The sequence below is a fragment of the Kaistella soli genome, from assembly GCF_019038595.1.
Lineage (GTDB): Bacteria > Bacteroidota > Bacteroidia > Flavobacteriales > Weeksellaceae > Kaistella > Kaistella soli.
Genome location: NZ_JAHOPF010000002.1, coordinates 1 through 115,343, shown reverse-complemented (window position 1 = coordinate 115,343; position 115,343 = coordinate 1). Strand labels below are relative to the sequence as shown.

The window sequence follows — 115,343 nt, the reverse complement described above, 5'->3', positions numbered from 1 at the left end:
TTTGCGGATTTAATTGCCATGAATGCCCTTTACCGTCCGGGGCCGATCAAGTATATTCCAAACTTTATCAACCGGAAAAACGGTCTGGAAGAAACAGTGTACGATTTAGAGGAAACTAAAGAATATCTGGAAGAAACTTACGGAATTACGGTGTATCAGGAGCAGGTAATGTTGCTCTCCCAAAAGCTTGCTAATTTTACAAAAGGTGAAGCTGATACGCTGAGGAAAGCCATGGGAAAAAAGCAGAAAGATGTTCTCGACAAGATGTATCCCAAATTTATAGAAGGCGGCGAGAAAAACAACCTCGATGTCGATAAACTCAATAAAATATGGAAAGACTGGGAAGCTTTTGCGGAATATGCTTTTAATAAATCGCACTCCACCTGTTATGCACTGATCGCCTACCACACTGCTTATCTTAAAGCCAATTATCCGGCAGAATATATGGCGAGCGTGATGACGAATAACCTCAATAATACAAAACAGATCACCATGTTCATGGAGGACTGTAAAAGTATTGGCGTCGACGTTTTGGGGCCTTCTGTCAATGAGTCGCAGTATGAATTTGCAGTGAATGAAAAAGGGCAGATCCGTTTTGGGTTAGGTGCGATCAAAGGAATTGGTGAAGGACCGAGTGAAGCGATTGTCAACGCCAGAAAAAACGGAAGATTCAAAAATATTTATGACTTTTTCGAGAAAATTCCGTCTTCACAAATGAACAAAAGGGTAGCGGAGAGTTTGGTGGTTGCAGGCGCTTTTGATGAAGTCGACCGCTATCACCGGGCACAGTATTTTGACATTGACACCACAGGAAGAACTAATATAGAAAGACTCTTACGCTACGGACAGAGTTTTCAGGATAATATCAACGAAATTGAAAATTCACTTTTTGCCGATTTTGCTGATGAAGTGAAGATTGAGCCGCCAAAAATCAATCCTGCACCGGAATGGCAGAATATGCACATGCTGAACAAGGAAAAGGAAATTATCGGCTTCTATCTTTCCGCCCATCCGCTGGATGAATATAAATATCAGTTCCAGTTTATTCAGGGCGCTCTGAGCAAGAAAGAAATTCTGGAAGGAAAAAAGGACGAGGTTATTGAGCTGGAGAAAATAATTTTACCGGTGGAAGTGGCAGACGTTGCTGATGCAGACGATGATTTGGTGGATATTCCTGCAGAAATTTTCGATGGGGAAGAAGAGGCTTTAATTGAGGAGCCGCAGAAGAAAGCTGAACCTAAAGGAAGTTTCAACTTCCTGAATTTGGATGAAGTGGAAGCTTTTAAAGACGTTTTTGCCGGTCAGCAACCGGATTTATTTAATAATGAAAAACTTACCTGGAAGGAAAAACAGGCCCTTAAAAATAATACACCCGAATACATGGTCGCAGGTCTGGTAACAGAGTATGTCGTGAAAGACGGGAAAAACAGCGGGGAAAAAATCGCGTTTATAACGCTGGAAGATTACAGCGGAAGTTACGGTTTCCGTTTGGGTGACCGCGATTACATGAGACTGCGGGATAAAATTGATGTTCAGCGGTTTGTGATTTTTAAAATCAAATTCACGCAGGCTGCCGACGGACGCGTTTTTGTGAATGTTGCGGAAGTTATCGATCTGAAAGATGCTTTCGAAAAGTTTGCAAAAAAGATGACAGTAGTGGTGGATATTAATGATTTAAGAAAGGAGGATATTGAATTTTTCAAAGAAAATTTCGTTGAAAATCATGGTGAGCAGAAACTCAATTTCTATGTTAAAAATCCGCAGGACCAGTCAACTATTGAACTGATGTCAATGAAAGCGCATGTTGACATTAACGGCGGTCTTCTGGAAGTAATTCACGATATGCAGAAATACGAAGTGTTTCTTAATTAAGTGGATTAAAAATATATTCTTTTAAATACATAAAGAAACAGCAATTTTGATTGCTGTTTCTTTTTTTGCTTCACATAATCATAAATTATGTTAAATATCAAAAATGGGTGAAAACCACCATAAGTTGTTCATACAAAACTCCTAAATTCGCATTAACACAAAACACAAATAGTATGAAATCTGAAATTATTCTTTACGATAATTATTATCTCTACCTGGAAGCTTTTCCGTGTTTTCTGGATAAAAATGGCTTTACAGAGATGTATGATTATAAATCAACCGTTGAATTCAGTGAAATTGAAAACCTTGTATCAGAGGATTCTTCTGTTGTCATTATGAACATTGCAGCAGTAAGTATAAATGATGCGATGGAAGTAGTGGAGAAACTGCTCAGTCTGAATGAACACCTGAAAATTATGATCCTTTCACCGAACGCTGAAGTGAGAAATATTAAGAAGTTTTTCGACAAAGGAGTAAAGAGTTTTCTTACCAAACACACCCATGGTCATGAGTTTCTGAATGCTCTGAAAGAGGTGATGGACGGCAAAGTATACATCAGCGAGGAAACAAAAAATTCCCTCTATAATTTTATCTGCAATATTGATGATCAACAGGATAAAAAAGCTAACGGTATTGAAGATTTAACATCCAGGGAGATAGATGTGCTGCACCAGATCTGTGAAGGTCTGCGGAGTAAGGAGATCGCTGAAAGACTCTTCATCAGTAAACACACGGTGGAATCGCATAGGCGTAATATAATGATGAAACTGGATGTACACAATTCCTCAATGCTCGTGAAATTCGCGATGGATAACAGACTTGTCAACTGAAAAAACCACCGCAAGGTGGTTTTTATTTAAGCTATTTTCTTCGCTGCTTTCTTGTCTTTGGAATGATCCATCTTGCAGTCTTTGTGATTTTTCATGTCACAGGATTGTGCGGTTTTCTTAGCATCCATTTTGCATTCTTTGGCGTCTTTGCCTGTGCAGCATGCTTTCTTTGGGGCTTCCTGAGCGAAACTGAATGTGAAAGCTGTTATTGCTAACACTGAAATTATCTTTTTCATAATGTGCTGATATTGTTTAATTAATTGATGCTAAGTTAATAAAATTCTCTTTTCCAGCGGTAGAAAATAAATTGTTTTTAAAACTAATGGAGTGAATTGGCAACATTTAGGAATGAAATTCTGTTTAACCTGCTATTAAAAAATAAATCAATCAATCGTTTGATTTATTTAAATAATTGTTTACATTTGCACCCGCAAAAAATCATCTTAATTATGATTTCTAAGGAAGAGAATATATTAATTAACGCCGAAAAACTCTTTGCTGAAAAAGGTTTTGAAGGAACGTCAACACGAGACATTTCCAAATTGGCCAATGTGAATATTTCCATGATTTCTTACTATTTCGGCTCCAAAGAAAAACTTTTTGAGAAAATTTTCGAATTCCGAATGTCGGAAAGCCTGGCCTTCAGTAAAGTAGTTTTGGCCAACGAGAGCCTTACAGAATGGGAAAAGCTCAATACAGTAATCGACCGTTACATCGAAAGAGTAAAGAATCTTAAAACTTTTTACGTCATCATGCAGCGCGAACAGCTTAGAAATAAAAACCCGCATATCGTACACTTCCTGAATCAGTCAAAAATGGGATTTCTGGAAATCTACAGGCAATTGATCGATGCAGGATTAGAAAAGAAAATATTTTCCAAAAAACCGCGGCTGGAGTTTATTCATTCCACCATTTCAGGTACGGTTTTTACCGCTCTCAATACTTTACCGATTTACAAAGAGTATTTCAAAGGTGATGAGGCTTACGAAAACAATTACTTTGACGAAATAAAAATTCACATTAAAGACATTTTAAAATACCTCTTAGGTTATGATGAAAATAAATAATTCTGTTTTAGCGCTCTCCTTTTTAGCTTTAGGAATCGGTGCTTCTGCACAGGAAAAAAAATCGCTTACTCTGGATGAAGCAGTTCAGTTGGGCATTCAGAATTCAAAAAATCTGAAAATTGACGAGGCGAAAATTCAGCAGGCTACTGCGAATTATCTGGAAGCAAAAAACAGACGGCTTCCAAGCCTTTCCGCTTCTGCCAGTGCTTTAGCTTTAGCGAATGCTGATGTAAATCTGAAAATATCCCAGGGTCCAGGCGGAGGGAATTCCCCGAAAGCAAACTCTGCATTCTATGGTAATGTAGCGGGATCGCTGCCTCTTTTTTCAGGCGGACGGATTAAATATGGCATCCAGTCGGCAGAATATTTAGTTGAAGCTTCAAAATTAAGTTCCGAAAACGATAAAGTAGCAATCGCGTACAACGTTTCTCAGGCTTACAATAATCTTTTTAAAGCTAGTCAGGCGATTAAAGTTCTGGAAGAAAATCTCAGCGCATCCCAGAAAAGAGACCAATCCTTTCAAAAACTGGAAACCAACGGAATCATTGCAAGAAATGATAAATTGAAGGCTAACCTGCAGACTTCAAATATCGAGCTGCAGCTGCTGGAAGCACAGAACAATTACAGCATCGCCAACATCAATATGGATTTGCTTTTGGGACTTCCGGAAACCACGGAAATCGCTATAGACGAAAATTATATTTCTGAACTTTCTGCGAATCAGCCGGTTTCTTATTACCTGAATCAAGCCTCAGATAACAGAAAAGATTTACAGGCAATCGATTATCAGCGGAAAGCGGCAGCTTTGGGAATTAAATCTGCTAAAGCGGAAGCTTTACCAACAATTGCTTTAACTGGAGGATATATTGCGGCGGACATTCCAAAAATCTTAACGGTTTTAAATGCCGCCAATATCGGAATTGGAGTGCAGTACAACATCGATAATCTCTGGAAGAAGAACTCATCGCTGATGAAAGCTGAAGCGCAGGAAAAGCAGCTTGCTGCAACAAATGATCTCCTAAATGACCAGATAAAACTTGACATCAACAGAGATTACCAGAACTCTGAATTCGCGAAAAAGAAAATCGTTGTTTATGAAAAGGCAGCAACCCAGGCGAATGAAAATTACCGGGTAACTAAAAATAAATTTGATAACGGATTGGCAACAATTACTGAACTGCTTGATGCTGATGCCGGCCAGATTACCGCCAATGTGAACGTGGTAAACGCAAAAGCAGATGCCGCACTGGCTTACAGAAAACTGTTGCAGACTGCAGGAATTCTTTCTTCAAACTAAAAATATTCATAAAAAATATAAAGAACATCTATCTAAAATGGAAAATAAAAATATCACCGAACAGCCTGAACTTTTCCCGGAAACCAAAAAGAAAAAAAGTATGGTTTTCCCGATCATCTTAGCCACAGTTTTGTTGGTTGGAGGATTTTTCGGGTACAGAACTTATTCATTCGGACAAACCCACGAAGTAACAGACGATGCACAAATTGCGTCAAATATGAGTCCGGTAATTTCAAAAATTTCGGGCTACGTTGCTGAAGTAAAAGTGAAAGACAACCAGTTCGTAAAAAAGGGAGATACCTTAATTATTCTGGATGACAGAGACCAGAGAATGGCTTTGCAGTCTGCAGTTGCAGCATTGGGAACGGCCAGAAGCAATATTTCTACTGCTAGAGCAAGTACGAACGCAGCTTCGAAAAACATCAATTCAACTAACGCAGCGATTACCACGGCAAATGCACAGATCGAAGCTGCAAAAGTAAATGTGTGGAAAACAACTCAGGATTTAAACAGATATGCGAATCTCGTAAAAGACCATACCATTACTCAACAACAGTATGAATCAGCTTTGGCAGCAAAACAGACTGCTGACCGACAGTTGCAGATTTTGATCGATCAGAGAAATCAGGCGGCTCAACAAACCGGAATTGTAACTTCACAAACTGCTGCGAGCTCGGAGCAGATCGGCGTTGCAACTTCAATTTCAAAACAAAGGGAAGTGGATGTTGAAAATGCAAAATTAAATCTATCTTATACGGTAATTACGGCTCCCGAGGACGGTTTTGTTTCAAAAGTTCCTACTCAGAAAGGTCAGTTTTTACAGGCCGGTTCTCAGCTTTTCAGTTTAGTAAGAGATAGCGACAACTGGATTATCGCCAACTTTAAAGAAACCCAGATTTCTAAAATGGTAGAAGGGCAGAAAGTGGATATTGAAATCGATGCTTTTCCGGGTCAAAAATTTGAAGGTGTTGTAAGTTCGTTTTCACCTGCGACAGGTTCGTCATTTTCTATTCTTCCTCCGGATAACGCAAGCGGAAATTTTGTGAAAGTGGTACAGAGACTTCCGGTAAGAATTGATTTTGTAAAACTTGATCCTAAAGTAGCTAAAAAATTACGTGCGGGAATGAATGTAAAAACAACAGTGAATTTAAAATAGACGGAAGGCGAAAGCTGATAACTGAAGTTACCGGCTTTCCACTTTCAAACCAATAATTATGGAACAGGATTCATTAGTTGAATATGGCGCAAGACGCGTTATCATAACGATTACGGCGATATTGTGTGCACTCCTCGAAATTGTGGATTCTACGATTGTAAACGTAGCGCTCAACGAGATGAAGGGAAATTTGGGTGCCACACTTTCTGAAGTAGGTTGGGTGATCACGGCGTACGCAATTGGGAACGTGATTATCGTCCCAATGACGAGCTGGCTTTCCCAACAGTTTGGACGCCGGAATTATTTCGCGGCTTCCATTATAATTTTTACGGTATTTTCCTTTCTCTGCGGTAACGCGACCAATATTTGGGAACTTGTGTTTTTCCGGCTCATGCAGGGGATTGGCGGAGGTGCACTTCTCGTAACTTCGCAGACTATTATTACCGAATCTTACCCAATAGAAAAGCGGAGCATGGCACAGGCAATTTATGGTTTGGGAGTCATTATTGGTCCAACTCTTGGTCCTCCTCTTGGAGGGTATATTGTTGACAATTACAGTTGGCCTTATATCTTTTATATTAATATCCCTATTGGGATTGCGGCAGTTTTAATGACGCTGCAGTTTGTAAGAAGTCCTAAATATTCAGAAAAAAGAAAAGCAAAAGATGTCGATTGGTACGGCATTATACTGCTCGCGGCATTTGTAGGGTCGCTTCAGTATATTCTCGAAAAAGGACATGAAGAAGACTGGTTCGAAAGCAGGGAAATCGTAATATTAACGGTAGTCGCAGTCATAGGATTTATTCTTTTCCTCTGGCGCGAACTTACCTGCAAATATCCTATTGTGGAATTAAGAGTGCTTAAAAACGGAAATCTCCGGATAGGTACCGCAATGTCTTTCATCCTCGGTTTCGGGCTTTACGGCTCTACGTTTATTGTTCCGCTTTACACCCAGAGTATTTTGGGATGGACAGCGCTGCAATCGGGAGCTTTGATGATTCCTGCAGCTTTAACGACCGCCGTGATGATGCCAATTATCGGTAAATTACTGACAAGGGGTGTGAAACAGCAGTTTCTGGTGTCTTTAGGCTTGCTGATTTTCTTTATCTACAGTTTTTGGGGCTACAAAATTCTTACTCCGAATACAGGAAAAGACGATTTCTTCTGGATGCTGATGGTCCGGGGTGCAGGTTTGGGACTCCTATTTATTCCGATCACCTCGCTTTCATTAAGTACATTAAAAGGCAAGGAAATTGGTCAGGGAGCAGCATTTACCGGAATGATGCGTCAGTTAGGCGGTTCGTTTGGTATTGCAGCAATTACGACTTTCATTTCTAACCAAACCTCTATTCATAAAGCCAATATCGCACAGCATCTAGATGCGAACAGTTTTGACGTTCAGCAAAGAGTTGCGGCACTGAAGGCGAGTTTTATATCCAAAGGATTTTCACCGGATGTTGCACTGCAGTCTGCTTATAAAATTTTGGATCTAAGTGTTCTTAAACAGGCTTCAGTATTGTCTTATATGGATGTTTTCCTCTATCTAGGACTGCTGTTTTTAATCTGTATTCCGTTTGTGCTGTTCGTGAAAGAAAGAAAAGGCCGGGAACCGATCGATGTAAGCGAGGCGATGCATTAAATGGGATTAGATCTGGCGATCAGCTATTGATAATTTTACCAAAAAGCGGTTTTATAATTTCTGAAACCGCTTTTATTTTTAAAGAATTTACCAGCGTTTTCTTCTTACGTACACAAAAGTAAGAATGGAAATAAATGCCATTAATCCTAAAGTAAGGAAGTATCCAAGCGGGTGGTGGAGTTCCGGCATATTGTCGAAATTCATTCCGTAGATTCCGGCAATAAAGGTGATCGGGAAAAAATACATGGAGTAAATCGCAAGCACTTTCATTACCTGATTGGCTTTCTGGTCGCTCATCGCCAGAAACATCGAAATAAGGTTGGTCACCTGTGCATTCAGATGCTCAAAATCTGCGATAACGTCTTTGTGTTTGTCTTTCAGATCGGTTACTTCTGCGTCGTTTAGTTTCAGCGTCTTGAATTTATCTACCCAGTCGGTCGAAATATTCAGAATTCTGGCGTTCAGGCCCGATTTTCTTTTCAGCTTGTAAAGCCGGCGGATCTGATTGGGGCTGTTGGTGTTTTTCAGAAAGATTTCATTCTCGATGTTGTCCATGGTTTCCATGAGGTTTTGAGACTCGTCATCGAAAGATTTCATCACTTTTAAAGCCAGGTTCAAAGCTATTTTTTCTGTATTGATATCTTTATTGTTGGGCAGTTCTATTTCTTTCCGGAACTCATAAATGCTGCGGTTTTTCATCCGGTGAACGGTAATGATCAGATTTCCGATCAAGAAAACGCCGAGTTTCGTCGAAATATCACTTATGGTATTGAGGTGGGCGCGCTCCAGTTCGGTATTTTCACGCATCAGAAAAAAATTCACTTCATTGTCCTGTTCAAATTTCGGGAGGTGATTGGGATCAATGGTATCTTCCAGAAGGAGCTGATTAATTTTGTACCGCTGGTGAAGAAACTCTAAGTCTTCTTCGGTGGGAGCTTCCACATCAATCCACTCACAGTGGTCGTTACGGTAAATTATTTCTATTGGCATTCAACAAATTTAATGATTATTTTTAAAGTAGAAATTATAGTTTTTTTGATGTTTTAAATAAACTTATATTTGTACAAATTCAAAAATCTGCATGACTAAAAGTATAATTAAAGGAATTGGCCATTACGTTCCCGAAAATGTAGTAACCAATGACGATTTGTCGAAAATGATGACCACCAATGACGAGTGGATCACCGAAAGAACAGGAATCAAAGAAAGACATCACCGTAAAAACCGTAACGATTCCGAAGAAACCACCGCTTTTCTGGCTTTTAAAGCTTCTGAAAAAGCGTTGAAAATGGCAGGTATAACGGCGAAAGATATCGATTATATTGTCTTCGCGACCCTTTCACCAGATTATTATTTTCCTGGGTGCGGTGTTTTATTGCAGGAAATGTTGGGTTGTGAAACGATCGGTGCGCTGGATGTAAGAAACCAGTGTTCAGGATTTGTTTATGCGATGAGCGTTGCCAATGCTTTTATCAAATCAAAAATGTATAAAAACATTCTTGTGGTAGGAGCAGAAGTTCATTCTTTCGGTCTGGATTTTTCAGATGCTGGAAGAGGCGTTTCTGTGATTTTCGGAGATGGGGCAGGAGCAGTAATTTTGTCTGCGACCGAAGACGAAAACGCAGGTGATATTTTAAGTACGAATATGCATTCTGAAGGGAAATATGCTGATGAACTTTGTACGAAGTTTCCAGGCTCGAAATATGGCTGGAGCGACAGAATGAGGCTTGAACCCGAAAACGTTACAGACGCTGAAGTGTATCCGGTGATGAACGGAAACTTTGTTTTCAAGCATGCAGTCACAAGATTCCCTCAAACCATGATGGAAGCTTTGGATGCTGCCGGAAAAACCATTGATGATTTGGACATGTTCATCCCTCATCAGGCCAATCTTAGAATCGCTCAGTTTGTGCAGCAAAAATTAGGTCTTCCGGACGATAAAATTTTTAATAATATTCAGAAATACGGCAATACGACCGCCGCATCAATCCCAATTGCTCTGAGTGAAGCCATTGAGCAGGGGAAAATAAAAAGGGGAGATTTAGTACTTCTTTCCGCTTTTGGAAGCGGATTTACCTGGGGCTCGGTGCTCTTTAATTTTTAAAAATACAAAATGCGTCTTCGGACGCATTTTTTTTTACTTTGTTTTAAGCGAATCTTCTTTCTGCGAAATATTATCCATAGCTGCCGAGTCAACTCCCGCGTTCCGTTTTTCTTCTACGGAGTGGGTTTCTTTGTATTGATCACGTTTTTCTTCTTTCTGGGCACAACTTGCAAAACAAAGAGTTCCGAAAATTGCAAAAGCCAATAACTTTTTCATAATTTTATTTTTTGATATGAACTGTTTTCTGCAAAAATGATGCAATTCTTTCTGGACTATTATGATACTAAGCAAATAAATAAAGTCCGCTTTCAAATGTTGATGTAAAATGAGTGGATATGATATTTGTCAATTTTAACATTTATCATTTTTTTAATACGTTTTAAAAATACAGTTCGCAGTAAATTTACTTGTCTTTTCAGAGCAAATAATTAAAATCAACATACGATGACCAGTAAAGAAAAGAAAGCAGAAAAGTATGTGTATTCCTTCGGAGGAGGAAAAGCAGACGGAAACGAATCCATGAAAAATCTTCTTGGAGGAAAAGGAGCCAATCTCGCAGAAATGGCTGGACACAAAAACCTTAAACTTCCGGTTCCGCCCGGTTTTACGGTAACTACTGAAGTCTGCACTTATTTTTACGACAACCAGAAGACTTATCCCGCCGATTTAGAAAAACAGATAAAAGATGCCTTGGCCGAAGTTGAAAAACTGATGGGCAAAAAATTCGGTGATATCAAGGATCCGCTGCTGATGTCCGTAAGATCCGGAGCGCGAAGATCAATGCCGGGAATGATGGATACCGTTCTGAACATCGGTTTAAATGATGAAACGGTTAAAGGATTGATTGCGGTTACAGGTGACGAAAGATTTGCTTACGATGCCTACAGAAGATTGGTTATGATGTATGCAGATGTGGTGATTGAAAAAGCAGGCGGAATGGAACCCGCTAAAGGAAAAGGCATCCGGAAAATTATGGATGAACGTCTTGGCGAGATGAAAAAAGAAAAAGGCGTAGAGCTGGATACTGAACTTTCTGCTGAAGATTTGAAAAAACTGGTCAAAGAATTTAAAGCCTTAACCAAAAAACATTTGAAAGTAGTATTTCCTGAAAATCCATGGGATCAGATGATGGGCGGTATCGGCGCTGTATTCGCATCGTGGAACGGGAAACGTGCTATCGAATACCGTAAAATCGAAAGAATTCCTGACGCATGGGGAACTGCCGTGAATGTGCAGGCAATGGTTTTCGGAAATATGGGCGACGACAGCTGTACTGGTGTAGCTTTTACGCGTAATCCCGGAAACGGTGACAATCATTTCTATGGCGAATATCTAGTGAATGCTCAGGGTGAAGATGTGGTAGCAGGAATCCGGACTCCCGCACCAATCAATAATTCTTCTAAAAACGATCATTCTAAAGATTTAACCACTTTAGAAAAATTCATGCCTCAGCAGTATAAAGAACTGGATGAAATTCAGAAACGCCTGGAAACCCATTATAAAGACATGCAGGATATTGAATTTACCATTGAAAAAGGGAAACTCTATATGCTGCAGTGCAGGGTAGGAAAAAGAAACGGCGTTGCAGCGGTGAAAATGGCGGCTGATATGTACCGCGAAAAACTGATTGATGCCGATACCGCCGTAATGCGCGTGGGTCCCAATCAGCTCATTGAGCTTTTGCTTCCAATGATCGATCCTGAAGAAGAAAAGAAAAACAAACCCATTGCAAAAGGACTTCCGGCTGGTCCGGGCGGTGCAGTCGGAAGAGTGATTTTTTCCTCCGAAGACGCTGTTGAATGGGGATTAAAAGGAGAAAAAGTAATCCTCGTCCGGGAAGAAACTTCTCCTGAAGATGTGGACGGCATGCACAAATCACAGGCGATTTTAACCACAAAAGGAGGAATGACTTCGCATGCAGCTCTCGTCGCCAGAGGTTGGGGGAAATGCTGTATCGTTGGCTGTAATGACATCGAAATCTTCGAAAAAGAAAAATACTTTCTTACCAAAGACGGCAGAAAAATCCATGAAGGGGAATGGCTGACTTTAAACGGAACCAAAGGTCTTGCTTATGAAGGCGTCCTCGAACTTTCCAATACCGATTTAAATAAAAACACTTCCTATAAATCCCTGATGACTTTAGTGGATAAAGCCAAAAAATTAGGCGTAAGAACCAATGCTGATACACCGAAAGACGCTCAGCAGGCTGCATATTTTGGCGCTGAAGGAATCGGATTGTTCAGAACAGAACACATGTTTTATGGGGAAGGAAGTGAAAAACCTTTATTCCTGCTCCGAAAAATGATCATGAGCACCACCGAAAAAGAGCGTAAATCTGCTCTAAGCGAACTATTTAAATTTGTAAAGAAAGACATCAAAGCTACTTTGGAAGTGATGAACGGAAATCCTGTCACCATCCGCCTTTTGGATCCGCCATTGCATGAATTCGTTCCACATGACAAAGAAAAACTGCAGGAACTCAGCAAAGAATTGGGCGTAAGAATGAGCGTGCTGAACCGAAGAATTCTTGCCCTTCATGAGAATAATCCAATGTTGGGTCACCGCGGCGTCCGTTTGGGAGTTTCCTATCCGGAAATCACCGAAATGCAGGTCCGCGCGATATTGGAATCTGCTGCTGAACTTCAGAAAGACGGAAAAAAAGCATTGCCGGAAATTATGATTCCTGTTGTGATGGGCCGTCACGAGCTGAGTCATCAGAAAGCGATTGTGGATAAAGTATATGCTGAAGTTTGTGAAGCAATGAAACTTAAAAACATTCCTTACCTCTACGGAACCATGATCGAAACTCCAAGAGCAGCACTCAAAGGTGATTCTATGGCTGCTGTTGCCGATTTCTTCAGTTTCGGAACCAATGACCTTACCCAAATGTCATTTGGCTTTTCACGCGACGATATCGGCGGATTTCTGCCAAAATATCTGGAACTGAAACTGCTTCCTGAGGATCCGTTTGTTTCCATCGATCAGACAGGAGTGGGCGAACTGATTAAAATTGGTGTGGAAAAAGGACGTTCCGTAAAACCGAAACTGAAAGTAGGAATCTGTGGTGAACACGGCGGCGATCCGGAATCAGTGAAATTCTGCCATAAACTGGGGCTAGATTATGTGAGCTGTTCTCCTTTCCGCGTTCCGATTGCAAGACTGGCTGCAGCGCAGGCCGCGATTGAAGAGAAATAAATCAATTATAGTATTATAAAAAGAAACCGGTCCCGAAAATTTAGGGACCGTTTCTTTTGAATGATGAATAATACTATTCAAATATTTCGAATTGCTCTCCGTCGTAGCTGGCAAAAACCATAGTGGGATGTGAATCCTGATGAAAGATATTCCCGTTTTGGTCAATGGCGATGGCTCCGGCGAAACCGTCAATCTCCTTTAATTCCAGAAAAGTCCGCTGAAAGGCGTCTTTAATACTCATTCCATCGGTTACGCGCGTTACAATTTTCGCGGCAGTGGCATTGCTTACAATGTCTTCACCAACTCCGGTACAGCTTACAGCGCAGTGCTGATTGCCATAATTGCCGGCTACGGTGGCAGAATCTGAAATCCTTCCCACGATCTCAAAACCTTTTCCGCCGGTCGAGGTTGCTGCAGCTAGTTTCCCGTATTGGTCCAGAGCAACACAGCCAACCGTGCCTTTTCCGCCGTTCTTCAGTTTTTCTTCATATTCCTTTCTCCGTTGTGGAATTTCAGTAGAAAAATCTTCGAAACCGTTTTCTGATGCATAAATCTTTGCACCGTTTCCACCTAGAACACGGTCATCTTCTTTCATCAGAATCTGCGCAACCTCGATCGGGTTTTTTACATTTTCTATATTGATAACACCGGAGAATTTCTGATTCTGTCCGTTCATCAGAGAAGCACTCATTCTTATTTTTCCGTCACTCTGGATTTGAGAACCTGTTCCGGCATTGAAAAGCGCGTCATCTTCCAGCAAAGAAACAGCGTAAACCACGGTTTCTTCTGCGGAATGGTTTTTAAGAAAGTCAAAGGATTTGGCTGCAATTTCTTTCAGGGAATTTTGCTTGGCCGTTTTCACTTCGTGGCTTTGGTCGCTTTCGGAAAAAAATCCGCCGTGGATGATTAATTTCATTTGCTGGGTTTAAGGTAAGGTAATTCGTAAATCAATTTTTATCCTAATGAACCAAAGTGTTTTGATGGTTCAAACAGACGTTTTATTGAGCCTGCGGAATCGGATGATACTGCGAGTTCACAATAGTTAAATTCTTAGTTTTCAAATCGTAAAAATCATTCTGTGACATTACATGAACAATTAAATTATCGATAGAAATGGGCTGTCCCAGATTAATATTGGTTAAGTTGGTATCTTTAATAAATCTGCCGTCCACCAAAATAACAAGTCCGGAACCAATCGCCGTCATGGTATCTCCATGAATAAAAAGCCCGGTATCTTCACCAAGACCAATGCCTAAAGTACGTGGGTTGTTGACGACAGCCTGAAAAAGTCTTCCGATTCTTCCGCGCTGCACAAAATGGGTGTCGACAATAACATTCTCAATAAAACCTAATCCCTGTGTTGTTTTAATTTCACCTTTCAGCAAAGCCTCACTGCTGGAACCCTGATAGATCATGTTTTCAGAAGCTGCGGCAGCGCCTGCGGAAGTTCCAGCATAGATGAAATCCTGTTCCTGATATTTAAGAAGGATCGCATCATGAAAGCGCGTGCCTCCAAGGATGGACGTAAGTCTCAGCTGATCGCCGCCCGTAAACAGTACCACATCGGCAGCGTTGGCTCTTGCAACCATCGCATCGCTGTTCGCCTGCTCACGGTTTTGGATATCTAAAATATTCACGGTTTTAGAACCTAAAAATTCAAAAGCCTTTTTATATTCCGGGCCTACAATCTGGGGAATTTGGGAAGCAGTAGTGATAATTTCAATCACTGAATTTTCTTTGAGGCGGGATTCGTCGATGATTTTCCTCAGAATTCCTCTTTCAAAAAAATTAAGGTTTTTCTCTACATTCTGGTCGTATTCGGTTTCTGCAAAACTGCCTTTGTTAACGGCTCCGCCGATAATCATTAATTTTCCCACTGCTTTCATAGCTTGCAAATTTAAAAAAATTAATAATATCCTGACCTTCAACTTCAATAAGAAAAAATAATGAAAACTATAGACAGTAAGTGTTCTGTTTGTCTCGGTTTCCGTTTTATTTTTTCTAAAAAAAATACCAATTATTAAGCTTTTCTTTTATCTTTGATTTTCGTTCCGAAAAAATACCACCACTAACATCACAGAATCATACTATGAAAATTGAAAAAATACAGGTTTTAAGGGGCCCCAATATTTGGAGCATCAGGAGAAAAAAACTCATTCAGATGAGACTCAATTTAGAGGAGTTGGAACACCTGCCGACCAATAAAATAGCAGGTTTCCGTGAAAGGCTGGAGCAGTTGATTCCCTCACTTATTACCCACCGCTGTTCTGAAGGCGTGGAAGGCGGTTTTTTTCAGAGAGTGGAAATGGGCACTTGGATGGGCCACGTCATTGAACATATCGCGCTGGAAATTCAAACCCTTGCGGGGATGGATACCGGTTTCGGAAGAACCCGCGAAACAAAAACCTCTGGTATTTATAATGTCGTTTTCAGTTATCTGGAGGAAAACTCAGGTATTTATGCGGCGGAACAGTCCGTTGAAATTGCGAACTGCCTGATTGAAGCACGGGAGTATGATATCGACGGATGTATTCAGCAGTTGAAAGTTATCCGCGAAAGAGAGCGTCTGGGACCATCTACCGGAAGTATTGTGGAAGAAGCGGTTGCGAGAAACATTCCCTGGATCCGATTAGGAAGAAATTCTTTGGTACAGCTGGGATATGGCGTTAACCAGCAGCGTTTTCAGGCAACCATTACCGGGAAAACAAGTTCCATTGCGGTGGATATTGCCTGCAATAAAGAGCTTACAAAAAAAATGCTGGATGAAGCAGCCATTCCGGTACCGTCAGGAGATTTGGTTACTGAACCTGAAGAACTGGAAAAAGTAATCGCTAAAATAGGTTATCCAATTGTTCTGAAACCTCTGGACGGAAATCACGGTAAAGGATCGTCAATCAATGTAAATGATCTGGAAGCGGCAATTGCAGGTCTGAAGCATGCTCAAAACTATTCCCACAGAGTAATTGTTGAAAAATACATTACCGGATATGATTTCAGGGTTTTGGTCATCAATCACAAAATGGTAGCTGCGGCAAGAAGGGTTCCCGCACATATTGTAGGAGACGGAGAGATGAATATTCAGCAGCTCATCGACAAAGAAAATCTTGATCCGCGGAGGGGATACGGACATGAAAATGTGCTTACCGAAATTTTAGTGGACAAAGATACCAACGAGCTTCTTGAAAAATTACATTATACTTTGGAAACAGTACCTCAGAAAGGGGAAATTGTCTACCTGAAATCTACTGCAAACCTCTCCACAGGCGGAACTTCCATCGATGTAACCGATATGATTCACCCTGAGAATGTTACCATGTGCGAAAGAATATCAAAGATCATCGGCCTCGATGTTTGCGGCGTCGATATCATGGCTGAAAACCTTACGCAGCCGCTCAAGGAAAGCGGCGGAGCCATACTGGAAGTTAACGCAGCACCAGGATTCAGGATGCATCTTGCACCCAGTGAAGGGCTTCCGAGAAATGTTGCAGCTCCAGTAGTTGATATGCTGTATCCGCAGGGAAAAGCATTCAGAATTCCCATCATTGCGGTCACCGGCACCAACGGTAAAACAACTACAACAAGACTTATTGCACATATTGTTAAAAACAACGGTTACCGTGTAGGATTTACCACTTCTGACGGAATTTATATCCAGAACACGATGCTGACAAAAGGCGATACTACAGGTCCTATATCTGCTGAATTTATTCTCAAAGATCCTACCGTTGAGTTTGCAGTGCTGGAAACTGCCCGCGGCGGGATCCTGCGTTCGGGTTTAGGATTTACCCATTGCGACATCGGGGTATTAACCAATATCAAAGAAGATCATCTTGGCCTAAGCGATATCCACAACCTAAAAGATTTAACCAAGGTTAAAAGGGTAGTGCTGGACTCCGTGAAAAAAGGAGGCTGGAGCGTCCTGAATGCTGATGACGACTATTCGATGAGATTAATGTCCGATTTGGATTCTAAAGTGGCTTTATTCAGTATGGACGAAAATAATCCTCATGTTACTAAGTTCGCCAAGGAAGGAAAAATTACCTGCGTTTACGAAGAAGGTTTTATCACCATTAAAAAAGGCGACTGGAAGATCCGTATCGTAAAAGCTCATAATGTGCCGATTACGATGGAAGGCAAGGCCAAATTTATGATCGCGAACGTTTTGGCAGCCAGTTTGGCGGCTTATCTTTATGGCTTCGAGATCGAAGACATCGCGAATTCATTGAGGACTTTCATTCCAAGTCCTGCGCTGATGCCCGGAAGACTGAATGTTTTCAAGTTTAAAAAATTCAAGGTACTGATTGATTTTGCCCATAATCCGGCAGGTTATGAAGCCATTGAAGATTATCTCAAAAATATTGATTCTCCCAAGAAAATCGGAATCATTTCCGGCGTAGGGGATCGTCGTGACGAAGACATCAGAGAGTGCGGAAAGATTGCGGGCAGAATGTTCGACCATATCATTATCCGCAACGAAAAGCATCTTCGCGGAAGAACCGAGGATGAGATCAACGGACTGGTCATTTCCGGAATTCAAAGTTCGGGCAGAGATCTGAGCTACGAGATCATTCCTAAAGAAATCGACGCCCTGAAACACGCTATGAGTCTTGCAGAAGAAAACACCTTTATCACGGCTCTAAGCGATGTGATTTCCAATGCGATTGATCTGGTGCAGGAATACCAGCATAAAGAAATTCTGGATGACGGGAAAAATTCTTAGGACGCTATAATTTAGTTAAGAGAACTATTCAGAAGTCTTTACAAATATTTCCCCGATACCAAAAGTGTCGGGGATTATTTTTGATATTCTTAAAAATATCTTGGAAAAAATTTTTGAAAACCATTTTGTGACAACTCTGAATTCTAATTATCCCTTTTTTGGGAAAGAATTAAAACTTCACATTCACCGTCATTTCTTTGCCGTCTCTGGTTACTGTTACAGGAAGTTCATCCCCGGAATTTACTTTAGCGAGGCAATCCATATAACTATAAACTTCTTTCACCTCACATTTACCAATTTTAATCAGGATGTCGCCGGATTTTATTCCTGCCAGATCAGCGGGACGCTTTTCGGTGACGCCGTCAATATGGAGCCCGTCTTTGGTATCTGCATAACTCGGCATTATTCCAAGAGTAACTTTATACTTTGGAATGGCTTTGCTTTGGGAAATTTTTGTTTTGGTAAAAGGAATATTATCGGTATAAGCCAGTCCGTTTGCTAAATTGAAAACATAATTGGTGATGTTTTTTAAACCAGTAAAATTAATTTTATCGGTGTCATCAGTCGGTTTGTGATAATCGCTGTGAGTGCCGGTAAATAAGAATAAGACAGGAATATCTTTCAAATAAAAACTGGTGTGATCTGACGGACCAACGCCGGAACTGTCAATCGCGAGATTAAAGCCAGCAGGCTTATACTTCGGGATCATTTCTCCGAAAACTGGGGAAGTTCCTACACCGCCTACCGTTAAATCTTTGTCTTTATTTAATCTGCCGATCATATCAAGATTAATCATCGAAACAACATCCGGATATTTAGTTTTCACTTCGTCAGCGAATTTTTTTGATCCCATCAAACCGTCTTCTTCACCGGAAAACAATGCGAAAACATAGTTTACTTTTTCTTTTGTTTTATTTTGGCTGAACATTCTTGCAAGCTCCATCACTGAGGAAACGCCGGAAGCATTATCGTCAGCTCCGTTATGGATCTGTCCTTCGGAATTCATCAGCGTGGAGTTGTGATGTTCGTTCATACCCAAATGATCATAATGAGCACCGATAACAATGGTTTTGGAAGCTTTATTGTCTAAATACCCAATCACGTTTCGCGCATTGATATTTACGGACGAGCTTTCCTCATGCGGATTCAGTTTTACCGCATAATTGAAATTCTGAATGTAATTTTTGCCTTCAAACGGTTTAAGATTAAGTTTTCTGAATTCATTTGCAATAAATTCTGAAGCTTTCTTTTCGCCCTCACTTCCGCTTAAGCGGCCTTTGAGTTCATCTGAAGCCAAATAGGAAACCGTGTTTTTAAGGTTCTGTTCTGAAACATTTTCATTAGAATCCCTTTCCACCCAATCCGCGACAAACACATTGGTTTCGTGCGCCTTTGCGCCTTGACGGTTGCTGGAAAAAACCAGTTTATTTCCGTCATGCGAAAACATTGGAAAGGCATTGAACTCGCTTTCATAGGTAATCTGCTGAAGATTATTTCCGTCAAGATCAATGGAGTAAATCTGGAAATCGTAACCTTTTGTGGAGTGATGATTAGAGGAAAACAGAATTTTTTTGTCTGAAGGATGAAAATAAGGAGACCAGTTTGCCTTCCCAAGCTTCGTAACCTGCTTTAAACCGGTACCGTCAATATTCATGGTGTAGATTTCCATGTTGGTAGGAGCAACAAGATTTTCAGCCAAAAGCTCCTTATATTCTTTCACGTCTTTTTCAGTCGTTGGTCTGGATGAGCGGAAAACCAGTTTTTTGGAATCATGTGAGAAAAAAGCTCCGCCGTCATACCCCAATCCGAAAGTAAGCTGTTTCAGATTTTTTCCGTCAATATCCATTCTCCATAGTTCCAGATCGCCACTTCGCGTAGAAGTGAAAACAATGTATTTACCATCCGGTGAAACTACCGCTTCCGCATCATAGCCGGGAGCATCGGTTAATTTTTTAGTGATTTTTCCATTTAAATCAGCTACATAAATATCAAATTCCGCATATACCGGCCAAAGATATTTTCCGTCCGTTCTGGGTTTTGGTTTCGCAGGACATTCTTTTTTAGCTTCATGCGTCGAAGCATAGAGAATATGCTTTCCGTCGGGCATAAAAAAAGAACAAGTTGTTCTCCCGTCACCTGTAGAAACCAGCTGAAGATCTTTAGTGCCGATGTTCTTTTTGGATAAATCAAGAAGATAAATCTGGTCGCAGTGTGCACCGATTTCCGGATTGGTGACCTGTAGGGTAAGTTTTTTACCGTCGGGTGAAAAATAAGCTTCAGCATTATCACCGCCAAAAGTGAGTTTCTGAATATTTCTAAGGTTTCTTTCCTGGGAAAAAATTAAAGCTGATAAACTCAGAAAAGCAAGCGTTGCGACCGATTTTGGAAAATTCATAGAATGTAATTGATTGATATCAAATATAATAAAAAATGCCAAAAGAATTTCTGGCATTTTTAAATAGTAAATAATTATGTAGTGACTTTATCAAAGAAACGAAATCTACTTTATTATCGTTGCTGAAACAAGCCGTGTCTCCAAAAAGCTTTTACTGTATACGGAATGACAGATCTCCTTTACCAAGCCTAAACCTTTCTATGTTTAAAAAGGATAACCGAAAGCAAAATTAAGAACTGGTTTCAAAGGCTGCCATTTTTGGATCACCCACCGGTCTCCAACAGGTTTGTTAGGATCATAAACTTTGTAGGCCGCGTCTAATCTCAAAGTGATATAAGCAATATTAATTCTCACTCCAAGTCCTGTTCCTACGCCCATTTGAGAGAGGAATTTGTTGAATTTGAATTCATCACCGAATCCATTGTCTTTTAAACTCCAGATATTTCCTGCATCAACAAATGCTGCTCCTTCGAACATATTCGTAAAAGGCATGCGGTATTCAATATTAGTTGTAAGCTTTACATTATCCATAATGTAAGAACGCACTTTTTCATCAAGCTGCGAATCTGCAGGTCCCAAACCTCCGAAAACTCGCCATGCTCTGATGTCATTGGAGCCGCCGTTAAAATAAGACCTCACGAAAGGCATGGTAGAAGAATTTCCGTAAGGAATACCGACACCGACAAACTGCCGTACTGCCAAGGTGTGTTTGTTATTAAAAAACGTAAAATATTTTCTTACGTCAAAATCGAATTTAGCAAACTGCGAGTACGGAATATTGAGAATTTTCTGCGTGGTTCCTGAAACTACACCCGCTTCTCTCTCCCTGTTGTTGAACAGGCTGAAAACATTTCCTGCCAGTTCGAATTTAGCATTCAGGTAAAACGGATTGGGACGGTCTTTCTTTCCGATTTCATTATAAATAAAGTTATAAATCATAGAGGAAATTAGAACATCCTGGGTCTGCCGGTCTTTATTAATCAAAGTCTGCCTGAATGTATTGAAAAGAGACAGGTCATCTCCCGAAAGACTATTCTGATAATTGGTGTCATTGACAATCATGGAAGACAAATCGTCTGAACTGATCTGCCCGTTAAGAAATTCCTGATTTAAAGCAGGAGAATAAGCGGCGAAAATGTTGTCTCTAACGGCCTGATCCGCAGGAAAAAAGTCGTAATAACGGTCTTTATTCCGGGTAAAACTCAACTGTGTGTTAAACAATGTAAGTCGGTGTGACACAATATCATTAACATTCGCGAAATAGTTTAATCCTGCATTAAAACCGATTCTGCCCAAACCGATATTGTTTTGCTTAGATGCACCCAAAACAATAGAAGAAGTAGGAGAGTACCGCTTAGGTATCACTTTCCAGGTTTTGAAAGGTAAAAACAGCCTCGGAAAATTTAATGAGGCTTGGGTAGATATTTCGTAGGCCAGACTTCTTTTGGAAGGATCTTTAGTATTCACGACGGAGCCGAAAATCCCGGCAACACTTGTGGTAAGGTTTTCTGCGCCTCCAAAAACATTTCTTGTCGTTAAATCAACTGACGGCGAAACACCGAAATTTAAAATTTGAGAGTAATTAATATCCGTTGCAATTTTAAGGTCATATTTTGGAAGTGGTGAAAGGTAATAGCTCACATCCAGAATACTGTCATTTTCTTTACGCAGTATTTCACTGTATTTCAGAATATTGAAATTATTCATCGATGTGATGTTCCGCTTGGTGAGATCGAGATTCCGCTGGTTATAAATATCACCTTTTTTGAGGATAATGGGTCTCCACAAAGCCATTGTTTTATACTGATCGTCGAGTTTATAAAAGTTGATTCCTAAAAGGGAATCTTTTACAGTATCTACGGTGTCTGATAACTTCTCAAGAAAATGGATCTTGATGTCACCGATGGTGGTTAAACGGTAAGGAGAATCGGCAGAATCACGATGAATATCCATCGTAAGCGGAACCTGTTTCCTGCTTTGCAAAGTATCGGCGGTAAAATAAATTTCTTCATTAGAATTATTGAACTTATAATATCCACGGCCTTTCATCAGATCGTTAATTCGCTTTACTTCTTTTTCCAGAACGCTCTGATCGAGAATTTCCTTGCCTTTTACAAGGCTTTTAGATAAATCTTCTTCATAAACACTTTTAATCGCGGGATCCGGAATGTTATAGTAATAATCGCTGATATAGGTAGGATCTTTATGAGTAATCAAATAATTGACCTTCGCTTTTTTTGCGGCAGAATCTAAATCATGACTGAATTTCACATCTGCGTCCCAATATCCTTTAAACACGAAAAATTTCCGGATGGAATTGGCACTGATCTGGGTTTTTGCCTGATCAAGGATTACAGGAGGCTGCCCAATATTATGCATAAATCTTTCGTAGAAAAGACTTTTACCGACATATTCAGGGTGTTTGTATTTAATAAAAAGCGAATCCCGGAGTTTCTGATCCCTCATTTCCGATGGATAAGTCATGTATTCATTTAGGATCGAGTCGTATTTCGGATTGGTTGCGTTATACATCCAAAGCCCAATCGGGAAAAGAAAAAGCTGTTTTTTATTGGGTTTCTGACTTACATAATTAGGAACTTCATCATCATGTATTTTTCCGTCTTCATATCTGAAAGAATTTTTCGTTAAAAGAAATTCATTATCAGGGACTTTTTTTGTCGTACTGCAGGCGTAGAGAAAAACTACAGTAATTGCAGAAGCGAAAAATAAGTAATACTTTTGGAAATATTTTGATACATGCTTACGGCTCATAAAATAAAAATTTTACAGTCTTTAGACAAAAAGAAGTTCAGACAAAAATACAATTTGTTTTTGGTTGAAGGTAATAAAACGATTAAAGAAATACCCTTTTCACACTACAAAATCAGTGAAATATTCTCTGTAAATCCCGGTGAATTAGGTATTAACGATGCAAACGCAACAGAAATTACGCCAAATGACCTAAAAAAGATAAGTTTTTTACAGCATCCCAAAGATTCTGTAGCAGTTTGTGAACTTTTAGATTCTGAGGTTTCGGAACATGTTGGTACACAGCTTGTTTTAGATGGAATTCAGGATCCCGGAAATCTGGGAACAATGATAAGACTTGCCGACTGGTTTGGGATTGATCAGATTGTCTGCAGTGAAGATACGGTAGATTTGTACAATCCGAAAGTAATTCAGGCGAGTATGGGCTCGTTTCTGCGGGTGAAGGTCGTATACCAGAATATTGAAGAGTATCTCACTAGTTCAGATGCAGCCATTATCGGAACTGATATGGATGGAACGAATTTTTATGAATTCGGTTTTCCCGAAAAATTTAATTTAGTTCTCGGTAACGAAGGAAACGGCATCCGTCCGGAAATTGAAAATCTGCTGACAGAAAAAATTACCATTCCGCGTTTCGGAAAATCACGTTCCACAGAAAGTTTAAATGTTTCGATGGCTGCAGGAATTATCCTCGGACAAATTTTTTCCAAAAAATAAACCGCTTAAAAAAGCGGTTTAAAATTATATCAGTTGCTCCATACTGGATGCTGTTTGGTTTCGTTGGTAGTTTTCAAGTTTTTTCCGAATAAATCTCAAAGCAATTGGCGCTAAATAAATTAAAGCCAATCCAATAATTCTTTTCTTCCAGCTTGTATTGGTGAGGCTTTTTCGGGCATAATTTCCGACAAAAGTAACGGCACCAATTTTTAAGGCATTTTCAACCAAACTCATTCCCGCATCGCTCTTGGCAAAGCCGTACACAGAATGACGGTTCAGTACTGAGTCTTTCACACTGCTGGAAAACTCCTTTACAATTTCGGTGGTATCAAGTGATACTTTTTTTTCGCCGTCAGCCTGAATTTCTTCTTTCAGATATTTATCTGTAAAACCGTTGGTAAATGCGCTTAGGCTTTCTTTCGTGTTGTCAAAAGTGATTAAATCCTCCATTTCGGAAACTTCTTTTTTAAGAAGTGCTTTTTTTCTGCGGAGTTCTTCCAGACTGCTGTATTTCGATCCCATAATTTAATCGTTTAATGATTTAATAATCTTATCCGCTATCTTATTTTTAATGGCATTTCTCGAGAATAACACAATAAGGAGAATCAACAGATAAAATCCTGACATGATGAGTAAGCCGTATGCATAATTTCCCAGATAAGAACCAATGAGAAAACCGAGACCGATATTGAGCAAAACAATAAAGAATAATCCTGCAATCGCTGCGATCACCATATAGGTTAAAGTTCCTGCAGTAACAGAGGATTTTTCTGCCGCTTCCATTTTCAGAAGATCGATTCTTTTTGATGCATATTCTTTAACAAGGTCCAGCATGATATTTTTTTTAAAGTTACAAAAAAAGGAACTTAAATGTAAAGTTCCTTTTTATTTGGAAGAATAAAACGGAAATTATGATTTCAATCCGCCCAATTCGTTTTCTACGTCTTTTACAACTTCAGTGGTGGTTGCAATAGCCTGATCTTTGTATTTGTCATAGCCTTCTTTTACTGAAGAAACTACTTTATCAGCTGTTTCTTTAACCTGAGAAGAGATGTTTCCGTACTGGTCTTTTACTTTACCGGATACTTCCTCGAACTGCTCTCTGGCTTTCTCAGAAACTTTACCGTACTGATCAACCGCCTGGTCTTTCAGGTCATTGGCTTTGGTTTTAATTTTTCTTCTTGTTTCCTTACCTTCTTCAGGCGCATAAAGCATTCCTAAAACTACACCTGCTGCAGCACCTGCAAGTAAACCAGCTAATACTCCTGCTGCATTATTTCCTTTTTTAGACATCGTAATAATTTTTAATAGTTAATAATATTGTAATTGTGTTTTTCAACTCTCATAAAGTTACAATTTATATACCAAAGAAAAAAGTGGCACTCTTAAAATTTTGTTAAATATCGCTGATAAGCGAAATCATATAGTCTATTGTTTCTTTTTTGGTTAAAGAAGAATTGTCAATTAAAATGGCATCGTCAGCTTTTTTTAATGGTGCCACTTCTCTTTCACTGTCAATTTTGTCTCGGGTGATCAGATTGTGCTTTACTTCTTCTTCGGTAGTTTCGATGCCTAAACTCTTGAGCTCCAGGAAACGTCTTTTCGTGCGTTCATCAATGCTCGCGGTAAGAAAGAATTTATAATCAGCATTAGGCAATACTACGGTTCCGATATCCCGTCCATCTAAAATTACGCCGCCTTTTTCTGCAATAGACCGCTGGGTCTCCATCAGATAATCTCTTACTTCCTTTTGGCAGGCAATTAAACTTACATGAGCCGAAACCTGATTGCCCCGTATTTCTTTGGAAATATCATTCCCGTTCAGGAAAAGGATAAGTTCGTCATCAACTTCTTTAAACTCAAGTTTGATCTCATCTAATGTGCTGAAAAGCTGCTGCAGATTAATTTCCCCGTTTTCATTGAGACATTTAAGGATGGCGAAATAGGTCACTCCTCTGTAAAGTGCGCCGGTATCCATATGGATAAGCCCGAGTTTTTTGGCAATGACTTTGGAGATTGAACTTTTTCCGGTGGATGAATAGCCGTCGATGGCGATTACGGGTTTTCTCATCCCGCAAATTTCATCATTTTTTTTCAATTTGCGAAACGGTTAAAGAGGGAAAATGGAATTTAATACGAAATTTACCGTCTGTTTCCGCCTACTTCGATCAGATCGAGGGTAAGACCAAACATATTAACGTTTGACGAATTGTGGTATCTTACATGAGCATAATCGAATCGGAAAGAAGATATCTTAATTCCGAAACCGGCAGACAATCCTGCAAAACTCCTCTGATCCAGCACTGCAAGTTCATTCCCGCGTTTTACATTATACCCGAAACGGATATTAAATGCCTGCTGTGGGAATATCTCTGCTCCAAAGGAAAGATGGTCTGCAAATTTTCTGGTCCAGCCAATTTCCTGGCCGTTATTGTTATAATCCTGTGAAATATTCAGTTTCTGTAAATCGTGTGCGGTAATGGTAAAGGCCAAAGGAAATTCATCTAAAATCTTGGTGTATCCCAGATCTACCCGGAAAGCAACATTTTCTCTCAGACCGTTAAAGGATTTAAACTGATATCCGAAATTTCGGAAAACCAATGCTACTGTTTCATTACTTTGGTTGTTGTAATAGGTGATGCCTGCATTGCCAACCACGGCCATTGAGGTGTAATTATCAATTTTTGAGGTAACGAAATTTGCTCCTCCGCCAATCGTCCAGTTTTCTTCGAACTGATAGGCGTAACCAAGGCCGAGTGAGGCGTCCATTGCGCCGAATTCGCCATCAATATTTGCGCTTTCATCGGTTCTCGGCATTTTCCCGTAATCCATGTATCTCGCATTAAACGAGATCAGGTGCGCTTCATTTAAATCTTTTACAAAACTGACTGTACCATATTGGGAACCGGCGAGATAGGAAGAATAATTGAGGGCAATCATTCTGTCCTGTTCAATATTCATCAGACCCGGATTCACGCCTACAAAACTAACGTCATAATCGCGAACAGAAATGGCATCACCGCCTAAAGCAGCTTGCCGCGCCGAAACCGGAATGTTAAGAAAAGGATATACGTTGGTCCCTTCCTGAGCATAAAAAATTACGGAAAATAAAAGTGCTGAGACTACGGTAATTTTTTTCAAATCTGTATTTATGTTTGCAAAAATAATTTTTTTAATTTTTTTTCAAAAATATTTCTCTGTAAATATAAATCTATTAACGGAATTATTTGCGTTTCCTTATATTTGCAGTGCAAAAAAGTAATATAATTAAAAAAATGGAATACAAACGAATTCTTCTCAAACTCAGCGGCGAAGCTTTAATGGGAAACCGACAGTACGGAATAGATAACGACCGGCTGAAAGATTATGCTGCAGAAATAAAAAAAGTAGTAGATAAAGGCTGTGAAGTAGCGATTGTGATTGGCGGTGGAAATATTTTCCGTGGGTTGGCTGGTGCTGCAAAAGGGATGGATAGAGTTCAGGGTGATTATATGGGAATGCTGGCAACGGTAATTAACGGTATGGCTTTGCAGGGCGCGCTGGAAGATGCCGGAATTTATACGCGTCTGCAGTCCGCTATTGAAATGGATAAAGTGGCAGAGCCTTTCATTAAAAGAAAAGCGACAAGACATCTGGAGAAAGGAAGAGTTGTGATTTTCGGTGCTGGAACAGGAAATCCTTATTTTACAACTGATACCGCCGCAACTTTAAGAGCTATTGAAATCGGTGCAGATGTAATTTTAAAGGGAACAAGAGTGGACGGTATCTACGATTCGGATCCTGAAATTAATGAAGATGCAGTAAAATTCAATTCATTAACATTTGATGAAGTTTTCGAAAAAGGACTGAAAGTAATGGATATGACGGCATTTACGTTAAGCCATGAAAATAAATTGCCGATTATTGTTTTTGATATGAATAAGGAAGGAAATCTTCTTAAAATTGTAGAAGGGGAAACGATAGGAACATTGGTTAATATTTAACTTTATTGCAGTTTAATTCAGATCAATAAAAAATCCCGAACTTGCGGGACCATTAAAATTATAATTTAAACAGTTTATTCACAAGCAGCATCAAATAAAAAGTGATACATCAGTGTTTGAAACTTAACCTTGAAACTTAAAATTTATGGAAGATTTAGAACTTATTGTGAACATGGTGAAGCAGGAAATGGATGCAGCCATCAAACATTTGGATCATGCTTTTCAGAAAATCAGAGCCGGGCGTGCTTCTACAACAATGGTTCAGGACGTCATGGTAGAATATTACGGCGCACCTACACCTCTTAACCAGGTTGCAAACGTAATGGTGCCCGATGCGATGACGATTTCCATTCAGCCCTGGGACAGAACTGCAATTGGAGCCATTGAAAAAGCCATCATCAACTCAAACCTTGGATTTGCACCGATGAATAACGGTGAAAATATCATTCTGAACGTGCCGCCATTAACAGAAGAAAGAAGACGTGAACTGGCTAAAACGGCGAAGACTGAAGCTGATGCTACGAAAATTACCGTAAGAAATGCAAGACAGGACGGAATGAAAGAGCTTAAAAAACTGGAAGGCGTTTCCGAAGATTTAATTAAAGATGTTGAAGCAAAAATCCAGGTAGTTACCGATCAGTACATCAAAACCTGTGACGAACATCTGAAAGTGAAAGAAGCAGAAATTATGAAAGTATAATCTACTCAAATTTCTATTTAAATATAAAAGCCCTGAATTTCCAGGGCTTCTTTTGTTTATTGCCCGTTGTTCTTTTTCGCAAATCCAAAAATACTCCCGAGTTTTATTTTGGAATAGCCGTAGGATTTAATTTTTGATGAATTAATCATGGCCTGCGCAAGAACGTCGGTCGGCAAAGGTTTCTGTTGGGTAAAGATTCCGAATTTATTGGCAAATTTAATAATCTTACCACCAAGAACTTCGCCGGTTCTTTCGGTGTCTCTTCTTTCAAGCATTCCGGGCTGAAAAATAGTGATTTTGTTGAAATGCAGATCTTTGATACTTTGCTCCAGTTCGCCTTTCATGCGGGAATAAAAGATTTTTGATTTCGGATTTGCGCCATAGGACGAAACCAAAATATAGTCGTCAACCTCATTTTCTTTAGCTGTTTTTGCAAAATTATATTGGTAATCATAATCTACTTTCCGCTGTGCTTCTTTGCTTCCGGCAGCTTTCAAAGTGGTTCCGAGACAGGAAAAAGCCACGTCACCTTTCACCAAATCTTTCCATTCCTCAGGCTTTTCAAAATCGACAATATGAATGTTCAGTTTTGGATTATCAATAGGCAAAGGCTTTCTCACGAAAACATCCACTTTTTCATAATCTTTATCATCAAGTAACTTATTTACCAAATCTTTTCCTGTAGCGCCGGTTGCGCCGATAACAAGTGCTTTCATAATTTCATGAATTAGTTTTGAGCAATAATTTTGCTTCATTAAAATTACTAAATTTGTGGGATAACCGGAAAATTACTTCTAAACATTACTCATATTATATGGATGCCAACGAAATTCTCGATTACTGTCTTGCTAAAAAAGGAGTGGAGGAAACTTTTCCCTTCGATAAAGAAACCCTCGTACTGAAAGTGGGAGGCAAGATGTTTTTGCTGATGGCTCTGGAAAAACAGCCTTTAAGCATTGCGGTAAAAACAGATCCGGAATGGAGCGAAGAACTTCGTGAAAAGCATCCGCAGATTACCGGCGCTTATCATATGAACAAAACTCACTGGAATTCGGTTTTATGCGAAGGTTTGAAACGGGATTTAATTTTAAAACTGATAGATTCTTCTTATGATTTAATCTTAAATTCCTTGACTAAAAAGAAGAGGGAAGAGGTTTTAAATTTGTTATGAAATTTAATTAAAACTGAAAGTTTTCGGTAATTCTTTGATCTTCATCCAGTCTTTCAATGAGTTTTTCCAGACTTTCGAATTTTATTTCATCATGCAGAAATTCGCGGAAGTTCACTGAGATTTCTTTACCGTAAATATCTTCATTAAAATCGAGAATGTACACTTCAACACTCAGAGAATTACCATCAACAGTAGGATTGGTGCCTATGCTTAACATTCCTTTGAAATGCTGGCTGTTCACGAAAACATCTACAATATAAGCACCTTTTTTAGGAAGAAGTTTCATTGAATTAACGGCAATATTTGCTGTAGGATAGCCGATGGTTCTGCCGATTTTCTTCCCGTGAATCACTTCTCCGGAAACCGAATATACATAACCCAGCATTTCGTTCGCTTCTTTTACGTTTCCTTCTGTCAAAGCATTTCGGATTTGGGTGGAGCTGATATGTCTGCTTTGAAAATCTACGGCTTCAACCTGCTCAACTTCAAAACCGAATTCAGAAGACATTTTCTGTAATAAATTAAAATCGCCGCTTCTGTTTTTCCCGAAAGTATGATCGTGACCGATAATTAAATGTTTCACATTCAGTTTTTCTACCAGAATCTGCTTTACAAATTCTTCACCGGTCAGATTCCTGAATTCCTCGTCAAATTCCTTTAAAAACAGATGCTGAATTCCGTTTTTTTCAAGAAGATAGGTTTTTTCTTCAATCGTATTTAAAAATTTCAAATCGTCGTTCGGATTAAAAACTGTGCGCGGATGCGGCCAGAAAGTCAGAATTGCAGACTGCAGGTTCTTTTTTGCGGCAATAGTATTCAGTTTTTTAATGATGGATTGGTGACCGATATGAACACCATCAAAAATACCAATCGATAAAGAAAGGGGAGATTCCGAGTGATATCCGTTTAAATTCTTAGTAATTTTCAATGGAATAATTTAAAAATAGAAGGTCTCAGCCGTGTTTTTAATGAGCCGGAGAAATTCTGTGCAAATATGATAAAAATCTTCTTTTTAAGCAATTGCAGATTTGGGAAGTTTCATTATATTTGCACTCAAGAAAAAAATTAGCAATGGCAAACCAAATTAAAGGAAAAATTTCTCAAATTATCGGTCCGGTAATCGACGTAGTTTTCACAGATGCAGCAGAGCTTCCGAAAATTTATGACGCACTGGAAATTACTAAAGTTGACGGTAACAAGGTAATTCTTGAAGTAGAACAACATATTGGCGAAGATTCAGTAAGATGTATCGCAATGGATGCAACAGACGGTCTTCAGAGAGGTCAGGAAGTAATTTCACAAGGCAGACAGATTACGATGCCTACAGGTGAAGGTGTTTACGGAAGACTTTTTAATGTAGTAGGAGATGCTATTGACGGGATTCAGCAGGTTTCAAAAGAGACAGGCGGTTTACCGATCCACAGAGAAGCACCGAAATTTGATCAGTTATCTACTTCTGCTGAAATTCTTTTCACAGGAATTAAAGTAATTGACCTTGTAGAGCCTTATGCAAAAGGAGGTAAAATTGGTTTGTTCGGTGGAGCAGGTGTTGGTAAAACAGTATTGATCCAGGAATTGATTAACAATATTGCAAAAGGTCACGGTGGACTTTCTGTTTTTGCCGGTGTAGGTGAAAGAACAAGAGAAGGAAATGACCTTTTGAGAGAGATGCTTGAATCAGGCATTATTAAATATGGCGACGAATTCATGCACTCTATGGAAAATGGAGGTTGGGATTTATCAAAAGTGAATATGGAAGAAATGAAAGACTCTAAATGTACTTTCGTTTTCGGACAGATGAACGAGCCACCTGGAGCAAGAGCACGTGTTGCACTTTCAGGTCTTACAATTGCGGAATATTTCCGTGACGGTGACGGACAGGGACAAGGAAGAGATGTACTTTTCTTCGTTGATAATATCTTCCGTTTTACTCAGGCAGGTTCTGAGGTATCCGCACTTCTTGGGCGTATGCCTTCAGCGGTAGGTTACCAGCCAACTTTGGCATCTGAAATGGGTGCGATGCAGGAAAGAATTACTTCAACTAAAAACGGTTCCATTACTTCAGTACAGGCGATCTACGTACCTGCGGATGATTTAACGGATCCAGCTCCGGCTACTACATTTGCTCACTTGGATGCAACTACAGTATTGGACAGAAAAATTGCTTCATTAGGTATTTATCCTGCGGTTGATCCATTGGCTTCAACTTCAAGAATCCTTACTCCTGAAATCTTAGGTGATGAGCATTATGACTGTGCACAGAGAGTAAAGGAAATCCTTCAGAAATACAAAGCTTTACAGGATATCATCGCGATTCTTGGTATGGAAGAACTTTCAGAAGATGACAAACTTTCCGTTTACCGTGCAAGAAAAGTACAGCGTTTCCTTTCTCAGCCTTTCCACGTTGCAGAACAGTTTACAGGTCTGAAAGGTGCATTGGTTGATATTAAAGATACCATCAAAGGATTCAACATGATTATCGACGGTGAATTAGATCACTTACCTGAAGCTGCTTTCAACCTGAAAGGAACTATCGAAGAGGCTATCGAGGCTGGAGAAAAAATGTTGGCGGAAAACGCGTAATTAGACACAAGACATCAGAAAGCAGACACTAGACTTTTTGTCTGAAATCTGAAATCTGAAATCTTTAAATCTAAATAGAAATGAATATTAAAATCTTAACTCCGGAATTTGTAGTTTTTGATGGTGAGGTAAATTCAGTTTTGCTTCCCGGAAAAAACGGCGATTTCCATATTATGAAAGATCACGCCGCTATCGTTGCATCATTAATCGGTGGGAAAGTAAGAGTTTTTACCAACCAAATTGATGAGCAGTATGAGAAACATTTCACGAAAGAAAACGAAAAAGACAGCGTATTCTCTTTCACAGTGAAAAGTGGCGTTATTGAATTCAACAACAATAAAGGAATTATTCTCGCTGAATAATTGCACCTTAATTATCATAAAATCCCGTCTTTGTTTTCAAAGACGGGATTTTTTTATTGAACTGTAATTAAAGATAATAAAATTCGGGACTATATTTTTTTAAGGTAAGTGAATTGGGTCTTTCCTACAAGTTCATCAAATTTTTTCACAAAATTTTCCCGTTTCGGATAAAGTTTGGTGGCAAAATAGGTATATTTTAATTCATAATAAATTTTACTGTCGAATGAATAGGTCTTAAGTTGGCTGATATCACTTGGCAGAAGTTCAAAAATTCTCGCTGCTTCTTCTTTCTTTCCCAGATAAAACCTGGTGATGGCTTTGTTGAGTCTGTACACAAAGATATGTGAAATTAAAGTTGGGTTTTCTACAGCAAACTGCTCCAGCTTTCTGTCACTGATATCTTCGCTGAAACATAAATCTGCACTTTCATACTCCTGCAGAATATTAAGGATGTTGGTTACAAACATGCTGTAGACAATTCTGTCATTCAAAGCGACACCTGAAGTATTGCGAAGGGTAATCATATTGATGAACGCTGCGCTGTTTCTTTTATCCGCTAATTTTCCTTCCCGAAACAGGGAAATACATTTTGCAATAGCATATCTGGCTTCCACAACATGAGTAAATTCCGACGATTCATTCCGCATTTTTAACGCGTATTTTTCAATCTGGCTCAAAAGATATTTTTCCTCTTCCTCATCAAGCGTTTCCGACAAAAATTTTCCAAAGTAAATAAATGAATATGCAAAGACCTTAGCGTGAGATTTAGTGGTGGTTCTGGCCATTTTAAGCAAAGCCAGCTGGTAATTCTCATTGGCAATATTCTCGTAAGACGGATGCCAAACCAAAACATATTCCATCGCTTCCTCGTTTTCCGCAAACCTTTTGACAAATTCCCTTAGATTAAAAGGGTCTGAGATGATTTTTTTAGCAAAGTAATAGTTTGCATTCTGAAAACGGGTTTCATTTGCGGTAGTACCCTGTCCTTTTACACTGCCGTAATAGATATCAAGCAGCTCAAAATCGAGTACATTTTTTCTCTGTCCTTCATTATTACAAAAGTCCTGAAAATTTTTATAACCTAAACGTTCGGCAATTAAATTGAGCGTTGATATGCGAAGCTGTGTATCATCCCGAAGTTTTCCGAGAAACCTCCTTAATGAATTTTTCGATACACCGATTCTTTTTGAAAGTTTTTCAAGGCCTTTTGTTGTTGAGATATCACTGAAATAAATCTCTTCAAATTCCTTCCTTAATTTCTCAATCATGCTATAGATTAATATTTTAGGGGTTCAATATACAAATAATTTGGGCAAAAATGGGCAAAAAATAAAACTGGCGGAAAAGCTAGTTTTGCTACAGAAAACAGGAGCGTACTGTAATGTTGAAAAGAAAAAGAAATATAAGGTTCTTTAAATTTTAACAAACCAGTATTGCTGTTTACTACCAAACACATCAGCATAAATAGAAATCCCGACTTGAGTAAAGTCGGGATTTTTTTATATCAGTCCCAAACTGCTCATTAATCCGAATGTTGCAGATAGAATGAGTACGCATTTCCAGCAGTTAAATTTCATGTTTTACAATTTTAATTACTGTAAACAAAGAAAATATCGGGCCAAATTCAGCAGTTATTATTTAACAAGCTTTTTTTCTTTCTGATGAGATATTATAATTAAAATTCCGATTAAAACGACCGAAACAATCGATGCATTAAGCGTTCCCAAATCCAGACCGCCTTTTTCCAACGGTTTAGTTAGGAAATCCCCAAAAGTGGCGCCGAAAGGTCTAGTAAAAATAAAAGCGATCCAAAATAGCACAATATGATTGATCTTGGTAAAATAGTGCATCAAAACCACAAACACAATAATTCCGCCGGTAATTAATGCTCCCTGAAGATAAGACAACCCCAGATTATCTTTTAAAAAATCTCCGAAAGCCGTTCCCAAACTATTTGAAAACAGAACTGCTATCCAGAAATATATTTCTTTTTTGCGCTCGAAAATAGGGTAGAACTCTAAATTGCCAAATTTTTTGAACCAAAGAAAAAGCGTAATGCAGAGACATGAAACCAAAAGTAAACTTCCCCAGGCGTAGCCTAAATGCAGACTCCGGTCAATATAATCGGAAATTTCTGTTCCGAAAGTTGTTGTTCCGATGATCACCAGCCAGTAAAAAACGGGAATATACTTTCTGGCAGCAAGCTGAAATCCTAAAACCAAAAGAAAGAAAACTAATGTTATTGCGATTCCCACGGAATAACCCAAATTCAGGGTTTGTGCAATGAAATCGCCTAGTGTTTCGCCTAAAGTAGTGGCGATGATTTTCATGAACCAAAACAGTAAAGTAATCTCTGCTACTTTGTTGAAAGTAAATTTCTCTGAGTTTTCCATACCGTTGTTTTGAGTTTTAAGTTCAGAAAATTTATAAAGTAAGAATCACGCCATTCTCTCTCAGTTGTTTCATAGGTTTCGAAAACCAAAACAGTTCGAAATCCTCCATCGTCTGGCTGTAATCGTCTTTCAGCTGCTGAAGGGTCATCACCTTTAAATTCTGGATGACATTAATTTTAAAAATCTTCAGTAACCAGGAAGCTTTTTCTTCTTCCAAAAGAATGGTTACCATATTTGTTTTCAGGTGAAAAGTGAGTTTGGTATTCTGCCACGAAACCGATTTCTTAGTTTTCACGACATTTTCAGTGACAATATTATTTACAAGGAAAACGAGTTTCGAATTCCCTTTAAAGCTGAAATTTTCATTCTCCAGAAGAGCATCATGAATATAATCCGGATGAATCTTTGTTTTTGGAATTTTAAAGTCAAACCAGTCCTGCAGAGGAATTTCAAAATTAATTCCATGCATAAAGTTGAAAAGCGATTTTTTCAGACCGTAACCGAATTTAGAATGATCAATTTGGGTTCGGTCTGTAAATTCAATATCATTATTGGCAAAATTTATTTCTTTAATAATCGGCGTTACGCCAAATTCTTCCGGATTTTTTCCGATAGGTGAATGGGCCGTCATTGAAAACTGATGCCAAAAACCGCTTTGCAGAATCCCCATTTCAAACATTTGTCTTACCATTTCCAGAGAATCTACTGTTTCCTGCTCGGTTTGCGTAGGGTAGCCATACATGAGATAAGCGTGAACCATTATTCCCGCCTCAGTAAAACTTCTTGTTACTTTGGCGACCTGCTCTACCGAAACACCTTTGTCAATTAACTTCAGTAACCGGTCACTAGCTACTTCCAATCCTCCGGAAACGGCGACACAGCCGGATGTTTTAAGCAAATAACACAAATCGGCGGAAAAACTTTTTTCAAATCTGATATTGGTCCACCAAGTGACAACAAGATTTCTCCGAAGAATTTCCAGCGCAACTTCGCGCATGAGGGCAGGCGGAGCAGCTTCATCCACAAAATGGAATCCGGTTTCTCCGGTTTTTTCAATCAGTTCCTCCATTCTGTCGACCAAAATTTTAGCCGAAACAGGTTCATATAGTCTTATATAATCTAAAGAAATATCGCAAAATGTACATTTGCCCCAATAGCAGCCGTGTGCCATGGTAAGTTTGTTCCATCTTCCGTCGCTCCACAGGCTGTGCATCGGATTGGCGATCTCAATGACGGAAATATAGCGGTGAAGCAGCAGATCAGTATAATCCGGAGTTCCAACTTCAAACTGTTTATAGTCGTTTCTCTCTGAATTGTTTTTATAAACTACTTTGCCACCTTCCAACAGGAAAGTTCTTTTGAATTCAGCGTCGGTATTTTTTTCTAAATTTTCATAGATTAATTCAACGGGCAATTCACCATCATCCAAACTGATATAATCGAAAAATTCAAAAACCCGCGGATCATTCACCTCCCTTAATTCGGTATTCGGAAAACCGCCTCCCATTGCGATTTTGGTGTTTTTATAATTGGCTTTAATAAATTGTGCACAGCGGAAAGCAGAATATAAATTCCCGGGAAACGGAACGGAAAAACAAACCATCTTCGGCTGCACCAAATCCATATGTTCCTTAAGAATTTTCAAGGTGATTTCATCAATGAAAGTCCTTGGTCCGGAAAGTTTTAAATACAACTCATCAAATGAATTCGCACTTCTTCCCAAACGTTCTGCATATCTGCTGAACCCGAAATCTTCATCCACACATTCTACAATGAAATCTAAAATATCTTCTAAATATAAGGTGCAAAGGTGTTTTGCCTTGTCCTGCAAACCCATATTTCCAAAGGCAAATTCAAGATCATCGATGGCGTTGAAACGGGACGCTTCGGGTAAAAAATTCATGCTGCAGACCTGTCTCGCCAAAGTTGGGTTATTGCCCTGAAGAAAAAGGATTACCTGATCAATGGTTTTAATATATTCATCCCTTAAAGCCAAGATTCTTTGTGCGTTTTCTGAAAGATTTCTGAATCCATCTGAACGGTTGAAAATCTCATACAGGCTGTTTTTGGAAAATAATTGTAAAATAACCTCAATTCCCAGATCCATCTGGAAACTTGAAATTTGTTTGGTATTAAGAAACCCCTTTAAATATGCGGTCGCCGGGTACGGCGTATTGAGCTGCGTAAATGGAGGCGTTATAAGTAAGAGGTCTTTCACAGAATTATTTTTGCAAATTTATTTTAAATCTTTTTAATATGAAGATTTGTTTCATGTTAAAAAACCGGTAGAAATTTCTACCGGTTCTCTATATTATGTTTTTCGGAAAGCGAATTTTGAAATGAACGCTTACAAATCAAAATCGCCGGCCGCTTCCGGTTGATAGATAATTTCATCAATAATTATTTTGGTCATTCCGGAGGGAACGATCCAGTCGATTTCGTCATTTACGCTGTAACCGATCAATGCGGAAGCAACGGGTGAAAAAATAGAGATTTTATGTTCTTTAATATTGGCCTGATCGGGATAAACAATTTTGAATTCAGTAACCGTTTTATTATTCTGAAAATGAATTTTCACCACTGAATTCATGGTTACCAAATCTGCCGGAATATCTTCAGGTTCAACCACTTTTGCAGAGTGCAATTCGTGGAGAAGCTTTTCTGCATCCTCTTTTTTAATGGCATTTCTCAGTTTTGCATCCTTAATGGCTTTATGAATTCTCGTAAAATCCTGTTTGCTGATAATGATCTGTTTCATCTTACTGTTTTTGTGTGATTTAATTAAAAGTCAATGGTTATAATTCCGGATTATTATAATAAAAAACCGCCTGAATTTTTCAGGCGGTTTATATATGATTTATAAATACTGAAAAATTTTATGATGATTTGAAGGATAAACCTTTTTCCTCTAACAGTTTCTGTTCCTGCTCTTTATAAAAACCGGAAGTTAATTTATCGTGGATAGCGTCGAATGCTTCCAAAGTTTCATTAATTTCAGAATCGGTATGAGAAGCAGTTGGAATTAATCTCAACAAAATCATTCCTTTCGGAATTACCGGATAAATTACTACTGAAGTAAAAATACCGTAATTTTCTCTCAGATCCTGAACCAGAAGGGTAGCCTCAACGGTTGAACCCTGCATCATTACTGGAGTTACACAGGTATTGGTTCCGCCGATATTGAAACCTCTTTCCGTCAGTCCGTTTTGTAGTTTGTTTACATTTTCCCAAAGTTTTGCTTTGATTTCCGGACGGGAACGAAGCAGATCCAATCTTTTCAAACCACCGATTACCATTGGCATTGTTAAAGATTTGGCGAAAACCTGAGAACGTAAATTATATTTTAAAATTCTGATAATATCACTGTCACCCGCGATAAAAGCACCGAAACCGGCCATTGATTTTGCAAAGGTGGAGAAATAAACATCAATCTGATCCTGACAGCCCTGTTCTTCACCGGCTCCTGCACCTGTAGCACCTAAAGTTCCGAATCCATGAGCGTCATCAACTAAAAGTCTGAAATTAAATTTAGATTTTAACTCACAGATTTCTTTGATTTTCCCCTGCATTCCGCGCATTCCAAAAACACCTTCAGTAATCACGAGGATTCCTCCGCCATTTTCTTCTGCCACTTTCGTAGCACGGGCAAGATTTTTTTCTAAACTCGAAATATCATTATGCTTGAAAGTAAAACTTTTTCCCATGTGAAGCCTTACACCGTCAACGATACAGGCATGAGAATCGGAATCGTAAACAATAACATCATGTCTGGAAACCAGCGCGTCAATGGTAGAAACCATTCCCTGATATCCGAAATTTAAAAGATAAGCTGATTCCTTTCCGACAAATTCAGCAAGTTCTCTTTCCAATTGCTGATGCTGCTCGGTTTCGCCGGACATTGCTCTTGCTCCCATTGGATAAAACATTCCGAATTCTGCGGCAGCTTTTGCATCTGCTTCCAAAACTTCAGGATGGTTGCAAAGGCCCAGGTAATCATTAGCACTCCAGAAAACAACTTCTCTTCCCTGAAATCTCATTCTGGGTCCGATAGGTCCTTCTAATTTTGGAAAAACGAAATATCCTTCTGCATAATCTGCAAACTGTCCGAGCGGTCCTGGATTTTGTCGTAACCGATCAAAAATATCTGTCATTATTTTTTTAATTTTTTTTTAATATAAAGTAGGCACAAAGTTAACAAAATTTGACTAAAGAAACCTTTTCGTAAGGGTACAAAAAGGTCTCAATACAATTTATTTTCACAATCGGATTACTTGATAATTTCAGTTTTGAAAACTTCGTCGTAATTATGAACACAGTTATTGATGAATCCCTGTTCTTCCATCCATTCATCACTGTAAACTTTGGTAATGTATCTAGACCCGTGATCAGGGAAAATAGCTACCACAACATCATCTTTTGAAAACGGGTGTGAATTGGCATACTGTAAAAGCCCCTGGGTAACTGCGCCGGTGGTGTAACCTCCCATAATAGCTTCTTTCAAAGCGATTTCGCGGGTTCGGTAAGCAGACATTTCGTCGTTTACTCTTACAAATTCATCTACTTTATCAAACAGCAAAGCGGCTGGAATTAAGTTTTTTCCCATTCCCTCGATCTGGTAAGGATGTATTTCGTCCTTATTGATTTTTCCCGTTTCGTGGAAACCTTTAAGGATAGAACCGGAAGCGTCAACGCCGATCACTTTGATATTTGGATTTTTCTCCTTTAAATATTTTGCTGAGCCGGATAATGTTCCGCCGGTTCCTGTGCAGGCAATAAGGTGAGTGATTTTTCCGTCTGTCTGTTCCCAGATTTCAGGACCCGTTGTCTGGTAATGCGCGTCAATATTCAGTTCGTTAAAATACTGATTGATGTAAATTGAATCCGGAGTTTCTGAAGCAATTCTTTTCGCAACTTCATAATACGATCTAGGATCGTCCGCAGGAACATTTGCAGGACAGATGTAAACTGTAGCTCCAAGCGCCTTCAGATAGGCGATTTTTTCTTTTTTTGTTTTGTTGCTTACTGCAAGAATACATTTGTAACCTTTAATAATACAAACCATCGCAATAGAAAAGCCTGTATTTCCCGAAGTTGTTTCTACAATGGTAGAACCGGGTTTTAAAAGTCCTTTTTTTTCAGCCGCTTCTATAATATGTATCGCAATTCTGTCTTTTGTAGAATGGCCGGGATTATATGATTCTAATTTGGCATACACTGTAGCAGGAATTTCTTTGGTAACTGCATTAAGTTTTACCAATGGCGTATTGCCAATTAAGCCAAGAATATTATCGTGAACATTAGTCATTTTTCGTTATTTTTCTCTAGAAAACCGTGTGCAAAAATACTAAAAAATAAATAATATAATAATTAATGCCTCGGAACATGATTTAATGCATAACATTTTTGTACTAATTAACAAAAAATAGCGTGGATATGCTCACTAAAAATCAAGACTTTTCATTTAATTTTTGTTAAAATCAGAAGATAATAGAGGAAAAACCTTATTTTCGCAACATTGAATTTTAAATATGAAAAACTGGTCTTTTAAACAGTGGAACACCCTTTTGGGATGGGTAGTTTTCGTGATTGCTTTTTTTACCTACTTATCAACTATCGAACCGAATTTCAGTTTCTGGGATTGCGGCGAATATATTTCTTCGGCGGTTAAGCTCGAGGTTACACACGCACCGGGAGCGGCACTTTTTCAGTTGCTGGGAGCGGTTGCAGCGATATTTGCTTTCGGTAACGGGGAGAATTATTCCGTAGTGATTAACGCAATGTCGGCGCTTTTCAGTGCGTTAACGATTCTTTTCCTGTTCTGGACGATCACCCATTTGGTAAGAAGACTTCTCAATAAAGACTTTGATCAGATCACAAAACCTCAGGAAATATCTATCCTTTTTGCAGGAGCAATCGGAGCTTTATGTTTCACCTTCTCGGATACTTTCTGGTTTTCGGCAGTGGAAGGAGAAGTATATTCCATGGCTTCCATGTTTATCGCACTTTTACTTTGGCTGATAACCAAGTGGGAAAACGAATACCATGACGCTGACAATGAAAGATGGATTATTTTAATATTTTTCGTAACCGGTTTATCCATTGGAGTTCACATGATGGGAATGCTTGCTATTCCTGCAGTTTGCTTGATTTATTATGCACGGAACTATGAATTTACGTGGAAAAGTTTTCTTTGGGCAAATTTTTTCACGCTGGTGATTCTGGCCGCGGTTTTCAAAGGGATATTTCCTTTAATTATGACTTTATTCGGCAAGATGGAAATTTTTGCCGTGAATGGGATTGGTCTGCCTTTCCATTCCGGAACCATCATTGCATTTGTTATCTTAATTGCTGTATGTTATTTTGCTCTCAAATATGCTAAAAGATCAGGAAAAAGCATTTATCAGACGATTGTGCTTTCTGTAATCTATATGATTATCGGTTTTTCGTGCTGGATGGTAATTCCGATCCGTGCGAACGCAAATCCGCCGATGAACCTTAACAATCCGGATAACGCGATCGGAATGCTGGATTATTACAACCGGGAACAGTACGGCGACTGGCCGACTTCTTACGGACAGAATTATACCGCTTATCTTGATGCAAACGGAATTCAGAAAAATGATGACGGAAGTTACAAAACGCAAAAAACCGGCGATGTTTATGAAAAAGATGAGCAGACAGGAACTTACCGAAAAGTAGGAGACCGCTTCAATTATGTGTACAGTACAGATCATATCAGTTTTATGCCGAGAATGTTCAGCGAAGATAAAGATGTGATGGCAAATTATATTTCCATGTACGGTGCCCCGGACTTTTCGTTCAATTACGGTAACAGCGATGTTGCTGACAGCCCGGAAGCCAAAAAGATTTTTGATGATCTTCGCAAGAAATATGAAGAGGGAAGCATCAAAGCTGAGGATTATCTGAAAGTAAAACCTTATAATTTAATCAATGTTCAAAGACCTTCTTTAGGACAAAATCTTGATTATTTTTTCACTTTCCAGAATGGCTATTATTTCGTAAGATACCTCATGTGGAACTTTGTCGGAAGACAGAACGACCTTGAAGGCCACATGGAAAACAACAGAGGAAACTGGATTTCCGGAATTCCTTTTATTGATAATGCAATGTGGGGCGATCAGAGCAAAATGCCTGCAAAATTCAAAAACGAAAGTACTGTTGCGTTTTTCTTTTTACCGTTACTGCTTGGTTTAATTGGATTCTTTTTCCAGCTGAACAAAGATTTCGGAAGATTCTATGCGATATTATCACTCTTTATTTTAACCAGTGTCGGCATTGTTTTCTACACAGGAGTAAAACCTTTCGAGGTTCGTGAAAGAGATTACGCCATGGTGGGATCTTTCTACGCATTTGCCATTTGGATCGGCCTCGGTGCAGCAGCGATACTGTGGTTTATCCAGGAAAAAGTGAAGTCAAATGCGGTAAATACGGTCGCCGGAATTGTGCTTTTAGGAATTCCTTTAATGATGGGCTTTCAGAACTATAATGTTCATGACAGAAGCGGAAGATATACCGCTTATGATTATGCATATTCTACTTTAAAATCTTTACCGAAAAACGATATCCTATTCGTTTATGGCGATAATGATACCTATCCGATTTGGGGAATGCAGGAAACTTCAGGACTTCGGGATGACGTGAAAGTGGTCAATTTCACTTTACTTTCAACACCATGGAATATCGATCAGGTAAAAAGAAGAACCTATAATGCAATGCCGGTTCCTTCCATATTGAAACACGAAGATTACCGCGACGGAACCAATGATCAGATTTATCTGATGAGCAAAGAAGACTGGAAAAATGTCTTCGCCAACCTCAAAGATCAGGGTGCTCCGGATACTGCATTTGCAGGTTTCAGAAAGTTTGAGACTCAGGATTCAATGACTTTGAAAGAAGCAATGAATTTTATTAAAGTTAAATCTGAGGATAAAGATGAGATCTTAAAAATGCTTTTTGGAGAAGCGAAATATGAAAAATTCAATTTCTTGCCGGTTTCTAAATTAGTATTACCGGTAAATAAAGCCAATGCAGTAAAAGCAGGTATTATCGACGCTAAAGATTTAGCGCAAACCGTGGATAACATTACGATAGAGTACAAAAGCAACAGCATGTTCAAAAATAACCTGATGATGCTTGATATCCTTGCCAATTTCGACTGGAAGAGACCGATTAATTTCTCGACGGGTGGAATTTACGATCCTGAAAACATTTTCTATCTAGGCAATTATCTTCAGTATGACGGTTTCAGTTATCGCTTGGTTCCTATCCACACGCCGGAACGGGAAGATGGGGAAATGGGAAGGGTGGACGCCAATTCACTTTATAATATTGTTAAAAATTACAAGTGGGGGAATTTTAAAGATTTAAATGTTCATTTCGATGAAACGTGCACACAGAATATTGTAAGCTATAGAAGCTCTGCAAGCCGCGCTGCAGAAGCTCTTACACTTGCCGGACAGAAGGCTAAAGCCATTGAAGTTTTGGATTTGGCATCGAGAGAAATTCCGGTGTCCAAATACAATGATCCGCGTTCATTAAGTTCTATGGTGTATGGTTACATCGTTTCCGGACAGGAACAGAAAGGTCTTCAGTTAGCAGAAGAACTTAAAAAAGGAATTTTTACCGAATACGACTATTACAGTAACTTAAGTCAGTCAGAGCAGCGTTTTGTATCCAGACAGATGCGTACAAAACCAATGGAATATTCACTGATTGTTGGTGCCGTTTCTGATGCTTACAACAAAATCGGACAAAAAGATAAAGGGTACAGCTATTTGGTTAAATCCATTGAGCCGATCGATAAACGTTTCAATTCATTTGTGAAAACCCTGCAGCAGATGGGGAAAGAAAAAGCTTTCAATGAAGCTGAAAAAGTGCAGAAAATAACTCCTTTTTACACCTATCTTTTTGATGTGATGAATCCTTATGATTCCACTTATTCCAAAGAAAAAGAAGATCAGATTACGAATGCAATCATGAAAGCAACCCAGTAACATGAAATACTGTGCTTTTCTTCGCGGTGTAAACGTTAACGGAACTTCCATGAAAATGGCGGAAGTCTGCAAAGTATTTGCTGATGCGGGCATGAAAGAGGTCTCGTCCGTTCTTGCTTCCGGAAACATTTTGTTTTCGTCTGATAAAAAGGTTTCGGAACTGAAAACTGTTTTGGAAAAAGCAATGTCTGATCATTTCAGTTATGAAGCTTTTCTTTTTCTTAAATCCGAAAAAGAAGTGGCAGCAATCTTTGAAAACTGTCCTTTCACTAAAGCTGATGATTTGCATATTTATGCCTTTCTCGGAACTGAAGGTATTGAAAGTACACTTTTGGAAGAATTTAATAATTCAAAAAAAACAGAGAACGAAAAAGGAACCATCATAAAAAATATATTCTATTGGCAGGTTCCGAAAGGAAATACCCTGGATTCTTCATTCGGAAAAGTATTGGGAAAAAAGACGCTGAAGGCACAGATGACTTCCAGGAATATGAACACATTTGAAAAGATTCTTAAAAAGTTTTAAATTAGTAATTCAAAATTACAAAATAAGCGGGCCACAGCCCGTTTTTTTTATGGAGTAAGTTTGTAGGTTTAAGCCAAAGCCCAGAAATCACTTCAACAAAAAAATCCGTATTTTTGAAGTCTTAATTTAAGATTAAACTTTAAACCGAAAAGTAATGATTCAATACTTAGAAAACATCCACCACAAAAATTCAAAAAACTTCTTTCTTATAGCAGGTCCGTGCATTATTGAAGGCGAAGATATGGCGCTCAGAATTGCTGAAAAAGTGATAGAACTTACCAATAAATACGAAATTCCTTATATTTTCAAAGGCAGTTTTAAAAAAGCAAACAGAAGCCGCGTCGATTCATTCACGACCATCGGTGAGGAAAAATCTTTGGAAATTCTTAAAAAAGTGGGAGAGACGTTCAATATTCCTACCACGACAGATATCCACGAAAACGAACATGCAGCTTTAGCGGCAAATTATGTAGATGTCCTGCAGATTCCTGCGTTTTTGGTTCGGCAAACCGATTTATTAGTCGCTGCGGCAAAAACAGGAAAATGTATTACCCTGAAAAAAGGTCAGTTTCTTTCTCCGGAAGCGATGAAATTCGCAGTGGAAAAAGTAGTAGATTCCGGGAACAGCAAAACGGCGATCATCGAACGCGGAAACTCTTTTGGTTATACTGATTTGGTGGTAGATTTCCGCGGAATTCCTACCATGAGAAATTATGCACCGGTGATTTTGGATGTGACCCATTCGCTGCAACAGCCTAATCAGAATTCCGGAGTGACCGGCGGTAGACCCGAACTTATTGAAACCATCGCAAAAGCCGGAATCGCAGTAGGAGCAGACGGCCTTTTCATTGAAACTCACCCGACACCTTCCACTGCACTTTCTGATGGCGCAAACATGCTGCAGCTGGATAAACTGGAGGATCTGCTTCAAAAATTAACCCGTGTAAGACAGGCAATTCTGTAATTTTTTGCTATCTTTAAAAACTAAATTCACCGCATTGAAAAAAATACTTTTATTCCTGGTATTGTCGCCGCTTTTTGTCTTTTCGCAAATTAATCTTAAAGTTCTAGACGAAAACGGCGCACCTGTTTCTCAAGCCAATGTTTCTTATGACAGCCAGAATTTTACAACCGATGATAACGGATTTGTGAAAATTCCGATCGCTAATTCAGAACAGACACTTTCAGTGGATAAAGAAAATTTCAAAGGATTCAGGAAAAACATCAAAACAGTTCCTAAGATTCAGAATGTCAATGTGTTATTTGTAAAAGCTGAAAGAGAAACTCAAATCCAGGAAGTCGTTTTTCAGAAAAAAGGAAAACCGAAAGTTACTGACCTTACTTCTATAGAAATCTCTGCAAAAGAAGCGCAGCAGGTTTCTTCACTTTCCGGCGGTGTTGAAGGTCTTCTGAAAACTTTGCCATCTGTCAATTCAAATACGGAGCTTTCTTCCCAATACATGGTGAGAGGCGGTAACTACGATGAAAACCTTATTTACATTAACGATATTGAAATTTACCGTCCGTTTTTGATCAGAAATTCCTTACAGGAAGGAATGAGTATTATTAATCCGGATATGGTGCAGGCGATTAATTTTTCTGCCGGAGGTTTTGAAGCGAAATACGGCGATAAAATGTCCTCAGCATTAAATATTTATTACAGACAGCCCACAAAATTTGAAGTTGCTGGTGAAGCAAGTTTAATCGGCGGAAGGCTTTCTACCGGTTTTGCCTCTAAGGATAAAAAACTGTCAGCGTTATTTTCGGGAAGATACCGAAATACCAATCTGGTTTTAAATACACTGAATGAAGACACTGATTTCAATCCGCAGTACATGGATTTTCAGTCTTACATCAATTATAAATTTAACGAAAAATGGAATGTTTCATTCATCGGCTACTGGAGTAAAAACGATTACGAAATGATTCCGAAACTGAAGGAAGTGAATTTCGGAAGTTTACAGACGCCATTGAAATTAAATGTTTTCTATGACGGAAAGGAAGATGATGCGTACAAAAACATGATGGGTACAGCTTCCGTGAATTTTAAACCGAATAAAAAGTGGTCTTTCAGTCTAGATAATTTTGCCTACCAAAACCGCGAAAGAGAGTATTATTCCATTGCGTCTGCGTACCGTTTGCAGACTTTTGATCCAATTACCGGCGCACCGGTAACCTCTTATGATGTGGGTGGCCAGATTGATCATGCAAGAAACGATTTATTGGTAAAAACGTACGGTACTCAGCTGAAAACACGTTTTTCACCAGATATCAATACTGATTTTGAAGTCGGAGTGAAATTCGAAAAAGAAAATCTGCAAGATCTTACCAACGAATGGCAGCTTGTAGATTCTTTAGGATACAGCACCCCGATCGACTATACCAATCCGGGAACTTTAAATGCTGCAGATCTCCGCTTGCGTTTCAATATTTCTGGTGCGAACCACATCGAGCCGACAAGACTTTCCGGATATGCACAATTTTCTAAAAAACTGTACTGGGGTGCGAACAGAGTTTTCTTAAATGCTGGTGTCCGGGCTTCGCATTGGGATTTTAATGATGAAACCATTATTTCTCCGCGGGCTCAGTTTGCGATCAAACCGGACTGGGACATGGATATGCTTTTCAAGGTTTCCGGCGGAATTTATTACCAGTCACCGTTTTATAAAGAGATTAAAGATTTAGACGGAAACTTTAATTCAGACATCAAATCACAGCGTTCCATGCAGGTAATTCTTTCCAACGATTATGAATTCCGTATGGCAGACCGACCTTTTAAATTAACAACCGAGGCGTATTATAAGAAAATGGATCATCTGATTCCTTATTATCTGGATAATGTAAGAATCCGTTATTCCGGTAAAAACAATTCCGAAGGTTATGCTTATGGACTTGATGCAAGATTATTCGGTGAATTTGTTCCGGGTGTTGATTCTTGGGTTTCTGCAAGTTATGCAAGAGTTTATGAAAACATCGACGGAAGAGGATATATCCCAAGACCCACAGATCCGAGGTTCAGATTTTCAATGTTCTATCAGGATTATATGCCGAAGTTCCCTTCCATGCGGGTAAATCTTACTTTAACTTATGCAAACGGACTTCCTTCCGGCACGCCGGTTTCTCTTGATCAAAACGGAAAACCTGATTTTGAAGCGCCTTACAGATATCAGCGGACTTTACCTTCTTACAAAAGAGTGGATATCGGTTTATCCAAAGTTTTCATTGATCAGAAGGATAATAAAGTAAACGGTGGTTTCTGGAGTAACTTTAATGAACTGATCTTAGGTGTACAGATATTCAACGCATTTAACATCAATAATACTGTTGCCAACCAATGGATCAATGATGTTTCTACGGGTTATAATTATCCGGTTCCGGTTCGTCTGACAGGCAGATTCTTCAATGTAAAACTTGAGTTTAAACTTTAATTCTTTTTAAACATTTCCAAAATAAAAATCCCGAAACTTATGTTTTGGGATTTTCGTTTTATTCTGTATCACTGTTTAGATTTACAGTGTCATAAAGATCTCTCCGCCGGTCTGTCATCGTGCGGACGGCGCCGTAATGGTGCAGCTCTTTGAGTAAATTAAGATCTACGTCTACAATCAAAGTGGTTTCGGTATTGGGTGTGGCTTCCCCTTTAATGGCATTGGAAGGAAAAGCAAAATCTGAAGGTGTGAAAACCGCTGCCTGACCAAACTGTATATCCATATTATTTACACCGGGTAAATTTCCTACACAGCCTGCGATGGCAACATAACATTCGTTTTCTATCGCACGGGCAGCAGCACAGTGACGCACTCTTGTATACGCATTTTGCGTGTCGGTGAGATAAGGAACAAAAAGAATTTTCATTCCCTGATCGGCTAAAATTCTCGGCAGTTCAGGAAATTCTACATCGTAACAAATGACTAATCCTACTTTTCCGCAATCGGTGTCAATCACTTTTATTTCGTTACCGCCTTTCATTCCGTAATATTTTTTCTCGTTCGGAGTGATATGAATTTTGCGGTGTTCGTCAATTTTTCCGTCCCGGTGAAGCAGATAACTGATGTTGTAGAGTTCTCCACTATCCACAATCGGCATGCTTCCGGCGATAATGTTGATGTTGTAACTGATGGCAAATTCTGAGAGTTTAATTTTAATTTCCTCCGTAAGCTCGGCCAGTTTAAACATGCTTTCCCGCTCAGAAAGATGATTGAAAGGTGCAAGTAGTGGCGTATTGAAAAGTTCCGGGAACATGATGAAATCAGATTTATAATCTGCCATTACATTTACGAAAAATTCAACCTGTTCATAAAATGCGTCGATGGTCTTAAAATGTCTCATCTGCCACTGTACCAAACCCAATCTGATGACAGAATCCTGCATCGTATTAGGCTTTTTGCTGTAGTAAATATTATTCCACTGAAGCAGCACCGCGTTTTCCTCGGAATGCAAATCTTCAGGTAAATAATTTTTGAGAATCCTTACCGGCAGGAAGTTATTGGCCAGCTGAAAACTCAGTACCGGATCATAAATCTCCTTGTTTCTCACTTTCTGAATATAGGCTCTAGGTGAAAGTTCTGCGCTGTAAAGGTGATAATTCGGAATTCTTCCACCCACCATAATCGATTTCAGATTTAAGGTTTCACACAGTTCCTTTCTTACATCGTAAAGCCTTCTCGCGAGTCTGAGTTTCCGGTATTCCGGATCGACAAAAACCTCAATTCCGTACAGCACATTTCCGGTGTCGGAATGGGTATTGAAGGTATAATTTCCGGTAATTTCCTTGTAGGTGTGGTCGTCGCCGTACAATTCGTACTGCACGATCAGCGAAAGAGCGACTGCGGCAATTTTTCCGTCCACGGTAATACAGATCTGTCCGTCGCGGAAAATTTTCAGTAATTTCTGAATACTTTTTTTAGACCAAATACTTTCTGACATCGTCGGATAGGCTTTCTGCATCGTCTCCTTCAGTTCGTCATAATCTTCAATGGCCAGTTTTCTGATATCTATTTGCATAACTTTTATTTTATAAATTTAAATGATAATACCTGAAGAATGATCTTCGGCACTTCCTGTCGCAGAACTGAGAACATTAATCTTATTGTTCATTCTTAAAACTCCCATGAAAGCAAAAATTAAACCTTCCTTGAAATCGATGATTTTTTTTTCGGGAACAATAATTTCGGTATCCGACATTATTTTTATCCTTTGCAGTAAATAATCATTATAGGTTCCTCCGCCTGTAAACAAAACCTTCTTTAGATTAAACTGTTTGAAAACTGCTGCTATCTGAATGGCCGCATGCTCGGTAAAAGTCGCTAAAATATTTTCCGGAGTTTCATCAGTAAGTTTAGGAAGTATATGCTTATTAACCCATTCAATTCCTAAAGATTTTGGAGGATTCTCTCGGTAGAATCCAATGGAATTTAAGGAAGATAAAATTTCTTCATTCACATTTCCATTTTTAGCCAAATTTCCGTTTTCATCATATTTTTGATGCAGCGCTTGCGCGAATTTATTCAGCACAATATTCACGGGACAGATATCGAAAGCGATCCGTTTTCCGTCTTTTTTAAAGGAAATATTTGAGAATCCGCCAAGATTTAAACATGCGTCAAACTCCGGAAAAAGAAGTTCATCACCGATCGGGACCAGCGGCGCGCCGTTTCCGCCCATTAAAACATCCTGGCTCCGGAAATCGTAAACTACCGGAATTTTATTTAAAATTTTAATTGCCCTGCCGTCACCAATCTGTAACGTGAATTTTTTTTGAGGCTGATGAAAAACGGTGTGGCCGTGAGAAGCGATTAAATCAATGTTTTTTAAAGAATATCTGGTGATGAATTGCTGTACTTTTTCACCAAGGTAAAAACCATATTCCGAATTTAACGCTAAAAGTTCCTCTGAGTTTAAATGAATTGAATTTTTGAGTTTTTCTTCCCAAAGAGTAGAATAGGAAAGGGTTTCCGCCTGCAGGATTTCGAATTTCCAAACGGTATTTTCTTTTTTGAATTTTGCGTAACAGATATCGAGTCCGTCCAGACTCGTTCCGGACATTAAGCCAATTGCATGAAAAACCATAAAGAAAAATTTTACCGAATTTACGAAAATTTATCTTCCTTTTTCCGGTATTTTCTTAGCGTTAATATTACCTGAATTGTTGTAGAACGTATACTCGGAGAAGTCGTCTTTAGCTTTCATTCCGTTGGCACCCACGAGAGTGGAGCCGTCTTTATCGGTTACATAAACCGTGTCTGTAGTATAAATAAGTCTTTTCCCCTGATCCCAAAATACCGACCGCATCGCAAACATTTGATTTTCATTCGTTACGATCCTCACATTTCCTTTTGCCTCATAAAATTTTTTCTTCTCATTAAATTTGGCATATTTCGCGTTGATTTTGCCCGGAACTTTAGGCTTTTTCTTATCGTAAAAAAGAATCTGAATTCCTTTTCGGGCGACGATATATGGAGAATCGATATATTCGTATTTTTCAATCAGCGGTGCGGTAGCACGAAGTTTTACCATTCCTGAATCGCGCTGAACGATATGGGCATTATTAATAATCTGTGAAGGGAAATTGGTATTGTTGTTTTTATTGATCTTGGTAAGGTCTTCATCACAGGAAATTAAACCAAAAAATATAGCACAACCCAAAAGGCCGGCTATATTTTTATATATTATTTGTCTGAAAAACTTCATTTTCTAATCATATAGACGTTTCACAAACCATTTATCAGCAAAATTAATTCCGACTCTGAGGTTGATGAAATTCTGGCGAATCATGTTGTTATCCAAAGTTCCTCTTTTCCCGATTTCCAAACCTAAATCGATACCGCTCATTCTGTTAACACTTCTGTTTTCGAATGGTAAAGTAACACCGCCTGTTATAGCAAACTGATTGATATTGGTTCCGTTCAGAGAAAGATTTCCTTTTTCGTAATACGCTCCGTATCGGTAAGTAACTCTTGAAAAATAATTCCGGAAGTTATTATAATTAGGCAGATACCAACCACCAGCTGCAAATCTGTAAGAATTCTGATTAGCAAAAGGCTGTCCCAAAAACTGAATGGTTTCTCCTTTTTTATAATCAAACTGAGTTCCTAAAAACCATTTTGTATCATGTCCATAACCTGCACCCAATGAAAACTCCATAGGAATCAAGTTTTTGTCGCTGCTGAAATTCTGGTCAATAATACTTACGTTATTTTTGGTTTCTCCTGCCGAATAATAATAAGTGCTGTTCGTATAGCTGGTTTCCATCTGGCCGGTATTCCCAAAAGTATATGTTGCACCTAAAGTAAGTCTTCTGTCATTCTGCAGCTTCTTCTGATAAGCGGATCCAAGGGTAAAATTAAAAGTTTTTATTTTATTTTTAGTCTCGTAACCATTGATCAGTTCAGCCGTGGAATAGGTCAGTTCGTTGATATCATAAAGATTTCCGAAATAGAAATTACTTCTTAAACCAAAACCCAATTCCGGGGAAACCTGATAAGATAAAGCTGCCTGAACGGTGCTTAAAGTACCTTCGCCACGAAACATCTCGGCTTTTACAGTACCATCTGATAAAGTTTGCTTATTAAGTACAGAATATTTTTTGGAGCTGTAAGGCTGGTAGCCCAAACCAAATTTCACTTTGCTTGAAAGCGGGAAAGCGACAGTAATATTGGATAGATAAGAAGAATGTTTGGTTACATTCGCATTATCAAAATTAGATTTGAAAAAATTATTTTCATTGGTACCTTCAATTTTTACCGTAGCCAACTCTAAGTTTTTATTAGCAGCAGGATTACTGAAATTAAAATTATTATTGAAGTCCCAGATATATGCAGTAGAAATACCGCCCATCGCATTCACATCAGTTGTGTTATCATACTTCACATCCCCGATTCCGAAGGCAGCGTAAGGAGAATTACCAATCGATTGCGCATTCAGGAAAAATCCGGCTGCAAGGAGAGGTAATACAAAAATTCTTTTCATTCTCTATTTTTAAAAATAATGCGCAAATATCTTAAATATTACTGAATTGAGGAAATTTACTTTGGTTAAAGTTTGTTAAGGCAGTTTGCAGGTACCATTTTATATAAAAAATGGATAACTTTTCGGAAAAACTGAAAACCATACAGCTGACTTTCCGCAATTATTTTTCAGACAAAATTTTTTATCTTTGAAAAATGAATTGGGAACAGATCGCAGGTCAGGAAAAACTGAAAAACCTCCTCAAAGAAAGCATTTACGACAATAGAGTAGGCCATGCGCAGCTTTTCGTCGGAAAAGACGGTTACGGCACTTTACCTTTGGCTATGGCGTTTGCAAAAGAGATTTTCCGCAAAGAAAATGAACATTCATCTTCAAAAGTGGAACATCTGAATCATTTGGATCTGCATTTCAGTTTTCCTGTTTTCAAAGAGAAAAGCAGCGGTCTTGCAGACAATTTCATCGAAAATTTCAGGGAAATGATTCTCGAAAATCCATATTCAAATAATGAAGACTGGAGCAGGATCTTGGAATCAGAAAACAAACAGCTCACTATTTACGCCGATGAAGTGGATGAACTGAACAAGAAATTCTCCCTGAAAAGCTTCGAAGGTGGCAGTAAAATACTCATCGTTTGGCAAGCCGACAAAATGAATATTTCGGCTGCAAATAAGTTTTTGAAATTTTTGGAAGAGCCGCCAAAGGATACTTTGATTATTCTTACTGCAGAAAATACCGATTCTATTCTCCCCACGATTATTTCCCGGACTCAATTGGTTGAAATCCCAAGAATTCAGGATGAAGATATTGAGATTTTTCTGAAAAACAATTATCAGATCACTGATGAGAAAATGAGGGAAACTGTTTTTCAGTCCCAGGGCGACTGGAATACTGCGCAGAAACTTCTGCTGTCCGAAAATGCTGACACCGAGTTTGAGCAGCTTTTTGTAAACTGGGTACGTGAAGCTTTTCAGGTAAAAAAGAAACCCGAGTTTTTGAAAAACATCGTTTTTTGGGGCCGTAATATCGCAGGCTGGAACCGTGAAAAACAGAAAAATTTTCTGGATTACTGTTCGGAAATGTTCCGTCTCGCGTTGCTTCAGAATTATGGAAACGAAAGTTTAGTGTATAAAAAGATCGATTCCGGAGGTTTCAAGTGGGAAAGTTTTTCCAGATTTATTCACGGAGCGAATATAGAAGCTATTCTCGAAGAAATTTCGGACGCTGATTATCATCTTGAAAGAAACGCCAACGCTAAAATCGTGTGGACTGATTTAGGAATTAAACTTTCAAGATACATTCATAAATCTGCATAATATTTTAAATAAAAGAGAAGTGAGCAATTTTAGCTCACTTCTTTTTTTATGCTGCCAAAGTATTACTCCCAATCCGGCATTTCGGCGTTGCTGAACAGTAAAGTTCTTGTAAACGCTGTATTTGAGGTATTAAAGGATAATTTGTAGATGTCTTTCTGTGAAATACCGTCGTTCGAGGTATTCGTGAAAATCACTTCTGCATCGTTGGGTGAAAACCTCGGATCCAGATCATTGGAGCCTAAAGCCTTTCCGCTGAGCTCCGAGATGTCAGTGGCAACAGTAGTGGTCAAATCATATAAGAAAATCCGCGAATCCAGCTGTCTGTGATTGGAGTTTTCGTAACCCGTAATGTCTCTTGTATAGAGGAGTTTATCACCGACAATTGAAAAATTAAGTCCTCCGGCTGCACCAGGCAGTCCTGTTAAAATTGTTTTGGTAACATTCCCCAGGGTATCAATAATGAAAATTTTGGCATTATAACCGTTTACATCATTGGTTTTCAATGCGATTTTGGAACCGTCGTTGCTCCAGTCGCATTCTGTAATGAAGTTTCCATCTGTCGTCGTATAAATCAAAGTTAAACCGCTTCCGTCTTTATTAATTTTATAAAGTTTATTGAAACTTGGATACAGAAGTTCACTGCCGTTTGTGCTCCAGCTGAAATCCAGATCTTCATAATTATAACCTAAAACCGGCTGGGTTGTTGTCACCTGTTTAAGATCAGAACCATCCTTTTTAGCAGTGAAAATTTGCGTACTTCCCGACACTGTTCTCAAGAATGCGATTAAATTGGCAGCATTATTCAGTTTTGGTCTCCAGCTGTTCACCGTGTTGGGAGTAAACTGAAAATTTTGATCGCTGTCATTACTGGATACGATATAATAACTTGAACCTGATTTTCTTACAAAATGAAAGCGGTTATTTGGAGTGTCTGAAACTTTAAACTGCTTTATTTCGCTGTATACATCAGGATTTACAGTGTCATTCGCCACTACCTGCCAAAAATAAGTAACGCCATAAATCAGATTATCTAATACATAACTTTTTGTCTTGATGTCGGCTTTTTCGAATACGGTATTGTTTAAACTGTTTTTTACGATCAGCCTAAACTTTAACTTCAAAGAATCTGCCGGATCAGGGTCTGTACTGCTCCAAGATAAGGTAACAGAAGTGGGCTGATCAACAGCCTGGTCGGCAGGTGTAAGCAATTGCGGAACTGAAGGAGGAGAATTCAGCGAATTATCATCTGACATTTCAAAAACAATAGTGACCGGGCTTTCATTTTTTAAATTGACACCCTGAAAGCTGGCCAGATAACCTGTAAGTTCGGCTTTTACAGAATAATCGCCTAAAGGAATATTTTCCAGTTTAAAAGTTCCGTCAGCCCCGGAAAACACCGTCTGGGTAGTTGGAGAGGTATAAATTTTCACATTCGCAAGCGGAGTATTCGTTCCTTTTTTAACAACCTTTCCCGTAATCATCGAATTGGTTGTTTTTCCCACTAAATCTTCACTGCAGGAAACGCAGCCCATAAAAAAGAGAGATAGGAATGCTATATATATTAGAGTTTTCATGATTTTATTTTTTTGTGTTTAGTCTTTTCGCCTGCCTTAGGTAATAATTAATCCCGACACCAATATGAAATGCCTGATCTTTCCTTTTACCATTGGTAAATTCATCCCAGGTATCATCAAAACCCATGTCATACTGCGCGTTTAGGCGTAAAGCGAGATTGCTGCCTACCAAATATTCTAACCCTCCTCCAAACTGATATTTCAGAAAATTTTTACCGTTGAACATCGAACCCAAGCCAATGTAACCATATGGAGAAAGAGTAAATTTTGGCAAAAGAAGATATTCCAGGTTAAGATCAGTGTACATGAAATTGTTTCTAACGATATCTTTATTTTGAAGGGTTTCAAACCCCGCACTGATTTCAGCGTTCAGGTGGTGTGTTAAAAAGTATTTGAAGCCCGCTTTTCCTCCAATATTCATTTTTGCATTTGTATAATCGCCTTTTATTAAGTCTCCGTTGGCCATGAATAACACCGATGCTTTAGATCTTTCCTTATCTGCAAACTTATTTCCGACCAGTTGATTAGTGTTTTTTTCCTGTTCGGCGTGATATTTTGAAAGAAGGTCCATCATCTCTTTTTCGTGAACTTTCTCAATTCTGAAAGTTCCGTCCTGCACGCTTTCTAAAATTAAGGTATACACCGCCTTTTCAATAGCCTGAGTAACTGCTAAACTGACGGGCTCGTTCTGGGAAAACCCCATTTCAGCTTCCAGAATTCTGTCAGTATCGATGTATCTGAAAAAGCTTCCGTTCACCGTTGTCGAAAGAATGTTTTTGGATGTATATACTGTTTTTAGAATCTCGCCGGTCATACTCGAGACTACCCGCAGATAAACAGTTACGCGATCTTGTCTGTATTGGGTGCCTCCGCCAATACCAAAATATCTGGCTCCAATACCGCCAGTCATTACATTGGTATCGTAAGAAATAATTCCACCCTCAAGAAGAATTCCGGCGTAGAGCAGCGGTGGGAGCTGGTCACTGATCACCGTTTTTCCGTCTTTGGCTACTTCGTACTCTTTTCTTGTAGAACGTATAATTTGTCTTTCATTAAGAAGGTTTCCAATGTTTTCCCGTTCGATTGGGCGAAACCATTTGCTGTCTTCTAATGCCTTTAATAAAATGGAGGTGGTACCCTGTGGAATTGCGGTGCTCCAGTTGCTGCCGTTTTCCGCTAATTTGTACTGACCGGTTTGGTCTTTGAATTTGTAAACTCCGATTACAATTTTCTCGTCTGGAGCAGGGAGTTCTTTCAGTTGTTTAGTGTAAGGTGTCATTTCTCCTAAAGTGGAAGTATCACCTTCAGCAGGAAGATTCATCATTGTGCCACAACTTCCCATTACTGCTAATATTGTAAGGAGCAATATAATTTTGGCTGTTAAAAACTTTTTCATGATATTAATTCTTTAGTTCGGGATTATGATTTCTGACTGTTCACCTGTTGTTGTATTTAAAATTCTTACTAATAATCCTTTGTCAGACTGTGTAACTTGAATGTACATAGAACCGAAGGTATAATTCCCCGGTTTTAAATTTCCGCTCCCAAACTGATCTCCGAAGAGCTTTTGGGATAACTGGCTCAATAACTGCCTGTTCAGGCTTTCTGTAAAGCTGTCCAGAGTGCTGAGTGAGCCGAAATCTGAGGTAGTTCCTTTGAACTGATTTTGCGAGGAAGCAGAGCTTAAAAGCCATTGGTAATTAAAGGTATCTCCGCCAAAAGCAGGATTTACCGGTTTATAAACAAACTGCTGTCCATAGGCAAAACTAACCCCAAAGACAAAATAAAAAACAAGTGTTTTCATAATTTTATTTTTGGTTAATAAATGAAGCCTTTATCGGTGACTTGCCGGTCATTGTCGTATTGTATTAGGCTTGCAATCGTTTCTTTTACGATATCATCCAGATAATCATCTTCAGGCCTTGCAAAAAATGTCAGAATATTCTCATCATCCGCAAAAATCTGAAGTTGTGTGTTTGTACCCGTAGAAGGAACCTCCGAAACTCTGATTCTAAAACCGAACTCAATCGCATTCAGCATCAGGAGTGAATAGAATCTGCTGTAAAAATCGTCGCCAATTCTAGTTTTTGTCTCATTGATGATTAAACCTTTCATCATCATATTCTCCTCATTGGTAGTTTTTTCATAGGATACATTGTTTTTAAAGCTTTTTGCATTCATTTCCAAACTGTCCTTTGCGATAACTTTTGCGGTTTTTTCATCTTTAATAAATAGATAAACTTTCAGCGCATCGTCCTTATTGACATTAATAGATATTTCCGAAAGAATTTTGCTCTCTTTCGGAAGTAGGGTAAATTTATTTTGCTGTTGGGAGGAGGACATGTTTTTTCCTCGGTCCTTTTTTACGGCAAGAAAAATATAATTCAGTGACTGATGTACCTGACCTTGGTTTTTTGCAACTGCCTTCAGATTGAGTGTTCCTTCTATATTTTCACTTTCAATTTTTGCTGTTACCGTTTGAGCATCTTGAGCGTTACAACTGATCCCGAAGATGAGGAGAAAGATGAAGCACAGGTTTAAAATAAACTTTTTCATAATTATTATAAAGTAAAGTTAGTAGTGACGGACAAAAATCATTTTGTCGTTGGTTTTCAGATTGATCTGCATTTCTTTAGCGTTGCTGTTGTTTCCTGTAATGTCGATATAATTATTATTGCCTTCAACATTTACTTTCTGTTTGTTTTCCAAATGAGGATTAGTGTTAGTCATCAAAGTGGTATTAAAATCACCCGTTTGCCGAATCATTAAATCACTTCTTTTACTTTTATTATAAATCATAGCATTGTTATTATTTCCTAACTGTGTAACTGACGTTTTTGAAGACACCGCAGAAGGACTCGTTTCCGGGGCAGCAAGGATATTTAAAATATTTTGACTGTTGATATTGCCAAAATCAATGCTTTGTGCACTCATCAAAAAACTACATAAAATCATGCTAACTAAAAATAAATTTTTCATGATATTATTTTTTGGGTAAAAGGGAGAAACTATTGGATAGTTTCTCCCAAGGGTTGAATTAATATCAGATGAGCAGTTTATTAGCAACCGTCTCCTGAATGCTGGTTACATTTTGGCTGAGGCATTGGAGGTGCACAGCAATCGCCGCCATTGGAATGATTTGTTTCCTGTAAAACAGTAATCTTGTTATCGCATCCCACTTGAGTATCTTTTGAATAATGTCCGTTTCCAAGTTGAGTTTGGCTGATAGTGTTTCTGTCACCTGTTTGGGTGGCAATAGCTCTATTCCAGTCACCATCCTGTTTTTGAGTAATCTTATTGTCATATCCAGTCTGTGTTGCTTTGGCATCGTTATGATCACCATCCTGGTTTTGGGTAATTTTATTTCCTTTACCATTTTGCCATCCATCAGCACTATTACGATCACCTTTCTGCATTTGATTAACATTGTTGTTATCTCCATATTGCTCTGATGTCAATTTATTATGATCACCGTTTTGATTTTGCATCGCAATATTTTTATCGCCGCATTGTAAAGCGTAAACAGAGTTATTGTCACCTTTCTGTTTTTGGGTAACTTTATTGAATTCTCCGTACTGTTTGGTGGTAGCAGAGTTTTTATCACCCTTTTGCCAGGTATCATTGTCGTTGGATTTACCGCTTTGATACACTAATTCCTTGTTTTTATCACCAAGGCTTTCAGTATTATTTACGTTCTTTCTACCGTACTCCGATACTTTTGCTTCGTTCTGGTTTCCTTTCTGATAAATGGTATTGGAATTTTCCTTACCGTGTTGGTCAACGTTAGCTGTGTTTTGATTACCCATCTGAGTTGTTACATCATGGTTATTCTGTGCAAAACCGATTGTAACTGCCATTAGTGCGAATGCACCTGCAAATAATTTTTTCATGGTTAAATAATTTTATTGGTTAGTTTGTGGTACAAATGTATAGTGATTGAAGACTGAATAAATCACAGATAACAATGAAATTAGAAATATCCATAAAAACTATGAGGCGTATCGTTAAATCACCTTTTCAAATTTTTCTTTTTGAAAGATGATAATTTTTACCGTAAAAGAGTTTCCTGGAGTAAGCTGAAAACCCTTTTTTTAATAGACATAATGGTGTTGTCAATAAAACAGATAGCTGTAGTCTATTAAAATAAACTAGGAAACTTTTTATGTTTTTAAGTTTTCTTTGTAGCTTTGCCCCCGTAATATTTGATAATGGATAAAAAGTTTATAGAAAAAGTAGTAGATCTTTTCATTGAAAATGGCGCTAAGACATTAACGATGGATGATATTGCCAAAGAATTCGGGATGTCCAAAAAAACGCTTTACCAAAAATACACCAACAAGGAAGCTCTTTTGGGTGATGTACTTCATTTCAAACTCAACGAAGTTATTGAAAAACTCAACGAACTGGATGCGAAAATTGAAAATGCCATCGAAAGAATGTTTTGCCGTGATGAACATTTTGAAAAAGCTGCCCAATCTAATAATACCATTCTGATAAGACAGTTGATTAAGTATTATCCAGCAATTTTCAATAAGCACATGATGGAATTTTCAGAAAGGTTTTCGGAAGTGCTGGTCCACAATATCGAAAAAGGCAGAGATCAGGGATATTACAGAAACGATTTCGACGCCAGAATTTATGGAAAGATTTTCTTCCAGCTTGTGATGTCATATGACAGTTCGCCGTTTCTCGACACCAATGAAATAGACAGGGCACATTATAATAATGAAGCACTGATGTTTTTCATGAACGCCATCACGACAGAGAAAGGCAAAGATTATTTAAAGAAAATCACCGCTAAAAAAGATCCTGTTTAATTTGAAAAATATTTTCAATTAAAGTAAAAAGGAAACTCTCAACGTTATAATAAATAATAACCCAATATAAAATGACCAACTGGAGAAAAATGGCGCTCGGCGTACTTCTACTTGCGTTCTCAATGACAGAATTGCAGGCACAGGAAACCGTCACCCTCAAACAAGCCATCGAGTACGCTCTGCAGAATAAAGCAGAAGCACAGAAAGCGAAACTGGATATCCGCAATGCCGATTATCAAATTATGGAAGCGAAAGCTGGAGCCCTACCAAAAATTAATGGAGTCGCAAACATTACCTACAACCCAATATTACAGACAACTGCTTTAGATACAGGAGCTTTCAGTGGCGGTCCCAGCAATATTCAGCTGATTTCCTTAGGTCAGAAATGGAATGCCGGAGGTGGTCTGCAACTGTCTCAGGCACTATTTAATCAGCAGGTATTTGTTGGTCTTAAAGCCGCAAAATCGACTAAAGAATTCTACCAGCTTAATGCTCAATTAACGGAGGAACAGATTATAGAAAGGGTTTCAAATGCTTATTTTCAGGTTTTTACCATTCAGCAGAAGAAAGAAACTCTGGAAAGTAGTTTTACAAGCACTGAAAAAGCAAGAAATATCATTAAAAGTTTATTTGATAATGGTTTGGCTAAAAAAGTAGATTTAGACAGAACCAACGTGAACCTTACCAACATCAGCACCATTTTGAAACAACAGCAAAACGCCATCAATCAGGCGGAAAATGCCCTGAAATTCTATATGGGAATGCCGATTGAAAACAAAATTGAACTCGTAAAATCCGATATGGAAGTAACACCTCATTTACTGGAGGAAACGGTAGGCACCGACGAAAGGTCTGAAATTAAAATTTTAACTAAACAAAAAGAGCTTTTACAATATAATAAAAAAGCGGTTGAAGCAGCTTATTATCCGACGGTAAACCTAAATGCCAATTACAGCTGGCAAGGGTTGGGAAATAAATTTCCTTTAACTCATGGAAATAAGGACGGCGTTTATTGGGCAGATTATTCGGCAGTAACTTTAGGAGTTAATATCCCTATTTTCAACGGTTTTGCTACGAAGGCCCGGGTGGAAATGGCACAGATAGAACTCGATAAATTGGAAGTTGACATTGCGGATGCAAAGCTTGGTTTGGATTTATCTTACCAAAATGCAAAATCCCAGATTGAAAACAGCCTTTTATCTTTAGAAAGCCAAAAGGCGAATGTCGCATTGGCCGAAACGGTAGCTGCAAACACAAAAAGCAATTACCAATACGGCTTAGCAACTCTTACGGAATTGCTGGAAGCCGAAAACGCTTTGGTTGAAGCTAAAAATAATTACAGCAATGCTGTTTTAGATTACAAAATAGCAGAAATACAATATTATAAAGCAAAAGGAGAACTTAAAACTTATTTAAAATAAAACTGACATGAAAAAAACTTTAATATATATCATCGTAGCAGCTGTACTTATCGGCCTCGGAGCATACAAAATTTCCAGCAACAAAAAGCAACAGGAAACTGAAGTAAAAGAAGTGGCAAAACAGGTTGATAAAATCAACGTGAACGTGGTAACTGCAACAAGAGAAAACATTAATACCGACTATTCTGCAAACGGAACTTTTATCCCAAAACAGGAAACAAATCAGAGTGCTGATATTTCCGGACGTGTTGTAAGTGTATTTGCAAAAGAAGGTTCCAGGGTGGGAGCAGGGCAGGTTTTGGCGACCATTAAAAGAGATGCGATAGAAGTCGATGTTACTCAGGCGCAAAATACTTTACAGAATGCAATTATCGACAATCAGCGTTACGAAAATGCTTATAAAACCGGCGGTGTGACCAAACAGCAGGTTGATAATTCCAGATTGCAGCTTAAAAATGCTCAGGCTGCCGTACGTGCCCAAAGAGTGAAAATTAATGATACAAGCGTGAGAGCAGGCATCAGCGGAACGATCAATAAAAGAATGGTGGAGCCGGGAATGGTTGTGTCACCGGGAACCCCTTTATTCGAAATTGTGAACATCAACAGTTTGAAACTTTCAGTTTTAGTGGATGAAAGCCAGGTTGGAAGAATCCAGATCGGTCAGCAGGTTTCTATTAATGTGAACGCTTTGCCTGATGAAACTTTCAGCGGAAAAATTACATTTATTGCCCCAAAAAGTGATGCCTCATTAAATTTCCCTGTAGAAGTGGAAGTTTCAAACAACGGACAGTTAAAAGCGGGTATGTACGGAACAGCTTTGTTTAAAACAAACTACGGAGCAGAAAACCAGAATCTGTTAACCGTTCCTGCTGCTGCATTTGTTAACGGCGTAAGCTCAGGACAGCTATTTATTGTACAGAACGGAACTGCAAAACTTACTACCGTAAAAACCGGAAAAGTATATGGTGATAAAGTACAGATTATTAGCGGCCTGAACGGAGGTGAACAGGTAATCACCAGCGGACAGATCAACCTGGAGAACGGAGCAAAAATAAATATCGTAAAGTAGAAAGATGAAGTTAGCAGAAATATCTATTAAAAGACCATCCTTAATTATTGTTTTATTTACAATACTTACTCTGGGCGGTTTACTGAGCTACTCCATGATGGGGTACGAGCTCATCCCGAAGTTTGAAACCAATATGGTAACGATTTCTACGGTATACCCCGGTGCGTCGCCAAGTGAGGTAGAAACTTCGGTAACAAGAAAAATTGAAGATGCGGTAGGATCTTTGGAAAACGTAAAGAAAGTAGAATCCTCATCTTACGAAAGCCTTTCCGTGATCATGGTTCAGCTGAATACCGGTGCAGATGTAAATTATGCATTGAATGACGCTCAGCGTAAAGTGAACGCTATTTTATCCAAACTTCCGGATGACGCAGATGCACCTTCACTGAATAAGTTTTCCCTGGATGATTTACCGATCATCACTATGAGTGTTTCCAGTACCAAACTCAACAGCAAAGAGCTTTACGACTTACTGGATAAGAAAATTGAACCTATATTTTCCCGTGTAAACGGTGTTGCTCAGGTTGATCTTATCGGTGGACAGGAAAGAGAAATTCAGGTAAGCATCGATGATAAAAAACTGCAGGGTTACGGGCTTACCATTGGGGAAGTTCAGCAGGCAATTCTATCCTCAAATCTTGACTTCCCAACCGGAAGTTTAAAATCCAGAACTACAAAATCTACCATCAGATTATCCGGAAAGTATAAATCGGTGGAGGAGATGAATAACTTGGTGATTTCTTCAAAAAACGGTGCGCAGATCCGTCTTTCAGATGTTGCAACAGTTTTTGACACGCAGAAAGATGTAGACAAAATCGCAAGATACAATCAGAACCCTACCATTTTGATGCAGATCAAAAAACAGTCTGATGCCAATGCCGTTGCAGTGTCTGAAAGTATTCAGAAAACAATGGCTGACGTAACCAACAATTACAAAGCTCAGGATGTAAAGGTGAATATCGTTAATGACAGTACAGAGTTTACATTGGAATCTGCCAATCACGTAATTTTCGATTTGGTATTAGCGATTGTTTTGGTGGCGATTGTAATGCTTCTTTTCCTTCACAATATCAGAAATGCGTTCATCGTGATGGTTTCTATCCCAATTTCCCTGATCGCAACTTTTATCGGGATGTATTTAATGGGATACACCCTGAACCTGATGAGTTTACTTGGGCTTTCCCTGGTAGTTGGTATTTTGGTGGATGATGCCATTGTAGTTTTGGAAAACGTTTACCGTCACATGGAAATGGGTAAAAGCAGGATTCGTGCAGCGTATGACGGTGCATCAGAAATCGGCTTTACCGTAACAGCGATTACTTTGGTAATTGTTGTGGTATTTTTACCGATCGCGATGAGCTCCGGTTTGGTATCCAATATTCTTGCACAGTTCTGTGTAACAGTAGTTATTGCTACTTTATTTTCATTATTATCTTCATTTACAATTATTCCCTGGTTATCTTCAAGATTCGGGAAAGTGGTGCATCTTACAGGTAAAAATCCTTTTGAAAAATTCATCCTCTGGTTTGAAACACAGTTGGACAAATTCACCCACTGGATCACCGACATCCTGGAATGGTGCTTAAAAACAGGTGCAAGAAGGATCATGACAGTAGTTGTTACATTTTTCGTGTTGGTTGCTTCATGTTTATTGGTGGTATTCGGATTTATCGGAGGTGAATTTTTCCCTAAGATGGACCGCGGACAGTTCCTTGTACAGATGGAATTACCTAAAGATGCAACCATTGAAAAAACAAATCAGGTTACGCTGCAGGTTGAAAAATATTTAAGAGATAACCCGAATGTTGTGAATTTAATCACGACAGTAGGGCAGCAATCCTCAGGTTTTGGCGGTGCTCAGGCGACAGCTTATCAGTCGGAAGTTCAGGTGATTTTAAATGATAAATCCGAACGTTCTGAAACGACCGATATTATGTCGGCAAAAATCAAAAGAGATCTTGAAGAAAAATTCACCGGGGTAGAATTCAAAACTGCACCGATAGGATTGATGGGAGCTAATCAGGCGCCGATCCAGATGGTGGTAACGGCCGCTGATAATGAAACAGCAAACAAAGAAGCCTCGAGAATCCTCGAATTACTTAAAAAAGTTCCGGGAGCTGTAGATGCCGAACTGTCAACTGATACTGGAAGTCCGGAAGTGCGTGTAAATATCGATCGGGATAAAATGTCCGCTTTAGGTTTAAATCTTTCAAGTGTGGGACAGGCGATGCAGACTGCATTTAACGGAAACACCGACGGAAAGTTCAGAACAGGAGAATATGAATACGATATCAACATCCGTTTTGCAGATAACAACAGAAAATCAATTGATGATGTCCGAAATCTGATGTTTACCAATTCAAAAGGAGAGCAGATCAGACTGAGCCAGTTTGCTGTTGTCGATATGAGTTCAGGGCCAAGTTTACTTCAGCGTAGAGACAAATCACCTTCGGTAAAAGTACTTGCAAAAGTAGTAGGCCGGCCTGCGGGAGATGTGGCGAATGAATGGGCTGCACAGTTCATGGATAACGAAAAAACAAAACCTGCAGGCGTTAATTACATCTGGAGTGGTGATATGGAAAACCAGACAGAAGGTTTCGGTACTCTGGGAGTAGCTTTACTGGCGGCAATTGTATTGGTTTACCTGGTAATGGTTTCTTTATATGACAGCTTTGTATATCCGTTTGTGGTATTGTTCTCCATTCCGCTGGCACTCATCGGGGTGATGGTAATTCTGGCTCTGACAGGAAACACGCTGAATATTTTTACCATGTTAGGAATGATCATGCTGATTGGTTTGGTAGCGAAAAACGCGATTATGATTGTCGATTTTGCCAACATGAGAAAAGCAGCAGGAGCAAACACTCACGATGCGCTGATTCAGGCAAACCACGCAAGGCTACGTCCGATTCTGATGACTACCATTGCGATGATTTTCGGGATGCTTCCAATTGCTTTGGCAAAAGGAGCAGGTGCAGAAATGAACAACGGTTTGGCCTGGGTGGTAATTGGAGGATTAACCTCTTCGCTTTTCCTTACCTTGATTATCGTTCCGGTGGTTTATTCACTTTTCGATTCACTGCTCAGAAGAATGGGTAAGGATCAGAAAATAGATTTTGAATACGAAATGACCGCTGAGTACGAACACAACGAACTTAGCGATGACGGATTTACTCCGAAACATAAAGTTTAAATTATAGTTTTTTAGTGTTAGAATGAAAAGCCGTTTCAAATTACTGAAACGGCTTTTCTATTTTAATAAATAATATATTTTGGTAATAATGAGAAGCAGGAAGACGGTCGCTGCTCTGATAAACCCGTCCCGCTATCCACTGTATCTTTTGCTCGTCCTTCGTCCTCACAAAAGGATGCCGTTTCTATCGGGGCTATAAATTAAGCGGTAGTTTTCTCCAGCGAATCGATCTTTTTCTGGGAAAGACTCAAAAATCGGAATACAAGAAGAACAGCCGAAACCGTAAGTCCCAAACCTAATGCGATCCACATCCCGAAAGCACCCATTTTCATTGTTACACAGAGGAAATAACCTAAAGGAATAGCCAGCAGCCAATAAGCGACAAAAGTAATCATCGACGGAATTTTCACATCCTGAATGCCGCGCAGACTTCCAAGCGCTACAACCTGAATACCGTCTGAAAGCTGAAACAATGCCGCAATAATCATCAGTTTGGCCGCAAGCTGAATGACTTCAACATCTTCAGCTTTAGTGAAAAAAGTCGGGAGAATATGTCTTCCCAAAATAAAAAGCACTCCACAAGCCGACATAAAAAGGAACACAATTTTAAGATTGTTGACGCCAATTTTCTTCAGTCCCACAAAATCATGTTCGCCAGATTTCCGGCCGATTAAAACCGTAGATGCAACACTGAATCCGATGCAGAGATTAAAGGTAAAAGATGCCATTGAAAGTGCAATTTGGTGGGACGCGATATCTTTCGCAGAAATTAATCCGCAGATAAAAGCTGCACCCGCAAAAGCCGTCACTTCAAAAAACATCTGCAAAGCTGTAGGAAAACCGATTTTCAGCATTTTACTGAACATCGCTTTTGAAAATTCAGTAATTTTTAATGAGAAATCTTTGATGTACCTTCTGGTTTTTTCTTCTTTTAACAGTACATAGTAAAGGAAAACCATCATGAAAATTCTTGCAATCAAACTCGCCAATGCAGAGCCTTTTACGCCCATCGGAGGCAATCCGAACATCCCTTTGATAAAGACATAATTTAATGCGATATTGATAACATTTGCGATGATTGTAGCTTTAGTAACGCCGATGGTAAAAGATAAACCTTCAGAAACTTCCCTTAAAGTCTGAAATACCATGAACGGGAGAATACTCAAAGTCATAATCCCCAAAAATCCAATGGTATCAGGGATAATTTCTTTGGGCTGATCCATGTGATAGAGTAGCGGTAAAGCTAAATAAAGAAGCAGCATCAGAAGGAATCCGATACCGAGATTAATTACAAAGCCGTGACGGAAAACCGAATTAATGGTATCATGTTTTTCCTGAGAATGCGCCTCAGAAACCAAAGGCGGAATTGCAAACGAAAATCCCAAAGCAAAAACAAAAATGGAGAAAAACACGCCATTTCCTAAAGAAACCGACGCTAAAGCCTGTGCTCCCAGTAATTTCCCGACAATAATATTATCGAATAAGTTAACAGAAACCTGCCCAACCTGAGTAATCATTACGGGAAGTGCGAGGGTAAGGCAGGCTTTGGTGTATTGTTTATTGAGAAATGCCATATTGTGAAAAAAAAATTTGCAGCAAAAATACTGCAAACTTTTTCTAGTTTATTTAAATTAATGTAATTTATTTTCTTACGAAACTTGCAACATCGTCCGCAGAAACAGGATTTGATCCTAAGATCATCAGCCTTTCCACTACGTTTCTAAGTTCCCGGATATTCCCGGTCCAGCTGAAATCCTCAAGTGCTTTAATTGCTTTTTCGTCAAATTCTTTTTTAGCCGTTCCGTGTTCGTCAGAAATCGTTTTTGAGAAGTGATTAACCAAAAGTCTGATGTCTTCTTTTCTCTCATCCAAAGGCGGAACATAAATTTCAATCACTGAAAGACGGTGATAAAGATCTTCCCGGAATTTACCTGCAGCAATTTCTTTCTGCATGTTTTTGTTAGTCGCTGCAAGAACACGAACATCTACTTTAATTTCTTTGTCACTTCCGACAGGAGATACCTTGCTTTCCTGTAATGCACGCAAAACTTTAGCCTGAGCAACAAGGCTCATATCACCTATTTCGTCCAGAAAAATCGTTCCGTTATTCGCCAGTTCGAATTTCCCCTGTTTGTCTTTAATGGCACCAGTAAAACTTCCTTTAACGTGTCCGAAAAGTTCAGATTCAATTAATTCAGAAGGAATCGCAGCACAGTTCACTTCAATCATTGGACCTTTACTCCGGTCGCTTTGTGAGTGAATAGCATGTGCAACAAGCTCTTTTCCGGCCCCGTTTGGTCCGGTAATTAAAACTCTGGCATCAGAAGTAGCTACTTTTTCAATCATATCCTGAATTTTCTTCAATGCAGGAGATTCACCAATCATCTGATATTTTTTGTTGACTTTTTTCTTTAAAGTCGTATTCTCGATATTCAGAACCTGATTTGTTTTTTGGAGAATTCTTTTGTCCAGCGCGTTTTTAACACTGGTAATCAACCTGTTGATATCTATGGGTTTTGAAATAAAATCATAGGCGCCTTCTTTGAGACATGCAACTGCAGTATCGATATCTGCGTGACCTGAAATCATCACAAAGGTAGTGTCCGGTTTAATCTGTAAGGCCTGTTTCAGAAGTTCGGTACCGGAAAGTTTGGGCATCTTAATATCTGAAACCACCAAGGCGAAATCTTCTTTTTCAATCTGTTTAAAGCCTTCTAAACCGTCTTCGGCAATGATGAATTCGTAATCCGGCAGTTCGTCGGACAGAATACTTTGAAGTACGCCTGAAATGGCTTTTTCATCTTCAACAATTAAGATTTTTTGCATTAGTAAAAATTTATGGATTTAATGAAATTAGTTTAAAAATTTCCTGATTATTGAGCAACAATCATACCTAAGTGGTATTATAAGTCATATTGTCTGCTCCCGAAAATCGCCGAACCGATGCGCACCGAATTGGCACCGCATTGAATTGCAACAGGGAAATCGTCGCTCATTCCCATCGACAGCACATCTAATTTTTTTAACAGTGACAGTTTATCAAAAATCTGTTTCAGTAAAGTGAATTCTTTTACGATCTGGTTTTGATCATCTGTAAAAGTGGCCATTCCCATTAAACCTGTGATCTCTACGTTAGGGAACTTGCCGTTGATATAATTCTGAAAAATTTCTTTGGCTTCGTGAATTTCCAATCCGAATTTTGTTTCTTCTTCAGCAATTTTTACCTGAAGTAAAACTTTGATTTTACGCTGATGTTTTCCGGCCTGCTTATTAATTTCCTCTAAAAGTTTTTCAGAATCTACACTTTGAACAGTATCAATAAATTCTGCAATATATTTTACTTTATTCGTCTGAAGATGCCCAATCAAATGCCACTGAATATCTTTAGGCAAAAGAGGATATTTCTCAACAAGTTCCTGTACTTTATTCTCACCGAAAACTCGCTGTCTTAAATTATAAACATGCAGAATCTGATCTGCAGGATGCGTTTTTGAAACTGCTACAAGCTGTACGTCGTCCGGGAGTATATTTTTAATTCTTTCGTAGCTCTTTGTGATTTTTTCTAAAGACATTTTGTAAATTAAATGAGGATTTATAAAAAAGGGTGATTTTACCTGAAATTATATTCAAATATAAAGTAAATTTGATTAAATATAAAAAACTATGAAAATAAAATTCTTTCTTTTAGGCGCTGTCACGAGTTTTCTCGCAGTTTTCGTCCTGGTAATGTGCAACAACAAAAACAATGAACCCACCTTCGGTGAAAGCTACAAAGAGAAACTGATCGACAAAAATCTGATGGCGCAACTCGATGCAAATTATGCTGAGAAAAATTATCAGATCATCAATAAAACCCGCCCGGAAGGAAGTCCGGATTCAAAAGAGTACTGGTACTCCATTGAAGAGTTGGAAGGATATATTGCATTTGTAAAGAAGGAAGCAGCAAACAAGGATTATAAAATTGTAGGGATGAAAATAAAAATGGGACAGTATCCCGAAAAGGAACCGTTCGATCCCAGACTTAATCCGAAATATCTGGGTTATCAGGCCGTATATTTAGTACCTACAGGTCTTCCGTCAAAAGCCACGCACGAAAAATCAGCAGCCGTAAAGGATTCACTTGATAGAGGAAGAGAAATAGATGGTATTGCCGGAATGGATCTTTCATGGACTAACCCTCCTTACTAAGTGTTGCTATGGAAATTAACAGACTATATTTTAGCAGCGCACTGCTTGTTATTTATTTGGCCATTATCGTATTGCTAATTGCCAAAAGACAAAAATTGAGAAACCATATCTCGTATTTTATTTTTGCAATGATTATTGTTTTCTGCTCTGAATTTTTTTCAACAGTAGGAAAAGTGATATATGGCGAGCAGTTTAATTCCACACCGTTTATGGCAGGCGGTATTATTATTTGCTTTTTTGTCACTGTATTTATTTATTTCTACAAAATTCTGGAAAACAGATGGTCAAAGCGGATTCAATTGGGAATAATTGCGGTAAATTGTGTAAATGTGATTCTCTCTTTAATTCTTATTAAAGACTTTTTCATCTTCCTTCCTTATCCAACTTATTTTGTGACTATTATTTTACTTCTAGCCTCAGTAACCCTGTTTTTCTTTGAAACTTTCAACTCGGAAAAAATTCTGAATATCCTGAGCTACTATCCATTCTGGATTGCTATCAGTCTGATTGTTCTTTATGTGGGACTTGTTCCGCTTATCGTCATCAGCAAGAGAGCAGTGGAACTGTCAATTTCAAAAAATATTTTTTTCATCTTACTTTATTCCGTTAACTTTACAGGATATGCAATTATGTTTATCGGCATTTTATTTAGTAAGACGGAAAAATTAATTAGGAAGACTCATTGAAAACGAATGAAGTTGACATACTGATTATCATTTCAACCATCATCATACTTTTTGTAGTATTGATGATGGTTGCAATTTATGGTGTTTTCGTTAAAAAAAGATCACAGCTGATGCTCACTCAGCAACGGAAAGATGCTGTATTTGAACAGGAACTTGCGATCTCTCAGGTGGAAATTCAGGAACAAACCCTGAATTATATCGGCCAGGAACTGCATGACGATTTGGGACAGAAACTATCTGTCGCCAGACTGATGACCAATAAAATTGCGCTTTCCAGTGACGAAGACCGTAAACAAATTGCTGAAGAGATTAATCTTCTTGTTGGTGAATGCATTCAGGATATTAGAAATCTTTCTAAAGTTTTCATTACCAAACAGATAAAACAGTTCGGATTTATTGAATCTGTCGAAAGGGAAATCTTCCGAATTAAAAGACTGGAACTTATGGAGGTAGATTATCACATCAATAATCACGATCTGAGAATTAATTCCGATCACGCCCTTATCTTATTCCGAATTGTACAGGAGTGCATCAATAATGTTATTAAACATTCCAAGTCTAAGGAGATTCAGCTTCTGGTTGAAGATCAGCCCGAATTTATTAAAATAAATGTGAATGATAACGGAGTCGGTTTTATTGATCGTCCTGACAGCGAGGGCAGCGGACTTAGAAATATGAAAAGCCGCGCAAAAATTATCAATGCTGAATTCAGTATTAATTCTGTTGAAAACGAGGGAACGAAAGTAACCATTATTTATAAAAAATAATCTGTATGGGAACTATAAAGATAGCTATTGTTGATGATCATAAATTGGTTTCTAAAGCTCTGGAAAACATGATTTCATTCAACCCGAATTTTGAAGTGATCATGAATTGCTTTAACGGACAGGATTTTCTGGATGAATTAAGGGCAAAGAAAACGTATCCGGATGTAGTCTTAATGGATATCAATATGCCTATTAAAAACGGTATCGAAACCACCGCAGAAATATCGAAGGAATTTCCGAATCTGAAAGTAATCGCGCTCACGATGGAGGATAACGAAAGTACCATCATCAAAATGCTGAAAGCAGGCGCTAAAGGTTATCTGCTCAAAGACATGTCACCTGACATTCTTTTTGACGCCATCAATATTGTTCATAAGAAAGGAATTTTTTACACAGATCTTCTTACCCAAAGTCTTCTGAAAATTAAGACCGAAGAAAAGTTTATGAATTCACTCAATGACACTTTAAAAGACAGAGAACTTGAATTTATCAAACTGGCATGCTCCGAACTTACTTACAGAGAAATTGCGGATCAAATGTTTCTAAGTCCCAGAACTATTGACGGTTACAGAGATTCCGTATTTATAAAACTCAATGTGAAAACCAGAGTGGGAATTGTTTTATTCGCGATAAAACACAATCTGTATTAAAAAAGGGTGTTTTCACGCTATTTTGTATCTTTTTAATAATGTAGTTTTGAGACATCAAATATCACACAAATAATGAAAAGAAAAGAACCGGTTTTTTAACCGGTTTTTTTCTTGCCTAAAATTTAGGGTGTTTTCACTCTTTTACAGTTTAAATTTTTGATATAATTTTGATATAACAAAACCGAACAATTTTTTCTTTATATTTATTTTTTTTAAAGCGATTGAAAGAGTAACATCATGTTACTCTTTCTTTTTTAGCAAAGCACTCAGCAGTCTCATTCCTTCGGTTGCTGAAGTTTTAAAGAAGTTTTCGTTTGTAGCAAAACTGTTTTTTAAGTTAGGGTCAATGACAAAAACTTCACAGTGTTCCGGGATATAGTTGATCAGCCCTGCTGCCGGATAAACCTGCATTGACGTTCCGATGATTAAAAAAACATCCGCTTTTTCCGTAATCTGTATAGCCTTTTCCATCTCCGGAACCATTTCGCCAAACCAAACGATGTGAGGACGCAGCTGAATTCCTTCCGCATTCAAATCTCCCAAATTTAAGTCAGTTTCCCAGGAAATGATGTTATCAGTAGAATTTATAGGTCTCGCTTTTTTCAGTTCACCATGCAGATGACTAACCTTAGAAGATCCGGCTCTTTCATGCAGATCGTCTACATTTTGAGTGATAATTTCCACATCGAAAAAATCTTCCAGTTCAGCTAACATGTAATGTGCATCGTTGGGTTCCACTTCACTTAATTGCCGTCTTCTTGCATTATAGAAATCCAGCACCATTTGTGGATTCTTCGCAAAACCTTCGGGACTCGCTACGTCTTCAATCCTGTGATTTTCCCATAATCCATCGGAATCCCTGAAAGTTTTCACACCGCTTTCCGCAGAGATACCGGCACCCGACAGAACCACAAATCTCTTTTTCATTCCTTTTTCTTTAAAAATACAAAATTTTGGATTTACAACTCAAAGTCAGATGAAAAAAACTTGCATAAATTTGTCTGATAAATATTAATAATGCCCGAAAGAACAGAAAATTATAATTTAAGACAAGCAAAATCATCAGATCAGGAAATAATCTGGAAAATCCTTCAGCAGGCTGTTGAAAGGAGAAGGCGTGACGGAAGCAGCCAGTGGCAGGACGGTTATCCGAATCAGGATACCGTTGAGGCCGATATTAAGAATAATTACGGATTTGTTCTTGAAATCAACGGTGAAATTGCAGGTTATGCTGCCATTATTTTCGCTATTGAACCGGCCTATGAAGTCATTGAAGGAAAATGGCTCAGCAATGGTGAATATATTGTAGTTCACCGCGTTGCAATTTCTGATCAGTTTGCAGGACAGGGTATTGCAACAAAAATTTTTGAAGAAATTGAGAGTGTCGCAAAGAGCAACCAGGTTTTCAGCATCAAAGTTGACACCAATTTCGATAATGCTCCCATGTTAAAAATTCTGGAAAAATTAGGCTATACTTATTGTGGCGAAGTTTATTTCCGGGGAGCTTCGAGGAAAGCATTTGAAAAAATATTATCCACATGACGGAAATCAAAAGCGTTTAAACCTTCGAAATCGCGGACAATTCACTAAATTTGTACTATTAAAAATATTATAAAATGTCAAAAAAAGCCATTTTAGCGATACTTGACGGATGGGGATTAGGTCTCAATCCGGAAGTTTCTGCCATTGCGCAGGCCAACACCCCTTTTATGGATTCCTGTTACGAAAAATTTCCGCATACGACTCTGGAGGCCAGCGGTATTGCAGTAGGTTTGCCCTTTGGTCAGATGGGAAATTCCGAAGTAGGTCATATGAATTTAGGAGCGGGAAGGGTAGTGTATCAGAACCTGGTTAAACTTAATATGGCTGTTGAAAATGCTACATTAGGAAAAGAAAATGTGATTACCCAGGCGTTTGAATACGCTGTGAAAAATAATAAAAAAGTTCATTTTATGGGCTTGGTCTCTGATGGCGGAGTTCATTCACATATTAATCACTTAAAAGGACTTTTAACTGCAGCCCATGAATACGGATTAAATAATAACGTTTTCGTTCATGCATTTACAGATGGGCGCGACTGCGATCCTCATTCCGGAAAGGGTTTTCTGGAAGACCTTTTGAATCACATGAGTTTAACGACCGGAAAACTGGCAACCGTTACCGGAAGATATTATGCGATGGACCGCGACAAAAGGTGGGAACGTGTAAAATTAGCCTATGACGTAATGGTGAATGGCATTGGTGAGTCCACACATGATGTTTTGGCAATGGTAGAAAACTCATACAAGGCCGGAATAACCGATGAATTTCTTAAGCCGATTGTGTGCCTGAAAGACAGTAATCTTCCGATGTCAAAAATCGATTCCGAGGACGTTGTTTTCTGTTTCAATTTCAGAACGGACAGAGGTAGAGAAATTACAGAAGTTCTTTCGCAGCAGGATTTCCCGGAGTACGGTATGCATCATCTTGATTTGTACTACGTTACGATGACAAATTACGATAAAGATTTTAAAAATGTAAAGGTTGTTTTTGACGAAAACGTTTTGGAAGGAACGATGGGAGAAATCCTTGAAAAAAACGGTAAAACTCAAATTCGTGTTGCTGAGACCGAAAAATATCCTCATGTTACATTCTTTTTTTCGGGAGGCCGGGAAGAAGAATTTGTCGGAGAAAGGAGATTGCTTTGTCCAAGTCCCAAAGATGTGCCTACCTATGATTTCAAACCGGAAATGTCAGCTTATGATATCACCGAAAAAATCCTGCCGGAAATCGAAAACGAAACCGCGGATTTTATCTGTCTCAATTTCGCAAATACTGATATGGTTGGTCATACCGGAGTTTTTTCCGCTGCTGTAAAAGCCGCAGAAACTGTGGATAAATGTATCGAAAAAGTAGCGACAGCAGCTTATGAACATGGATATGCCGTGTTTATCCTCGCCGATCATGGAAATTCGGATGTGATGAAGAATCCTGACGGAAGCCCGAATACACAGCATTCAACCAATTTAGTTCCGCTTATTGTGATGGATAAAGATCACACTTGGAACCTGAAACCTGGAAAACTTGGAGACATTGCACCTTCCATTTTAAAAGTGATGGGTGTAGAAATTCCTGAAATAATGACTGGGGAGATTTTGGTGGATTAATTTTTGCTATAAAAGAATTTCTTAAGAGATATCCTGTTATAACAACTGCAATGTACAGCCCGAAATTCACTCTGCGGCTGTATTTTTTAAAGACCTATGCATTAAATAATAATATTTTAATATATATTTGTTCCTTCTAAAAAGTAAAAAATGTACAATAAATTAGTAAGACTTGAGGTGATGAAGAATTTGGGAAAAGAAGTAGACGACTTTATTTCCTCTTACTTAACACCGGTTGAAAAAATTTGGCAACCTACTGATTTTCTTCCGGATCCATCTTCTGACAGTTTTAAATATGATGTAGAAGAACTTCAAACTTATGCCCGCGAAATGGGTTATGACTTATTTGTCACCTTAATTGGCGACTGTATTACCGAGGAAGCTTTGCCAAGCTATGAATCGTGGATTATGGGAATTGACGGTGTGGAACAGGAAAACCGTTCAGGCTGGTCGCAATGGGTAAGAAGCTGGACAGCGGAAGAAAACCGTCACGGCGATTTACTTAATAAATATCTGTATCTCTGTGGCCGGGTGAATATGCGTGAAATGGAAATTACCACGCAATATTTAATTCAGGATGGTTTTGATATCGGAACCTCAATGGATCCGTATAGAAACTTTGTTTATACAAGTTTTCAGGAAACTGCTACCAATATTTCGCACCGTAGAGTTGGCTCTTTAGCAAAGCAGACCGGAAACACAAAACTATCCAGAATGTGCGGAGTGATTGCTGCTGATGAAGCCCGTCACGCAAAAGCATACAAACATTTCGTTACCCGAATTTTTGAACTTGATCCTTCTGAAATGATGCTAGCTTTCGAAGATATGATGCGTAAAAAAATTGTAATGCCTGCCCATTTGATGCGCGAATCTGGTCAGAAAGCCGGTGAACTTTGGGGACATTTTTCTGACGCTGCTCAAAGAGCGATGGTATATACAGGTCAGGATTACATCAATATCTTAAGCGAACTTCTAAACGACTGGAAAATTGAACATATTTCCGGACTTAATGAAAAAGCCGAAAAAGCTCAGGAATACTTGATGAAACTGCCGGGCAGATTACAGAAAATTACTGATAGAATTTCCACACCGGATCAGGAATATCAGTTTAAATGGGTTAAATCGTAATACCATATTATCTATTAAATTTTATTTTCTCAGGAGTGGTCGATTTTTTCAACCACTCTTTTATTTTCTTATCTTTGCACATTCTGAAATTTTAGAACAATGAAAAGCAATAAAAAACTGGCTATAGATTTTGACGGAACCGTTGTAGAAGACGCATATCCCGGGATCGGAAAACCAAAAACTTTCGCATTCGAAACGTTGAAAAAACTTCAGTCGGAAGGTTATCGTTTGATTCTGTGGACTTACCGTCACGGCAAAACTTTGGATGAAGCAGTAGAATTCTGTAAAAAACACGGGGTGGAATTTTACGCCGTTAATTCAAGTTTTGAAGGTGAAGTGTTCAGTAACGAACAGGCTTCCAGAAAAATTGATGCCGATTTATTTATTGATGACCGAAATCTTGGTGGTTTTCCTGGCTGGGGCGAAATCTATAATATCATCAATGACAGAATAGAATTTCGTGTTGAAGGTAAAGAAGTTTTACCTTATTCTAAAATGAAAAAAGAAAAGAAAAAAGGACTTTTCTGGTAAAAGGCAATAAGTTATGATCATATTAAAAACACTCGACGAACTGCGGTTAATGCGGGAAAGTGCGCAACTGGTTTCGAAAACTTTAGGCATGCTTGCCAAAGAGGTAAAGCCCGGTGCAACGACCAATCATCTTGATAAACTGGGCGGTGAATTTATCCGCGATCATGGCGGTGAGCCAGCATTTTTAGGAATGTACGGTTTCCCGAAAAACCTCTGTATTTCTCCAAATGAAGAAGTTGTTCATGGTATTCCCAACGATAAACCTTTGGTAGAAGGTGATATTCTTTCTGTTGACTGTGGCGTCTATATGAACGGATTTTACGGAGATCATGCATACTCATTTGAAGTTGGTGAAGTAGCTCCTGAAACAAAAAAATTACTTAAAATCACCAAAGAATCGCTATATAAAGGCATCGAACAGTGTGTCCGCGGGAAAAGAGTAGGAGATATCTCTAATGCCATTCAGGAATATTGCGAGAAACACGGTTACGGCGTTGTACGCGAATTGGTGGGTCACGGTTTAGGACGCAAAATGCACGAAGATCCTCAGGTTCCGAATTATGGAAGAAAAGGCAGCGGAAAAGTTCTGAAAGACGGAATCGTTCTTGCCATTGAACCTATGGTAAATTTAGGAACAGAAAAAGTTAAATTTCATGATGACGGCTGGACGGTGACCTCTCTCGATAATTCTCCTTCCGCACATTTCGAACATGATGTCTGCATCATTAACGGTAAACCGGTTTTGCTGTCAACATATCAGTATATTTATGATGCTTTGGGAATCACAAGTGACGAAGAAGCACCATTTACATTGAATTTTTAATGAAAAAAATAGCAAAATTTTTGCTGAATAAAATTCCTCGTCCGATGCTTATTAATTTAAGTATTTTTCTCCGTCCTTTAATTTACCAGTTTTTTAAAGGCGATCAGTTTACAGATCCTATTGACGGAAAATCTTACCGGAAATTTCTTCCATACGGCTACGGAAAACAGCGGGAAAATGCGCTCTCTCCCGGAACTTTAAGCCTCGAAAGACATCGCCAAATGTGGCTTTATCTGCAGAATGAAACCGATTTTTTTACTAAAAACTATAAAGTTCTTCACATCGCACCAGAGCAGGAATTTCTGAGGAAATTCAAAAAAATGGATAATCTGGATTATACTTCAGCTGATTTATTTTCACCGATTGTTGATGTGAAAGCTGATATTTTGGATCTTCCTTTTGAGGATGAAAGTTTTGATGTAGTCTTCTGTAATCACGTTCTGGAGCATATTGAAGATGACAGCAAGGCGATGAGCGAATTATACCGCGTCATGAAAAAAGGCGGTTGGGGAATCTTTCAGGTTCCGATGAAAAACGCTTTGGAAAAAACTTACGAAGATTTTTCTATTAAAGATCCCAAAGAAAGACAGAAACATTTCGGCCAGTACGACCATGTCCGCTGGTACGGAATGGATTATTTTGAAAGGCTTAAAAACGCTGGTTTTCAAACCGATATCAATTTCTATTCAAGGAAATTTTCAAATGAAGAAAGAAAGAAATACGGGTTGATGGAAAATGAGATACTTCCGGTGGTGATTAAACCATAATACAATTCCAGATTCACTATCTTTGCACACAGTTTCAGAATTTAGAAATTTCAGGTTTCTAAGCTGAAAACCCCTTAATCTTTTTTAAATACAACAATGCACAAAGCAGGATTCGTAAATATCGTTGGTAAACCCAACGCAGGCAAGTCGACACTTCTGAACCAACTGATGGGAGAGAAGCTGGCCATCGTTACCCAAAAAGCACAAACCACAAGACACCGAATATTCGGGATTTATAATGAGGAGGATTTACAGATTGTTTTTTCTGACACTCCAGGAGTTTTAGATCCTAAATACGGTTTGCAGGAAAAAATGATGGATTTTGTTAAAGATTCTTTGCAGGATGCCGATGTTTTTCTTTTCATTGTTGATATTCTGGATAAAACAGAACCTTTTGAATATTTGGTTGATAAGCTCAATAAAATTCCGGTGCCGGTTTTAATTCTGATCAATAAAATTGATGAATCGAACCAGGAAAATCTGGAAAAAGTGATGGAGTTGTGGCACGAAAGAATTCCTAAGGCGGAAATTCTTCCAATCTCTGCGCTGAAAGGATTTAATACTGAGGTTATTTTGCCTAAACTTAAATCTTTGCTTCCGGAAAATCCGCCTTATTACGACAAGGATCAATATACCGATAAACCTGAAAGATTCTTTGTAAACGAAGCAATCCGGGAGAAAATTCTTTTGAATTATGAAAAGGAAATTCCTTATTCTGTAGAAGTGGTGACTGAAATTTTCAACGAAAAAGAAGGCATCATCTTTATTGATGCAGTAATTTATGTGGAAAGAGATACGCAGAAAGGGATTATCATCGGCCACAAAGGCGAAGCCATTAAAAAAGTCGGAACTGAGGCAAGATTGGACCTGGAAAAATTCTTCTCCAAAAAAATACACCTGAATCTTTTTGTAAAAGTGAAAAAAGACTGGCGGAAAAATGACAGAGATCTGAAAAACTTCGGTTACCGCTAAACATATCGCAGTAATAATGCCTTTATACAGGGGATTTTTCTTATTTTTGGTGAAAATTGCTGCATGAATTATTTTACATCAACAAAAAGCAATCCCATTCTGGTGGATATTGTTCTTCTTGTTATTAGAATTTTTGTTGGTTTTGCTATGCTTTCACATGGCTTTCCGAAACTTCAGGACCTGCTTTCGGGTGAAGAAATTCAGTTTTACGATTTTCTCGGAATGGGCCAGAAAACCTCATTGATTCTGGCTGTTTTTGCAGAATTTGTATGCTCAATTTTTATCATCTTGGGACTTTTTACGCGGTTTGCTGTATTTTTTTTAATTATAACGATGGCAGTTGCCGGGCTTGTAATTCACAGTGGCGATCCTTTCCCGAAAAAAGAAACAAGTTTGCTTTACCTTTCGGTGTATCTAATATTTTTCGCTTTTGGACCTGGACGATATTCCATCGATTATATGATCGGGAAAAGGCAGGAATCTAAATGGTAATCATGATGATAACATCTGCAATGCATTAACGGCTGTTTATGCATTTTTTTTTGTAATAAACTTTTAAAAATATATTTATGAATCTGAGATTAACGGCAGTTGCATTTCTTTTTGCGGTGTTTGCCAATGCGCAGGAAAGTGTCACTTACCAAAAACCTTCGTCTGAAATCCTTCAGCTTGCGGAATTCCAAAGAGCACCGAGTGTGATGATGAACAGCAAAAAAGACTGGATGGTTTTTTCTTACCGCCCGACCTATAAATCATTGGACGACCTCAATCAGGAAGAAATGAAACTGGCCGGTTTAAGGGTGAATCCTGTGACCAATATTTCCAGCAGCATCACTTATTCCAACAACCTTAAGATCAGAAGACTTACTGATAAAACTGAAGTTCAGGTGCACGGATTGCCGGCAAATCCGAAAATTGCTTACACCGCTTTTTCACCGGATGAAAAAAAACTGGCTTTTACCAATACCACGGCAAAAGGAGTTGAATTGTGGATTTTGGATCTGGCATCCAATACCGCAAAAAAAATTACTGCGGATAACCTTAATGCTAATTTGGGAATGCCTTATGTCTGGATGAAAGATTCCGAAACACTTTTGGTAAGACAGATTCCGGCGGGCAGAAACGCTCTCATAGACGATAAAACCACGCTTCCAACCGGGCCGACAGTTTCCAGCTCTGACGGGAAAGTTTCACAAAACAGAACCTACCAGGATCTGCTTAAAAATCCACAGGATGAAGCTAATTTTGAAACATTGGCAAAATCGGAATTAGTGAAGGTTTCTTTAAACGGAAATTCCCAGCCTTATAAATCTGCCGAAATTTATTCCGGAGTAAGTTTTTCCCCGGACGGTAATTATTTAATGCTTACCACCATTCAGAAACCGTACTCTTATATTGTTCCTTTAAGCAGATTTCCAATGACTGCCAGTGTTTACGCCGCTAACGGAAATTTAGTGAAAACCGTAAATGAGGTTCCTTTGAACGAAATAATGCCGAAAGGTTTTTCATCGGTAAGAACCGGCAAAAGAAACATGAGCTGGCGTGATGATCAGCCTTCTACACTGGTTTATGCTGAAGCTTTGGATGGAGGTGATCAGGCTAAAACAGCGGATTACAGAGATGAGATTTTCCTTTGGGAGGCACCATTTAATAATGCACCGAAATCTTTCTTTAAAACTCAGCAGCGTTTTAACGGCGTTGACTGGTCTAATGCTGATTTCGCAGTAGTTTCCGACGGTTGGTACGACACAAGAAATACAAAATCTTATTTAATTAATCTGAAAGATAACAGTTCGAAGATTATTGAAGACCGCAATTCTCAGGACGTTTACAGCGATCCGGGAACTTTCAATACGACCAAAAACCAATATGGAAGATACGTTATCGACGTTAAAAACAATAAAACCAACCTGATAGGAGCCGGATTTACGAAAGACGGTCAGTTTCCTTTCATTGATGAATTTGATTTCAATTCATTAGCGAAGAAAAGAGTTTACACTTCCAAACTTAAAAATTCCAAAGAAAACATTGTAGATATTCTGGACGCCAAAAAAGGAGATGTTCTGGTAGTGGAACAGTCCTCCAGTCAATATCCAAACTACTTTGTAAGAAATATCAAGAACGGTAAAGGAAAGGCTGTTACTCAGTTTGCAAACCCGTTTGAAAGCATTAAAGATGTTTATAAAGAAGTGATCAAATACAAAAGAAACGACGGCGTAGAACTTACCGGAACCCTTTATCTGCCTGCAAACTACGACAGAAAAAACCATAAGGAAAAACTTCCGCTCCTTATTTGGGCATATCCGACGGAATATAAAGACAAGGATACCGCAGGACAGAATACCCAAAACCCGAATGATTTTACATTCCCAAGCTACGGATCTTTTATTTATTGGGTTGCAAAAGGTTATGCAGTTTTGGATGATGCTGCGTTTCCGATTATTGGCGAAGGAAAAACAGAACCGAATGATACATTCATTTCTCAGCTGGTAGCGAACGGAAAAGCAGCGATAGATGCTTTGGATGAGCGCGGTTATATCGACAGGAAAAAAGTGGCTGTAGGAGGGCATTCTTACGGAGCATTTATGACTGCTAATCTTCTTACGCATTCCAAAGATTATGCGTGTGGAATTGCAAGAAGCGGCGCTTATAACAGAACTTTAACGCCGTTTGGATTCCAGCGCGAGCAGAGAAATTACTGGGATGTTCCTGAAGTTTATAATACAATGTCACCTTTTATGAATGCGGACAAAATGAAGACGCCATTATTGCTTATTCACGGTGATGCAGACAATAATCCGGGTACTTTCACATTACAGACTGAAAGATATTTCCAGGCACTGAAAAACCTTGGAGCACCTGTAAGAATGGTACTTTTACCAAAAGAAGCTCATGGTTATGCAGCGAAAGAAAATATTCTGCATGTATTATGGGAACAGGATCAGTTCCTTGAAAAATGTCTGAAAAAATAATTTTTAAAGTCTTCCGGAAACGGAAGACTTTTTTTATACTGTTTTGGAACTGTTTTGTTTCATATTTTTTTCAAGTTGCAATTGTGGTAGAATATTTTGGAAAATAACTAATTTATGAAAGGAGCAGGTTTATCAATCATTAGGGAATTAAATGTCGTTTTAGGACAAATAATTTCAGATTGTGAAAAACAAATCTAATTTAACATAATATAAATTATAGGACTTTTTATGATAAGTTGTTTACATTGTTAAATGATTTAAAAATTGGAGTCAAAGCTATTATAGCTAGCAGATTCAAATCCTGTTCAAAACAAGAATCCTTGATTGAATCAAAAAGCTTACATAACGAATTACTTTCCATAATATTATAGAGAGGATTCTCAGCGGTTAGAAAATGTAATGAAGATTCCAGCTTACGAGTCAAATCTATTTTAATTAAATGTAATTGATAAATATCTCTAAAATATTTTCCAGACAATTCTCAGCGATTAGAAATATTTTTAAAAAAAATTATACTGCGTTCCAATGCATTCTTCTAAGGATTTCATAACACTGAAGTTTTAGGAACCAAATTTGTTCCCTAACGTGTTTAACTGTTTCTGCACTTTTATTTATCGCCCAACATTTAAAAAGATTATTAGATTCCCCAAGCCAAAACAAATCAATTCTACACAGTCTAAAAACAAAGATTGAGCGCATTTAACATAATAAACAATTTATACAATAAATATTCAGTAGTTTTACCTTTATAAATAATTCTATGAAAAATTACATTTTATCAGCATTCATCGTTATTACAGCGGTAAGTTGCGAAAAAAAAATCACCGGAACCGTTGATAATCAAACCACTCCACCCGACTCTGTGACCGTTCCGGAATCCAACGAGCCTGTAGAGTCCTCTACGCTGCAGACCTGCTATTTAGCTGCTACCGGTAAAGATTCGGTTTTTGTTTCTTTAGATGATAATTTAGGTACAATTACCGGGAAAATGCGTTACAAGAATTTTGAAAAAGACAGTTCTTTCGGGGATGTGATGGGAACGCAGAACGGTGATACGCTGAAACTTAGCTATACTTTCCAGGCGGAAGGAACTACCTCGGAAAGAGAAATTTATTTCTTTAAAAAAGAAGGAAATTTAATTGAAGGAATCGGCGATCATAAAGTGGAAGGAAATAAAGACCTATACGCAAATCCAGCAAAAATAAAATATGACGGACAGGCCCTAAAACAGGTAGACTGTAAAGATTTTGAGAAAAAATTCACTTCGAAATAATGTTTTGAGATCAGTAAAAATAAAAGAAGAGCAACCCGTTAGTTGCTCTTCCCTTTTAATGTAAAAATCTAACTATAATATTATGGTCTGTATTGAATGTGCCGGAACTGATAATTTCGCAGCCTGCCCTTCAATCCAAAGGTAAGCGTCAGTATCTTTATCAGATTCATTCATAATTACGGTAACCAGTTCACCGTTTCTGTTCAAAAAAGCAGTTGAGATCAGAGCCGCTCTGTTGGAGGAATTTCCGATGCGCTGTGCACCCGGCTTTATGTATTTGGAAACGTGTCCGATATAATAATATTCGTAAGTATAATGTACTTCGCCGGTTTTTGTGTCTGCAATAATTGGCGCGAAACAGAAATTTCCTACATGGTTCGGGCCGCCGGTTTCATCAAGTAAAACATTCCAGTCTGTCCACAGTGCGGTTCCTTTGTTGAAATCATTCAGCATATTTCTGCCATACAACTCCCCGAGAGAGACATCGTAAATCCCATCCATTTTAAACTGTTCTTTGCAGCCTTCCGTAAATGCCAGAAACATATTCGGGAATGCACGCTGCGTTTCGCCTAGATTATCAAATAACTGAGTTTTGTTATTCCAGGTTTCATACCAGTGATAACCTATACCGTGCGCATATTTCGCGGTTTCCGGATTCTGAAGAGTCGTTGTCGCGCGCTGATAAATTAAATCCCGGTTATGATCCCAGATGATTACTTTTTTGTCTTTAAAACCGTTCTTCCATAAGGCCGGACCTAAATTATTCCTTAAAAAGTCGCCTTCCTCATCTGCGGTATAAATACATGATTCCCAGGTTTGCGTTGCCATCGGTTCATTCTGGATGGTTAATCCCCACACATTGATGCCTCTTTTCTGATACTCATTGATAAATTTAATATAATAATCTGCCCAGGTCTGGTAATATTTATTTTCCAGTCTTCCGCCTTTGAGCATACTATTGTTGGATTTCATCCAGGCAGGCGGACTCCACGGTGAGAAGTAAAAAGTGAAATCTTTGCCGATGAGTTTCTGTGCTTCTTTGATCATCGGAATTTTAAATTTCTCATCATGTGCAACCGAAAATGATTTCAGAGACGTGTCGTTGTCCTTTACATAAGTATAAGAATCACTGGAAAAATCGCACGAATTCATATTCGTGCGGACAACCGTGTATCCAAGACCTTTTTTACCATAATAAGCATCAAGAATTTCTTTCTGTTTAGCTTTCGGCATTTTGTAAAGGGTTTCGGCAGAAGCATCTGTAATTGCGCCTCCAATGCCGATCAGTTTCTGGTATTTAAAATCGGGATCGACGAAAATGCACGCATCGGTTTCCTTTGGCTGAGGAAATTTCTCGAATTGCACCTGTCCTTTATCTGAAAGCTTTTCTTTGGTTGCTGAATTGGTCAAAATAACCTTCGCAGTTTTTTTCGTGTTATTCTTCCAGTAATTCTGTGAATATCCGTTAAAAACAGCGCCGATCATGAAACATGACATCATTATTTTTTTCATATCACTATTTGCTTTTTTATTGTTTTGGTGCGTAAACCCTCACATAATCGATATAGAATTTTTGTGGGAAAATGCTGTCATCAATTCCTTTCTGTCCGCCCCAGTCGCCGCCGACCGCCAAATTAAGAATCATAAAAAAAGGTTGGTCAAAAGGCCAGGCGTCATAGGTTTTTTCAGTATTGATATAGGTGTAATATTTTTGGTCATCTACGTAAACGTCAATTTTTTCAGGCGTCCAGTCCATTTTATAGACATGGAATTTCTCTGAAGCATCTTTCACCACCAAAGTATCTGTCTTTTGGGTATTGATCATGTGGTTGTATTTTTTGGTATGCGCTGTGGCATGAATAAAACCCTGATTGAAACCTACATGTTCCATAATATCCAGTTCGCCGTCATCAGGCCATTCTTTCATATTTTCACTCATCATCCAGATCGCAGGCCAGGTTCCGCGGCCTTTCGGAAGTTTTGCACGGATCTCGAAAGTTCCGTATTTCCAGGAATGTTTTCCTCTCGTCAATAGTCTTGCAGAAGTATATTTGCTGTTTTCCCAGTTCTCCTTTCTTGCTTCGATAATTAAATTTCCGTTCTCCTGTCTTGCATTTTCAAGACGGTTTTTGGTGTAAAACTGTGCTTCGTTGTTTCCGTAACCATCGCCGCCCACATCGTAATTCCATTTGGTGGAATCAGGCAACCCTTTTCCGTTAAATTCATCACTCCAAACCAAGGTTTTACCGTCTTTCGTCAGCGGTGTCTGATTTTTACAACCTGCAATCATTCCAAGAAATAAAACCGAAGCTGCAATATTTTTATAGATTGAATTTTTCATTATTTTAAATTAATTTGATAATAAACATCTTCAGTGGTCAAAGGGAAATTATCTGTTCTGAAAGGAGAAACAGGCAAATTCTGAACTGTGAATAAATTACTTTCCGAAGCATCTCCTTTCCAGCCAAATCTTACCGCAACAGGATTTTTTACGCTTTCACTGGAAACCATTACTCTGTTTTTTACCAGTTTTGCCAACGCCGGATAGAATATTTTATCATTCCCGGCAATTTCAAATCCTTTTACAATGCCTGAGTCATCAGAAGTTTTTAGGTTTAAATCGGGTTTAAATCCTACAGAAATTTCGTCTTTCTGAATTTTAAAATTATTAAATACCGGACTTATATTTCCGTTTTTCAGCGCCAAATCCGCTAAGCGCTCTCCCACTGATTTTTTATTGGTCGGGTGAATGTCACGCGGGTTTCCAATGTCCGTTGTAACCACCATTCCGGTGTTTTTCACTTTCAAAGTATTGGTTTGGGCTTCACGCAGTTCCGCCCAGGAATTTCCTTGATTGCTGTTATTGCCTGAAATGGCAAAAGAGGCGAGCTGCACAAAATAAAACGGCAGATCTTTACCGAATTTTCCGCGCCAGCTTTTAATTAATAATGGAAAACTCGTTTTATATTCAACAGCACGGTCGATATTCGATTCGCCTTGGTACCACAAAATTCCTTTTATTTGGAAAGGAACAAGTGGCGCAATCATAGCATTGTAGGCCAAATCCGGGAACTCATTTTCACTGATTTTATTAAGTATTTTTTCAACGGCAATTTTCCAGTTTCCGGCAAGTGAAAGGGTGTTTTTTGAGGTGATGAGTTTAAGGTTTTCGGAGTCTCCCCAAATTCCGCCTCCGCCTCCATTATCGGTTACTTTAATGACAATCACATTTTTTCCAATCTTCAGCAGGTTTTTTGGAATCTCGTAAATGCGGTTTACATCATAACCATTGGTACTTCCCACTTGGATTCCGTTGAAATAAGTTATATCTTCATCATCAATTTTTGAAAGATACAGTTTCGCACTTCCATCGAGATCTTCCTCAGTTAAATTAATGGTTTTTCTCAGCCATACTGTTCCGTCCAGACCTTCATAGCCCTGTTCTTCCCAAGCTTTCGGCTGCTTAATTTCTGCAAGATTTGTTTCATCAAAATTATTTTTTAAAAATTCAAGCCCGTTGAAATCTTTAATCTTTATTTTCTGATTCTTTTCAATATTGGCAATTTTAGAAGCGCTGGAAAGGTTCAGTAATGAATCAACCGAAATCTTCGGCATTTTAGAAATCATGTTTTTAAAATCGTCAGAATTTTCAAAACCTTCTCCTGGAATCCAGGTTTCAATATTCGTTCCGCCCCAAGAAGAATTGATCAATCCAATTGGGACTTTTGTTTCCAGAAACATTTTTTTAGCGAAAAAATAAGCAACTCCGGAAAAATCTCCGATGGTGGTGGCATCTGCAACTTTCCATTCCGTCTGTTCAATATTTTTCTGTGGAAAGGTATTGATGGATTTGTTGATTTTAATATGACGGATTAAAGGGAAATTCTGTTGAGAAAGTTCATTATGAAAACCGTCAGATTGGGCCAAATTCCATTCCATATTGCTTTGTCCGCTGCAAAGCCATACATCACCAATTAAGATGTTTTTTAAAATAATTTCGTTCTCTCCTGAAATTTTCAGCTCAAAGGGACCGCCGAATTTTTCTTTATTCAAAAGGACTTTCCAGTTGCCTGACGCGTCAGCAACTGTCTTTCTGATCTGATTTTTAAATGCTACGGTAACGGTTTCATTCGGTTTTGCAAATCCCCAAATCGGAATTTCAGCGTCTCTCTGCAGCACCATATTATCAGAGAAAAAATGCGGTACCGAAACATTTGCCGTGAATAATTTAACACAGAAAATCAAAAATAATAATGTGATTTTTCGTTTCATATTTTTAAATATTCCGGACGCTTTTACCCGGATTATATAATCAGTGTTTATTTTCTCCAATAAATTCTTTTGGTTTGAACATCATTGGAATTGGTTCCGATCATGATGTCGAATTCGCCTTCTTCCCAATCATAATTCAAATCGTCATCATAAAATTTCAGACTTTCAGGTGACAGTTTGAAGGTCAAAGTTTTGCTTTCTCCTTTTTTAAGGAATATTTTCTGGAAACCTTTTAATTCCTTCACAGGGCGAACCACTTTTCCCACCAAATCGCGGATATAAAGCTGCGCAACTTCTTCCCCATCGAAATTTCCTTTGTTGGTGATGGTTACATTGACGGTTAAAGTCTGGTTTGCGGTAAGGCTTTCTGAACTCAGTTTAAAATCAGAATAGGAGAAATCGGTATAACTCAATCCGAAACCGAAAGGATATTTCGGGTCATTATCGAGGTCGATATATGCGGAAACATAGTTTCTGTCAGTAGATTTTGCGGCAGGTCTTCCGGTATTGTAATGATTGTAATATACAGGAATCTGTCCTTCGGTTCTTGGAAAACTCATCGGTAATTTTCCACCCGGATTTGCGGTTCCGAATATCACATCGGCGATTGAATTTCCGGCTTCTGTACCGAGCCACCAGGTATAAATTATGGTGGGGATATTGTCGGATGCCCAATCGAAAACCAAAGGTCTTCCGGCGTTGATCATTAAAATAATTGGTTTTCCGGTTTTGTGAATTTCCTTCAGCAATTCTTCCTGAACACCGGAAAAGTGAATGTTGCTACGGCTTTTCGCTTCACCGCTCATATCGTGGCCTTCCCCTAAAGTCATAATCACAACATCTGCTTTTTTTGCAGTTTCGACTGCTTCCTCGAACATCGATCTGTCCTGATCATCGACATTACAACCTTTTGCGTAAAGCAATGTGGAGCTTTTATCAAGCTGATTTTTAATTCCGTCAAACTGAGTGATGATTCTTTCTTTATCGTCATTAAACGGAACCGACCAAAAACCGTGATTGGCAACAGTTTCTTTACCAAAAGGACCTATTAAAGCAACGGTTTTTGTAGATTTTGAAAGTGGCAGAATTTGAGTTTCATTTTTAATAAGAACAACACTTTTAGCACCGAATTCTCTTCCGAATTTTCTGTGTTCTGCGTTGTTGGTTTGCTGTTTCTGTCTCTCGTCATTACAGAATTTAAAAGGATCATCGAATAGACCGAGTTCAAATTTTTTAGTTAAAACTCTCCTCACCGCATCATCGATGATCTTGATATCAACTTTTCCGTCTTTCACCAATTGCGGGAGACTTTCAATGTAAGCGCGACTTTCCATATCCATATCGCTTCCTGCAAGAATGGCTTTCAGAGAAGCATCGGTTTTATCTTTAGCAAAGCCGTGATTCACCATTTCGATGACACTTCCCCAATCTGAAACCACAAAACCTTTGAATCCCCATTTATTCTTAAGCAAATCTCTCTGCAAATATTTGCTGCCGGTTGCGGGAATTCCATTGATATCATTGAATGAATTCATAAAAGTGGCAACTCCCGCTTCTGCAGCTGCTTTAAAGGGCGGCAGATAAATCTCGTGAAGCTGGCGCAAACTCATGTCTACCGAATTATAATCGCGTCCGCCAACTGCAGCACCGTAAGCTGCAAAATGTTTGGCAGTCGCCATTACCGCATCAATATTTCCCAATCCTTTTCCCTGAAAACCTTTCACCCGCGCAACGCCGATCAGACTTCCCAGATAAGTATCTTCACCGCTTCCTTCCATCACCCTTCCCCATCTCGGATCTCTTGAAATGTCCACCATGGGTGCAAAAGTCCAGTGTATTCCGAATGCGGAGGCTTCTGTAGCGGCTATTCTTTCTGATTTTTCAATTAGACCTAAATCCCAGCTTGCTGCCTGACCGATATTTACCGGAAATGAGGTCCGGAAACCGTGGATCACATCCTGCCCGAAAAGCAACGGTATTTTAAGCCTCGATTTCATGGCGTATTCCTGAAGCATTCTGGTTTGTGCGACCGAACGGACATTGAGAACAGACCCTAATTTTCCCTGTTGAATAAGCGCAACCTTGTCTTCATCTTTCTTTTGAAGAATAGGACCGGTAAGATCTTCCCAATCGGAATTGAGCTGACTGAGCTGACCGGCTTTTTCTTCAATTGTCATTTTTGCCAATAGTTCTGAAACTTTTTGAGCGACAGATTTTTGTGCTGAAATGCCAATGCCGAAACTTATAACGAACAGGGAAAGAAAGAGCTTTTTCATTTAAAAATTTTAAAAAATATAGGTTGCCGCAGATTTCCCCGGAATTGAAACCGGTGCTGAAAGTTCATTAATTTTAATATTGAAGTTTTCAACATTTTCGCTGTCGTTCTGTACGATAAGCACTGTTTTTCCTGAAGGAGTTTTAAATGCAGCTGTAGCAAGAGTTTCGGTCTGTGTTGAAGCAATTCTTACAGAGTTCTGTGGGATAAATTTAGAAGCGTGTCCGATGATATAGTAAGCCACATTTCTTGTAAATTCTTCAGAAGAATTAATGGTAATGGCTCCTTTGCATTCGGTACATCCGCCTGGTGTATGAGGCTGAAAACTGGCATCATTCGCAAGATTCCACTCCAAAGCGATTTTGCTCCAGTTTCTCATCGAGCCGATAATTACATTTTTTGTATGCCAGTTTAAATCTCCGTGAAAACTGTCTCTGGAACCGGTCCACTGCTCTGTAAAATATAAATTTTTGTCCGGATGAGCATTGTGGACGGTACTTAACGCGGAAATATCACCTTCATATAAATGAAATGCTGAGCCGTCAATGTATTTGTTGGCTTCGGGATCATCTAAAATATTAATGGCATATTCCGGTTTATTACAGTTGTGATCGTAAACTACAATTTTGGTGGAAATTCCTGACTTTTTGAATTCAGGACCTAAATGATTTTTAATAAAATCTTTCTGCATTTCGGAAGTCATCAAAAGACTTGGATTATTTCCTGGATGCAGCGGTTCGTTTTGCGGTGTGATCGCATTAACGGTAATTCCCTCCTTTTTCATTCCCTGAATATATTTCACGAAATATTTAGCATAAACACCATAAAATTCAGGTTTTAAACTGCCTCCCACTGAGCTTCCATTATCTTTCATCCAAACCGGAGGCGACCACGGTGCGGCAATAATTTTAATTTTCGGATTGATTGCAAGAATTTCTTTCAGCATTGCAATTAAATCTTTGTCTCTCGCTAAACTGAATTTCTCCAGATTAATATCCGTTTGTCCTGTCGGAAGGTCATTGTAAGAAAAAACTTCACCGTCCAGATCTGACGCGCCGACGCTCAGCCTTAAATAACTCACAGAAATTGCGTTTTCAGCACTTCCGAAAATTTCGTTCAAAAGAGCTTTTCGCTTAGCTGCTGAAAGTCTGTTAATGACTTGTACACTACCTCCTGTAAGCGTATAACCAAACCCGTCAACAGTCTGGAACTGCTGTGATCCGTCAATTTCGATGGTTTGAAAACCATTGGAAACATTAGAAAACAGAAAAGAATTCTGTTGCTGCAGTTTTACTGATTCATCGCCTTTGGTAAGCCAGAATTCAATCTTCTTATTTGCGGGAGTTTCCGTTTCTACCGCGGCTCTGTTCCCGCAGGAAATTAAAGAAAAAAGCGCTACACCGCTAAGTGCAGCACTTTTTAAAAAAGAACTCTTTATTTTTATGATCTTCATAATTAATAACCTGGGTTTTGAGTAAGATTTATATTTTTATCTCGTTGATTTTGCGGTATCGGCCACAATAATCGGTTCTGATTAATATTGGCTGCATACGGAAGTATTGCCCCATTTCCATCTTTCTGTTTGGACAAAATCTCAACAGCTTTTCCAGTTCGTTTCAGATCAAACCAGCGCTGTCCTTCAAATGAGAGTTCCAGTTTTCTTTCATGCAGAATTTTATTAATTCCGTCTTCTTTAGATACGATTGAAACCGGACTTAAATTTACCCTTCCTCTAACAAGATTAATTAAATCTGCGGCACCTGATAAATCACCTAAATTTACTTTTGCTTCAGCTTTTAATAAAACTAAATCAGCAAGACGAAGAAGATAAAAATTTTGATTTCCATTGGTATCACGCATTTTATTCGCAAAAGGGAAATTGCTGCCCCAATATGTATCAGGCCAGGTCACGTTTGTAAATTTGACGGAGGTTGCTTTTCTTTCGGTGTCATTTTCATTATCGAAAGACTGAACCAAATCATTGGAAGGTGTCATGAATTTTTTCCAGTCGGTTCCTAAAAACATACCGGTTCCCCACGCTCCGATGGTACTTCCCCATCCTTGCCCGTCAACTTCCCAAATAGATTCTGCATTAAGTTCGTGTTGGTTATCGAACAGATGTTCGTAAGCCGGCAGTAAGCTATATCCGCCATTAATAACTTCTGAGGAAAGTTGTTCTGTTTTTGCCCAATCGGGGCTTGGCTTAGTAGCATATACTTTAGCTAAAAGACCTTTTGCTGCGTTTCTGGTAGCTTTTCCTTTATTAGCAGCATTAGAAGTAGGTGCTTTTGCAATGGATTGCGTAAGATCTTCAATAATGGAAGCATAAACTTCTTCGACACTGTTTCTTGAGGGATAAATGAACGGATAAAGCTCATCCAGATTTTCGGGAGTTACATTGGTAATAACCTTTGTAATTAGTGGGAAATCTCCCCAAAGCTGTACTGCCTGAAAATTTGCTAAAGCCCTCAAAGCATAAGCTTCACCAATCATTTCATCTTTTCTTGATGGAGATAAATCTGAAACTTCATTCACATAATAAATGATTTTGTTACACTTGTTCACCATCCCGGTAAGATAGTTCCAGTCACGGTTTACATTTCCATTGGTGGTATAAATACGGTATTCATCCTGCTGGAAATTTTCCGGATTATCTGCTCCCGCGTAAGAATTATCGGTTTGTGAATCACCGATAACAAAGTAATCTAACTGCCAGTATTCCCCCCCAAATTCTGAGTAGATTGAGTTCATTAATAATTCAGCTTCTGCACCGTTTTTAATTTTAAACTCTTCATAGGGAAATGTAGTTTCTACAATGGGTTCCGTTGAAAGATAATCTCTGCAAGAATTTAAGCTAATAACAGCAATGGAAGCAATTCCTAATATTTTTATCGTATTTTTCATAATTTTTCTTCTTAGTAAACTTTATTAAAAACCAACTTTTAATCCCATTATGTATGTTTTTACCTGAGGATAAGTACCGAAATCAATTCCAGAACTTAAACCGGTCGTAAAAGCACTTACTTCCGGATCAAAACCTGTATAATCAGTGATGGTAAATAAATTCTGTGCAGTTGCATAGACATTTAGATTTTTAAGGCCTAATTTATTAACAAAACCGTTTTTATTGAAGGTGTATCCTAATGTTACACTTTTTAAACGGATATAAGAACCATCTTCTACCCAACGGTCTGAAATTTGTGAGGCCAAAGGATCATTTGCTTTAGGAATATTGGTAATCTGTCCTGGTGCGGTCCAGCGGTCCAGTACTGCTACGGATTGGTTGTTTGAATCCCGCATTGATTCCAACTGGATTTTTGAGGCATTCAGAATTTCATTTCCCTGAGAACCCGTAATCAACATATCCAGATTAAAGCCTTTATAGGAGAAATTGTTACTGAATCCAAAAACGTAATCAGGTTGCGCATCGCCCAGGAAGGTTCTGTCATCGGAATCGTACACTGTGTTGCTTGATGCAATACCGTCACCATCCAGGTCTTTGTAAATAATATATCCCGTATTGGCATCCACATGATCTACTTTCAAACCATAAAATGAGCTTAGGGGTTGACCTTCTGTAAAATATACAGCGTTACCGGACATTGGAACATTTCCAACCATTGAACTGAATTTAGTATCTAGATCTTTTACCTTCGATTTATTGAAGGAAATGTTGAAATTGGAAGTCCATGTGAAATTGTCAGAGACGATATTTTTGGTGTTTAAAGTTGCTTCAATCCCTTTATTTTCTATGCTTCCTAAATTTGCCCAAACTGGATTCGTGTTTGCTGACGAAACAAAACTTACCAATAAATCGTCAGTTATTTTCTGATAAGCATCCACATTTAATGAAATTCTGTTATTTAAGAATCCTAAATCTAAACCGATATTGGTTTGGGTAATAGTTTCCCAGCTTAAATCTGAATTTCCGATTTGAGTTTGAGAAAGTGTAGTGCCTTCAGCATTATAAACACCTAAATTATAAGAAGAATAAGGGGTAATTCCTGTAATGTTTCCTGTTTTTCCCCAGCCACCTCTTATTTTAAGAAGGTTCATCAGTCTGTTTTCTCCATAAAAATTCTCTTTCGAAATAATCCATCCGGCGGAAAAAGAAGGAAAATATCCCCATTTCTTGCCTTCCGCTAATTTAGATGAACCATCGGCTCTCATTGTAGCTGTAAGTAAATATTTATCCTGATAACTGTAATTGGCTCGTGCAAAACCGGAAACCGTATTTACTCTGCTTGCTTCGTAAACCGGTGCGTTTACCTGTGTTGAAAGTCTTAAATCGAGTTCGCGCAAATCTGAAGGAAACTTTTCAGCATAAACATATTTCCCATCATAATCTGCTTGCCCCACAGCATTTCCTAATAACATCTGGAAATTGTTGTTGGCATCTTTAAGATCATACGTTAAAGTGTGTTCGAAAATTAAATTGCTGTAATTGTTTCTTCTGTTAGAACCCACACCTTGTTTTTCTCTTCCATAGCTTGTTCGGTAGCCGTCAACGAAATAATCATTATTTAAGGCAGAGAAATCCAAAGAAACTGAAGGTCTGTAGACCAAATTACTTAGTAATGACACGTCCAATCCTAAACTTGACATTACGCGGTCAATGTTATTTCTGTTTACTCTAGTGGTGTAAGCCAATGGATTTTCCCAAGAACTCTGAAAAGGGTTTTGTGCGAACTGGCCGCTGTTGTCGCTCTTGTAAATTGCTAAAATAGGTGGAGTAAGCAATGAGGCCAAAACCACACCACCACTTGCCGAAGATAAATTATCCCCAATGAAATTATTTTCTGAGGTGATATAATTTAAGTTAGCATGCATTTTCAGCCAGGAATTGGCTTTTGCATCCAAATTTAATCTTAGAGACGTTCTTGTGTAATCTGAAGGCTTTACGATTCCCTGAGTAATTTGATGACCGATGGAAGCAAAATACCTCAATTCGTCAGATCCTCCTCCATAAGAGACATTGTAGTTTTGATCCACTCCTGTTTGGAATGTTTCTTTTTGCCAGTCAGTATTAATTAATGAATTGGCATCCGGATTAGAATTGTTTAAATAAGAACTCATATTAACTCCCCTTTCCTGTTGCAAAGCAATATACTGCGGAGTATTTAAGACTGAAATATTGTTTTCCAGTTTTGAAAAACCAAAATAGGTGTGAAAATCTAATTTTCCCACTCCTGATTTTCCTTTTTTAGTAGTAATTAAAACCACGCCGGAACCTGCATTTACCCCATAAATAGAAGCAGAAGCTGCATCTTTTAAAATGGAGATATCCACAATATCCTCAGAGTTGATTCCGCTTACATCAAATGTTTGTACACCATCCACAATAAAGATCGGATCATTGCTCGAATAAGCAGAACTTAAACCCCGAATGTTGACCTTTAAATTTCCTCCAGGTTTCCCCGAGGGCTGTACAACATTTACGCCAGAGGCATTGCCCTGTAAGCCTTGGGCAACATTGGTGATAGGTCTGTTGTCAAAAGCATCAGCTTTAATGGTAGAAATTGCAGTGGTTAAATTTGATTTTTTCTGAGTTCCATAACCAATCACCACTACTTCCTCAATTTTCTTTTCTTTCAAAGAATCGGAAACCTGAGCATTCATGTTTACTGTAAAATAAAGTACTGCGACTAATCCCAGACTTTTAGAATACTTTAAATTCATATTATTTTAGTTTTTGTTATCTCAATATGAGACAATAAATTTATCTTTTTTTTTGACAACTTTTATTTTTTTTTAACTTATTTCAATTTTTCCAGTATTTTTGAGCCTTGTAATGTTTAATTTTTGTTAATTTAAGACTAAATTACTGTTAAATTAATCCCCAAAATTGAACGCTGGAACAAAAATTTATTTGAATGTCTCTAAAATATAAATCCATCTCATTCCCGTTAAAGATCAGTTTTCTGATATTTTCTATGGTGCTGAACTGTATGGGCATCGTCATCCTGCAGCTTGCGGGAAACGATATTTCCTACAGCAAACTTGGGTTCTTAGAGGCTTTTAAAGATTTGCCGATCGCGTTTATATCACTTTTTGCAGCCAGTTTTATCAACCGTTTTGGAACAAAAAAATCCCTGATCTTGTCTTTACTGACGGTTGGGATCTGTTGTTTCCTCCTTCCATTGCTTGATGTTTTCTGGTTTTTCAAAGTTTGGTTTGCGGTGATCGGTATAAGTTTTTCTCTGGCGAAAATTTCGGTATACGGAATCCTCAGAAATAATATTCTTAACGAAACTGCCCTCGCTAAAGTGATGAGCAGCGTGGAAGCCTCCTTTATGATCGGTATTTTCGTAGTGAACCTTGGTTTCGGATGGCTGATCGCAAGTGAATATTCGGAATACTGGAAATTCGGTTTCCTGCTGATTTCCCTTTTAGCATTCTTAAATGTGTTCATATTATTCAGAACAGAAATCTCAGATAATTCCACCACTGATAAGAAAACTTCGTTGGTTTCAGTTACTCAGTTTCTCAATAAACGTCATTTGCTTTTTTTAATGATTATTTTCAGTATTGTGTTCATCGAGCAGAATTTCAATTCCTGGCTGCCTTCTTTCTATAAAAACCATTTGAATGTGAATTCATTTTTTGCACTGCAGGCATCGGCATTTCTGGCGCTTTTCTCTTTTATTGGCCGAATGGTCACCGCAAATATCATTCAGCGTTTTTCACTTTTCCGTTATTTCATGGTTTGCGTTATTATCATATTTCTGATGCTGATATTTTCCCAAACCTTATTGTTAAACAGTTTTACCAAAGTTTCCCTGTTTATTTTTCCGCTCATCGGGTTATTCCTGGCGCCGCTTTATCCGGTCATCAGTTCGCGCATGATCACCAACATTCCCAAAAACGACATCAATATCTTCACCTCACTCATCGTCATTTTCTCATCCATGGGCAGCTCATTCGGCTCGGTCATGATGTCTTATCTTTTTCAGTACCATTACGGAAATTATTACGCATTCTTCATTTCGTTAGCAGTAATTGTACTTTTTGGTTTAAGTTTTATTTATTTTAAATCTTATGTCTCAAAAAAAGAAAATAATTATTAATTTTGTCTTACTATGAGAATCGACGATACCAAGAACAAACAGAATTTACAGCAGCTTATCGATACTAAAGAATTCGTGGACCACCTCTCTGTGGACTGTGCTATTTTTGGGTTTTCCAACGGAATTCTGAAAGTTTTGCTTTTAAAATATCACGATCTCGATTTATGGTCGCTTCCGGGCGGTTTTGTTTTTAATGATGAAGATCTGCGCGAGGCAGCATCCCGCGTACTTTATGAAAGGACGCATCTTTCCGATATTTTTCTGGAGCAGTTCCACACCTTTGGGCGAAAGGACAGAACAGAAAATAACGTTCATCAAATTCTTCTGAAAAATAAAAATATTGAAGTTCCAAAGGAACACTGGATCTTTCAGCGGTTCATTACCGTTGGTTACTGCAGTTTAATTGATTTCACACTGGTAGATACTTTTCCGGATGCGTTTAATGAAACCTGTGCCTGGTTCGAAGTAGATAAACTTCCGAATATGGCTTTCGATCATGAAAGAATTATCAGTATCGGACTTAATCATATCCGTAAAAACATTGACACCCAAATCGTTGCGAGCAACCTGCTTCCGGAAAAATTCACGATGAAAGAATTGCAGACCGTTTACGAAACTGTCCTTAATGAAAAATTCAGAAGAAATAATTTTCAGCGAAAAATCCTTGCTCTTAACTCACTGGAGCGGCTGGAAAAGTTTTTTGACGGTTCTGCAAACAAAGCGCCCTATCTCTACAAATTTGTAGATAAAAAATAGGTTTTCTGCTTTTATTTTGCTTTAAAATTTCGCCATCTTTCCGAAAAATCCTAATTTTAGCCAAATCTAAAAATTATGTCATATTACCCGCTCACAACCATCCCTGATTATTATCTGATGGATGATCTTTTAACCGATGAACACAAGTTAATCCGGCAATCTGTAAGAGATTGGGTTGAAAGTTTTGTGATGCCAAAAATTGATGAAGCGGCACAAAATCATACCGATATTCCTAACCTGATGAAAGAACTGGGGAAAATTGGCGCTCTGGGTCCATATATTCCTGAAGAATACGGCGGCTCCGGTCTGGATCAGATTTCTTACGGAATTATCATGCAGGAACTTGAAAGAGGCGATTCCGCTGTACGTTCCGCGGCTTCTGTACAAAGTTCGCTGGTGATGTTCCCGATCAATGAATTCGGTTCCGAAGAACAGAAAAGAAAATTCTTACCCCATTTAGCTTCCGGCGAAATGATTGGCGCCTTCGGTCTTACTGAGCCTAATCACGGTTCTGATCCAAGTTCAATGGAAACTCATTTTGAAGATAAAGGCGACCATTATTTACTGAACGGTGCCAAAATGTGGATCACCAACGCTCCCCTTTGCGACATCGCGGTTGTTTGGGCAAAAAATGAAGAAGGAAAAGTTCAGGGACTGATTGTGGAACGTGCTTTTGAAGGATTCACCACTCCTGAAACCCATAACAAATGGAGTCTCCGTGCCTCTAAAACCGGCGAGCTCGTTTTCAATAACGTAAAGGTTCCAAAAGAAAATTTATTACCGAAAGTGGTTGGATTAAAAGGACCTTTGTCCTGTCTGAATTCTGCACGTTACGGAATTTCCTGGGGCGTTATCGGAGCTGCAATCGACTGTTACTGTACGGCTGTTCAATATTCCAAAGAAAGAAAACAGTTCGGAAAACCAATTGCCGGCTTCCAGTTACAGCAGAAAAAAATAGCAGAATTTTTAACAGAAATTACCAAAGCACAGTTGCTCTGTCTTCAGCTTGGAAATCTTAAAAATGCACATAAGGCAAGTCCCGCGCAGATTTCAATGGCGAAAAGAAACAATGTAAAAATGGCCATCGATATTGCCAGAGAATCCAGACAAATGCTGGGCGGAATGGGAATCATGGGCGAGTTTCCAATGATGCGCCATGCCGCAAATTTAGAATCTGTGATTACCTATGAAGGTACCCATGATATTCATTTGCTGATCACCGGTATGGATGTTACCGGAATCAATGCTTTTGGCTAGCATTTGATTTTCAGATTTAGGAAACATTTAATACATTTAAAAACCAAAGCAATTCATTTTGCTTTGGTTTTCTTAATTATTTTCTCAGCGCTCAGCAGTGCTAAACAAAAAAACGCCTCAAAAACATTTGTTTTGAGGCGTTCTACATTTTTGAAATACATCAGAATGACCGAATAAAACAGTCTTCTTGTTTCAATTATTTTACGGCGTTGCTGTTTACTTTTACAAGTTCCACATCAAAGATCAACCATGCGTTTGGCGGTATCACGCCTCCAGCACCTCTAGCTCCGTAACCCAATTCAGACGGGATTAAAAGTGTAGCAGTTTCTCCTTCTTTCATTAATAAAATTCCTTCATCCCAACCTTTAATTACCTGTCCTACTCCGATTGGAATTTCGATAGGCTGGTTTCTTTTGAATGAAGAATCAAACTCAGTTCCGTCAACTAATTTTCCTGCGTAATGCACTGCCACTTCTTCACCTGCTTTCGGAGAAACACCGGAAGTTGTTTTGGTGATTTTGTAATATAAACCTGATGGAGTTACCTGCATTCCGGCTTTTAAATCATCTACAAGCTTTTGCTGATTTGCAGCAAACTCTTCCTCTTTTTTCTTTTTATCAGCTTCAATTTTAGCTTCTGCTGCCTTATTATTTTCCTTGATCTTCCCTTTACCTTCGCTGAAAAGTTTTGCAGCGTCGTAATTTTTATATTCATCACCTTTAGTGAATACGGAAACTTTCTCCAGGACAATATCAGTTTTAGGTTTGTCCTGAGCTCCTTTTTCCACATTTGCAATAGCGTCGATCACATCTTCTCCTTTTACAACAGAACCGAAAATGGTGTGTCTTCCATCTAACCAAGGGGTAGCCACTTCAGTAATGAAAAACTGAGAACCGTTGGTATTAGGACCGGAGTTAGCCATGGAAAGAATTCCTTTCCCTGTGTGCTGCAGATCATTTTTTTCGTCATCAAATTTATAACCCGGATCGCCCATTCCTGTTCCCTGAGGATCGCCGCCCTGAATCATGAAATCTTTGATCACCCTGTGGAAAATCGTTCCGTCATAAAAAGGAACTCCCTTCGCTTTGGCTTTGTTTTCGATTTTTCCTTCAGCCAATCCAACAAAATTAGCAACCGTTACCGGTGCTTTTTTGTCTTCGAATTTCACAATCATATTTCCTTTTGAAGTTTGGAAATTTGCATAAAGGCCGTCTTTCAAGCCTTCGTAAGTTTCTTTGTCTACGTTCATTTTTTTATAAATTGGGGTGCAACTAATCAGCGAAACCGCTGCTAATGCGATTAAAAAATTTTTCTTTACCATTAACTTTAATTTTTACAGTATTTTTATTTTGATGATTAAAGGCATATCGTTCGGAATCTTTTCATTGTCTCCGTAAGTTCCGAAAGCCAGAACTGACGGTACTAAAAGAGTAGCTTCCTGATCTTTATTCAGATATCTCAAGGCATCTTCCACCGCTTTTAATTCTTCGAAATGCCCTAACTGAACGTTAATATTTTTTTTAGGAGTTTCATACAGTTTTACCCCATCAAAATCGTACATGTCATACTGGTATGAAACGGTTTCTCCATCATTTTTCTTAGGATTCTGCCGCAGATTCTCTACGTTTACCCAGTAATTAAGGCTCATCGGATAAAACTTTTCCTGCTGGCTATTCACCCAGTCCTGAATTTGTATTCTTTCCGTTGCGTTGAGATTTTTAGCTCTGTTTTTAGAAGTAGTCAAATCCTTTTCACTCAAAAAACCGCCTACAGGAGGATGAGTCTGCTGGTTCTGAGCACAGCCGATGAGCACTAGTGACGATATTAAAAATATTCTTTTCAAATGTAAATATTAACTTTTGAGCCTTCCGCAATCGATGAATTCAAATAAAAAAGGCATTTAAAATTAAAGCGATTCCATAAAAACTTTTGCGAAAATAAGCAATTCGTATCAAATGATAAAACGAAAAAACCGGGATAAAATTTTCCCGGCTTTTTTTATATTGTTTTAATTCAAACTATACAGTTTCCAAAATCTTTTTTTCAACCAAAACTCTCCATCCAAAAGGATCTTCTGAATGGTTGGTCTGGATATTTACCAAATCTTTCTGTAAGGTTAATGCAAAACTTTCTTCAGGAGAAAGTGATGGAAGTTCCAGCTTTTCCCCTTTGTAACCTAAAGCACGGAAAACGCTTGTCACTACTGCAGTTCCTACGCCCCATACTTCTTTCAGGGTTCCGTTTTTCTGCGCTTCAATGACCGTTTTCACTGCCACTGGTTCCACTTTCACTTCGATACCTCTTTTTTTAGCCAGCTGTATGAAACTGTCTCTGGTAATTCCGTCAAGAATTTTTTCTGAAGTTGGCGGCGTATAAATAGTATCGTTAATTCTTACAAAAACATTCATTGTACCGCTTTCCTCGAAATATTCGTGCGTTGCATCGTCGGTCCAGATGATTTGCTCATAACCTTCCTCAATCGCTAACTGTGTAGGATAAAAAGAAGCTGCATAATTTCCGGCTGCTTTTGCAGAACCTACTCCACCGTTTGCTGCTCTTGAATAGAAATCTGAAATTAAAACTGAAACCGGCTCAGTATAATAGCTTTTTGCAGGAGTTGCAACAATCGCGAACATATATTTATTGGATATTCTTGCTTTTAAAGCTTCCTCCGTAGCAAAAATCAAAGGGCGGATATATAAAGCATTTCCTTCTCCCTGAGGGATCCATGCACGGTCGATATCAACCAAAGCTTTCAAGCCATCCAAAAACATTTCTTCAGTAATTTCCGGCATTGCAAGACGGGTAGCTGATTTATTAATTCTGGCGAAATTCTTCTCCGGACGGAAAAGGAAAACCTGGCCGTCTTTATCTTTATAGGCTTTCATTCCTTCGAAACATGCCTGGCCATAGTTTACACCCATCATCGCAGGTGAAAATGGCAGCGCACCGTAAGGAACCAGCTTCACATCACCCCATTTGCCGTCTTCAAATTCGCAGATGACCATGTGGTCGATAAAAGTATTTCCAAACGAAAAATTCTCAGGATCGAAAGTTGAAATTCTTGGATTTGTAGTTTTTTGAATTATCATTTTAAAAAATTTAATTGATGTTCTACAAATTTAATATAATTTTTTAAATATCAAAATTTTAAATTAATTTTGAAAAAATTTAAGATGGAAAGAGAAATAAAAACGACCGCTGACGGCAGTAAAACACTATATATCAATGATCTTAATGAGAATTATCATTCGCATCACGGAGCACTTCAGGAGGCAGTACATGTCTTTATCAAAAATGGATTAAATCTGGTTGATTTTTATGAAATTAACATTTTAGAACTCGGTTTTGGGACAGGTCTTAATGTTTTAGTCACTATTGATGAATTTTTGAAAACTGACAAAAGTCATATTGTGAAATTCTTTACGATTGAAAAATATCCCGTAAATAAAAAGGAAGTGGATGAATTAGGTTATGATTCATTTTTTAAGGACAGCAAAATGAAAAATTATTATCATAAAATTCATGACTGCGAATGGAACAAATCTACCGAAATTCTGCCCAATTTTCACTTCACCAAATTCCACTGCGATTTCTTCGACCTGAAAAACCTTGATTTACCGAAGATTAATCTGGTTTATTATGACTGTTTCGGAGCTAGGGTGCAGCCCGATTTATGGGAAAAACCTTTATTCGAAATGGTTTCAGACAAAATGGAAAAAGGCGGTCTGCTTACCACGTATTCCTCCAAAGGAAGTGTGCGAAGAATCCTTCAGGAGCTCAATTTTAAAATAGAAAAAAAAGCCGGACCTCCGGGAAAAAGGGAAATGATTAATGCCGTAAAAAATGATTGATGAATTTTAATAACTTTGTCTAACTTCAAAAAAAAAAATCAATCATGATCGACAAAATGAATATCAGGGTGTACGCTGCCGCAGTAAAAGACAGAAAGGTTTTGGTTCTGCACGAAGAATATGCGGGCGAGCATCTGATGAAACTTCCGGGCGGCGGACTGGAATTCGGGGAAGGTGTGCTGGAATGTCTTCACCGCGAATTCGAGGAAGAGCTGAATGTAAAGATTAAAATCATCGGTCATTTATATACCCAGGAAGATTTTTTGGTATCGCGTTTCCGGGATAATGAGCAACTTTTAACGGTATATTATCACGTTGAAATAGAAGATGAAAATGAATTTCTGATCATGGATCCGTGCATTGAAAAAACAGAATGGATTCCCATCGATACTGATGAGAACCCATTTCCTTTACCTGTAGATAAAATTGTTTTTGAAAAACTGAAAGAAAAATTTCTATAAAATTTCGTTCAGAATCTTAGCAAGTCTTAAACCTCCGTACAACAGCTGCTGTTCCATAAGGCCGGCAAATTTGTAATTGTAATCATAGGAATAAGAACCGTCCATTAAAGTGTTTGCGTAAATTTTATTGGCGCTCTGATGACTGTCATAAAGCCATTCTTCAAGCGTTCCGGACTGTATCTGTTTTACTTCCTCTTTAGATTTTACATCCAGAACTCTCGCGTATTCTGTATAGCTGTATTTTTGGAAATCAATCAGTTTGGAATCCCAAAGTGTATGCAGATTGGTGTTTTCTCCAAAAAACTTCAGCTTTATTCTGTTTCCGCCAAGGTCTTCTGCTCTTCCGACGTGCATCGGCTGGGAAGAATCCCCTACTAAATGAATAAGAAATCTTAAAGCAATTTCTCTGTCTTTATCGGAAGTGTTTTTGTCTTTAATCTGCGCAGAAAGGGTTTTGATCTGGGTATAAAGATTAGGACCGGTCTGAGCCTGTAGGCTGTCGGAAAACATTTTCAAGTTCGGTTGGGGATTAATGTTCACATAATGCCACTGATCGGTATGTTTCCAGACTCCGGTGGTGTCAGATTTGATAAAATCCGGCCAGTTTGCCCAATACGCCAGTGTTTCGTCTCCGATAATCTTCTTAAGATGTCTTTTCGCTTTTCCCGAAAGGTGATTTTCAGCAATTTCCGCAACAACGCGGTGCCCTGTCGTTCCGTAAGCATAAACGGAAGTAAAACTCAATACCGCAAGTAAAGGCACTAAGTTTAAAAAAAACTTTTTCATTAATTTATTTCTTGATTTTAAAATTCAGATAACCCGGATAAGGCTGAAAATACCCGGCATTCCAGTTGCTTTGAAGAAGAGATTCCACAAATTCGTCCGACCTGTTTTTGTGCGGGTCGTAGGGTTCTTTAAGGTCAACATCAGCGATATTGCCTTTTACGTTCCACCAGAAAGCACTCCATCCGCCGCGGAGCTCTTTGATGATTTCGTACACCGTTTTACCGGTGGCGCGGTTCATCAGTTTTGCAAAAACCTTCCCTTCGGTTGTGGTTAAATCTTTCAGCTGCAGCTCGTACTGATCAGCCAAAGCCTTTTGCCGGCTTTCCACATACCTTCGCTGAGAACGCTTGTCCATATCTTTTAAATCTTTCTGTATGTCCTCATACTGCGCCAAAGCGGTTACAAAAAGCGGGTACACGCGGTTGAGCTTTTTATTGAGAAAGAAGTAATAGTTCTGATCAAGCTGATTGTTGAATCTCGGCTTGTTCAGGAGCACCAGCTCATCCATTACCACAACATTTTCTCCGTCAATTTCGTATATTTTTGCTTTCTGTGCTTCGTCGTAATAGTATTTATTTCCAAACTCGTCGGTTTTTAAAAGTTCCGGTGGATATTGGCTTAAAGGTTTTGGTGTAAAAAGTGAATCCTTCTGTGCGTTGACTAAAAGCGCCGAAAACAGAAGAAAGGTACCTATCAGTTTATTAAATTTCATTACTTTTACTTCCTATAAAATCAAATATTACTAACAAAATTCATTCCCTTTTTTATGAAATTTGAAAATAAATCCATTAAATTTTTAGAAGAATATCTAAACACTGCAAGTCCAACCGGTTACGAGCATAACGGACAAAAAGCCTGGATGGAATACATCAAGCCATTTGTTGACAAAATTGAATTCGACCATTACGGAACCTGTTATGGAATCATCAATCCGGAAGCTGAATTTAAAGTGGTAATTGAAGCCCATGCTGACGAAATTTCCTGGTATGTGAACTACATTACGGATGAAGGGTTAATTTATGTCATCAGAAACGGCGGTTCCGACCAGATGATTGCCCCTTCAAAAGTGGTCAACATTCACGGAGAAAAAGGAATAGTAAAAGGTGTTTTCGGTTGGCCGGCCATTCATACCCGAGGCGTAAGTTCCAACGAACCGGTTCCGAAACTCGAAAATATTTTTATCGACTGCGGCGCAACCACCAAAAAAGAAGTGGAAGATTTAGGAGTTTTCGTAGGGACAATGATTACCTATCCTGACGAATTTTTCGAACTGAATGACCGATATTTTGTCTGCAGAGCGCTGGATAACCGAATCGGCGGATTTATGATTGCCGAAGTGGCCCGTCTGTTAAAAGAAAACAAAAAGAAAATCCCTTTCGGACTTTACATAACCAATTCCGTACAGGAAGAAGTTGGTTTATACGGAGCCGATATGATCGCAGACACCATTAAACCTAACATTGCCATCATCACCGATGTCACCCATGATACGACTACTCCGATGATTGAAAAGAAAAAAGAAGGCGACCAGAAATGTGGCGACGGGCCCGTTGTTTTCTTTGCACCCAGCGTTCATCACGTTATCCGCGAACTTATTGTAGATACCGCAAAAACCAAGGAAATCCCGTTTCAGAGAGCTGCAGCAAGCCGGGCAACAGGAACCGATACCGATGCATTCGCGCATTCCAACGGCGGCGTTCCTTCAGCACTGATTTCTCTTCCGTTGCGTTATATGCACACAACGGTAGAAATGGTATCCAAAGAAGATGTTTCTAATGTGATTAAATTAATTTATGAAACACTGCTGCAGATCAAGCCGGACATGAAACTGAAATACCACTAAATCTTCCTTCCCGAAAAGTAAACTGAAATAATAAAAAGAAAAATCAACTCAAAAATGAAAACAAAACTGATCGCTCCTTCCCTGCTCTCGGCAGATTTCGGAAACCTGGAAAGGGATATCGAAATGCTCAACCGTTCTCAGGCAGACTGGCTGCATGTTGATGTGATGGACGGAAGATTTGTCCCGAACATTTCTTTTGGATTTCCGGTAATGAAAACCGTGCAGAAATTTTCCAAAAAGTTTGTGGATGTTCACCTGATGATCGTTGAACCTGAAAAATATATTGAGGAGTTTATCGATATGGGCGCAGACCTCATTTCCGTGCATTATGAAGCGTGTACGCATCTTCACCGCACCATCAGTTTGATTCAGGATAAAGACGCAAAAGCCGGAGTGGTTCTGAATCCTGCGACGCCTGTGCTGATGCTCGAAGACATCATTTCCGATGTAGATTTAGTGCTGTTGATGAGCGTGAATCCTGGGTTTGGAGGCCAGAAATTTATTGAAAACACCTACAAGAAAATTGCTGAAACAAAAGATTTAATCCTTTCCAACAATTCTACCGCGTTAATTCAGGTTGACGGCGGAGTGAATCTGGATAATGCAGCAAAACTTTTCGAAGCCGGCGCTGATGTTCTGGTTGCCGGAAATGCGGTTTTTTCCTCAGAAAATCCTGAAAGAACTATTGAGCTTCTGAAAATTTAGGAGCTTTATCCCGCTATCCGCTGTATCTTTTTTTGCCACGGCTTTCCCATGAAAAAAAAGGATGCCGCTTCTATCGGGGCTAGTGGGTCGGTATTAAAAAAATAAAAACAGGCTGTCAGTTTTGACAGCCTGTTTTATATTTAATTTTTCAGAAGAATTAGAAAATCTCTCTTCCGGAAAAATGAAACTGAGCCTCGATCAAAGCGTTTTCATCAGAATCAGATCCGTGAACTGCATTTTCCCCGATGCTTCTTGCAAACATTTTTCTGATGGTTCCTTCAGCAGCTTCAGCAGGATTTGTAGCCCCGATCAAAGTTCTGAAATCTTCAACAGCATTGTCTTTTTCAAGAACCGCCGCAACGATTGGTCCTGAGCTCATGAAATCTACCAATTCTCCGTAAAAAGGTCTTTCAGAATGAACTGCATAAAATTTCTGCGCATCAGCAACGGTCAGCTGAGTAAGTTTCAAAGCTTTGATTTTAAAACCTCCTTCTGCGATTTTCCCTAAAATAGCACCGATGTGACCATCTGCAACAGCATCCGGTTTGATCATGGTGAATGTAATTTTACCTGACATATATCTTGTTTTTTTGTGCTGCAAAAGTACAAAAAAGTTCTTACATTTGTAATGAAAATTCTCATGATGAGGAGCCGAATTTATTTGGCACGGATATTGTAATTTACATTCCGATTCTCATGTTTAATTTGAGTTTTCATGGTTATTAGTTTTTACCCAGCTTCGGCTGGGTTTTTTATTGCGCAGTGTTTTCTTCTGCTTCTTCCATGAGTTTTAAGTAGGTCAGATAGCGGGTCTCTTCGATTTCACCGGTCTCCAGATTGGCCAGCACGGCGCATTTCGGCTCGTTGATGTGCATGCAGTTATGGAATTTACACTCTCTTCCTGTCCTGAAAATTTCAGGGAAATAATGCTGAATTTCTTCTTTTTCCACATCAATCATCGCAAATTCGCGGACACCCGGCGTATCGATCACGCTGCCTCCAAAATCCCAGAAATGCATCTGGGCAAAAGTGGTGGTGTGTTTTCCTTTCAGCTGTGATGCCGAAATTTCAGAAGTTTTAATATTCAAATCGGGCTGCATCGCATTCACCAAAGTAGACTTCCCACTTCCTGAATGACCGAAAAAAACAGAGACTTTGTCTTTAATGATATCCTGCAGCGTTTCTAAATTCAGTTTCGAATAGGAAGAGATCTCCAGGGTTTCATAACCAATATGTTCATAAAGTGCCCGGATATTTTCGACGACTTCTTGTGCTTCATCGTTTAAAACATCCATTTTATTGAACAGAATCAAAGGTTTAATGTTGTACGCTTCGCAACACGCCAAAAACCTGTCAAGAAATCCAAGAGATGTTTCCGGATGTATCAAAGTATATATAAAACAGGCTACATCAATATTGGAAGCAATGATATGTGCTTCTTTCGAAAGATTCACCGATTTTCTGATAAGATAGTTTTTTCTCGGTTCTATCTTCGTAATCCATGCGACATCGTCCTGCTCCAGAGAAAACTCTACCCTGTCGCCCACCGCCAGCGGATTGGTGAGCCTGGTTTTAATCAGTTTGAATTTTCCGCGGATTCTGGCTTCAAAAAACTTTCCGGTTTCCTGTTCCAGAACCTGATACCAGCTGCCGGTAGATTTGGTGATGAGCCCGTGCATTAATTAAAATTTGATGCTGTCATATTAAATATTATTCTGAATTTCAATCGATTCCTCATGAATCGCCTTGAAAACCTTTTCTATAAATTCCTGTGACATTCCCGTTTCGTCAGCTTTCTGGCTTGCGTATTCGGTGATGACTTTCCAACGCTCCGGCTGGAAGATCGCGATGTTGTTTTCTTTTTTCAGGGTACCGATCTTTTCAGAAATCTTCATTCTGTGAGACAGCAACTGAATCAACTGGAAATCCAGATCTGATATCAACGTTCTGTGTCTTCCCATCTCTTCATCGAAAGCGGAGATATCGGAGTTTCTGATCTGTAAATTGCCGATTAAATCAGCCAGAACTTCCGGTGTAATCTGCTGGGACGCGTCACTCCATGCTTCGTCAGGCGTACAGTGGGTTTCGATAATCATTCCCTGGTAGCCTACGTTCAATGCTTCCTGAGCAACTCCCGCCAAACCGGTTCTGTTTCCGCAAATATGGGAAGGATCTACCAACATCGGAATATTCGGATACTGATTCTTAAAATCCAATGCAATCTGCCAGTTCGGGACGTTTCTGTATTTTGTTTTCTGGTAGGTTGAGAATCCGCGGTGAATAACGCCTAAGTTCTTCACATCCTGACCTAAAAGTCTTTCCAGCGCTCCGATCCATAAAGCCAAATCCGGGTTTACAGGGTTTTTAACGAAAACCGGTTTATCGGTTCCTTTTAATGCTTCTGCAATTTCCTGTACGGTAAAAGGATTCACGGTGGAGCGTGCGCCGATCCATAAAATATCTACATCCGCTTCCAGTGCTGCCGCCACGTGATGAGCGTTGGCTACTTCGGTTGCTGTTTTAAAGCCGTATTCTGCCTTCACTTTCTTCAGCCAGTTCAGACCGATTACTCCAACGCCTTCAAAGCCGTTGGGTTTGGTTCTCGGTTTCCATATTCCGGCACGGAAAATAGGAACTTCTGCATTGGATTCTTTTATTCTTCGGGCTGTTTCCAGCATCTGTGATTCGCTCTCTGCGCTGCATGGTCCAGCAATAATCAAAGGAGTGGGGAAATCTTTCACCCAGTTGTTTTCCAGTTCGTGTAAATTCATTATAATCTTTTGCATCGGTCAAAATTTCATTGACCCTTATTTATATATTTAATTGAAATCAAATTTGAAAAGTTCATCCAAATCCCGCAAAACAGGATTTATCTCGGCAAATTTATCGAAAATCTTCCGTTTGGTGATGATTTCTTTTTTCAGGCTTACATCATTTTTATATTCAATGCTGAGATTGAAATGACTCACCTTATGCATAAAATGATTGAAGAAATCGCCGCGTATTTTCTCGAACTCGGTTTTTGCCGATTCTGACGGATAGGTAATCTCGATGATATCCTCGCCTTTTTTCTGCAGTTTAAAAGAACTGATGGCATTGTAAATCAGAATCTCTGTCCGCTTCAGGTCTGCTAAAAACAGCTGCCACTCTTTCTGCAGATCGGTTTCGGTAAAATGTTTGCTGGGCAGGTCTTCTTTTACTGAAGTTACGGCCTGTTCTTCCTCCTCCGTTTCCGCCTGATTCAAAACCGCATTGATGCTGAATTTTGAAGAAACCTTTTTCTTTGCGATCGGTTCCGCAGTTTTAAGGATTACCGGTGCAGGCTGTTCACATGCTGCGCTGGGGACTGCTTTTGCAGCCTCAGGTTTAGTTTCTGTTTTGGGGGTTTCGGAAGTTACTGACGGGGTGCCTTTAAGAAGCGGCGCTAATATCAGATACTTTTTTTTTTAACCTCAGATCCGGCGGCTGTAATTGAAGAAAGCTGCATTAAAGCAATTTCTACCGTCAGCCTTGGATTCTTTGAGTTCTTATAATTGATATCGGCATGGTTGCAGATCTCAATGGCATCAATAAGCTGCTGGGCGTTCCATTTTCTGCTTTGTTCAGAGAACTTTGCTTTGGTTTTCTCCCCTACTTCAATTAAGCTTAAAGTATGCGGATTCTGGGCCATCATCAAATCGCGGAAGTGGTTGCCCAAACCTGCAATGAAAATGTGCGCATCAAAACCTTTTTTCACAATATCATTAAATGCAAAAAGCGCATCGGGAATTCTGTTTTCATGTGCAAGATCCACGATATTGAGGTACTGGTCGTAATCGAGGATATTTAAAACTTCGGCGGCTTTTGCCAAAGTGATGTTTTTCTGGGTAAAGGTGGAAAGCCTGTCGAAGATGGAAAGTGCATCACGCAGGGCACCGTCGGCCTTTTGAGCGATCAGGTAGAGCGCGTCGTCTTCATAACTGATATTTTCCTTTACCGCGATATTCTTCAGATGACTCTGAATGTCTTCAATGGTGATTCTTTTGAAATCGTAAATCTGACAGCGGGAAAGAATGGTAGGAATGATCTTATGTTTCTCCGTCGTTGCGAGGATGAAAATTGCGTGAGCGGGCGGTTCTTCCAGTGTTTTCAGGAAGGCGTTGAACGCTGCCGAGGACAGCATGTGCACCTCGTCAATAATATAAATCTTGTACTTCCCGACCTGAGGCGCAAAACGTACCTGATCGGTCAGTTCGCGGATGTCTTCCACGGAGTTGTTGGAAGCAGCATCGAGTTCGAAGATGTTGTAAGCGAAACCGTCTTCTGATGTGGAACCGTCTCTTTCGTTGATTTTTCTTGCCAGGATTCGTGCACAGGTGGTTTTCCCCACCCCTCTCGGACCGCAGAACAAAAGCGCCTGCGCGAGCTGGTTTTCTTCAATGGCGTGTTCTAAAGTATCTGTAATATGAGCTTGTCCCACTACAGTATCAAACTCTTGGGGACGGTATTTTCTTGCAGAAACCACGAAATTTTCCATTGGTCAAAAATAGGGAAATAATTGAGAAGATAAAAATACCTGGAAAAAATTATTGTTGGAAATGCAGGAAGTATTTTTTGCGTCATCTTCGAGCATTTTACTCCGCCGTTTCTTCTACTCCGTTCGTGAATCTAATATTGAGGACATTAGTTACCCTTTCCTTTGACATTCCTTTGACCTTGCTTTGACATTCCTTTGAGGTGAGTTATTATTTCAGGGAGTGATGTGGTTTTATAAACTGAAGCGAATTTCTGGAGATGTTGTTGCGGGTTTGTTGCGGATTTGTTGCTAAAAAGGGAGTTTTTTGGGAAGCGGCGGCAAGGATTCCCAAAGGAGGGTGCTAGAAAAGTCGTTGTTTTTTACTTAAGTTCTTTTGCCTTGATGCAAAAGGTACTGTGTTAATTTCCAAATATTTTTCGATATTTGTTTAAACTATTTTAAGGAGAACTTTATGTTCATCCTGTGTAGGCAGGCGCAACCCTGTCTACTTTCTTATTTTCCTCATAAGCCGGATCAAACTCATCGGCATTTTTCCACAGTATATAGATCAGGATTAATAGCTTTCTCGCCACCGCAGTTATTGCTATTTTCTTGGCTGGTTTGCGGTCATTCATATTGTTGTAAAAATCCTTCATCACGGGATTAAACCTGGTCGCACACAATGCTGGCATATATAAAGCGTACCGAATAAAACTATTTCCTTTTTTGGATATTCTGCTCTTGCCTTGCTTGTTCCCTGATTGGTTGTGCTGGACATCCAATCCTGCATAACTAGCCAATTGCCTTGTATTGCTGATTAACGCAAATCCATTAGTTTCCGCGATAATACAAATCACCGTAATAAAACTTACACCGGGAATGCTGCATATTTTTTGAACCTTTTCATAAAACTCTGAATCTGACATCACCAACATCCTTAGTTCCGCCTCTATTTCCACCACTTGCGTTTCCAGCAAAGCCAGCTGCTTCTTTAATCTTTTCTCAGTAGAAACAGGGCAACTATAACTATGATGTCGAGCGTGCAACTGATTTTTGACCTGATTAATTTTATCTTTTACTTCACGGTATTCCCTACTCAAAAACTTCAGATTTCGCATGATTTTCGTAGGCATATTCCAACTGGTGAGTTTTCTTTCCAAACCCAGTCTGGATAAAACTTCTGAGTCCTTCCGATCCGTCTTGGTTTTCACATTCAAACTCTTTGAATAGTGCTTCACCATATTGGGAAGTAAGACTGATAATTTACAATCATGTTCGCTTAAATAGTAGGCCAAATGTTCGTAATAAACTCCAGTGGCCTCCATTACAAACAACATCTCTTCTGAAACTTTCTGGGCATTCACCCACTTTAAAAGCTCCTTAAATCCGGCCTTGTCATTACCAAACTTTTTACTCTTTGTAAATTTTTGGTTCTGAAAGCTGTCTGAACTTCCAAAACAGCAATCCAGGTAATCTTTTGAGACATCAATCCCGACACAATGCTTTTCCATAGATTTATTTTTTGATTGGAAAAAAGCTACAGTTCCTTTTCATCTTTTCTCGCATTTATGCGGGATGTATAAAACTCCCTAAGTACTGTTCAGATTCGGAGAAACTTAGAGACAGAGAATCTTTCTTTTTACGGTATATTAGAGCTAATTACCTGAACCAAAATATTTCTTCTGCCTCTTAGCTTTATTCTCCAAAGTAACTGATATTTATAGTATTGCAAACATACGAGAACGAAAAAATCAAGACTGGATCTTTTTGCCTCATCTTTTATATATTTTTAATTGAATCGGCGATCCGCCTAAGGCGGATTGCTAAAAAATTGCAATTTCTTCAAGAAAATCCCCTAAACTCGGGCGGGAAGTCAACAAGTTTTTGTGTACACAATTTTTTGCCGCCACTCAAACAATGGGGATTTTTAGGTATTGCCAATTGAAGATTTGGTTGCGAAGAAATTCCAATTTTTTTTAACGCAAAAATCTCCTAAGTCGTTTGTGGGGTGCCGTTAAGGTGAGTATCGCTTCGATGATAGGTTTTTGTCGCCACTCGAACAGTGGGGATTTTTATGCGGGAGAAGTTGACAGGATCGGAGGTGAAATAATTGCAATTTTCTTTACGCAAAAATCTCCTAGGTCGGTTTTGAACCTTGCTTTTGAAAATCTCCTAACACAAAAATCTCCTAAGTGGAAAGGAAGGTTCTGAAATGTAAAGAAAGGCGCTTTTTTTCCAAAAATTTCCATAAAAGGGAAAGAAAAGGCAGTTTTGGGCATTTAAGGAAAGACTGCTATTCTCAGGCAACCTTAGCTAAACGTGCGGTATGACTGAGATTTTCAGAGGAAACAGCATCCTGAACAAAGAAAATGAATGACAAGTTTCTATATCCTTTGTATATCCTTTGTCTAACCGTTGTATATCCATTCTATATCCGTTGTATATACACTGTTCGTATACTGTTCGATGTTGGGAGTCTGTGAAAACAAAATCAGAATAATTGACAGTGAAGATAAAATCGGGTTTGCCAATGAATATGGCAAGATATTGATTAAACCGCAATTTGAAATTGCAACCTCTTTTCATAAGGGAAAAGCGATTGTTGGAGAAAAATGTAAAAAAATTCCCTGGGATGAGCACGCGAAGGAAGGAGATTGTCACCATTATTCTATTGTTTGTGAAAATCAAGGATTCATCAATGAAAATGGAGAAATTTTAAAACTTGGAAAATATCAGTTTGAGGATATTGTAAATGAAATTAATTGGAAACCTGATGATGAGGAATACTAAAAATTATTTCAGCTAAGATGTTTTTTCTATTAGCGGGGCTGGAGTTTACATCATAAAGATTTTCGCTAATTGTCCTTTTCGTTATATTTACAAAGATTAGTAATATAAAGCCGTTAGGCGTAATGACAAATACCATTCTACATGAAAACACTACAACTCTTATTCATTTTCATTTTTTCTGTTTGCTTTTCGCAGGAGAATACTCTTTATGAAAGACTTTCTGCTTTAAAAAATAACGGAAAGATTTGGTATAATATTGATGGTTACAGTGTAACGAGCGAAACATTTAATACTGCATTTGATGAAAAAGGTCTGAAAAAGATTTTCAGGAAACACCAGATCCAGGAATCAGATGCTAAGCTAAAAAACAACCGGATCAGGTATAATAATCTGTCTGTATCAAAACAGCAAAAAATTACGGACAATAACTATCAAACGGACACTTATTATTTCGTCGAAACTCCGGATAAAAAGACGAATGTTGTTTGGTTTATCAAAAACGGTACACCGGATAAGGAAACCGAAGAGCAATTAGTTAACGCCATTATCGACAATAAAATTCCGGATGAAAACTTTGTTTCTATGGAAATTGGTTCGATTGATTTTGCCGGAAGAAGTGTGGAACTGGGAAACAGGTGTTACTGGACTTTTCTGAATACCGTTCAATGTCCATATTCAGGAGAAATGAACTGGAGTATTCACAGAACGCTGCAGGATGCAAAAGAATCAGTTGAAAATCAACTAAACGTCACGAAATCCAGAAAAGGTGGAAAGGTTACCTCTGAAGAAACAGTAGATCTCACTTTCGAAGGCGTTCCTACAAAAGCCAAGAAAGTGGTTTATGATTTCACCGGGCTGACCTCTGCATTAGCCGGAATGTCGGGTGGAAAATCCCTGACCATTTTATAGTTCCCCCGGAAAATCGGACAGTAAGTTTAGTTGAAAAAAAACAATTAAATTTACAATATGTCACAGCGAAGAAAATTCAATTCAGGATTCAAATTTAAAGTAGTAGTTGAAGCATTAAGCGA

100 protein-coding genes (1 of these 100 running past the window's edge) are annotated in these 115,343 nt (G+C 38.7%); 48 read left to right on the top strand and 52 right to left on the bottom strand.

From position 1 onward, the window contains the following. On the top strand, window positions 1–1,872 hold the final stretch of the coding sequence (gene dnaE / locus KSK37_RS03655) for a DNA polymerase III subunit alpha (RefSeq protein WP_217199529.1). The gene continues 2,781 nt to the left of window position 1, outside the view; the window shows 1,872 of its 4,653 coding nt (coding positions 2,782–4,653); the start codon falls outside the window, past its left edge; its stop codon occupies window positions 1,870–1,872. Between the two features lie 173 nt (window positions 1,873–2,045). After that, window positions 2,046–2,702 carry a response regulator transcription factor gene (locus KSK37_RS03650; protein WP_217199528.1) on the top strand — a complete coding sequence of 219 codons (657 nt, stop codon included), beginning with the start codon at window positions 2,046–2,048 and terminating at the stop codon, window positions 2,700–2,702. Window positions 2,703–2,728: 26 nt separating this feature from the next. On the opposite strand, the gene KSK37_RS03645 is transcribed toward KSK37_RS03650, so the two are convergent. Further along, window positions 2,729–2,938, bottom strand: coding sequence for a hypothetical protein (locus KSK37_RS03645; protein WP_088360375.1), 210 nt, complete (start codon window positions 2,936–2,938; stop codon window positions 2,729–2,731). A gap of 213 nt (window positions 2,939–3,151) precedes the next feature. On the opposite strand from KSK37_RS03645, the gene KSK37_RS03640 reads away from it, so the two are divergent. The 4 genes from KSK37_RS03640 to KSK37_RS03625 are packed head-to-tail and all read left to right on the top strand — an operon-like array spanning window position 3,152 to window position 7,861. Next, window positions 3,152–3,769: a TetR/AcrR family transcriptional regulator gene (locus KSK37_RS03640; RefSeq protein WP_217199527.1), complete on the top strand. Its 618-nt coding sequence runs from the start codon at window positions 3,152–3,154 to the stop codon at window positions 3,767–3,769. Continuing rightward, the gene (locus KSK37_RS03635) at window positions 3,753–5,066 is read left to right on the top strand and encodes a TolC family protein (RefSeq protein ID WP_217199525.1); all 1,314 of its coding nucleotides are present in this window, start codon (window positions 3,753–3,755) and stop codon (window positions 5,064–5,066) included. Before KSK37_RS03640 ends, KSK37_RS03635 begins: the two co-directional genes overlap by 17 nt. A gap of 37 nt (window positions 5,067–5,103) precedes the next feature. After that, complete coding sequence (locus KSK37_RS03630) at window positions 5,104–6,222, top strand: HlyD family secretion protein (RefSeq protein WP_088360372.1); 1,119 nt, start codon at window positions 5,104–5,106, stop codon at window positions 6,220–6,222. Between the two features lie 58 nt (window positions 6,223–6,280). Beyond that, window positions 6,281–7,861 carry a DHA2 family efflux MFS transporter permease subunit gene (locus KSK37_RS03625; protein ID WP_217199523.1) on the top strand — a complete coding sequence of 527 codons (1,581 nt, stop codon included), beginning with the start codon at window positions 6,281–6,283 and terminating at the stop codon, window positions 7,859–7,861. Between the two features lie 87 nt (window positions 7,862–7,948). Here the strand turns inward: KSK37_RS03625 and KSK37_RS03620 are convergent, their stop codons facing one another. Further along, entirely contained in the window at window positions 7,949–8,851 is a 903-nt protein-coding gene (locus KSK37_RS03620; protein ID WP_088360370.1) for a magnesium transporter CorA family protein, read from the bottom strand. 91 nt (window positions 8,852–8,942) lie between these two features. Here KSK37_RS03620 and KSK37_RS03615 point away from each other — a divergent pair, with 91 nt between their 5' ends. Next, window positions 8,943–9,965: a 3-oxoacyl-ACP synthase III family protein gene (locus KSK37_RS03615; protein ID WP_217199522.1), complete on the top strand. Its 1,023-nt coding sequence runs from the start codon at window positions 8,943–8,945 to the stop codon at window positions 9,963–9,965. Window positions 9,966–9,998: 33 nt separating this feature from the next. On the opposite strand, the gene KSK37_RS03610 is transcribed toward KSK37_RS03615, so the two are convergent. Next, window positions 9,999–10,181: a hypothetical protein gene (locus KSK37_RS03610; protein ID WP_088360368.1), complete on the bottom strand. Its 183-nt coding sequence runs from the start codon at window positions 10,179–10,181 to the stop codon at window positions 9,999–10,001. A gap of 228 nt (window positions 10,182–10,409) precedes the next feature. Between KSK37_RS03610 and ppdK the strand changes: the two genes are divergently transcribed. Then, window positions 10,410–13,160 carry a pyruvate, phosphate dikinase gene (gene ppdK, locus KSK37_RS03605; RefSeq protein ID WP_217199521.1) on the top strand — a complete coding sequence of 917 codons (2,751 nt, stop codon included), beginning with the start codon at window positions 10,410–10,412 and terminating at the stop codon, window positions 13,158–13,160. 73 nt (window positions 13,161–13,233) lie between these two features. Here the strand turns inward: ppdK and KSK37_RS03600 are convergent, their stop codons facing one another. Beyond that, window positions 13,234–14,076: an isoaspartyl peptidase/L-asparaginase gene (locus KSK37_RS03600; protein WP_217199520.1), complete on the bottom strand. Its 843-nt coding sequence runs from the start codon at window positions 14,074–14,076 to the stop codon at window positions 13,234–13,236. An 82-nt stretch (window positions 14,077–14,158) separates the two neighbouring features. Continuing rightward, the gene (locus KSK37_RS03595) at window positions 14,159–15,046 is read right to left on the bottom strand and encodes a cyanophycinase (RefSeq protein WP_217199519.1); all 888 of its coding nucleotides are present in this window, start codon (window positions 15,044–15,046) and stop codon (window positions 14,159–14,161) included. A 203-nt stretch (window positions 15,047–15,249) separates the two neighbouring features. Between KSK37_RS03595 and cphA the strand changes: the two genes are divergently transcribed. Continuing rightward, a complete protein-coding gene (cphA, locus tag KSK37_RS03590) occupies window positions 15,250–17,880 on the top strand; it encodes a cyanophycin synthetase (RefSeq protein ID WP_217199517.1) in 2,631 nt (876 codons plus the stop codon). Window positions 17,881–18,049: 169 nt separating this feature from the next. Here the strand turns inward: cphA and KSK37_RS03585 are convergent, their stop codons facing one another. Next, window positions 18,050–20,275 carry a M20/M25/M40 family metallo-hydrolase gene (locus KSK37_RS03585; protein ID WP_217199515.1) on the bottom strand — a complete coding sequence of 742 codons (2,226 nt, stop codon included), beginning with the start codon at window positions 20,273–20,275 and terminating at the stop codon, window positions 18,050–18,052. A 204-nt stretch (window positions 20,276–20,479) separates the two neighbouring features. Beyond that, window positions 20,480–23,047: a translocation and assembly module lipoprotein TamL gene (gene tamL / locus KSK37_RS03580; RefSeq protein WP_217199513.1), complete on the bottom strand. Its 2,568-nt coding sequence runs from the start codon at window positions 23,045–23,047 to the stop codon at window positions 20,480–20,482. Between tamL and KSK37_RS03575 the strand changes: the two genes are divergently transcribed. Then, window positions 23,033–23,761, top strand: a complete 729-nt coding sequence (locus KSK37_RS03575) for an RNA methyltransferase (protein WP_217199511.1) — start codon at window positions 23,033–23,035, stop codon at window positions 23,759–23,761. The genes tamL and KSK37_RS03575 overlap by 15 nt on opposite strands. Window positions 23,762–23,785: 24 nt before the next feature. Here KSK37_RS03575 and KSK37_RS03570 read toward each other — a convergent pair whose 3' ends face one another. The 5 genes from KSK37_RS03570 to porQ form a co-directional block, all read right to left on the bottom strand. After that, a complete protein-coding gene (locus tag KSK37_RS03570; RefSeq protein ID WP_088360276.1) occupies window positions 23,786–24,283 on the bottom strand; it encodes a phosphoribosyl-ATP pyrophosphatase in 498 nt (165 codons plus the stop codon). Window positions 24,284–24,286: 3 nt separating this feature from the next. Beyond that, the gene (locus KSK37_RS03565) at window positions 24,287–24,595 is read right to left on the bottom strand and encodes a phage holin family protein (protein ID WP_217199509.1); all 309 of its coding nucleotides are present in this window, start codon (window positions 24,593–24,595) and stop codon (window positions 24,287–24,289) included. A gap of 75 nt (window positions 24,596–24,670) precedes the next feature. After that, a complete protein-coding gene (locus tag KSK37_RS03560; RefSeq protein WP_217199508.1) occupies window positions 24,671–25,054 on the bottom strand; it encodes a YtxH domain-containing protein in 384 nt (127 codons plus the stop codon). A 103-nt stretch (window positions 25,055–25,157) separates the two neighbouring features. Continuing rightward, window positions 25,158–25,832, bottom strand: coding sequence for a (d)CMP kinase (gene cmk / locus KSK37_RS03555; protein ID WP_217199506.1), 675 nt, complete (start codon window positions 25,830–25,832; stop codon window positions 25,158–25,160). 71 nt (window positions 25,833–25,903) lie between these two features. Then, window positions 25,904–26,902 carry a type IX secretion system protein PorQ gene (porQ, locus tag KSK37_RS03550; RefSeq protein WP_217199504.1) on the bottom strand — a complete coding sequence of 333 codons (999 nt, stop codon included), beginning with the start codon at window positions 26,900–26,902 and terminating at the stop codon, window positions 25,904–25,906. Between the two features lie 134 nt (window positions 26,903–27,036). Here porQ and pyrH point away from each other — a divergent pair, with 134 nt between their 5' ends. Together pyrH and frr are read left to right on the top strand one after the other, a co-directional pair. Beyond that, window positions 27,037–27,744 (top strand): UMP kinase, encoded by a 708-nt coding sequence (gene pyrH, locus KSK37_RS03545; RefSeq protein ID WP_217199502.1) that lies wholly within the window; start codon window positions 27,037–27,039, stop codon window positions 27,742–27,744. A 145-nt stretch (window positions 27,745–27,889) separates the two neighbouring features. Continuing rightward, complete coding sequence (frr, locus tag KSK37_RS03540) at window positions 27,890–28,444, top strand: ribosome recycling factor (protein WP_088360281.1); 555 nt, start codon at window positions 27,890–27,892, stop codon at window positions 28,442–28,444. 56 nt (window positions 28,445–28,500) lie between these two features. Here the strand turns inward: frr and KSK37_RS03535 are convergent, their stop codons facing one another. Then, the gene (locus KSK37_RS03535) at window positions 28,501–29,160 is read right to left on the bottom strand and encodes an NAD(P)H-binding protein (protein WP_088360428.1); all 660 of its coding nucleotides are present in this window, start codon (window positions 29,158–29,160) and stop codon (window positions 28,501–28,503) included. A gap of 98 nt (window positions 29,161–29,258) precedes the next feature. Here KSK37_RS03535 and KSK37_RS03530 point away from each other — a divergent pair, with 98 nt between their 5' ends. Beyond that, window positions 29,259–29,615 (top strand): MmcQ/YjbR family DNA-binding protein, encoded by a 357-nt coding sequence (locus KSK37_RS03530; RefSeq protein ID WP_217199499.1) that lies wholly within the window; start codon window positions 29,259–29,261, stop codon window positions 29,613–29,615. A gap of 7 nt (window positions 29,616–29,622) precedes the next feature. On the opposite strand, the gene KSK37_RS03525 is transcribed toward KSK37_RS03530, so the two are convergent. Further along, a complete protein-coding gene (locus tag KSK37_RS03525; protein WP_217199497.1) occupies window positions 29,623–30,543 on the bottom strand; it encodes a bifunctional riboflavin kinase/FAD synthetase in 921 nt (306 codons plus the stop codon). A 143-nt stretch (window positions 30,544–30,686) separates the two neighbouring features. Here KSK37_RS03525 and atpD point away from each other — a divergent pair, with 143 nt between their 5' ends. Both atpD and KSK37_RS03515 read left to right on the top strand, forming a co-directional pair. After that, window positions 30,687–32,198: a F0F1 ATP synthase subunit beta gene (gene atpD, locus KSK37_RS03520; protein ID WP_088360283.1), complete on the top strand. Its 1,512-nt coding sequence runs from the start codon at window positions 30,687–30,689 to the stop codon at window positions 32,196–32,198. A gap of 80 nt (window positions 32,199–32,278) precedes the next feature. Next, window positions 32,279–32,560: a FoF1 ATP synthase subunit delta/epsilon gene (locus KSK37_RS03515; protein WP_088360284.1), complete on the top strand. Its 282-nt coding sequence runs from the start codon at window positions 32,279–32,281 to the stop codon at window positions 32,558–32,560. Between the two features lie 89 nt (window positions 32,561–32,649). Here KSK37_RS03515 and KSK37_RS03510 read toward each other — a convergent pair whose 3' ends face one another. The 6 genes from KSK37_RS03510 to KSK37_RS03485 form a co-directional block, all read right to left on the bottom strand. Further along, complete coding sequence (locus KSK37_RS03510; RefSeq protein WP_217199494.1) at window positions 32,650–33,828, bottom strand: hypothetical protein; 1,179 nt, start codon at window positions 33,826–33,828, stop codon at window positions 32,650–32,652. Window positions 33,829–34,194: 366 nt separating this feature from the next. Next, window positions 34,195–34,953, bottom strand: coding sequence for a COG4705 family protein (locus KSK37_RS03505; protein WP_217199492.1), 759 nt, complete (start codon window positions 34,951–34,953; stop codon window positions 34,195–34,197). 31 nt (window positions 34,954–34,984) lie between these two features. Further along, window positions 34,985–37,171: a B12-binding domain-containing radical SAM protein gene (locus KSK37_RS03500; protein WP_217199490.1), complete on the bottom strand. Its 2,187-nt coding sequence runs from the start codon at window positions 37,169–37,171 to the stop codon at window positions 34,985–34,987. Window positions 37,172–37,300: 129 nt separating this feature from the next. Next, window positions 37,301–37,711 carry a nucleoside diphosphate kinase regulator gene (gene rnk, locus KSK37_RS03495; RefSeq protein WP_088360288.1) on the bottom strand — a complete coding sequence of 137 codons (411 nt, stop codon included), beginning with the start codon at window positions 37,709–37,711 and terminating at the stop codon, window positions 37,301–37,303. 118 nt (window positions 37,712–37,829) lie between these two features. Continuing rightward, window positions 37,830–39,104: an aminotransferase class I/II-fold pyridoxal phosphate-dependent enzyme gene (locus KSK37_RS03490; RefSeq protein WP_217199488.1), complete on the bottom strand. Its 1,275-nt coding sequence runs from the start codon at window positions 39,102–39,104 to the stop codon at window positions 37,830–37,832. 116 nt (window positions 39,105–39,220) lie between these two features. Continuing rightward, window positions 39,221–40,258 (bottom strand): PLP-dependent cysteine synthase family protein, encoded by a 1,038-nt coding sequence (locus tag KSK37_RS03485; RefSeq protein ID WP_088360290.1) that lies wholly within the window; start codon window positions 40,256–40,258, stop codon window positions 39,221–39,223. A 223-nt stretch (window positions 40,259–40,481) separates the two neighbouring features. Between KSK37_RS03485 and KSK37_RS03480 the strand changes: the two genes are divergently transcribed. The 4 genes from KSK37_RS03480 (at window position 40,482) to KSK37_RS03465 (ending at window position 47,921) form a co-directional block, all read left to right on the top strand. Next, on the top strand, window positions 40,482–43,967 hold the full coding sequence (locus KSK37_RS03480) for a glycosyltransferase family 117 protein (RefSeq protein ID WP_217199487.1): 3,486 nt from the start codon (window positions 40,482–40,484) through the stop codon (window positions 43,965–43,967). A 1-nt stretch (window position 43,968) separates the two neighbouring features. Next, the gene (locus KSK37_RS03475) at window positions 43,969–44,493 is read left to right on the top strand and encodes a DUF1697 domain-containing protein (protein ID WP_217199486.1); all 525 of its coding nucleotides are present in this window, start codon (window positions 43,969–43,971) and stop codon (window positions 44,491–44,493) included. Window positions 44,494–44,647: 154 nt separating this feature from the next. Further along, window positions 44,648–45,457, top strand: coding sequence for a 3-deoxy-8-phosphooctulonate synthase (gene kdsA, locus KSK37_RS03470; protein ID WP_217199485.1), 810 nt, complete (start codon window positions 44,648–44,650; stop codon window positions 45,455–45,457). A gap of 292 nt (window positions 45,458–45,749) precedes the next feature. Further along, window positions 45,750–47,921, top strand: a complete 2,172-nt coding sequence (locus KSK37_RS03465) for a TonB-dependent receptor plug domain-containing protein (RefSeq protein ID WP_343216976.1) — start codon at window positions 45,750–45,752, stop codon at window positions 47,919–47,921. Between the two features lie 58 nt (window positions 47,922–47,979). Here the strand turns inward: KSK37_RS03465 and KSK37_RS03460 are convergent, their stop codons facing one another. Genes KSK37_RS03460 through bamG form a run of 4 tightly spaced genes read right to left on the bottom strand, consistent with a single transcriptional unit; the run spans window position 47,980 to window position 52,461 of the window. Continuing rightward, entirely contained in the window at window positions 47,980–49,497 is a 1,518-nt protein-coding gene (locus KSK37_RS03460) for a carbon-nitrogen hydrolase family protein (RefSeq protein WP_217199484.1), read from the bottom strand. Window positions 49,498–49,515: 18 nt separating this feature from the next. Continuing rightward, complete coding sequence (locus KSK37_RS03455; protein ID WP_217199483.1) at window positions 49,516–50,562, bottom strand: anhydro-N-acetylmuramic acid kinase; 1,047 nt, start codon at window positions 50,560–50,562, stop codon at window positions 49,516–49,518. Between the two features lie 30 nt (window positions 50,563–50,592). Beyond that, on the bottom strand, window positions 50,593–51,183 hold the full coding sequence (gene lptC, locus KSK37_RS03450; protein WP_217199481.1) for an LPS export ABC transporter periplasmic protein LptC: 591 nt from the start codon (window positions 51,181–51,183) through the stop codon (window positions 50,593–50,595). A gap of 3 nt (window positions 51,184–51,186) precedes the next feature. Beyond that, window positions 51,187–52,461, bottom strand: a complete 1,275-nt coding sequence (gene bamG, locus KSK37_RS03445) for a BamG family beta-barrel-assembly machinery protein (protein ID WP_088360297.1) — start codon at window positions 52,459–52,461, stop codon at window positions 51,187–51,189. Between the two features lie 194 nt (window positions 52,462–52,655). Between bamG and KSK37_RS03440 the strand changes: the two genes are divergently transcribed. After that, entirely contained in the window at window positions 52,656–53,774 is a 1,119-nt protein-coding gene (locus tag KSK37_RS03440; protein WP_088360298.1) for a DNA polymerase III subunit, read from the top strand. A gap of 62 nt (window positions 53,775–53,836) precedes the next feature. On the opposite strand, the gene KSK37_RS03435 is transcribed toward KSK37_RS03440, so the two are convergent. From KSK37_RS03435 to KSK37_RS03410, 6 genes are all read right to left on the bottom strand, one after another. Then, window positions 53,837–55,348, bottom strand: a complete 1,512-nt coding sequence (locus KSK37_RS03435) for a carboxypeptidase-like regulatory domain-containing protein (protein ID WP_217199479.1) — start codon at window positions 55,346–55,348, stop codon at window positions 53,837–53,839. 4 nt (window positions 55,349–55,352) lie between these two features. Beyond that, window positions 55,353–56,744: a CsgG/HfaB family protein gene (locus KSK37_RS03430; protein WP_217199477.1), complete on the bottom strand. Its 1,392-nt coding sequence runs from the start codon at window positions 56,742–56,744 to the stop codon at window positions 55,353–55,355. A gap of 12 nt (window positions 56,745–56,756) precedes the next feature. Further along, entirely contained in the window at window positions 56,757–57,152 is a 396-nt protein-coding gene (locus KSK37_RS03425) for a curli production assembly/transport component CsgF (protein WP_088360301.1), read from the bottom strand. A gap of 14 nt (window positions 57,153–57,166) precedes the next feature. After that, entirely contained in the window at window positions 57,167–57,904 is a 738-nt protein-coding gene (locus tag KSK37_RS03420; protein WP_217199475.1) for a curli production assembly/transport protein CsgE, read from the bottom strand. 18 nt (window positions 57,905–57,922) lie between these two features. After that, the gene (locus KSK37_RS03415; RefSeq protein WP_217199473.1) at window positions 57,923–58,327 is read right to left on the bottom strand and encodes a hypothetical protein; all 405 of its coding nucleotides are present in this window, start codon (window positions 58,325–58,327) and stop codon (window positions 57,923–57,925) included. Between the two features lie 80 nt (window positions 58,328–58,407). Next, window positions 58,408–59,238: a hypothetical protein gene (locus KSK37_RS03410; RefSeq protein ID WP_088360304.1), complete on the bottom strand. Its 831-nt coding sequence runs from the start codon at window positions 59,236–59,238 to the stop codon at window positions 58,408–58,410. A gap of 318 nt (window positions 59,239–59,556) precedes the next feature. On the opposite strand from KSK37_RS03410, the gene KSK37_RS03405 reads away from it, so the two are divergent. The 4 genes from KSK37_RS03405 (at window position 59,557) to KSK37_RS03390 (ending at window position 65,848) form a co-directional block, all read left to right on the top strand. Continuing rightward, the gene (locus KSK37_RS03405) at window positions 59,557–60,165 is read left to right on the top strand and encodes a TetR/AcrR family transcriptional regulator (RefSeq protein ID WP_088360305.1); all 609 of its coding nucleotides are present in this window, start codon (window positions 59,557–59,559) and stop codon (window positions 60,163–60,165) included. Between the two features lie 71 nt (window positions 60,166–60,236). Beyond that, window positions 60,237–61,586, top strand: coding sequence for a TolC family protein (locus tag KSK37_RS03400; protein ID WP_088360306.1), 1,350 nt, complete (start codon window positions 60,237–60,239; stop codon window positions 61,584–61,586). 7 nt (window positions 61,587–61,593) lie between these two features. Next, a complete protein-coding gene (locus KSK37_RS03395; protein ID WP_088360307.1) occupies window positions 61,594–62,655 on the top strand; it encodes an efflux RND transporter periplasmic adaptor subunit in 1,062 nt (353 codons plus the stop codon). A gap of 4 nt (window positions 62,656–62,659) precedes the next feature. Then, entirely contained in the window at window positions 62,660–65,848 is a 3,189-nt protein-coding gene (locus KSK37_RS03390) for an efflux RND transporter permease subunit (protein WP_217199472.1), read from the top strand. 200 nt (window positions 65,849–66,048) lie between these two features. Here the strand turns inward: KSK37_RS03390 and KSK37_RS03385 are convergent, their stop codons facing one another. The 3 genes from KSK37_RS03385 to KSK37_RS03375 form a co-directional block, all read right to left on the bottom strand. Next, complete coding sequence (locus KSK37_RS03385) at window positions 66,049–67,422, bottom strand: MATE family efflux transporter (RefSeq protein ID WP_088360309.1); 1,374 nt, start codon at window positions 67,420–67,422, stop codon at window positions 66,049–66,051. A 67-nt stretch (window positions 67,423–67,489) separates the two neighbouring features. Continuing rightward, window positions 67,490–68,674 (bottom strand): sigma-54-dependent transcriptional regulator, encoded by a 1,185-nt coding sequence (locus tag KSK37_RS03380; protein WP_217199467.1) that lies wholly within the window; start codon window positions 68,672–68,674, stop codon window positions 67,490–67,492. Window positions 68,675–68,751: 77 nt separating this feature from the next. Then, window positions 68,752–69,420, bottom strand: a complete 669-nt coding sequence (locus KSK37_RS03375) for a YggS family pyridoxal phosphate-dependent enzyme (protein WP_217199464.1) — start codon at window positions 69,418–69,420, stop codon at window positions 68,752–68,754. A gap of 91 nt (window positions 69,421–69,511) precedes the next feature. Here KSK37_RS03375 and KSK37_RS03370 point away from each other — a divergent pair, with 91 nt between their 5' ends. The 4 genes from KSK37_RS03370 to KSK37_RS03355 all read left to right on the top strand — a co-directional run bounded on the left by KSK37_RS03370 (window position 69,512) and on the right by KSK37_RS03355 (window position 72,139). Further along, window positions 69,512–70,036 (top strand): hypothetical protein, encoded by a 525-nt coding sequence (locus tag KSK37_RS03370; RefSeq protein ID WP_217199463.1) that lies wholly within the window; start codon window positions 69,512–69,514, stop codon window positions 70,034–70,036. A gap of 95 nt (window positions 70,037–70,131) precedes the next feature. Then, window positions 70,132–70,722 (top strand): hypothetical protein, encoded by a 591-nt coding sequence (locus KSK37_RS03365; RefSeq protein ID WP_217199461.1) that lies wholly within the window; start codon window positions 70,132–70,134, stop codon window positions 70,720–70,722. Continuing rightward, window positions 70,719–71,489 carry a sensor histidine kinase gene (locus KSK37_RS03360; protein ID WP_217199460.1) on the top strand — a complete coding sequence of 257 codons (771 nt, stop codon included), beginning with the start codon at window positions 70,719–70,721 and terminating at the stop codon, window positions 71,487–71,489. The genes KSK37_RS03365 and KSK37_RS03360 overlap by 4 nt, the downstream gene beginning before the upstream one ends. A 5-nt stretch (window positions 71,490–71,494) precedes the next feature. Next, entirely contained in the window at window positions 71,495–72,139 is a 645-nt protein-coding gene (locus tag KSK37_RS03355; protein ID WP_217199459.1) for a response regulator transcription factor, read from the top strand. 240 nt (window positions 72,140–72,379) lie between these two features. Here the strand turns inward: KSK37_RS03355 and KSK37_RS03350 are convergent, their stop codons facing one another. Then, entirely contained in the window at window positions 72,380–73,066 is a 687-nt protein-coding gene (locus KSK37_RS03350; protein ID WP_217199458.1) for an SIR2 family NAD-dependent protein deacylase, read from the bottom strand. 90 nt (window positions 73,067–73,156) lie between these two features. Between KSK37_RS03350 and KSK37_RS03345 the strand changes: the two genes are divergently transcribed. The 10 genes from KSK37_RS03345 (at window position 73,157) to KSK37_RS03300 (ending at window position 83,751) form a co-directional block, all read left to right on the top strand. Continuing rightward, complete coding sequence (locus tag KSK37_RS03345) at window positions 73,157–73,681, top strand: GNAT family N-acetyltransferase (RefSeq protein WP_217199457.1); 525 nt, start codon at window positions 73,157–73,159, stop codon at window positions 73,679–73,681. Window positions 73,682–73,755: 74 nt separating this feature from the next. Next, window positions 73,756–75,285 (top strand): 2,3-bisphosphoglycerate-independent phosphoglycerate mutase, encoded by a 1,530-nt coding sequence (gene gpmI, locus KSK37_RS03340; protein ID WP_088360318.1) that lies wholly within the window; start codon window positions 73,756–73,758, stop codon window positions 75,283–75,285. A 150-nt stretch (window positions 75,286–75,435) separates the two neighbouring features. Beyond that, window positions 75,436–76,413 carry an acyl-ACP desaturase gene (locus tag KSK37_RS03335; protein ID WP_217199456.1) on the top strand — a complete coding sequence of 326 codons (978 nt, stop codon included), beginning with the start codon at window positions 75,436–75,438 and terminating at the stop codon, window positions 76,411–76,413. A gap of 99 nt (window positions 76,414–76,512) precedes the next feature. Continuing rightward, a complete protein-coding gene (locus KSK37_RS03330) occupies window positions 76,513–76,944 on the top strand; it encodes a BT0820 family HAD-type phosphatase (protein WP_088360320.1) in 432 nt (143 codons plus the stop codon). A 13-nt stretch (window positions 76,945–76,957) separates the two neighbouring features. Beyond that, a complete protein-coding gene (gene map, locus KSK37_RS03325; protein ID WP_217199455.1) occupies window positions 76,958–77,767 on the top strand; it encodes a type I methionyl aminopeptidase in 810 nt (269 codons plus the stop codon). Beyond that, complete coding sequence (locus tag KSK37_RS03320; protein WP_217199454.1) at window positions 77,767–78,534, top strand: class I SAM-dependent methyltransferase; 768 nt, start codon at window positions 77,767–77,769, stop codon at window positions 78,532–78,534. Before map ends, KSK37_RS03320 begins: the two co-directional genes overlap by 1 nt. 96 nt (window positions 78,535–78,630) lie before the next feature. After that, a complete protein-coding gene (era, locus tag KSK37_RS03315; RefSeq protein WP_217199452.1) occupies window positions 78,631–79,506 on the top strand; it encodes a GTPase Era in 876 nt (291 codons plus the stop codon). 63 nt (window positions 79,507–79,569) lie between these two features. Then, window positions 79,570–79,998, top strand: coding sequence for a DoxX family protein (locus KSK37_RS03310; protein ID WP_217199450.1), 429 nt, complete (start codon window positions 79,570–79,572; stop codon window positions 79,996–79,998). Window positions 79,999–80,075: 77 nt separating this feature from the next. Further along, on the top strand, window positions 80,076–82,478 hold the full coding sequence (locus tag KSK37_RS03305; protein WP_217199448.1) for an alpha/beta hydrolase family protein: 2,403 nt from the start codon (window positions 80,076–80,078) through the stop codon (window positions 82,476–82,478). 760 nt (window positions 82,479–83,238) lie between these two features. After that, the gene (locus KSK37_RS03300) at window positions 83,239–83,751 is read left to right on the top strand and encodes a hypothetical protein (RefSeq protein WP_217199447.1); all 513 of its coding nucleotides are present in this window, start codon (window positions 83,239–83,241) and stop codon (window positions 83,749–83,751) included. A gap of 72 nt (window positions 83,752–83,823) precedes the next feature. On the opposite strand, the gene KSK37_RS03295 is transcribed toward KSK37_RS03300, so the two are convergent. Genes KSK37_RS03295 through KSK37_RS03265 form a run of 7 tightly spaced genes read right to left on the bottom strand, consistent with a single transcriptional unit; the run spans window position 83,824 to window position 95,977 of the window. Further along, a complete protein-coding gene (locus KSK37_RS03295; protein ID WP_217199445.1) occupies window positions 83,824–85,263 on the bottom strand; it encodes a glycoside hydrolase family 30 protein in 1,440 nt (479 codons plus the stop codon). Window positions 85,264–85,279: 16 nt separating this feature from the next. Beyond that, complete coding sequence (locus KSK37_RS03290; RefSeq protein WP_217199444.1) at window positions 85,280–86,092, bottom strand: glycoside hydrolase family 16 protein; 813 nt, start codon at window positions 86,090–86,092, stop codon at window positions 85,280–85,282. Beyond that, on the bottom strand, window positions 86,092–88,023 hold the full coding sequence (locus KSK37_RS03285) for a sialate O-acetylesterase (protein WP_217199443.1): 1,932 nt from the start codon (window positions 88,021–88,023) through the stop codon (window positions 86,092–86,094). The genes KSK37_RS03290 and KSK37_RS03285 overlap by 1 nt, the downstream gene beginning before the upstream one ends. A 47-nt stretch (window positions 88,024–88,070) precedes the next feature. Then, window positions 88,071–90,299, bottom strand: coding sequence for a beta-glucosidase BglX (gene bglX / locus KSK37_RS03280; RefSeq protein ID WP_217199442.1), 2,229 nt, complete (start codon window positions 90,297–90,299; stop codon window positions 88,071–88,073). A gap of 9 nt (window positions 90,300–90,308) precedes the next feature. Then, the gene (locus KSK37_RS03275) at window positions 90,309–91,751 is read right to left on the bottom strand and encodes a glycoside hydrolase family 30 protein (RefSeq protein ID WP_217199441.1); all 1,443 of its coding nucleotides are present in this window, start codon (window positions 91,749–91,751) and stop codon (window positions 90,309–90,311) included. 2 nt (window positions 91,752–91,753) lie between these two features. Continuing rightward, window positions 91,754–93,202: a RagB/SusD family nutrient uptake outer membrane protein gene (locus tag KSK37_RS03270; RefSeq protein ID WP_217199440.1), complete on the bottom strand. Its 1,449-nt coding sequence runs from the start codon at window positions 93,200–93,202 to the stop codon at window positions 91,754–91,756. Window positions 93,203–93,226: 24 nt separating this feature from the next. Next, the gene (locus KSK37_RS03265; RefSeq protein ID WP_217199439.1) at window positions 93,227–95,977 is read right to left on the bottom strand and encodes a SusC/RagA family TonB-linked outer membrane protein; all 2,751 of its coding nucleotides are present in this window, start codon (window positions 95,975–95,977) and stop codon (window positions 93,227–93,229) included. Between the two features lie 194 nt (window positions 95,978–96,171). Here KSK37_RS03265 and KSK37_RS03260 point away from each other — a divergent pair, with 194 nt between their 5' ends. From KSK37_RS03260 to KSK37_RS03250, 3 genes are all read left to right on the top strand, one after another. After that, window positions 96,172–97,365, top strand: a complete 1,194-nt coding sequence (locus KSK37_RS03260; protein WP_217199437.1) for an MFS transporter — start codon at window positions 96,172–96,174, stop codon at window positions 97,363–97,365. Window positions 97,366–97,377: 12 nt separating this feature from the next. Next, window positions 97,378–98,121 (top strand): NUDIX hydrolase, encoded by a 744-nt coding sequence (locus KSK37_RS03255; RefSeq protein ID WP_088360335.1) that lies wholly within the window; start codon window positions 97,378–97,380, stop codon window positions 98,119–98,121. 75 nt (window positions 98,122–98,196) lie between these two features. After that, window positions 98,197–99,378 carry an acyl-CoA dehydrogenase family protein gene (locus tag KSK37_RS03250; RefSeq protein WP_217199436.1) on the top strand — a complete coding sequence of 394 codons (1,182 nt, stop codon included), beginning with the start codon at window positions 98,197–98,199 and terminating at the stop codon, window positions 99,376–99,378. A 196-nt stretch (window positions 99,379–99,574) separates the two neighbouring features. Here KSK37_RS03250 and KSK37_RS03245 read toward each other — a convergent pair whose 3' ends face one another. The 3 genes from KSK37_RS03245 to KSK37_RS03235 all read right to left on the bottom strand — a co-directional run bounded on the left by KSK37_RS03245 (window position 99,575) and on the right by KSK37_RS03235 (window position 102,470). Then, window positions 99,575–100,627: a peptidylprolyl isomerase gene (locus KSK37_RS03245; protein WP_246566208.1), complete on the bottom strand. Its 1,053-nt coding sequence runs from the start codon at window positions 100,625–100,627 to the stop codon at window positions 99,575–99,577. Window positions 100,628–100,711: 84 nt separating this feature from the next. Further along, entirely contained in the window at window positions 100,712–101,221 is a 510-nt protein-coding gene (locus KSK37_RS03240; protein ID WP_217199434.1) for an FKBP-type peptidyl-prolyl cis-trans isomerase, read from the bottom strand. 175 nt (window positions 101,222–101,396) lie between these two features. Further along, window positions 101,397–102,470 carry a branched-chain amino acid aminotransferase gene (locus tag KSK37_RS03235; RefSeq protein ID WP_088360338.1) on the bottom strand — a complete coding sequence of 358 codons (1,074 nt, stop codon included), beginning with the start codon at window positions 102,468–102,470 and terminating at the stop codon, window positions 101,397–101,399. 84 nt (window positions 102,471–102,554) lie between these two features. Between KSK37_RS03235 and mnmC2 the strand changes: the two genes are divergently transcribed. Then, on the top strand, window positions 102,555–103,232 hold the full coding sequence (gene mnmC2 / locus KSK37_RS03230) for a tRNA (5-methylaminomethyl-2-thiouridine)(34)-methyltransferase MnmC2 (protein ID WP_217199433.1): 678 nt from the start codon (window positions 102,555–102,557) through the stop codon (window positions 103,230–103,232). A gap of 44 nt (window positions 103,233–103,276) precedes the next feature. Next, a complete protein-coding gene (locus KSK37_RS03225) occupies window positions 103,277–103,693 on the top strand; it encodes an NUDIX domain-containing protein (RefSeq protein ID WP_088360340.1) in 417 nt (138 codons plus the stop codon). Here KSK37_RS03225 and KSK37_RS03220 read toward each other — a convergent pair. Both KSK37_RS03220 and KSK37_RS03215 read right to left on the bottom strand, forming a co-directional pair. Further along, on the bottom strand, window positions 103,688–104,479 hold the full coding sequence (locus KSK37_RS03220; RefSeq protein ID WP_217199432.1) for a S1/P1 nuclease: 792 nt from the start codon (window positions 104,477–104,479) through the stop codon (window positions 103,688–103,690). The genes KSK37_RS03225 and KSK37_RS03220 overlap by 6 nt on opposite strands. Window positions 104,480–104,483: 4 nt before the next feature. Beyond that, window positions 104,484–105,191, bottom strand: a complete 708-nt coding sequence (locus KSK37_RS03215) for a DUF4294 domain-containing protein (protein WP_088360342.1) — start codon at window positions 105,189–105,191, stop codon at window positions 104,484–104,486. 54 nt (window positions 105,192–105,245) lie between these two features. On the opposite strand from KSK37_RS03215, the gene KSK37_RS03210 reads away from it, so the two are divergent. Both KSK37_RS03210 and rpe read left to right on the top strand, forming a co-directional pair. After that, window positions 105,246–106,322, top strand: coding sequence for a M42 family metallopeptidase (locus tag KSK37_RS03210; protein ID WP_217199430.1), 1,077 nt, complete (start codon window positions 105,246–105,248; stop codon window positions 106,320–106,322). A gap of 54 nt (window positions 106,323–106,376) precedes the next feature. Continuing rightward, complete coding sequence (gene rpe, locus KSK37_RS03205; RefSeq protein WP_217199428.1) at window positions 106,377–107,027, top strand: ribulose-phosphate 3-epimerase; 651 nt, start codon at window positions 106,377–106,379, stop codon at window positions 107,025–107,027. A 157-nt stretch (window positions 107,028–107,184) separates the two neighbouring features. On the opposite strand, the gene KSK37_RS03200 is transcribed toward rpe, so the two are convergent. From KSK37_RS03200 to KSK37_RS03185, 4 genes are all read right to left on the bottom strand, one after another. Next, entirely contained in the window at window positions 107,185–107,604 is a 420-nt protein-coding gene (locus KSK37_RS03200) for a nucleoside-diphosphate kinase (RefSeq protein WP_088360345.1), read from the bottom strand. Window positions 107,605–107,779: 175 nt separating this feature from the next. Beyond that, on the bottom strand, window positions 107,780–108,706 hold the full coding sequence (gene rsgA, locus KSK37_RS03195; RefSeq protein WP_217199426.1) for a ribosome small subunit-dependent GTPase A: 927 nt from the start codon (window positions 108,704–108,706) through the stop codon (window positions 107,780–107,782). Window positions 108,707–108,730: 24 nt separating this feature from the next. Continuing rightward, complete coding sequence (locus tag KSK37_RS03190; RefSeq protein WP_217199424.1) at window positions 108,731–109,798, bottom strand: chorismate mutase; 1,068 nt, start codon at window positions 109,796–109,798, stop codon at window positions 108,731–108,733. 48 nt (window positions 109,799–109,846) lie between these two features. After that, window positions 109,847–110,272, bottom strand: coding sequence for a hypothetical protein (locus KSK37_RS03185; RefSeq protein ID WP_246566206.1), 426 nt, complete (start codon window positions 110,270–110,272; stop codon window positions 109,847–109,849). Between the two features lie 10 nt (window positions 110,273–110,282). On the opposite strand from KSK37_RS03185, the gene KSK37_RS03180 reads away from it, so the two are divergent. Continuing rightward, the gene (locus KSK37_RS03180; protein ID WP_217199422.1) at window positions 110,283–110,477 is read left to right on the top strand and encodes a hypothetical protein; all 195 of its coding nucleotides are present in this window, start codon (window positions 110,283–110,285) and stop codon (window positions 110,475–110,477) included. On the opposite strand, the gene dnaX is transcribed toward KSK37_RS03180, so the two are convergent. Both dnaX and KSK37_RS03170 read right to left on the bottom strand, forming a co-directional pair. Continuing rightward, entirely contained in the window at window positions 110,458–111,543 is a 1,086-nt protein-coding gene (dnaX, locus tag KSK37_RS03175; protein ID WP_217199420.1) for a DNA polymerase III subunit gamma/tau, read from the bottom strand. The genes KSK37_RS03180 and dnaX overlap by 20 nt on opposite strands. Before the next feature lie 455 nt (window positions 111,544–111,998). After that, a complete protein-coding gene (locus KSK37_RS03170; protein ID WP_217199419.1) occupies window positions 111,999–113,033 on the bottom strand; it encodes an IS110 family RNA-guided transposase in 1,035 nt (344 codons plus the stop codon). A gap of 958 nt (window positions 113,034–113,991) precedes the next feature. Here KSK37_RS03170 and KSK37_RS03165 point away from each other — a divergent pair. After that, window positions 113,992–114,312 (top strand): WG repeat-containing protein, encoded by a 321-nt coding sequence (locus KSK37_RS03165; protein WP_217199418.1) that lies wholly within the window; start codon window positions 113,992–113,994, stop codon window positions 114,310–114,312. A gap of 141 nt (window positions 114,313–114,453) precedes the next feature. Continuing rightward, window positions 114,454–115,221 carry a hypothetical protein gene (locus tag KSK37_RS03160; RefSeq protein ID WP_217199417.1) on the top strand — a complete coding sequence of 256 codons (768 nt, stop codon included), beginning with the start codon at window positions 114,454–114,456 and terminating at the stop codon, window positions 115,219–115,221. Window positions 115,222–115,343 lie beyond the last annotated feature (122 nt).

Excerpts from the sequence above, each read along its gene's own strand:
- KSK37_RS03650 (WP_217199528.1), top strand. The coding sequence starts at position 2,046 with ATGAAATCTGAAATTATTCTTTACGATAATTATTATCTCTACCTGGAA.
- KSK37_RS03645 (WP_088360375.1), bottom strand. The coding sequence starts at position 2,938 with ATGAAAAAGATAATTTCAGTGTTAGCAATAACAGCTTTCACATTCAGT.
- KSK37_RS03640 (WP_217199527.1), top strand. The coding sequence starts at position 3,152 with ATGATTTCTAAGGAAGAGAATATATTAATTAACGCCGAAAAACTCTTT.
- KSK37_RS03635 (WP_217199525.1), top strand. The coding sequence starts at position 3,753 with ATGATGAAAATAAATAATTCTGTTTTAGCGCTCTCCTTTTTAGCTTTA.
- KSK37_RS03630 (WP_088360372.1), top strand. The coding sequence starts at position 5,104 with ATGGAAAATAAAAATATCACCGAACAGCCTGAACTTTTCCCGGAAACC.
- KSK37_RS03625 (WP_217199523.1), top strand. The coding sequence starts at position 6,281 with ATGGAACAGGATTCATTAGTTGAATATGGCGCAAGACGCGTTATCATA.
- KSK37_RS03620 (WP_088360370.1), bottom strand. The coding sequence starts at position 8,851 with ATGCCAATAGAAATAATTTACCGTAACGACCACTGTGAGTGGATTGAT.
- KSK37_RS03615 (WP_217199522.1), top strand. The coding sequence starts at position 8,943 with ATGACTAAAAGTATAATTAAAGGAATTGGCCATTACGTTCCCGAAAAT.
- KSK37_RS03610 (WP_088360368.1), bottom strand. The coding sequence starts at position 10,181 with ATGAAAAAGTTATTGGCTTTTGCAATTTTCGGAACTCTTTGTTTTGCA.
- ppdK (WP_217199521.1), top strand. The coding sequence starts at position 10,410 with ATGACCAGTAAAGAAAAGAAAGCAGAAAAGTATGTGTATTCCTTCGGA.
- KSK37_RS03600 (WP_217199520.1), bottom strand. The coding sequence starts at position 14,076 with ATGAAATTAATCATCCACGGCGGATTTTTTTCCGAAAGCGACCAAAGC.
- KSK37_RS03595 (WP_217199519.1), bottom strand. The coding sequence starts at position 15,046 with ATGAAAGCAGTGGGAAAATTAATGATTATCGGCGGAGCCGTTAACAAA.
- cphA (WP_217199517.1), top strand. The coding sequence starts at position 15,250 with ATGAAAATTGAAAAAATACAGGTTTTAAGGGGCCCCAATATTTGGAGC.
- KSK37_RS03585 (WP_217199515.1), bottom strand. The coding sequence starts at position 20,275 with ATGAATTTTCCAAAATCGGTCGCAACGCTTGCTTTTCTGAGTTTATCA.
- KSK37_RS03575 (WP_217199511.1), top strand. The coding sequence starts at position 23,033 with ATGCTTACGGCTCATAAAATAAAAATTTTACAGTCTTTAGACAAAAAG.
- tamL (WP_217199513.1), bottom strand. The coding sequence starts at position 23,047 with ATGAGCCGTAAGCATGTATCAAAATATTTCCAAAAGTATTACTTATTT.
- KSK37_RS03570 (WP_088360276.1), bottom strand. The coding sequence starts at position 24,283 with ATGGGATCGAAATACAGCAGTCTGGAAGAACTCCGCAGAAAAAAAGCA.
- KSK37_RS03565 (WP_217199509.1), bottom strand. The coding sequence starts at position 24,595 with ATGCTGGACCTTGTTAAAGAATATGCATCAAAAAGAATCGATCTTCTG.
- KSK37_RS03560 (WP_217199508.1), bottom strand. The coding sequence starts at position 25,054 with ATGTCTAAAAAAGGAAATAATGCAGCAGGAGTATTAGCTGGTTTACTT.
- cmk (WP_217199506.1), bottom strand. The coding sequence starts at position 25,832 with ATGAGAAAACCCGTAATCGCCATCGACGGCTATTCATCCACCGGAAAA.
- pyrH (WP_217199502.1), top strand. The coding sequence starts at position 27,037 with ATGGAATACAAACGAATTCTTCTCAAACTCAGCGGCGAAGCTTTAATG.
- frr (WP_088360281.1), top strand. The coding sequence starts at position 27,890 with ATGGAAGATTTAGAACTTATTGTGAACATGGTGAAGCAGGAAATGGAT.
- KSK37_RS03535 (WP_088360428.1), bottom strand. The coding sequence starts at position 29,160 with ATGAAAGCACTTGTTATCGGCGCAACCGGCGCTACAGGAAAAGATTTG.
- KSK37_RS03530 (WP_217199499.1), top strand. The coding sequence starts at position 29,259 with ATGGATGCCAACGAAATTCTCGATTACTGTCTTGCTAAAAAAGGAGTG.
- atpD (WP_088360283.1), top strand. The coding sequence starts at position 30,687 with ATGGCAAACCAAATTAAAGGAAAAATTTCTCAAATTATCGGTCCGGTA.
- KSK37_RS03515 (WP_088360284.1), top strand. The coding sequence starts at position 32,279 with ATGAATATTAAAATCTTAACTCCGGAATTTGTAGTTTTTGATGGTGAG.
- KSK37_RS03510 (WP_217199494.1), bottom strand. The coding sequence starts at position 33,828 with ATGATTGAGAAATTAAGGAAGGAATTTGAAGAGATTTATTTCAGTGAT.
- KSK37_RS03505 (WP_217199492.1), bottom strand. The coding sequence starts at position 34,953 with ATGGAAAACTCAGAGAAATTTACTTTCAACAAAGTAGCAGAGATTACT.
- rnk (WP_088360288.1), bottom strand. The coding sequence starts at position 37,711 with ATGAAACAGATCATTATCAGCAAACAGGATTTTACGAGAATTCATAAA.
- KSK37_RS03490 (WP_217199488.1), bottom strand. The coding sequence starts at position 39,104 with ATGACAGATATTTTTGATCGGTTACGACAAAATCCAGGACCGCTCGGA.
- KSK37_RS03485 (WP_088360290.1), bottom strand. The coding sequence starts at position 40,258 with ATGACTAATGTTCACGATAATATTCTTGGCTTAATTGGCAATACGCCA.
- KSK37_RS03480 (WP_217199487.1), top strand. The coding sequence starts at position 40,482 with ATGAAAAACTGGTCTTTTAAACAGTGGAACACCCTTTTGGGATGGGTA.
- KSK37_RS03475 (WP_217199486.1), top strand. The coding sequence starts at position 43,969 with ATGAAATACTGTGCTTTTCTTCGCGGTGTAAACGTTAACGGAACTTCC.
- kdsA (WP_217199485.1), top strand. The coding sequence starts at position 44,648 with ATGATTCAATACTTAGAAAACATCCACCACAAAAATTCAAAAAACTTC.
- KSK37_RS03460 (WP_217199484.1), bottom strand. The coding sequence starts at position 49,497 with ATGCAAATAGATATCAGAAAACTGGCCATTGAAGATTATGACGAACTG.
- KSK37_RS03455 (WP_217199483.1), bottom strand. The coding sequence starts at position 50,562 with ATGGTTTTTCATGCAATTGGCTTAATGTCCGGAACGAGTCTGGACGGA.
- lptC (WP_217199481.1), bottom strand. The coding sequence starts at position 51,183 with ATGAAGTTTTTCAGACAAATAATATATAAAAATATAGCCGGCCTTTTG.
- bamG (WP_088360297.1), bottom strand. The coding sequence starts at position 52,461 with ATGAAAAGAATTTTTGTATTACCTCTCCTTGCAGCCGGATTTTTCCTG.
- KSK37_RS03440 (WP_088360298.1), top strand. The coding sequence starts at position 52,656 with ATGAATTGGGAACAGATCGCAGGTCAGGAAAAACTGAAAAACCTCCTC.
- KSK37_RS03435 (WP_217199479.1), bottom strand. The coding sequence starts at position 55,348 with ATGAAAACTCTAATATATATAGCATTCCTATCTCTCTTTTTTATGGGC.
- KSK37_RS03430 (WP_217199477.1), bottom strand. The coding sequence starts at position 56,744 with ATGAAAAAGTTTTTAACAGCCAAAATTATATTGCTCCTTACAATATTA.
- KSK37_RS03425 (WP_088360301.1), bottom strand. The coding sequence starts at position 57,152 with ATGAAAACACTTGTTTTTTATTTTGTCTTTGGGGTTAGTTTTGCCTAT.
- KSK37_RS03420 (WP_217199475.1), bottom strand. The coding sequence starts at position 57,904 with ATGAAAAAGTTTATTTTAAACCTGTGCTTCATCTTTCTCCTCATCTTC.
- KSK37_RS03415 (WP_217199473.1), bottom strand. The coding sequence starts at position 58,327 with ATGAAAAATTTATTTTTAGTTAGCATGATTTTATGTAGTTTTTTGATG.
- KSK37_RS03410 (WP_088360304.1), bottom strand. The coding sequence starts at position 59,238 with ATGAAAAAATTATTTGCAGGTGCATTCGCACTAATGGCAGTTACAATC.
- KSK37_RS03405 (WP_088360305.1), top strand. The coding sequence starts at position 59,557 with ATGGATAAAAAGTTTATAGAAAAAGTAGTAGATCTTTTCATTGAAAAT.
- KSK37_RS03400 (WP_088360306.1), top strand. The coding sequence starts at position 60,237 with ATGACCAACTGGAGAAAAATGGCGCTCGGCGTACTTCTACTTGCGTTC.
- KSK37_RS03395 (WP_088360307.1), top strand. The coding sequence starts at position 61,594 with ATGAAAAAAACTTTAATATATATCATCGTAGCAGCTGTACTTATCGGC.
- KSK37_RS03390 (WP_217199472.1), top strand. The coding sequence starts at position 62,660 with ATGAAGTTAGCAGAAATATCTATTAAAAGACCATCCTTAATTATTGTT.
- KSK37_RS03385 (WP_088360309.1), bottom strand. The coding sequence starts at position 67,422 with ATGGCATTTCTCAATAAACAATACACCAAAGCCTGCCTTACCCTCGCA.
- KSK37_RS03380 (WP_217199467.1), bottom strand. The coding sequence starts at position 68,674 with ATGCAAAAAATCTTAATTGTTGAAGATGAAAAAGCCATTTCAGGCGTA.
- KSK37_RS03375 (WP_217199464.1), bottom strand. The coding sequence starts at position 69,420 with ATGTCTTTAGAAAAAATCACAAAGAGCTACGAAAGAATTAAAAATATA.
- KSK37_RS03370 (WP_217199463.1), top strand. The coding sequence starts at position 69,512 with ATGAAAATAAAATTCTTTCTTTTAGGCGCTGTCACGAGTTTTCTCGCA.
- KSK37_RS03355 (WP_217199459.1), top strand. The coding sequence starts at position 71,495 with ATGGGAACTATAAAGATAGCTATTGTTGATGATCATAAATTGGTTTCT.
- KSK37_RS03350 (WP_217199458.1), bottom strand. The coding sequence starts at position 73,066 with ATGAAAAAGAGATTTGTGGTTCTGTCGGGTGCCGGTATCTCTGCGGAA.
- KSK37_RS03345 (WP_217199457.1), top strand. The coding sequence starts at position 73,157 with ATGCCCGAAAGAACAGAAAATTATAATTTAAGACAAGCAAAATCATCA.
- gpmI (WP_088360318.1), top strand. The coding sequence starts at position 73,756 with ATGTCAAAAAAAGCCATTTTAGCGATACTTGACGGATGGGGATTAGGT.
- KSK37_RS03335 (WP_217199456.1), top strand. The coding sequence starts at position 75,436 with ATGTACAATAAATTAGTAAGACTTGAGGTGATGAAGAATTTGGGAAAA.
- KSK37_RS03330 (WP_088360320.1), top strand. The coding sequence starts at position 76,513 with ATGAAAAGCAATAAAAAACTGGCTATAGATTTTGACGGAACCGTTGTA.
- map (WP_217199455.1), top strand. The coding sequence starts at position 76,958 with ATGATCATATTAAAAACACTCGACGAACTGCGGTTAATGCGGGAAAGT.
- KSK37_RS03320 (WP_217199454.1), top strand. The coding sequence starts at position 77,767 with ATGAAAAAAATAGCAAAATTTTTGCTGAATAAAATTCCTCGTCCGATG.
- era (WP_217199452.1), top strand. The coding sequence starts at position 78,631 with ATGCACAAAGCAGGATTCGTAAATATCGTTGGTAAACCCAACGCAGGC.
- KSK37_RS03310 (WP_217199450.1), top strand. The coding sequence starts at position 79,570 with ATGAATTATTTTACATCAACAAAAAGCAATCCCATTCTGGTGGATATT.
- KSK37_RS03305 (WP_217199448.1), top strand. The coding sequence starts at position 80,076 with ATGAATCTGAGATTAACGGCAGTTGCATTTCTTTTTGCGGTGTTTGCC.
- KSK37_RS03300 (WP_217199447.1), top strand. The coding sequence starts at position 83,239 with ATGAAAAATTACATTTTATCAGCATTCATCGTTATTACAGCGGTAAGT.
- KSK37_RS03295 (WP_217199445.1), bottom strand. The coding sequence starts at position 85,263 with ATGAAAAAAATAATGATGTCATGTTTCATGATCGGCGCTGTTTTTAAC.
- KSK37_RS03290 (WP_217199444.1), bottom strand. The coding sequence starts at position 86,092 with ATGAAAAATTCAATCTATAAAAATATTGCAGCTTCGGTTTTATTTCTT.
- KSK37_RS03285 (WP_217199443.1), bottom strand. The coding sequence starts at position 88,023 with ATGAAACGAAAAATCACATTATTATTTTTGATTTTCTGTGTTAAATTA.
- bglX (WP_217199442.1), bottom strand. The coding sequence starts at position 90,299 with ATGAAAAAGCTCTTTCTTTCCCTGTTCGTTATAAGTTTCGGCATTGGC.
- KSK37_RS03275 (WP_217199441.1), bottom strand. The coding sequence starts at position 91,751 with ATGAAGATCATAAAAATAAAGAGTTCTTTTTTAAAAAGTGCTGCACTT.
- KSK37_RS03270 (WP_217199440.1), bottom strand. The coding sequence starts at position 93,202 with ATGAAAAATACGATAAAAATATTAGGAATTGCTTCCATTGCTGTTATT.
- KSK37_RS03265 (WP_217199439.1), bottom strand. The coding sequence starts at position 95,977 with ATGAATTTAAAGTATTCTAAAAGTCTGGGATTAGTCGCAGTACTTTAT.
- KSK37_RS03260 (WP_217199437.1), top strand. The coding sequence starts at position 96,172 with ATGTCTCTAAAATATAAATCCATCTCATTCCCGTTAAAGATCAGTTTT.
- KSK37_RS03255 (WP_088360335.1), top strand. The coding sequence starts at position 97,378 with ATGAGAATCGACGATACCAAGAACAAACAGAATTTACAGCAGCTTATC.
- KSK37_RS03250 (WP_217199436.1), top strand. The coding sequence starts at position 98,197 with ATGTCATATTACCCGCTCACAACCATCCCTGATTATTATCTGATGGAT.
- KSK37_RS03245 (WP_246566208.1), bottom strand. The coding sequence starts at position 100,627 with ATGAACGTAGACAAAGAAACTTACGAAGGCTTGAAAGACGGCCTTTAT.
- KSK37_RS03235 (WP_088360338.1), bottom strand. The coding sequence starts at position 102,470 with ATGATAATTCAAAAAACTACAAATCCAAGAATTTCAACTTTCGATCCT.
- mnmC2 (WP_217199433.1), top strand. The coding sequence starts at position 102,555 with ATGGAAAGAGAAATAAAAACGACCGCTGACGGCAGTAAAACACTATAT.
- KSK37_RS03225 (WP_088360340.1), top strand. The coding sequence starts at position 103,277 with ATGATCGACAAAATGAATATCAGGGTGTACGCTGCCGCAGTAAAAGAC.
- KSK37_RS03220 (WP_217199432.1), bottom strand. The coding sequence starts at position 104,479 with ATGAAAAAGTTTTTTTTAAACTTAGTGCCTTTACTTGCGGTATTGAGT.
- KSK37_RS03215 (WP_088360342.1), bottom strand. The coding sequence starts at position 105,191 with ATGAAATTTAATAAACTGATAGGTACCTTTCTTCTGTTTTCGGCGCTT.
- KSK37_RS03210 (WP_217199430.1), top strand. The coding sequence starts at position 105,246 with ATGAAATTTGAAAATAAATCCATTAAATTTTTAGAAGAATATCTAAAC.
- rpe (WP_217199428.1), top strand. The coding sequence starts at position 106,377 with ATGAAAACAAAACTGATCGCTCCTTCCCTGCTCTCGGCAGATTTCGGA.
- KSK37_RS03200 (WP_088360345.1), bottom strand. The coding sequence starts at position 107,604 with ATGTCAGGTAAAATTACATTCACCATGATCAAACCGGATGCTGTTGCA.
- rsgA (WP_217199426.1), bottom strand. The coding sequence starts at position 108,706 with ATGCACGGGCTCATCACCAAATCTACCGGCAGCTGGTATCAGGTTCTG.
- KSK37_RS03190 (WP_217199424.1), bottom strand. The coding sequence starts at position 109,798 with ATGAATTTACACGAACTGGAAAACAACTGGGTGAAAGATTTCCCCACT.
- KSK37_RS03180 (WP_217199422.1), top strand. The coding sequence starts at position 110,283 with ATGCTGAATTTTGAAGAAACCTTTTTCTTTGCGATCGGTTCCGCAGTT.
- dnaX (WP_217199420.1), bottom strand. The coding sequence starts at position 111,543 with ATGGAAAATTTCGTGGTTTCTGCAAGAAAATACCGTCCCCAAGAGTTT.
- KSK37_RS03170 (WP_217199419.1), bottom strand. The coding sequence starts at position 113,033 with ATGGAAAAGCATTGTGTCGGGATTGATGTCTCAAAAGATTACCTGGAT.
- KSK37_RS03160 (WP_217199417.1), top strand. The coding sequence starts at position 114,454 with ATGAAAACACTACAACTCTTATTCATTTTCATTTTTTCTGTTTGCTTT.